The 114620-nt window shown below is 68.4% G+C and carries 105 protein-coding genes, 1 tRNA gene, 1 pseudogene and 1 riboswitch; of the genes and pseudogenes, 61 read left to right on the top strand and 46 right to left on the bottom strand.

The genetic code is table 11. The features are described 5' to 3' along the window. The 4 genes from LCL61_RS08680 to LCL61_RS08695 form a co-directional block, all read right to left on the bottom strand. Window positions 1-905: AAA family ATPase (locus LCL61_RS08680; RefSeq protein ID WP_340688532.1), on the bottom strand; the 905-nt coding region annotated here is incomplete at its 3' end. A gap of 113 nt (window positions 906-1018) precedes the next feature. Next, a complete protein-coding gene (gene otsB / locus LCL61_RS08685; protein WP_340686351.1) occupies window positions 1019-3547 on the bottom strand; it encodes a trehalose-phosphatase in 2529 nt (842 codons plus the stop codon). Window positions 3548-3584: 37 nt separating this feature from the next. Further along, window positions 3585-5036, bottom strand: coding sequence for a trehalose-6-phosphate synthase (locus LCL61_RS08690; RefSeq protein ID WP_340686352.1), 1452 nt, complete (start codon window positions 5034-5036; stop codon window positions 3585-3587). An 81-nt stretch (window positions 5037-5117) separates the two neighbouring features. Further along, window positions 5118-6683, bottom strand: a complete 1566-nt coding sequence (locus LCL61_RS08695) for a threonine/serine ThrE exporter family protein (protein ID WP_340686353.1) — start codon at window positions 6681-6683, stop codon at window positions 5118-5120. 149 nt (window positions 6684-6832) lie between these two features. Here LCL61_RS08695 and LCL61_RS08700 point away from each other — a divergent pair, with 149 nt between their 5' ends. From LCL61_RS08700 to LCL61_RS08710, 3 genes are all read left to right on the top strand, one after another. Beyond that, window positions 6833-8401 carry an alkaline phosphatase D family protein gene (locus LCL61_RS08700; RefSeq protein WP_340686354.1) on the top strand — a complete coding sequence of 523 codons (1569 nt, stop codon included), beginning with the start codon at window positions 6833-6835 and terminating at the stop codon, window positions 8399-8401. 44 nt (window positions 8402-8445) lie between these two features. Further along, window positions 8446-8518: transfer RNA gene (locus tag LCL61_RS08705), tRNA-Thr, on the top strand. A gap of 115 nt (window positions 8519-8633) precedes the next feature. Beyond that, window positions 8634-10028 (top strand): tyrosine-type recombinase/integrase, encoded by a 1395-nt coding sequence (locus LCL61_RS08710; protein WP_340686355.1) that lies wholly within the window; start codon window positions 8634-8636, stop codon window positions 10026-10028. A gap of 3 nt (window positions 10029-10031) precedes the next feature. Here LCL61_RS08710 and LCL61_RS08715 read toward each other — a convergent pair whose 3' ends face one another. After that, window positions 10032-10784, bottom strand: a complete 753-nt coding sequence (locus LCL61_RS08715; RefSeq protein WP_340686356.1) for a protein phosphatase 2C domain-containing protein — start codon at window positions 10782-10784, stop codon at window positions 10032-10034. Between the two features lie 56 nt (window positions 10785-10840). Beyond that, on the bottom strand, window positions 10841-11671 hold the full coding sequence (locus tag LCL61_RS08720) for a hypothetical protein (RefSeq protein ID WP_340686357.1): 831 nt from the start codon (window positions 11669-11671) through the stop codon (window positions 10841-10843). 157 nt (window positions 11672-11828) lie between these two features. On the opposite strand from LCL61_RS08720, the gene LCL61_RS08725 reads away from it, so the two are divergent. From LCL61_RS08725 to mobF, 10 genes are all read left to right on the top strand, one after another. Continuing rightward, complete coding sequence (locus tag LCL61_RS08725; RefSeq protein ID WP_340686358.1) at window positions 11829-12137, top strand: helix-turn-helix domain-containing protein; 309 nt, start codon at window positions 11829-11831, stop codon at window positions 12135-12137. Further along, entirely contained in the window at window positions 12137-14230 is a 2094-nt protein-coding gene (locus LCL61_RS08730) for a type IV secretory system conjugative DNA transfer family protein (RefSeq protein ID WP_340686359.1), read from the top strand. The genes LCL61_RS08725 and LCL61_RS08730 overlap by 1 nt, the downstream gene beginning before the upstream one ends. Beyond that, window positions 14227-14511, top strand: coding sequence for a hypothetical protein (locus tag LCL61_RS08735; RefSeq protein WP_340686360.1), 285 nt, complete (start codon window positions 14227-14229; stop codon window positions 14509-14511). Before LCL61_RS08730 ends, LCL61_RS08735 begins: the two co-directional genes overlap by 4 nt. Next, entirely contained in the window at window positions 14508-14882 is a 375-nt protein-coding gene (locus tag LCL61_RS08740; protein ID WP_340686361.1) for an SsgA family sporulation/cell division regulator, read from the top strand. Before LCL61_RS08735 ends, LCL61_RS08740 begins: the two co-directional genes overlap by 4 nt. Further along, on the top strand, window positions 14882-15091 hold the full coding sequence (locus LCL61_RS08745) for a hypothetical protein (RefSeq protein WP_340686362.1): 210 nt from the start codon (window positions 14882-14884) through the stop codon (window positions 15089-15091). Before LCL61_RS08740 ends, LCL61_RS08745 begins: the two co-directional genes overlap by 1 nt. Next, a complete protein-coding gene (locus LCL61_RS08750; RefSeq protein WP_340686363.1) occupies window positions 15088-15534 on the top strand; it encodes a hypothetical protein in 447 nt (148 codons plus the stop codon). The genes LCL61_RS08745 and LCL61_RS08750 overlap by 4 nt, the downstream gene beginning before the upstream one ends. Further along, the gene (locus tag LCL61_RS08755; protein ID WP_340686364.1) at window positions 15531-16262 is read left to right on the top strand and encodes a hypothetical protein; all 732 of its coding nucleotides are present in this window, start codon (window positions 15531-15533) and stop codon (window positions 16260-16262) included. The genes LCL61_RS08750 and LCL61_RS08755 overlap by 4 nt, the downstream gene beginning before the upstream one ends. Next, window positions 16259-19291 carry a hypothetical protein gene (locus tag LCL61_RS08760; RefSeq protein WP_340686365.1) on the top strand — a complete coding sequence of 1011 codons (3033 nt, stop codon included), beginning with the start codon at window positions 16259-16261 and terminating at the stop codon, window positions 19289-19291. The genes LCL61_RS08755 and LCL61_RS08760 overlap by 4 nt, the downstream gene beginning before the upstream one ends. After that, on the top strand, window positions 19288-20220 hold the full coding sequence (locus tag LCL61_RS08765) for a hypothetical protein (protein WP_340686366.1): 933 nt from the start codon (window positions 19288-19290) through the stop codon (window positions 20218-20220). Before LCL61_RS08760 ends, LCL61_RS08765 begins: the two co-directional genes overlap by 4 nt. Window positions 20221-20440: 220 nt before the next feature. Next, entirely contained in the window at window positions 20441-24898 is a 4458-nt protein-coding gene (mobF, locus tag LCL61_RS08770; protein WP_340686367.1) for a MobF family relaxase, read from the top strand. Between the two features lie 5 nt (window positions 24899-24903). Here the strand turns inward: mobF and LCL61_RS08775 are convergent, their stop codons facing one another. Further along, the gene (locus tag LCL61_RS08775; protein WP_340686368.1) at window positions 24904-25317 is read right to left on the bottom strand and encodes a hypothetical protein; all 414 of its coding nucleotides are present in this window, start codon (window positions 25315-25317) and stop codon (window positions 24904-24906) included. A 376-nt stretch (window positions 25318-25693) separates the two neighbouring features. Between LCL61_RS08775 and LCL61_RS08780 the strand changes: the two genes are divergently transcribed. The 4 genes from LCL61_RS08780 to LCL61_RS08795 all read left to right on the top strand — a co-directional run bounded on the left by LCL61_RS08780 (window position 25694) and on the right by LCL61_RS08795 (window position 27657). After that, window positions 25694-25882 carry a hypothetical protein gene (locus tag LCL61_RS08780; RefSeq protein ID WP_340686369.1) on the top strand — a complete coding sequence of 63 codons (189 nt, stop codon included), beginning with the start codon at window positions 25694-25696 and terminating at the stop codon, window positions 25880-25882. 123 nt (window positions 25883-26005) lie between these two features. After that, on the top strand, window positions 26006-26428 hold the full coding sequence (locus LCL61_RS08785; RefSeq protein ID WP_340686370.1) for a hypothetical protein: 423 nt from the start codon (window positions 26006-26008) through the stop codon (window positions 26426-26428). Then, window positions 26428-26772, top strand: coding sequence for a hypothetical protein (locus LCL61_RS08790; protein ID WP_340686371.1), 345 nt, complete (start codon window positions 26428-26430; stop codon window positions 26770-26772). Before LCL61_RS08785 ends, LCL61_RS08790 begins: the two co-directional genes overlap by 1 nt. A gap of 132 nt (window positions 26773-26904) precedes the next feature. Continuing rightward, entirely contained in the window at window positions 26905-27657 is a 753-nt protein-coding gene (locus LCL61_RS08795) for a phage Gp37/Gp68 family protein (protein ID WP_340686372.1), read from the top strand. Here the strand turns inward: LCL61_RS08795 and LCL61_RS08800 are convergent. Next, window positions 27644-28750 (bottom strand): three-Cys-motif partner protein TcmP, encoded by a 1107-nt coding sequence (locus LCL61_RS08800; protein WP_340686373.1) that lies wholly within the window; start codon window positions 28748-28750, stop codon window positions 27644-27646. The two genes, LCL61_RS08795 and LCL61_RS08800, sit on opposite strands and share 14 nt — an antisense overlap. Window positions 28751-28948: 198 nt before the next feature. On the opposite strand from LCL61_RS08800, the gene LCL61_RS08805 reads away from it, so the two are divergent. Next, on the top strand, window positions 28949-29290 hold the full coding sequence (locus LCL61_RS08805; protein WP_340686374.1) for a hypothetical protein: 342 nt from the start codon (window positions 28949-28951) through the stop codon (window positions 29288-29290). Between the two features lie 430 nt (window positions 29291-29720). On the opposite strand, the gene LCL61_RS08810 is transcribed toward LCL61_RS08805, so the two are convergent. Next, window positions 29721-30089, bottom strand: coding sequence for a hypothetical protein (locus tag LCL61_RS08810; RefSeq protein WP_340686375.1), 369 nt, complete (start codon window positions 30087-30089; stop codon window positions 29721-29723). An 831-nt stretch (window positions 30090-30920) separates the two neighbouring features. Here LCL61_RS08810 and LCL61_RS08815 point away from each other — a divergent pair. The 3 genes from LCL61_RS08815 to LCL61_RS08825 all read left to right on the top strand — a co-directional run bounded on the left by LCL61_RS08815 (window position 30921) and on the right by LCL61_RS08825 (window position 32439). Then, complete coding sequence (locus tag LCL61_RS08815; protein WP_340686376.1) at window positions 30921-31133, top strand: hypothetical protein; 213 nt, start codon at window positions 30921-30923, stop codon at window positions 31131-31133. A 44-nt stretch (window positions 31134-31177) separates the two neighbouring features. Next, a complete protein-coding gene (locus LCL61_RS08820; protein ID WP_340686377.1) occupies window positions 31178-31477 on the top strand; it encodes a hypothetical protein in 300 nt (99 codons plus the stop codon). Between the two features lie 770 nt (window positions 31478-32247). Beyond that, a complete protein-coding gene (locus LCL61_RS08825; protein WP_340686378.1) occupies window positions 32248-32439 on the top strand; it encodes a hypothetical protein in 192 nt (63 codons plus the stop codon). Window positions 32440-33008: 569 nt separating this feature from the next. On the opposite strand, the gene LCL61_RS08830 is transcribed toward LCL61_RS08825, so the two are convergent. Further along, window positions 33009-36335 carry a tetratricopeptide repeat protein gene (locus LCL61_RS08830; RefSeq protein WP_340686379.1) on the bottom strand — a complete coding sequence of 1109 codons (3327 nt, stop codon included), beginning with the start codon at window positions 36333-36335 and terminating at the stop codon, window positions 33009-33011. 31 nt (window positions 36336-36366) lie between these two features. After that, entirely contained in the window at window positions 36367-36696 is a 330-nt protein-coding gene (locus tag LCL61_RS08835) for a trypco2 family protein (protein ID WP_340686380.1), read from the bottom strand. A gap of 832 nt (window positions 36697-37528) precedes the next feature. Between LCL61_RS08835 and LCL61_RS08840 the strand changes: the two genes are divergently transcribed. Next, the gene (locus tag LCL61_RS08840; protein ID WP_340686381.1) at window positions 37529-38527 is read left to right on the top strand and encodes a ferritin-like domain-containing protein; all 999 of its coding nucleotides are present in this window, start codon (window positions 37529-37531) and stop codon (window positions 38525-38527) included. Between the two features lie 73 nt (window positions 38528-38600). Here LCL61_RS08840 and LCL61_RS08845 read toward each other — a convergent pair whose 3' ends face one another. The 4 genes and pseudogenes from LCL61_RS08845 to LCL61_RS08860 all read right to left on the bottom strand — a co-directional run bounded on the left by LCL61_RS08845 (window position 38601) and on the right by LCL61_RS08860 (window position 43370). Continuing rightward, window positions 38601-39092 (bottom strand): ATP-binding protein, encoded by a 492-nt coding sequence (locus LCL61_RS08845; protein ID WP_340686382.1) that lies wholly within the window; start codon window positions 39090-39092, stop codon window positions 38601-38603. Window positions 39093-39802: 710 nt separating this feature from the next. Further along, window positions 39803-40477, bottom strand: a pseudogene (locus tag LCL61_RS08850) (fasciclin domain-containing protein); the annotation flags it as partial. A 1061-nt stretch (window positions 40478-41538) separates the two neighbouring features. Beyond that, a complete protein-coding gene (locus LCL61_RS08855) occupies window positions 41539-42789 on the bottom strand; it encodes a hypothetical protein (RefSeq protein ID WP_340686384.1) in 1251 nt (416 codons plus the stop codon). After that, window positions 42786-43370, bottom strand: coding sequence for an RNA polymerase sigma factor (locus tag LCL61_RS08860; protein ID WP_340686385.1), 585 nt, complete (start codon window positions 43368-43370; stop codon window positions 42786-42788). The genes LCL61_RS08855 and LCL61_RS08860 overlap by 4 nt, the downstream gene beginning before the upstream one ends. Window positions 43371-43440: 70 nt before the next feature. On the opposite strand from LCL61_RS08860, the gene LCL61_RS08865 reads away from it, so the two are divergent. Beyond that, on the top strand, window positions 43441-44892 hold the full coding sequence (locus LCL61_RS08865) for a hypothetical protein (RefSeq protein ID WP_340686386.1): 1452 nt from the start codon (window positions 43441-43443) through the stop codon (window positions 44890-44892). A 19-nt stretch (window positions 44893-44911) separates the two neighbouring features. Here the strand turns inward: LCL61_RS08865 and LCL61_RS08870 are convergent, their stop codons facing one another. Then, on the bottom strand, window positions 44912-45037 hold the full coding sequence (locus LCL61_RS08870) for a hypothetical protein (protein WP_340686387.1): 126 nt from the start codon (window positions 45035-45037) through the stop codon (window positions 44912-44914). Window positions 45038-45325: 288 nt separating this feature from the next. Here LCL61_RS08870 and LCL61_RS08875 point away from each other — a divergent pair, with 288 nt between their 5' ends. The 3 genes from LCL61_RS08875 to LCL61_RS08885 all read left to right on the top strand — a co-directional run bounded on the left by LCL61_RS08875 (window position 45326) and on the right by LCL61_RS08885 (window position 49194). Continuing rightward, the gene (locus tag LCL61_RS08875; protein WP_340686388.1) at window positions 45326-46117 is read left to right on the top strand and encodes a metalloregulator ArsR/SmtB family transcription factor; all 792 of its coding nucleotides are present in this window, start codon (window positions 45326-45328) and stop codon (window positions 46115-46117) included. Window positions 46118-46149: 32 nt separating this feature from the next. Continuing rightward, complete coding sequence (locus LCL61_RS08880) at window positions 46150-46929, top strand: DUF3800 domain-containing protein (RefSeq protein WP_340686389.1); 780 nt, start codon at window positions 46150-46152, stop codon at window positions 46927-46929. Between the two features lie 105 nt (window positions 46930-47034). Continuing rightward, on the top strand, window positions 47035-49194 hold the full coding sequence (locus LCL61_RS08885; RefSeq protein WP_340686390.1) for a terpene synthase family protein: 2160 nt from the start codon (window positions 47035-47037) through the stop codon (window positions 49192-49194). A gap of 9 nt (window positions 49195-49203) precedes the next feature. Here the strand turns inward: LCL61_RS08885 and LCL61_RS08890 are convergent, their stop codons facing one another. Continuing rightward, entirely contained in the window at window positions 49204-50391 is a 1188-nt protein-coding gene (locus LCL61_RS08890; protein WP_340686391.1) for a beta-1,3-glucanase family protein, read from the bottom strand. Window positions 50392-50696: 305 nt separating this feature from the next. On the opposite strand from LCL61_RS08890, the gene LCL61_RS08895 reads away from it, so the two are divergent. From LCL61_RS08895 to LCL61_RS08910, 4 genes are all read left to right on the top strand, one after another. Beyond that, window positions 50697-51317, top strand: a complete 621-nt coding sequence (locus LCL61_RS08895) for a sigma-70 family RNA polymerase sigma factor (RefSeq protein WP_340686392.1) — start codon at window positions 50697-50699, stop codon at window positions 51315-51317. A gap of 441 nt (window positions 51318-51758) precedes the next feature. Then, on the top strand, window positions 51759-52343 hold the full coding sequence (locus LCL61_RS08900; RefSeq protein WP_340686393.1) for an ANTAR domain-containing protein: 585 nt from the start codon (window positions 51759-51761) through the stop codon (window positions 52341-52343). A 31-nt stretch (window positions 52344-52374) separates the two neighbouring features. Beyond that, on the top strand, window positions 52375-53088 hold the full coding sequence (locus LCL61_RS08905; protein ID WP_340686394.1) for a GAF and ANTAR domain-containing protein: 714 nt from the start codon (window positions 52375-52377) through the stop codon (window positions 53086-53088). Window positions 53089-53140: 52 nt separating this feature from the next. Beyond that, entirely contained in the window at window positions 53141-54055 is a 915-nt protein-coding gene (locus LCL61_RS08910) for a LysR family transcriptional regulator (protein ID WP_340686395.1), read from the top strand. On the opposite strand, the gene LCL61_RS08915 is transcribed toward LCL61_RS08910, so the two are convergent. Further along, window positions 54037-55026: a small ribosomal subunit Rsm22 family protein gene (locus tag LCL61_RS08915; protein ID WP_425341992.1), complete on the bottom strand. Its 990-nt coding sequence runs from the start codon at window positions 55024-55026 to the stop codon at window positions 54037-54039. The two genes, LCL61_RS08910 and LCL61_RS08915, sit on opposite strands and share 19 nt — an antisense overlap. A 150-nt stretch (window positions 55027-55176) precedes the next feature. Here LCL61_RS08915 and LCL61_RS08920 point away from each other — a divergent pair, with 150 nt between their 5' ends. After that, window positions 55177-55593, top strand: a complete 417-nt coding sequence (locus LCL61_RS08920) for a YciI family protein (protein WP_340686397.1) — start codon at window positions 55177-55179, stop codon at window positions 55591-55593. 30 nt (window positions 55594-55623) lie between these two features. Continuing rightward, a complete protein-coding gene (locus tag LCL61_RS08925) occupies window positions 55624-56898 on the top strand; it encodes an RNA polymerase sigma factor (RefSeq protein WP_340686398.1) in 1275 nt (424 codons plus the stop codon). 56 nt (window positions 56899-56954) lie between these two features. Here the strand turns inward: LCL61_RS08925 and LCL61_RS08930 are convergent, their stop codons facing one another. From LCL61_RS08930 to LCL61_RS08955, 6 genes are all read right to left on the bottom strand, one after another. Then, window positions 56955-57350, bottom strand: coding sequence for a sigma factor-like helix-turn-helix DNA-binding protein (locus LCL61_RS08930; RefSeq protein WP_340686399.1), 396 nt, complete (start codon window positions 57348-57350; stop codon window positions 56955-56957). A gap of 124 nt (window positions 57351-57474) precedes the next feature. After that, window positions 57475-58347: a nuclease gene (locus LCL61_RS08935; RefSeq protein ID WP_340686400.1), complete on the bottom strand. Its 873-nt coding sequence runs from the start codon at window positions 58345-58347 to the stop codon at window positions 57475-57477. Between the two features lie 107 nt (window positions 58348-58454). Further along, on the bottom strand, window positions 58455-60143 hold the full coding sequence (locus LCL61_RS08940) for a lactate permease LctP family transporter (protein WP_340686401.1): 1689 nt from the start codon (window positions 60141-60143) through the stop codon (window positions 58455-58457). Between the two features lies 1 nt (window position 60144). Continuing rightward, window positions 60145-60927: an IclR family transcriptional regulator gene (locus tag LCL61_RS08945; RefSeq protein WP_340686402.1), complete on the bottom strand. Its 783-nt coding sequence runs from the start codon at window positions 60925-60927 to the stop codon at window positions 60145-60147. Between the two features lie 280 nt (window positions 60928-61207). Continuing rightward, a complete protein-coding gene (locus tag LCL61_RS08950) occupies window positions 61208-61615 on the bottom strand; it encodes a CoA-binding protein (RefSeq protein ID WP_340686403.1) in 408 nt (135 codons plus the stop codon). Between the two features lie 34 nt (window positions 61616-61649). After that, the gene (locus tag LCL61_RS08955; RefSeq protein WP_340686404.1) at window positions 61650-62222 is read right to left on the bottom strand and encodes a hypothetical protein; all 573 of its coding nucleotides are present in this window, start codon (window positions 62220-62222) and stop codon (window positions 61650-61652) included. Between the two features lie 130 nt (window positions 62223-62352). Between LCL61_RS08955 and LCL61_RS08960 the strand changes: the two genes are divergently transcribed. Beyond that, window positions 62353-63150, top strand: a complete 798-nt coding sequence (locus LCL61_RS08960) for a 2-keto-4-pentenoate hydratase (protein WP_125683701.1) — start codon at window positions 62353-62355, stop codon at window positions 63148-63150. Next, on the top strand, window positions 63147-63908 hold the full coding sequence (locus tag LCL61_RS08965) for a 2-keto-4-pentenoate hydratase (RefSeq protein WP_340686405.1): 762 nt from the start codon (window positions 63147-63149) through the stop codon (window positions 63906-63908). The genes LCL61_RS08960 and LCL61_RS08965 overlap by 4 nt, the downstream gene beginning before the upstream one ends. Here the strand turns inward: LCL61_RS08965 and LCL61_RS08970 are convergent. The 3 genes from LCL61_RS08970 to LCL61_RS08980 are packed head-to-tail and all read right to left on the bottom strand — an operon-like array spanning window position 63889 to window position 66945. Then, entirely contained in the window at window positions 63889-64773 is an 885-nt protein-coding gene (locus LCL61_RS08970; RefSeq protein WP_340686406.1) for an alpha/beta hydrolase, read from the bottom strand. The two genes, LCL61_RS08965 and LCL61_RS08970, sit on opposite strands and share 20 nt — an antisense overlap. 32 nt (window positions 64774-64805) lie before the next feature. Further along, window positions 64806-64997, bottom strand: a complete 192-nt coding sequence (locus LCL61_RS08975) for a hypothetical protein (protein WP_340686407.1) — start codon at window positions 64995-64997, stop codon at window positions 64806-64808. A 46-nt stretch (window positions 64998-65043) separates the two neighbouring features. Continuing rightward, on the bottom strand, window positions 65044-66945 hold the full coding sequence (locus tag LCL61_RS08980) for an ABC transporter ATP-binding protein (RefSeq protein ID WP_340686408.1): 1902 nt from the start codon (window positions 66943-66945) through the stop codon (window positions 65044-65046). 424 nt (window positions 66946-67369) lie between these two features. On the opposite strand from LCL61_RS08980, the gene LCL61_RS08985 reads away from it, so the two are divergent. From LCL61_RS08985 to LCL61_RS09000, 4 genes are read left to right on the top strand one after another with little or no spacing between them, the layout of a single operon-like run. Beyond that, entirely contained in the window at window positions 67370-67807 is a 438-nt protein-coding gene (locus LCL61_RS08985) for a hypothetical protein (protein ID WP_340686409.1), read from the top strand. 32 nt (window positions 67808-67839) lie between these two features. Further along, window positions 67840-69432, top strand: coding sequence for a 2,3-epoxybenzoyl-CoA dihydrolase (gene boxC, locus LCL61_RS08990; RefSeq protein WP_340686410.1), 1593 nt, complete (start codon window positions 67840-67842; stop codon window positions 69430-69432). A 7-nt stretch (window positions 69433-69439) separates the two neighbouring features. Further along, window positions 69440-70861, top strand: coding sequence for a benzoyl-CoA 2,3-epoxidase subunit BoxB (gene boxB, locus LCL61_RS08995; RefSeq protein WP_340686411.1), 1422 nt, complete (start codon window positions 69440-69442; stop codon window positions 70859-70861). A gap of 19 nt (window positions 70862-70880) precedes the next feature. Next, window positions 70881-72479, top strand: a complete 1599-nt coding sequence (locus tag LCL61_RS09000; protein WP_340686412.1) for a benzoate-CoA ligase family protein — start codon at window positions 70881-70883, stop codon at window positions 72477-72479. Between the two features lie 22 nt (window positions 72480-72501). Here LCL61_RS09000 and LCL61_RS09005 read toward each other — a convergent pair whose 3' ends face one another. Then, window positions 72502-72963 (bottom strand): MarR family winged helix-turn-helix transcriptional regulator, encoded by a 462-nt coding sequence (locus tag LCL61_RS09005; protein ID WP_340686413.1) that lies wholly within the window; start codon window positions 72961-72963, stop codon window positions 72502-72504. Between the two features lie 98 nt (window positions 72964-73061). Here LCL61_RS09005 and LCL61_RS09010 point away from each other — a divergent pair, with 98 nt between their 5' ends. Genes LCL61_RS09010 through LCL61_RS09025 form a run of 4 tightly spaced genes read left to right on the top strand, consistent with a single transcriptional unit; the run spans window position 73062 to window position 76203 of the window. Next, complete coding sequence (locus tag LCL61_RS09010; RefSeq protein ID WP_340686414.1) at window positions 73062-74021, top strand: ring-cleaving dioxygenase; 960 nt, start codon at window positions 73062-73064, stop codon at window positions 74019-74021. Further along, on the top strand, window positions 74018-74623 hold the full coding sequence (locus LCL61_RS09015; protein WP_340686415.1) for an alpha/beta hydrolase: 606 nt from the start codon (window positions 74018-74020) through the stop codon (window positions 74621-74623). The genes LCL61_RS09010 and LCL61_RS09015 overlap by 4 nt, the downstream gene beginning before the upstream one ends. 36 nt (window positions 74624-74659) lie before the next feature. Further along, entirely contained in the window at window positions 74660-75808 is a 1149-nt protein-coding gene (locus tag LCL61_RS09020; RefSeq protein ID WP_340686416.1) for a dipeptidase, read from the top strand. A 38-nt stretch (window positions 75809-75846) separates the two neighbouring features. Further along, window positions 75847-76203 carry a LapA family protein gene (locus LCL61_RS09025; protein WP_340686417.1) on the top strand — a complete coding sequence of 119 codons (357 nt, stop codon included), beginning with the start codon at window positions 75847-75849 and terminating at the stop codon, window positions 76201-76203. Here LCL61_RS09025 and LCL61_RS09030 read toward each other — a convergent pair. Next, complete coding sequence (locus LCL61_RS09030; protein WP_340686418.1) at window positions 76191-77120, bottom strand: AraC family transcriptional regulator; 930 nt, start codon at window positions 77118-77120, stop codon at window positions 76191-76193. The two genes, LCL61_RS09025 and LCL61_RS09030, sit on opposite strands and share 13 nt — an antisense overlap. 151 nt (window positions 77121-77271) lie before the next feature. Here LCL61_RS09030 and LCL61_RS09035 point away from each other — a divergent pair, with 151 nt between their 5' ends. Continuing rightward, complete coding sequence (locus tag LCL61_RS09035) at window positions 77272-77670, top strand: pyridoxamine 5'-phosphate oxidase family protein (RefSeq protein ID WP_340686419.1); 399 nt, start codon at window positions 77272-77274, stop codon at window positions 77668-77670. On the opposite strand, the gene LCL61_RS09040 is transcribed toward LCL61_RS09035, so the two are convergent. After that, window positions 77633-78502, bottom strand: coding sequence for a maleylpyruvate isomerase family mycothiol-dependent enzyme (locus tag LCL61_RS09040; RefSeq protein WP_340686420.1), 870 nt, complete (start codon window positions 78500-78502; stop codon window positions 77633-77635). The two genes, LCL61_RS09035 and LCL61_RS09040, sit on opposite strands and share 38 nt — an antisense overlap. 80 nt (window positions 78503-78582) lie before the next feature. On the opposite strand from LCL61_RS09040, the gene LCL61_RS09045 reads away from it, so the two are divergent. From LCL61_RS09045 to LCL61_RS09080, 8 genes are all read left to right on the top strand, one after another. After that, entirely contained in the window at window positions 78583-79365 is a 783-nt protein-coding gene (locus LCL61_RS09045) for an Abi-alpha family protein (protein ID WP_340686421.1), read from the top strand. 7 nt (window positions 79366-79372) lie between these two features. Then, window positions 79373-80617 carry a DUF445 domain-containing protein gene (locus tag LCL61_RS09050; protein ID WP_340686422.1) on the top strand — a complete coding sequence of 415 codons (1245 nt, stop codon included), beginning with the start codon at window positions 79373-79375 and terminating at the stop codon, window positions 80615-80617. A gap of 215 nt (window positions 80618-80832) precedes the next feature. Then, entirely contained in the window at window positions 80833-83805 is a 2973-nt protein-coding gene (locus tag LCL61_RS09055) for a patatin-like protein (RefSeq protein WP_340686423.1), read from the top strand. A gap of 223 nt (window positions 83806-84028) precedes the next feature. After that, window positions 84029-84520 (top strand): diaminobutyrate acetyltransferase, encoded by a 492-nt coding sequence (gene ectA / locus LCL61_RS09060; RefSeq protein ID WP_340686424.1) that lies wholly within the window; start codon window positions 84029-84031, stop codon window positions 84518-84520. Between the two features lie 38 nt (window positions 84521-84558). Beyond that, on the top strand, window positions 84559-85809 hold the full coding sequence (ectB, locus tag LCL61_RS09065; protein ID WP_340686425.1) for a diaminobutyrate--2-oxoglutarate transaminase: 1251 nt from the start codon (window positions 84559-84561) through the stop codon (window positions 85807-85809). Window positions 85810-85853: 44 nt separating this feature from the next. After that, window positions 85854-86243 carry an ectoine synthase gene (locus tag LCL61_RS09070; protein ID WP_007033454.1) on the top strand — a complete coding sequence of 130 codons (390 nt, stop codon included), beginning with the start codon at window positions 85854-85856 and terminating at the stop codon, window positions 86241-86243. A gap of 24 nt (window positions 86244-86267) precedes the next feature. Then, window positions 86268-87167 carry an ectoine hydroxylase gene (gene thpD / locus LCL61_RS09075; RefSeq protein ID WP_340686426.1) on the top strand — a complete coding sequence of 300 codons (900 nt, stop codon included), beginning with the start codon at window positions 86268-86270 and terminating at the stop codon, window positions 87165-87167. Window positions 87168-87708: 541 nt separating this feature from the next. Next, entirely contained in the window at window positions 87709-90498 is a 2790-nt protein-coding gene (locus tag LCL61_RS09080) for an AfsR/SARP family transcriptional regulator (RefSeq protein ID WP_340686427.1), read from the top strand. Window positions 90499-90716: 218 nt separating this feature from the next. On the opposite strand, the gene LCL61_RS09085 is transcribed toward LCL61_RS09080, so the two are convergent. From LCL61_RS09085 to LCL61_RS09110, 6 genes are all read right to left on the bottom strand, one after another. Beyond that, the gene (locus LCL61_RS09085; protein ID WP_340686428.1) at window positions 90717-91367 is read right to left on the bottom strand and encodes a DUF4190 domain-containing protein; all 651 of its coding nucleotides are present in this window, start codon (window positions 91365-91367) and stop codon (window positions 90717-90719) included. 161 nt (window positions 91368-91528) lie between these two features. Next, window positions 91529-92413 (bottom strand): hypothetical protein, encoded by an 885-nt coding sequence (locus LCL61_RS09090; RefSeq protein WP_007033450.1) that lies wholly within the window; start codon window positions 92411-92413, stop codon window positions 91529-91531. Continuing rightward, complete coding sequence (locus LCL61_RS09095) at window positions 92410-92886, bottom strand: DUF6932 family protein (RefSeq protein WP_037335500.1); 477 nt, start codon at window positions 92884-92886, stop codon at window positions 92410-92412. Before LCL61_RS09095 ends, LCL61_RS09090 begins: the two co-directional genes overlap by 4 nt. 91 nt (window positions 92887-92977) lie before the next feature. Further along, window positions 92978-93418, bottom strand: a complete 441-nt coding sequence (locus LCL61_RS09100) for a hypothetical protein (RefSeq protein WP_340686429.1) — start codon at window positions 93416-93418, stop codon at window positions 92978-92980. Between the two features lie 7 nt (window positions 93419-93425). Next, window positions 93426-94142 carry an OmpA family protein gene (locus tag LCL61_RS09105; protein ID WP_340686430.1) on the bottom strand — a complete coding sequence of 239 codons (717 nt, stop codon included), beginning with the start codon at window positions 94140-94142 and terminating at the stop codon, window positions 93426-93428. 145 nt (window positions 94143-94287) lie between these two features. After that, on the bottom strand, window positions 94288-95127 hold the full coding sequence (locus tag LCL61_RS09110) for an SGNH/GDSL hydrolase family protein (protein ID WP_340686431.1): 840 nt from the start codon (window positions 95125-95127) through the stop codon (window positions 94288-94290). Window positions 95128-95400: 273 nt separating this feature from the next. On the opposite strand from LCL61_RS09110, the gene LCL61_RS09115 reads away from it, so the two are divergent. Next, on the top strand, window positions 95401-96084 hold the full coding sequence (locus tag LCL61_RS09115) for a DUF3159 domain-containing protein (RefSeq protein ID WP_340686432.1): 684 nt from the start codon (window positions 95401-95403) through the stop codon (window positions 96082-96084). 84 nt (window positions 96085-96168) lie between these two features. On the opposite strand, the gene LCL61_RS09120 is transcribed toward LCL61_RS09115, so the two are convergent. Both LCL61_RS09120 and LCL61_RS09125 read right to left on the bottom strand, forming a co-directional pair. Next, window positions 96169-97143 (bottom strand): N-acetylglucosamine kinase, encoded by a 975-nt coding sequence (locus tag LCL61_RS09120; protein WP_340686433.1) that lies wholly within the window; start codon window positions 97141-97143, stop codon window positions 96169-96171. After that, complete coding sequence (locus LCL61_RS09125) at window positions 97140-98183, bottom strand: SIS domain-containing protein (RefSeq protein ID WP_126730325.1); 1044 nt, start codon at window positions 98181-98183, stop codon at window positions 97140-97142. The genes LCL61_RS09120 and LCL61_RS09125 overlap by 4 nt, the downstream gene beginning before the upstream one ends. Before the next feature lie 140 nt (window positions 98184-98323). Here LCL61_RS09125 and LCL61_RS09130 point away from each other — a divergent pair, with 140 nt between their 5' ends. Together LCL61_RS09130 and LCL61_RS09135 are read left to right on the top strand one after the other, a co-directional pair. Beyond that, the gene (locus LCL61_RS09130; protein ID WP_005160527.1) at window positions 98324-99079 is read left to right on the top strand and encodes a GntR family transcriptional regulator; all 756 of its coding nucleotides are present in this window, start codon (window positions 98324-98326) and stop codon (window positions 99077-99079) included. Window positions 99080-99170: 91 nt separating this feature from the next. Further along, the gene (locus tag LCL61_RS09135; RefSeq protein ID WP_340686434.1) at window positions 99171-100673 is read left to right on the top strand and encodes an MFS transporter; all 1503 of its coding nucleotides are present in this window, start codon (window positions 99171-99173) and stop codon (window positions 100671-100673) included. 62 nt (window positions 100674-100735) lie between these two features. Here LCL61_RS09135 and LCL61_RS09140 read toward each other — a convergent pair whose 3' ends face one another. Beyond that, window positions 100736-101674 carry a threonine/serine dehydratase gene (locus tag LCL61_RS09140; protein ID WP_340686435.1) on the bottom strand — a complete coding sequence of 313 codons (939 nt, stop codon included), beginning with the start codon at window positions 101672-101674 and terminating at the stop codon, window positions 100736-100738. A 149-nt stretch (window positions 101675-101823) separates the two neighbouring features. Here LCL61_RS09140 and LCL61_RS09145 point away from each other — a divergent pair, with 149 nt between their 5' ends. Beyond that, window positions 101824-102531 (top strand): hypothetical protein, encoded by a 708-nt coding sequence (locus LCL61_RS09145; protein ID WP_340686436.1) that lies wholly within the window; start codon window positions 101824-101826, stop codon window positions 102529-102531. A 78-nt stretch (window positions 102532-102609) separates the two neighbouring features. Here the strand turns inward: LCL61_RS09145 and thiE are convergent, their stop codons facing one another. Next, complete coding sequence (gene thiE / locus LCL61_RS09150; protein ID WP_340686437.1) at window positions 102610-103275, bottom strand: thiamine phosphate synthase; 666 nt, start codon at window positions 103273-103275, stop codon at window positions 102610-102612. A gap of 30 nt (window positions 103276-103305) precedes the next feature. After that, a riboswitch (TPP riboswitch) is annotated at window positions 103306-103413 on the top strand. On the opposite strand from thiE, the gene thiO reads away from it, so the two are divergent. The 4 genes from thiO to LCL61_RS09170 all read left to right on the top strand — a co-directional run bounded on the left by thiO (window position 103407) and on the right by LCL61_RS09170 (window position 105981). Continuing rightward, window positions 103407-104477: a glycine oxidase ThiO gene (gene thiO / locus LCL61_RS09155; protein WP_340686438.1), complete on the top strand. Its 1071-nt coding sequence runs from the start codon at window positions 103407-103409 to the stop codon at window positions 104475-104477. Its footprint overlaps the riboswitch before it by 7 nt. Beyond that, complete coding sequence (gene thiS, locus LCL61_RS09160; RefSeq protein WP_007033436.1) at window positions 104477-104677, top strand: sulfur carrier protein ThiS; 201 nt, start codon at window positions 104477-104479, stop codon at window positions 104675-104677. The genes thiO and thiS overlap by 1 nt, the downstream gene beginning before the upstream one ends. A 1-nt stretch (window position 104678) precedes the next feature. Beyond that, entirely contained in the window at window positions 104679-105437 is a 759-nt protein-coding gene (locus LCL61_RS09165) for a thiazole synthase (protein WP_340686439.1), read from the top strand. 109 nt (window positions 105438-105546) lie between these two features. Beyond that, complete coding sequence (locus LCL61_RS09170; RefSeq protein WP_340686440.1) at window positions 105547-105981, top strand: MarR family winged helix-turn-helix transcriptional regulator; 435 nt, start codon at window positions 105547-105549, stop codon at window positions 105979-105981. Here LCL61_RS09170 and LCL61_RS09175 read toward each other — a convergent pair. The 3 genes from LCL61_RS09175 to LCL61_RS09185 are packed head-to-tail and all read right to left on the bottom strand — an operon-like array spanning window position 105959 to window position 108569. Next, a complete protein-coding gene (locus tag LCL61_RS09175; RefSeq protein WP_340686441.1) occupies window positions 105959-106765 on the bottom strand; it encodes an ion transporter in 807 nt (268 codons plus the stop codon). The genes LCL61_RS09170 and LCL61_RS09175 overlap by 23 nt on opposite strands. 26 nt (window positions 106766-106791) lie before the next feature. Continuing rightward, window positions 106792-107622: a bifunctional hydroxymethylpyrimidine kinase/phosphomethylpyrimidine kinase gene (thiD, locus tag LCL61_RS09180; RefSeq protein ID WP_340686442.1), complete on the bottom strand. Its 831-nt coding sequence runs from the start codon at window positions 107620-107622 to the stop codon at window positions 106792-106794. A gap of 23 nt (window positions 107623-107645) precedes the next feature. Continuing rightward, on the bottom strand, window positions 107646-108569 hold the full coding sequence (locus LCL61_RS09185) for an NADP-dependent oxidoreductase (protein WP_340686443.1): 924 nt from the start codon (window positions 108567-108569) through the stop codon (window positions 107646-107648). Window positions 108570-108657: 88 nt separating this feature from the next. Here LCL61_RS09185 and LCL61_RS09190 point away from each other — a divergent pair, with 88 nt between their 5' ends. Next, window positions 108658-109056 (top strand): helix-turn-helix domain-containing protein, encoded by a 399-nt coding sequence (locus tag LCL61_RS09190; protein WP_340686444.1) that lies wholly within the window; start codon window positions 108658-108660, stop codon window positions 109054-109056. A 55-nt stretch (window positions 109057-109111) separates the two neighbouring features. On the opposite strand, the gene thiD (LCL61_RS09195) is transcribed toward LCL61_RS09190, so the two are convergent. From thiD (LCL61_RS09195) to LCL61_RS09205, 3 genes are all read right to left on the bottom strand, one after another. After that, window positions 109112-109927: a bifunctional hydroxymethylpyrimidine kinase/phosphomethylpyrimidine kinase gene (gene thiD, locus LCL61_RS09195; protein ID WP_340686445.1), complete on the bottom strand. Its 816-nt coding sequence runs from the start codon at window positions 109925-109927 to the stop codon at window positions 109112-109114. Next, on the bottom strand, window positions 109924-111567 hold the full coding sequence (gene thiC, locus LCL61_RS09200) for a phosphomethylpyrimidine synthase ThiC (protein WP_340686446.1): 1644 nt from the start codon (window positions 111565-111567) through the stop codon (window positions 109924-109926). The genes thiD (LCL61_RS09195) and thiC overlap by 4 nt, the downstream gene beginning before the upstream one ends. 177 nt (window positions 111568-111744) lie before the next feature. Beyond that, a complete protein-coding gene (locus tag LCL61_RS09205; RefSeq protein ID WP_340686447.1) occupies window positions 111745-112236 on the bottom strand; it encodes a LysE family translocator in 492 nt (163 codons plus the stop codon). 168 nt (window positions 112237-112404) lie between these two features. On the opposite strand from LCL61_RS09205, the gene LCL61_RS09210 reads away from it, so the two are divergent. Continuing rightward, the gene (locus LCL61_RS09210; RefSeq protein WP_340688533.1) at window positions 112405-114573 is read left to right on the top strand and encodes a glycoside hydrolase family 15 protein; all 2169 of its coding nucleotides are present in this window, start codon (window positions 112405-112407) and stop codon (window positions 114571-114573) included. The last annotated feature ends 47 nt before the right edge of the window (window positions 114574-114620 follow it).

Below are 114620 nucleotides of genomic sequence, written 5' to 3' on the forward strand. Positions count from 1 at the left end.
GGGTCGGCGTCGAGCGTTTCGAGGTAGCTGCCCAGCTCGGCGCCCACTTCGGACAGCAGCACCGACGCCTCGTCCAACCGGGGCCCGAGTTCACGCAGCACGGCGTCTTCGGAACCGGTCAGATGGCGGCTCGCCTCCCCGATCAGCCCCAGGGCGCCGGGCGCGTCCGGATCCCCGTCCGCCGAACCGGCGACGGCGGCGTGCGCCGCGCTGGCCGCCGCCCTCAGTTCGTCGACCGCGGCGAGCCGCTTGATCTGCTCGGTGAGTTCCGTGTCCTCGCCCGGTTCCGGCGCGACGGCGTCGATCTCGGCGAGGCCGTGGCGCAACAGGTCGGCCTGCTGCGCCATCTCGCGGGAGCGGGTGGAACGCTCGGTCAGTTCGGCGACGACGGCGAGCCACTCGTCCCGGACGGCGCGATACCGCTCGAGCGGTTCGGTGACGGCCTCACCGGCGAACCGGTCGATCACCGCGCGCTGCTCGGCGGGCCGGAGCAGCCGCAGCTGATCGTTCTGCCCGTGGACGGCGATCAGCTGCTCGGACAGATCGGCCAGTACCCCGACCGGCACCGAACGGCCGCCGAGGTGGGCACGGGACCGGCCGTCGACCGAGACCGCGCGCAGCGCGATGACACTGCCGTCCTCGTCGACCTCCGCCCCGGCGTCGGTGACGATCCGGGTGGCGCCCTCGGCACCGCCCAGCTCGAAGCGGCCTTCCACGAAGGCCTTCAGCATTCCCGTCCGCACCTTGGACACTTCGGCTCGGCCGCCGGAGAGCAGGTGCAACCCGCTGACGACCATGGTCTTGCCCGCACCCGTCTCACCGGTGACGACGGTGAAGCCCGCGTGCAGTTCCAGCAGGGCGTCCTCGATGACTCCGAGGCCCTGGATGCGCATCTCGGCCAGCACGACGCCCACCGTAGCGGCCCACCCCGACCATTCCCGCACCCGGCACGTCAGGAAAGGGTCGTTCAAGACGAAAAACGTCCTGAACGACCCTTTCCTGATACGTGAAGCGCGGGTTACTGGGAAAGCAGGTTCGCGCAGCGGATCAGCCCGATGTGCGAGTACGCCTGCGGGTGGTTGCCCAGCGAGCGCTCCGCGATCGGGTCGAACTGCTCGGGCAGCAGCCCGGTCGGGCCCGCGGCGTCGACGATCTGCGTGAACAGTTCCTCGGCCTCGGTGCGCCGCCCCGTGAGCAGGTACGCCTCGATGAGCCAGGCCGCGCAGATGTGGAAGCCGCCCTCGCCGCCGGGAAGGCCGTCGTCGCGGCGGTAACGGTACACAGTGGACCCGCTGCGCAGTTCCGCCTCGATCGCGGTCACCGTGGACTGGAACCGCGGGTCGGCCGGATCGATCAGCCCGGTCAGCCCGACGAACAGCGACGCGGCGTCGAGATCCGTTCCGTCGTAAGCGGTCGTGAAGGCCTGGACCTCTTCGTTCCAGCCCTTCTCCAGGACGTCCGCGGCGATCTCGTCCCGCAGCGAAGGCCACGCGCCCGGAACCTCGCGGCCGTAGACCTCGCCCAGTTTGATCGCCCTGTCGATGGTCACCCAGCACATCACCCGCGAGTACACCCGGTGGCGCGGAACGTGCCGCTCCTCCCAGATACCGTGGTCCGGCTCGTTCCAGCGCCGCGTGACGGCCTCGGCCATCGCGCGCACCATCTGCCAGTCCTCGTCGCGGAGTTCGCCGCGCGCCGCCGCCAACGTCTGCACGAGTTCGACGACCGGGCCGAACACGTCCAGCTGGACCTGGTGGTTCGCCAGGTTGCCGACGCGGACCGGCCGCGAACCGGCGTACCCGGGCAGCGACTCGATGACCGCTTCGGCGCCGATCACGCTGCCCGCCAACGTGTACAGCGGGTGCAACCGTTCCGGACCGGCCAAAGTGGACAGTACGCCGTGCAGCCAGCGGAGGTAGCCTTCCGCCTCTTCGATCGAGCCGAGGTGGACCAGTTCGCGCACGGTCATGGCCGCGTCACGGATCCAGCAATAGCGGTAGTCCCAGTTCCGGACGCCGCCGATCTCCTCCGGCAGCGAGGACGTCGCCGCCGCGAGCACGCCGCCGGTGTCGGTGTTCACCAGCCCGCGCAGCGTGAGCGCCGAGCGGCCGACGAGGTCGGTCTGGACGCTGGGCAGTTTGAGCGTCCGCGCCCAGGTGCTCCAGTACTCGCCCGCACGGGCCCGGCGATCCGCTTCGGACAGTTCGTGCGCGCCGAGGTCCGAGGTGCCGCAACGGAGTTCGAGTACCACCGGATTGTCCGAGGTCGGGGTGACGAGCGCCGTCGCGGTGTCGTTCATGCCGTCGGAGGTGATCTCCCACTCCACGCCCGGCGAGCGCAGCGCGAACGGTTCCGAGGTGCCCTGCACCAGGATCCCATCGCCCTGGGCGACCAGCTTCACCGGCACACCACCGAATTCGGGCCGCGGCGCGAACACGATCTCCGCCGCCGCCTCACCCGAGATCACCCGGACGAGATCCGTACGGTGCGCGGGGCTCTCCGGCTCGAGGTAGTCGGTGACGAGCAGCCGCGACCAGCGGGTCTCGACCGTCATCGTGTTCGGCAGGTAGCGCTGCCCGAGCGGCAGGCCGTTGCGGTGCGGCTTGATCGAGAAGTGTCCGGCGCCGGCCCCGCCGAGCAGGTCCGCGAAGATCGCGGGCGCGTCGGGCCCGGGGTGGCACAGCCAGGTCAGCCGGGCGTCCGGCGTGACCAGCGCGACCGAACGTTCGTTGGCCAGCATGGAAAGCCGCTCGATCGGCGGCGCCTGCTCGCCGTACAGCCAGTTACGCCGCTCTTCGAGGAGGAAGGCGAGCACCATCGCGACGTCGACGGTGTCCGGGACCCGGTACTGCGCGAGGCTTTCGCCGTCGCCGACCTTCACGCCGAGGTCCGGGCCGGAGATCCGGGCGAACGCCTTCTCGTCGGTGACGTCGTCGCCGAGGAAGACCGCGGCCGTCGCGCCGACCTGGTGGCGCAGGGTGTCCAGCGCGCGGCCCTTGTCCGTCTGGACGACCGCGAGCTCGACGACCTCCTTGCCGTCGGTCGTGGACACGCCCTCCCACCGCGCGGGTCCATCGTGGACGTCGCGCAGGACCCGGCGGCCCGCCTCGTGCTCGGCGCGGCGTACGTGCACCGCGATGCTCGCGGGCTTGACCTCGAGCGAGACGCCCGGCACGTCGAGCACCAGGTTCTCGAGCTCGGCTTCGAGCCGTCTGTGCAGCTCGCGGGCCTTATCGTCGAGCGCGTGGATGAAGCCGATGTCGAATTCGGACCCGTGGCTGCCGACCAGGTTCACCTCGGCCGGGAGACGGGACAGGGTGGCGAGATCACGCAGCGCGCGGCCGGAGATGACGGCGGTGGTCGTCTCGTGCAGGCCGGCCAGCGACCTGAGCGCGCCTACCGATTCGGGCAGCGGCCGGGCTTCGTCCGGATTGGCCGTGATCGGAGCCAGCGTGCCGTCGTAGTCGCAGGCGACCAGCAACCGCGGGGTGCGCGCGACCTGGACGATCGCGCGCCGCAGCTCGGCGGGCAGTGCCTCGGCGGTCAACGATTTCTCCTCGGGAACGTAGCGGGGGTTGGGGGAATCAGTCGGCCGGTTCGGCACCGAGCGCTTGGAGGAACGAGCGCGCCCAGCGGTCGACGTCATGCGTGAGGACCTGTCGACGCATGGCGCGCATACGGCGGCGTCCCTCTGCGGGGTCGAGCGTAATGGCAGTCTCCAAGGCGTTCTTCACCCCGTCCAGGTCATGCGGGTTGACCAGGAGCGCGCTGGTGAGCTCCGCCGCGGCGCCGGCGAACTCCGAAAGCACGAGCGCGCCGCCCAGGTCGTGGCGGCAGGCGACGTACTCCTTGCAGACGAGGTTCATCCCGTCACGCAGGGGAGTGACCACCATGACGTCGGCCGCGGAGAAGAACGCGGCCAGCTCAGTCCGGTTCACGGACTGGTGCAGATAATGCACGACCGGGTGACCCACGCGGGCGAATTCCCCGTTGATCCGCCCGACCATCTGCTCGATGTCGCCGCGCATCCGCTGGTAGTGCTCGACGCGCTCACGGCTCGGGGTGGCCAGCTGGACGAACGTGACGTCCTCCGGGCGGACGCGGCCTTCGTGCAGCAACTCGTGCAGCGCCTGCAACCGCAGGTCGATGCCCTTGGTGTAGTCGAGCCGGTCGACGCCGAGCAGGACCTTCTTCGGATTGCCCAGGTCGCGCCGCAGCTGGGCGGCGCGTTCGGCGACGCCCTTGGTCTTGGCGAGTCTGTCGAGGCCGATGGCGTCGATGGAGATCGGGAACGCGCCGACCCGCACCGTGCGGTCGCCGACCTGCATCAGGCCGGGGCGGGTGCGGATGCCGACCGCGCCGCGGCTGGACTCGAGGCCTGCCAGCTGCCGCGCCAGCCAGAGGAAGTTCTGCGCGCCACCCGGCCGGTGGAACCCGACGAGGTCGGCCCCGACCAGGCCGCGGACGATCTCGGTCCGCCACGGCATCTGCATGAACAACTCGACCGGGGGAAACGGGATGTGCAGGAAGAACCCGATCCGGAGGTCGGGACGCAGTTCGCGGAGCATCGCCGGGACCAGCTGCAGCTGGTAGTCCTGGATCCACACGGTCGCGCCCTCGGCGGCGACCTTGGCGCTCGCCTCGGCGAAACGCCGGTTCACCCGGACGTAGGACTCCCACCAGCTCCGGTCGAACACCGGCCGTGCCACCACGTCGTGGTATAGCGGCCAGAGCGTCGCGTTGGAGAAGCCCTCGTAGTAGTCACGGACGTCGTCCGACGTCAGGGAGACCGGGTGCAGGACCAGGCCGTCGTCGTCGAACTCCTCGACGTCGACGTCGGGCACACCCGGCCACCCGACCCAGGCTCCCTTGCGTGACCGCAGGAAAGGTTCGAGCGCGGACACCAGCCCGCCAGGGCTCGCCGTCCAGCGCCTGCTTCCGTCGGCGGTCCGTTCGAGGTCCACCGGGAGCCGGTTCGCCACCACCACGAAATCCGCGGAGGCCGTTCTGCTCGTCTCGGCAATCACTTCGTCCACCAGCCGCTCCCTCGGTTCGCGGGTCGCTGCCCTAGGCGGAAACCCTATCGCGCGAGGAGGCCGCGGCCGGTCGCCGAGCGATCACTCCAAGCGTCGTTCGGCGGGTTCCATCGGGCCCGCCATCCTCGGCCCGGCGAACTTGCGTTCGAGCCTGCCGAGCCCCGTGCGCACCGGCTGCGCCAGGTATTCGCCGAGTACCACACCCGCTGCCAGGGCAAGCCCGATCGCGACCGCGGTCATCAGCGTCGAGATGTTCCCGCCGGGCTCGACGCCCAATTGGTATAGACCACGATAGGTGGAGAGGCCGGGGAGAAGGGGCGTGATGCCGGACACAGCCACCACGAGGGGCGTCACCTTGAGCCGCCTGGCCAGCACGCCGCCGCAGAAACCGACCAGCGTGGCGGCGACGGCGGACGAACTGACGGCCTGGAAGTCGGTCAGCATCAAGGCGCCGTAGACCGCGCCGCCGATGGCGCCCGCCGCTCCCGCGACGATCATCGCGCGCAGCGTCGAGTAGGAGGCCAGCGCGAAGCAGGCCGACGCGCCGACGCTGCCGAGGATGATGATCGGCAGGTCCTGCGGCGTCGACGAGACGACCTCGGGCAGCGGCGTCAGCGGGAGACCGAGCAGCACCGCGATCTTCAGCGCGAGCACCACGCCCGCGATCAGCCCGGCACTCATCAGCGCGGTTTCCATCGTGCGCCCGGCCGCCGTGACGTAATAGCCGGTGATGGCGTCCTGCACGGCGGAAACCGTGGAGAGACCGGACAGCAGCACGGTGACGGCCGCCGCGACGACCAGCGTGGGTTTGTCCGTGGTGAGCAGGTTGCTGCTGACTATGGCCATCGCGGACAGGGTCGCGACCAGGCCGCCGATCACCTGCTGGAAGAAGAACGGCAGCGCGAAGCGGTTGAGGAAGCGGCCGAGGCGGTCGATGACCGCGCTGATCACCAGGGCGACCAGGGCGACGTCGATGCTGCCGCCGAGGATCAGGGTGATGAACGCGGCCAGCCCGCCCCAGGCGGCCGTGGCCACCCAGCGGGGGTACGGGTGTGGCGCGGTGGTGATCCGTTGGAGTTCCTGCTGGGCCTCTTCGGCGCCGATGTTGCCGCGGACGATCCGGCGGACCAGCGTCTCGGTCTGGGTGAGCCGCGTGTAGTCGAGGCTGCGCGAGCGGACCACGCGCAGCGCCGTGACCGGGGCCATGTCGGTGCCGCGGTGGCAGGTCACCGTGATCGACGTGAAGATCACGTCGACCTCGCAGTGCGGGAGGCCGAGCGCGGAGGTCAGCGCGATGATCGTCGCCGTGACGTCGGAGGCGCCGGCGCCACTCGACATCTGGACCTCGCCGATACGCAGGGCGAGGTCCAGGACGAAGTTGACCGTCGAGTCGTCGGGCGGCTTCGGGCCCATCGCCTCGTCGGCCTCGACGGCGGGCTGCTCCGCCGTCGGCGCCTCGAGGATCTGCCAGGCGCGGCGGCGCAGCAGATTCGGCCGGTGCGAGCGAGCCTGGGGGATCGATCGCTCTCCGTCACGCTGGCGCGGCGCTTCCAGCAGCCATTCGCCACGTTCGGGTGTTTCGTCCTGGTTCTTTTCGGCACCGCGTTCGCCGCGCTGGGCTCCCTTGGTGTGCTCGTTGATCTTCATGATCGATCCACCTCCTCACTCTGGTTCGAGGGACTTTCCCGAGGAGCATCGGGGCCGGTGCCTCGACCGTTGCAGGAAACCCGAAGTGGCGTCCACCACGTCGGAGGAAGATCGTCGCGGGCGCGCCGGTTTGCGGCACACTGCATGCCATGGCGTCCTCCGTGAGCAGGCGATCCGTTCTTCGCGCGGCCGGGGTCACCGCCGCCGGAACAGCGGCGACATTCACCCTTTCGGGTGCATCTATCGGGGCGGAGGCCCCGGTTTTCTCGCACGGGGTGGCGTCGGGCGATCCGATGCCCGATTCGGTCCTTCTCTGGACCCGTGTCACGCCTTCGCCGGAGGCGGTTCCGGGATCCGGAAAAGGGGCGGCGGCGGACGTCCGGTGGGAGGTGGCCGAAGACGCCGGATTCGCGCGCGTCGTCGCTCGCGGTCACGTCCGGACGGGGCCGGAACGCGACCATACGGTGAAGGTGACGGCGGGCGGGCTGTGCGCGTCGACGGAGTATTGGTACCGCTTCACCGCTCAGGGGAAGGTCTCGCCGTCCGGGCGGACACGCACCGCGCCTTCGCACGACGAGGACCTCGCGAGCCTGAGGTTCGGCGTGGTCTCGTGCGCCAACTGGGCTGTCGGTCACTTCGCCCCCTACGGCTACCTGGCCGACCGCGACGATCTGGACGCCTTCATTCACCTGGGTGACTACCTCTACGAAGGGAATCCCAACCCTGCGGGTGATCTCCGGCCTTCGGTACCGCCCAACGAGTTGATCACCCTGGGCGACTACCGGCAACGCCACGCGATGTACAAGACCGACGAACACCTCCGACGGCTCCACGCCCGTCACCCGATGGTCGCGACCTGGGACGACCACGAGGCCGCCGACAACGCTTGGTCCGGCGGGTCGCCGTCACACGATCCGGCGACCGAGGGACGCTGGCACGACCGGGTGCGGGCCGCGCACCAGGCGTACTTCGAATGGATGCCGGTGCGGCACCGCGGCGACCGGCTGTACCGGCGGCTGAAGTTCGGGAGGCTGGCCGACCTCACCATGCTGGACCTGCGGACGTACCGGACCCGGCAGCCCGGCCCGGCTTCGGTGGAGGGCACCATCCTCGGCGCCGAGCAACGGCGGTGGTTCCTGGACGGCCTCGCGCGCGGTACCGCGTCCTGGAACCTGATCGGGAACTCGGTGATGGTCACGCCGATCAAGATCCCCGCGCTGCCCACCCGCGAACGGCTCGCGCTCGACGACCTGCTCGACGGCCAGCCGACCACGGTGAACACCGACCAGTGGGACGGCTACACCGCCGACCGTCGCCGGGTCCTCGACACCATCGCCGCGCAGGGTCGCGGCAACACGGTGTTCCTGACCGGCGACGTCCACTCGTCGTGGGCGAACGACGTGCCGAGGGACGGGACGAGCGTCGCCGTGGAGTTCGTCTGCCCGTCGGTCACCTCGGACAACATCGACGAGCAGCTCGGCGTCCCGCCGCGGACCGGCTCGCTGAAGGTGGAGGCCGCGATCCGCGCGCTGAACCCGCACGTGCGCTTCGTCGAGCTCGACTCGCACGGCCCCTGCGTCCTCGAAGTGACCCCGGAAGCCGTCCGGATGAACTGGTACTACGTCGCCGACCGCCGCGACCCGGCGACCGCCGTGACGTTCGCGCACGCCTTCCGGACCGTCGCCGGAGAGCCCTGGGTGCGCCCTGCGGACGGCTGAACGGGCGCCGATATACTGGCCGTGCCCGGGCTGCCCTGGGCACGGCCGCTATAGCTCAGCTGGTAGAGCATCTGTCTTGTAAACAGAAGGTCAGGGGTTCGAGCCCCCTTGGCGGCTCAAGATCAAATATTTGTCTGACCAGCGTATTTTAGTTCCGGGAAGTTCTCTCGAACTGTCGCGAAGTGGATCTTGGTCCACGGTTTGGTCCACCGGCCCTGCTAGCTTGAGATGCGTGGTGACCACGGGTTCGATCGAGGGTGGGCGACAGCGCGGCAGCATTCGGCGCCATCGTGACTCATTCCAGGTGCGAGTGTCCGCAGGGAAAGACCCTGCGACGGGGGAGCGGATCGTTCTCACGGAATCGGTGTCGATCGAGAAGCCGGGAAACGAGCGGTCCGAGCGTGCTGCGCTGAAGGAAGCCGAGAAAGTCCGGACGCGGCTCCAGCATGAAGCGGACTCCTTGAAGGTCGCCCGGACAAGGTCGACCTTTGGCGCACTTCTTGATCAGTGGCTTCCGCAGGCGGAGATCGATCCCACGACCCGCATGAACTACGAGTGGATGATCCGGGATCACATTCGTCCTGTGCTCGGCGACCTTCCGTTGGTTCTGCTCATGCGAGACGCGCCTGAGCGTCTGGAGAAGTTCTACGCGGACCTGCGGCGCTGTCGACAGCGTTGCGACGGGAAGCCGTTCGTCGAGCATCGAGTCGACGGAAAGCACGAGTGCCGAGTCGTGGTGAAACATCGTCGGAGAGCTGGACGACCGACTGCCGATGAGTTGGTTAACCACGACTGCGTATCGACAGGCTGCGAAGTGGTCGAGTGCCAGCCACATGTGTGCAAGCCCTACTCGGCCTCCTCGATTCGTTCGATCCATGGGGTCATTAGCGGAGCGCTGAGTGCTGCGGTGCGTTGGAAGCGGATCCCATACAACCCGGCGCCGAGTGTTCGCTTGCCTACCAAGCGGAAATCGCAACCTCGCCCGCCGTCGAGTCAGGAGATGGCCCGGATCATCGAAGCTGCACATGAGGTCAGCCTTGAGTGGGGGACGTATGTCTGGCTGTCCGCAGTGACCGGTGCTCGCCGCGGTGAGGTCGCAGCGCTTCAGTGGGAAGACGTCGACCTCGATGCAGCGGTCGTGACTCTCGATGAGAACTACGTCCGAGGGCCGGACGGGATGATCCTCAAGGACACCAAGACTCACCAGGGGAGACGAGTCTCGCTCGATCCTGAGACCGTGCGATTGCTTGAACAGCTCAGAGCTGCCACGATTCGGCAGCTGTCGAGCCTGGGGCTCGCGCTGCGTGGTGGAACTTGGGTCTTCTCTGCGCAACCCGACTTCAGCAAGCCCCGGGACCCCAGTTCGCTAACTCGCCGGTATGGCCGTCTCGTCGCGAAGCTCGGCGTTAAGACGCAGCTCAAGGAACTGCGTCACTATTCAGCGACCCAGCTGCTTACCGCCGGCGTTGACCTTCGGACGGTAGCCGGTCGACTCGGACATGGGGATGGCAGTACCACCCTTCGGCACTACGCGGCGTGGGTCGGAGCTGCCGACAAAGCCGCAGCGGAAACCATCGGTAGCACGATGCCGAAGCTTCGGCCCTCCCGGTCCACATCCGACGACTAGGGCTTACAGAACGACTGCCGCCAATGCCTTGTCGTCGCTGACCTTCGCTCGCGGGAGTGCGCGGCCGTTCGGGTCGTCTCGTTTCTCCCAAGCAACGCAGATGTCAAGCACGTTCCCCAGCTCAGCTTCACTTCCGTGTGCCAAACGTGCCCAGTTCGCGAGTCCTAAGTGGAGCATTGGACTGTAAGCTCCGTCGGTCGCGAGCACGGCCCACGAGATTTCCTTCCGTGGAAAGGTCTTCACAACCGCGTGTAAGGCGGCATCCGGGTCTGCCTCGGCTATCCAGTACCCGCCCGCTCGGTTACGCCGCTTCCGCTGCTCGCGTTGCAATGCCGCGAGCAACTCGCGGTGCCGGGAGTCGTAGCCGTGGCCCGCTGCCACTCGTTCGCGGTAGGCCTTGTGCTCGGGAATCCCGAGCTTGGACAGTCGAGCGTCGGTCAGCATGTTGACCTCATCACTGTCCGCGCCGTAGTAGATCGCACTGTCGCCTAAGCAGAGTAGATCGATATGGCTTTCGCGGGCGCGGAGCAGGCTGATCGTGCTGGACGGCGAGTTGCCTGGGTGAAGTCCGAGCCTGCTTGCGGTGTCTCGGATCGCGTCGGCGACGACCGTTCGCAGGTCGACGTCGTGCTCTTCCTCAAGGTTGGCCTGAATCGCGGCTGCGAGGTAGTCAACGTAGAGCGCCGTCGACACGTCAACGGGTTCAAAGGCGCTGGCTCCGTCGAGAACAAGCACCATGCGCTCGTTTGTCAGCACCCGGTCCTGACTTTCCGAAGGGGGAGGCGTTTGAGCTGTAGCCGTCCGCATACGCGTCACCACCTGTACGGGCCTGCGACCAGTTCGCTCGACGTAACCGTTGTGTCGCTTGAAAAGCTGCACTTGACGATCATGCTGAACGAGACGTCACCTTGCTTCGTGAACAGATCTCTCACGTTTGTTTGCAGGTAGTGCAGCACGCCGCTGGAGCCGACCGCGGTGATGCCCGCCACGTGGATCACGACGCGATCTTCCTCGCGGTGTCGCGCGAAGTAGCCGAACTCTTCGTCGCGAGGAGGCTCTTCGAGTCGAGGTGAGAAGTAGCGCTCGCCCGAGTCGCGATCGTCGAGTCGCCAGCGTTCGTCCTCACGCGTGAAGCCGAGGTGGTTGTCGCGAGCGAGGAGCCGTGATCCGACGGGAGCTGAGCGCGGGCCGCAGATGACGATCGTGTCGCCTGCCGGCGGCGTCTCCAGATCCGGTTCGATATTGAAGGTCTCCGCGGCCAGCGAGAGGCTTGCAAGGATGCCTTCGGCCTGCGCTTGAGCGGTCATGTCCGCAGCGTCGACGTACGTCCGCATCCGGTGGTCGGTGCCGTGCCGGAGCGGAACTCCGACACTCACCGGTCCCACGCCAAAGAACGCGCGCTCCGGAGCAGGCGCACTGCCTCGGATTTGGGTGATCCGACCCTTCGTGATGCCGAGCGCTTTCGCGATCTCGGTGTAGCTCAGGTTCAGGTCGCGGTGCGCTTCTTCGATCGCGGCTTTCCGCAAGCGAGACAACTCGGTGGCCCGTTGCTGGTAGTGCGTCTGTAGCGCCGCCGCACGGCGCGCGCGGCGAATCGGATCGTTGTCCCCGCGCACAGCGTCGAAGTCATCCACATCCGCCATGGCCGTCAGTTTAGAGGGGGTTGACACCTCTCGCGGAAGGGGCCTACTCTTCCGTTTATCCCCCCTAAACAACGCGATGCCAAACATGCGGCTCACGAGGTTTAGGGGGTATAAACACCGGGTGGAGTGGCCGCTCGGTCCAGGGGAAGGCACTCACGTGGACAACGCAGTTCAAGCAGGTCGATCGTCGGAAAAGCCGTCGTCACCTGCACACCTTCGAACCGAACCGACCTTCTACAACGTCGCTGAGGCAGCGGGACTGTTCCGCCTCGACCAGTCGACGATGTACCGCCATCTGCGTTCCGGCAGCTTTCCGGGGCTCAAGATCGGCGGGCGCTATGTCGTGCCCCGCGTCGTCGTCGAACGCCTGATCAGCGACGTGCTGGCCGTGGGCCAGTGCGTAGACGTCGCCGAATGGGCGTCGCGTTGGCGCGACCAGGCAGCCGCAGCTGGGGGTGTGGCCTGATGCGCACGTTCGGGGCCCTTCTGACGGCGGTCGTGTTGATCGCGCTGGGCAATTTGTTGAGTGATTGGCATGTGAAGGCCGCTGTGGTGTGGCCGTGGTTCGTGGTCGCGGGTGTCGCGGCCGGCGTGTTCGGTCTGGCGGAGCTGGTGAAGGGGAACGCGGCACGCCTGGTGACGGTCGCGGCCGGGCTGACGGGTTTGTCGGTCTGGTTCGCGGGCTGGGTTCCGGAGGTGACGCCGGGCTATGAGGTGTGGCCATGGGGTCTGCTGCTGGGCGGCCCGGTGCTGGCGGTCGCGGCGTTCCTGGGCCTGCGGGGCCGGAATGGTTCGGCGGGGCTGATCGGGAAGTGGTCGCGTCGTTCGCGGCGGAATGGTGGTGTGGCGTCGCGGTGGCAGATCTGGAGGGTGGCGTCGAAGTCGGCGATGCGGCGGAAGGCGAAGGTGCTGAAGCCGGGGTTGAAGCGGGCGTTGTGGTGGACCCGCCGCCGGGTGCCGGTGACCGAGTACGCCACGGCGGTGGCGCGGGTGGGGTTCCAGCGGATCTGGTCGCCGGTGGAGGACGTGACGCTGCGGCTGGGTGGGCCGCGGTCGGGCAAGACGGGTGAGCTGGCGTGCCGGATCCTCGACGCCCCGGGCGCGGTGATCGCCACCTCCACGCGGACGGACCTGATCGAGCTGACCGCGCAGCTGCGCGAGCGGCAGCACGGCCCGGTGTTCGTCTTCAACCCGTCGGGGTTGGGGAAGCTGGACTCGACGATCACGTTCGACCCGCTGGCCGGGTGCGCGAACCCGGTGACCGCGACGCACCGCGCGAGCGATCTGCTGCCCGACGGCGGTAGTGACGAGCGGGAGCACTGGGTGTCGCAGGCGCGCCGCGCGCTGGCGACGCTGATGCACGCCGCCGCCCTGGGTGAGCTGGACATGGTGGATGTGCAGTCGTGGGTGGCGGACCCGGACGGTGCGGCGGATGAGGTGCTGCGTTTGCTGCGCCGTTCGCCGGAACCGGCGTTCGAGACCACCGCTCGGCAGTTCCTGACCACGAACGACCGCACGAGGTCGTCGATCACGACCACGATCATGCCCGCGCTGGGGTGGCTGACCGACCCGACCGCGCGGGCCGCGGCCACGGGTGGCGCGTTCGACGTCGCCGACCTGCTCGACCAGCGCGGCACCGTCTACATGCTCGGCGCCGAAGAGGGCCACACGGCCCCGCTGGTGGCGGCGCTGACCGCGCACATCGCCCGCGAGGCCCGACGCATCGCCTCCGAATCGCCCGGTGGGCGGCTCGACCCCGCGCTGACGATGGTCCTGGACGAGGCGGCGCTGATCTGCCCGGTTCCACTGGACAACTGGACCTCGGACATGGGTGGCCGCAACATCACTATCCACATCGGAGCCCAGTCCCGCGCGCAGCTGCGGAAGCGGTGGGGCGACACCGGGTGCTCGGCGATCCTGACGAACTCCTCGACCCTGCTGGTCCTGGCCAACCAGAAGGACCCGGACGACCTCCAGGCGTATTCGCTGCTGACCTCCGACCGGCACGAGATGGTCGCCACCGAGGACAACGACGGCCACGTCACGGGCCGGACGCCGCAGCGAGTGCCGGTGCTGACGCCGGGGCAGATCTCGCAGCTCCCGGAGCTGCACGCGGTGATCGTGCGGCGGGGGATGCCCGTCGCGATCGGGAAGCTCCAGATGGCGTGGAAGCGCCGCGACGTCAAGGCGATCGAGCGCCGCGCCCGCCACAGCGAACTGCTGATGCGGTGGGACGAGCGCCGCGAGCTGTGGCTCACCAAGGCCGGGGCGTTCGTCGACATGCTCGCCGACCGGGTCGAGCCGTGGGTTACGCGTGCCCAGGACTGGGCCGCGAACCGCCGTGGTGCCCGTGTCGAGGCGGTCGTGCCGCCGCAGGCGGAGCACGAGGCCGGGGCCGTCCGGGTCGAGGCCGTGCGCCTGGACACCGAACCGGAACCCGCCGCCGGCGCCCGCGCCGCAGACCCGTTGGCGGCGCTGGACGCCGAACTCGACGCGCACATCGCCGGGGCCAGCGAGGTTCCGGGCACCGATGAGCGTGGGGAGGGCCGGACCCGATGAACCCGAACCAGCCCTTCATGCCGGTCGACACGTTCCGGATCACGACCGTGATCGCGCAGTTGACCCGCGAGTTCGTCGAGCACTCCGGGGAATCGGCCCGCCTGGTGGCGGTGCTGGTGGAGATCACCGTGTGGCGCACCGTGCACGGCCAGACGGCCGGGCAGATCACCCGGTTCCTCGACGCCCACGTCGCCCCCGGTGTGCGGGACGACTTCGTGGCCTGGGTGGTCTCCGAGACCGGCCGCCGCCTGGCGTCCGTCGCGGGTGGGGGTGTGCGATGACTGTCATCGAGTCGGCGCTGCACGTGTTGCTCGCGACCGGCCCCGCCGTGGTGGACGCCCGCTATCGCGCGGAGGAGCCGTACGGGATCACGTTCGGTTTCCCCGGCGCGGACTGGGTGATCGGCCGGGACCTGCTGGCCGAGGCGCTGCGCGATGGCCGGGCCGGGATCGGCGACGTCCGGGTCACCGCCCGCGGCGACCTGATCACTGTCGGCCTGTCCAGCCCGGGCGGGTGCGGCTGGGTGGTATTCCGCCGCGACGACCTCGCCGAGCTCGTGGCGCGCACCTTCGACACGGTCCGCCCGGGCACCGAGTCCGACGCGCTCGACTGGTCGGCCGCCGCCGAGGTGATCCCGGAGGTGACGTTCTGATGAGCGCCCCCACCGCCCCGCGCGTGTGGCTCGCCGCCGGCGTCGCCGACAAACCCGCCCCGACCGACCACCCGGTGGTCCGCGACGACCTGATGCACCTGTGGTTCCCCGGCGAGGACGGGCTGTGGCACACCGCAGACGGCCGTCACCACGCCGCCTGGACCGAACTCCATGCCCGCTTCGACCTCGTTGAGGTGATCTCCCGATGACGTCCACGTACGAAAAATTCCTCGCTGACCTCCCGGCGAACATGATCGCCAAGGTTTCCGAGCTGTCGACGCTTGGTCGCCGCACCATGATCGACGAAGAGGTCGAGCTGCTACGGCCGCTGTTCGCGAAGTACGACACCAACGAAGACGCCGTGATCGCGCTCCACGCGGTGTTCCTGCACAAAGCCGCGATGATCTCCTGCCCGGATGACTTCGCCGTTCCCGCGGCCGTGCTGTTCGGCCTGGGCCGCGCGTTGCGGCCGGAGTGCCGGGTCGTGCCCGCCGACGTGGTTCTCAACGTCCTCGCTCACACGATCCGCGCGGCGCTGGCCGCCGCCGACGCTCGGGACACGGTCGACGCCCGTCGGCACCTGGAGCTGGCCCGCTCGTGGATGGCGCACGCCTACCTGGTCGCCGGTGTCGAGAGCGGCGGTGCCCGATGAGCACCAGCGAGAAGAAGGAGCCCGAGTTCGCGACCACGGCCGCGGTCGCCGGTCTGGCCCGCGAGGTCGAGGGCCTGCGCATGACGATGGAGGCGGTCACGCCACTGCCCCAGCAGGTGGAAGCCCTGCACGAGCTGGTGGAGCCGTTGCCGGAGCAGCTGACGAAGCTGGCGAAGGTCGTCAAGGGCCTGGTGGAGCAGCTCGCCGACGAGGAACCGGGGACGAAGACCCGGCCACTGTCGTGGCTGGACCTGGCAGACGGCGAGGACGCCGACGGCGCCGACGAGGCCCAGACCGTGCTCACGGAGCTGTCGTTGTGGCTGACGCGGGTGTATCTGCGCTACCACGGCGCGGAGCTGCCGGAGTGCTGGTGGTGGCACCCGGATGTGGTCGAGGAACTCGTCAGCCTCATGCGTTCCTGGCTCGCCGCCTACGTCGACCGGGACGCCACCGTGGCCCGCGCCGCGGACTGGCACGACCGGTACCGGCCCGGTGTGGTGAAGCGGATCAAGGCGGCGACGGCGAACTGTTCGCTGGAGAACCACCAGGACGGCGGCACCCTGTTCCTGCCCGGACCGCGTGTCCCGTCCGGGACGGCGCTCGCGCCGATCGCCGCCTGGTGGGGCACGGCCCGCACCGAGACCGCGCCGGAACCGGACGCCGAGGTCGTCGCCGATGCCCGTGCGGCCGAGGCCGCGCGCCGCCGCAACGGGGGTGGTCGGCGATGACCGAGTGGATGGATCAGCTGACCCAGGCCGCGACCCGGCTGGCCGCGGAACGGCACCGCGATATCGCGTTCCTGCGCTCCACCGCCGCCGCCGGCGCCACCGACCCGGTGGTGCGGGCGCGGCTGGAACGCGAAGCCGCCGAGGCCACCGCAACCGCCGACGGCTACGCCGCCCGGGCCGCCGAGCTGGCCGTCGGCAACGAGCCGTGGGAAGAGGCGGAGATCGCCCAGCAGGTCGAGCAGGCCCGCGTGGCCGCGACCCACGACGTCCTTGATGACCCTGGCGAGACCACGGAGCAGTTGCGACAGCGGGAGATCGCCGACGCGACGATGCGCTCGTATCTGGCCTGGCAGCAGGAAGGCGTTCCGCCGCAGGAGATCGCGCACCGCCTGGAGCGGGTGTCGCCGATCGGCGCGAAGGCCGTCAGCGACTACGAGCAGCTGCTCACCGTCGGCTACACGCCCGACGAGGCGCGGGCGATCGCCGCCGACACCGCCGCCCAGGACCCCATCCCCCCGGACCGCACCGTCGCGGACGAGGTCGGAGAGGACCTGTTCGAGCCGGACGTGCCCGACCCGGTCGACGAGGAGGCCGCGCAGCTGGCTTTCGATCGCGCCTACACCGTTGGTGAGGAAGCGATCGACCTGTTCAAGAACGTCCTGTGTGAGGCCAACAGCGAGGCCGACGCCCGCGCCGAAACCCTGCGGATGTTCGAGGGCGACAGCCTCGCGGTCGCTCAGGCCGCTCTCGACCTCTACACCGCGCGCCGCGGCGCCGAAGACGAACCGCTCGACCTCGCCGAGCTGGCCGCCACCACCGCCGCCGAACAGGCAACCGCCCAGGACACCGGAGAAGAGTCCACTGTGGGTACCAACGAACCGGGAACTTCCGCACAGGCCGAGGCCGCCGCCGCCCGGCTGCGCAACGACGAAGCCACCTACGAGGCCGATGTCGAACAGCGCTACCAGGCGCTACTCAGGGACGGCGTCGACATGGTCACCGCCCTACGCCGCGCTGAGGACGGCGCCCGCGAGAACTGGCAGCTCGAACCGTGGTCCGCCCAGGGACGCACTGTGGATCACGCACACGCAGTTGTGGCCGATAACGGTGCTGACGTCGCCCCGATGCGAGGAGACGTCGAGCCTGGATCGCAGCCACCCGTCGCTATGCACTCGCTGTCGGCACGATTCCTGCGTGCGGGTGACGGGTTCGAATGGAACGGCAAGGTGTACGTCGCCGACGACGACGCAATCGAGCACGATGGTGTAGTCACGGTTCCGTTGGAACTCAGCAACGGGGCGAACGGCTGGGTCGATGTGCCAGCGACCGAGATGGTGCCGCTGCACCACGACGACATTTCCTACGAGATCGACGAGAACGACCACGGCGAGTCGACTGCTTCGGAGGTGGACCTCGCCGAGACCGCCCGCGCCGAACGCGACGACGCACTTGGCACGGCGGAGCAGCCGGAGCGATGGGAGAACGAGCCTACCGCGCAGGACTTCGCTGAGGACGCACGCCGCAACTACGGCATCGCCGCGGCAGCGGTGAACCGCTTCGTGCGGCTGAAGGACGAAGGCCTCAGCGATGACGCCGCCGAAGTGCAGGCGATTGACTCCTGCGAGGACGGGATCGAGGTGGCCGCCGACACGATCGTGGTGTACCGCCGGGAACGGGACGCGGGCACCACGCACAAGGCCGCGCACAACACAGCGGTCGCAGACATCGTCGGGCACCACACCCCACTATGGAACATCGAGGAAGCCCAGCGATTCGTCGCCGACATCGACGGACCCGACAACACCGCGGCGGCCGACGCCGTCGACGAGGCGGTCTCGTCCGCTTCGACGGAGAGCAACCCGACCGCATCCGCCTCGGGCTCTTCCACGCCTGTTGCCAGTGTGGGTGTGACGGGGGTTGTGGCGAACGTGTCACCGCCTGGAGTGCTGTACAGCGAGGACGGGGCTTGGCAGGACGTGGCGGTTGAAGCCTGGGAACTCAACGCCAGGAAGGCTGGCCACATCGTGGAGGCCACGGAGTGGGACACGTCCGGCGACGGGGTGATCGCTCGCGTTCAGGTCGACGGTCAGTGGCACGAGCTGTGCAGCGACACCCAGAGCCCGGGGCAGGTGTTCGCCGTCGCCGCCGAGTCCGATGCCGCGCAGGACGACGCCCCGGAACCGGGTGGCTGGATCGCGCGGAATCTTCCTGCTCGCGACGGCAACGTGAGCGGGGACTTGCCGGAGATGGACCTGCGGACCGCGCTCGATCTTGTCGCCGTGCACAGCCGTGTCGAGGAGGACAACCCGGCCTTGACCGCTCGTGACGCCGCCGCCATGGCCCGGGAGCTGGACGTGGAGGACATCTACGGCGGGGTCGACGAACCCACGGCCCGCGCCGCCTACCTCACCGTGCTCAACGCGTTCGACGCGGACATCGACGAGGCGCTCGCGCAGGAGTCGATCGCCCCGTCCGGCGACGGCCAGGCGAGCGAGTGGCCGGTGGTAGAACAGGACGAAACCAGTCACGTCGCCGCTGACACCGATGACGTGGTCGCCCGGATCGACCAGGTTCTCCACGAGGACGCCGACGGTGACTTGTCGGAGGAGGACGCAGAGGAGCAGTACATCGAGCAGCGCCGCGCGTCCGTCCGCGCCGAGCTGGCCGCCGCCGCTGAGGGCATGACCGTCGAGGACGCCCGGGCCCTCGTGCGGGAAGCGGACGGGATCGAGGAGCACCTTTCCAGCTGCGGGCAGGACGTGTCCCAGTGCGGCACGTGCAGCCAGCAGGAACACGACACCGGCGATTTCTGGTCTGTCGATGTTCCTGCGGCACGGCAACGCCTTGCCAACACGCCGCTCGTGGGCCGGGTCGCCGAATGCGGGCGCGCGGTCGAGGAAGTCGAGGACGCGGTGCAGCAGCACGACCCCACCGACGAGGACGCCGAGCGTGCCGAGCGGTGCGCCCGCTGGAACGCCGAGGACGCCGCCGAGCAGACGGCCGACGACACCGAGGGGTGGGGCCAGTGAGCGGGCAGGGAAGCCGGTGGGCGACGGCGGGGTTCTGGCTGCCGGGTCTGGTGGTGGCGATCTGCGCCGCGGTCGCGACCGCGCACGGCCTGTTCGAGGTCGTCGTGGCGTCCGGGGTGCTGGCGAGTATCGCGTGGACCTACCCGGTGATCACCGACGGTCTGGCGATCGTGGCGTACGTGGCGACCTCGCGGCTGTCCGGTGCGGGGCGCCGGTACGCGTGGGCGGTGGTGATCCTCGCGGCCGGGCTGTCCGGGTTGGCGCAGGCGATCTACTTCGTCGGCGGCTTCACCGCGGCCACGCCGGAATCGGCGGGGAATCCGCCGCCGGAGTTACTGAGGTTCTGGGTGGGGGCGTGGCCGGCGATCGCGGCGGCGATCGTGGCGCACCTGCTGTTCATGCTCAGCGAGCTTCGCGCCAGCCGGAAGCCGTCCACCACGTCGGACGCGATGCCGACTCCGGCCCCGAGCACGGACACCGCGCGGACGGCGACCACCTCACAGCCGACCGTTGTTCAGGCGCAACCCGTCCAGTCCGACCGTCCGGAGGTCGCCGACGTTCAGTCGCCGACCGTCCAATCCGGGCTTGTCCAGCCGAAGCCGTTGGACGCGCCTGTGTCGGGGGAGCGGTCTGAACGTCCAGTCCCGGCACCCGGTTCTGTTCAGCCGGAGCGGTCCGTGTCGCGTGGCGCGGAGGAGCTGAAGGCGGAGCGTCCAGCGGTGGCGCCGTCGTCGCCGAAGCGGGACCGGGCATTGCACGAGGCCCGGAAGTACCAGGCGCGCCACGGCAGTCTCCCGACCGTCGATCAGCTCTCCGAAACGGCCGAGGTTTCCCGAGGCACCGCCGGAACCGTCCTCAAGGAACTTCGGGAACAGCCGCACCACCTTCACGTCATCACGAATCTCAGTGCCACCAAGGCCAACTCATGATCAGCAAGTCACCCAGTACCTCATTTCAAGTCAGTAAGCCATCAAGTCAGGCCAAGACACCCATCAGTAAGTCACCCAGCAAGTACTCACCAAGCCAAAGAAGGAACGCACACCTATGCATCACGATCTGTCGGGCCGGTGCGCCCTGGCGGGCGCCCGGGAACACCCTCGCCGTTGTTGATCTTCAAAGCCCGTGTGTCGATCTTGTTAGGAGGCCGGGATGCTGACGTTGTCGAACGGATACTCGGTCTCTTACCTCACCGAGGAGGTCGCGAAAGGCCGAGAGAACTACTACACCGACGCGGTCGCCGAGGGAGAGCCGCCGGGCCGCTGGTACGGCGGCGGCGCTGAGAAACTCGGCCTCACGGGGCTCGTCGACGAGCAGGACATGCAGGCGGTCTACGAGCAGTTCGTCGACCCACGCGACGAGGCGTTCAAGGATCCAGCACGGTGGGCGGAGGCGTCCACTCTCGGCCACACCGGGCGGAACTATCCAACGGCGGACGAGTTGTACGCCGCCGCGTTGGACAAGGAACCGGACGCGACGGGTGAACGCCGCGAGGAATTGCGGCTGGAGGCGAACAAGTCCGCGCGGAAGAACGTCGCCTTTTTGGACGCCACGTTCAGCGTCCAGAAGTCCGTCACCGTTCTGCACACCGCGTTCGAGGCACAGCAGGTTCGCGCTGAACGGACGGCTGGACAACTGGACGATGCGCTCGCCGCCGCCACGGCGACGGGCGCGTCCCCGGCCGAACTCGCCGAGCTCGGGCGGCAGCGCGACGACGCCCGCACCGCCGCCGATTCGTGGCGCGCGCACCGCGACGCGGTGGAGGACGCGATCTGGGCCGGGAACCGGGCGTCGCTGGACTACCTGTCCGAGCACGCCGGGTATTCGCGCGTCGGGCACCACGGCGGGGCCGCGGGCCGGTTCATCGACGCCCACGACTTCGTGGTCGCCAGCTTCTTTCAGCACGACTCGCGCAACCACGATCCGCAGCTGCACATCCACAACGCGATCCTCAACCGCGTCGAAGGCGCGGACGGGCAGTGGCGCACGCTGGACGGCCGCGCCCTGTACGCGCACCGGGGCGCGGCCGCGGCGGTGGGGGAGCGCACCACCGAGGAACACCTCGCGAAGGCGCTCGGGATCCGGTTCGCCACGCGCCCGGACGGGAAGTCCCGCGAGATCGTCGGAATCGACCAGCAGGTGATGGACCTGTTCAGCTCGCGCCGCCGCGCGATCACGAAGAAGACCGCCAGCCTGGTCGAGGCGTTCGAGGCGAGGTTCGGGCGGGAGCCGAACTCACTGGAGCTGGACCGCTTGCAGCGACAGGCCACCTTCGCGACCCGGAAGGCGAAGTCACACGACGGCGAAACCGTCGAAGAACGCTTGGAGCGCTGGGACCGCGAGCTGCGCGCCGAGGTCGCCGACGGGCTCGCCGGCGTCGCCCGCGACGTCCTCAACCTCGACCACGGCCAGCGCGAAGCCGCCCAGTGGTCACCGGACGACGTGTTGAAGACCGCGCTGGCGGACGTGCAGTCCACCAAGTCCGCATGGACCGCACCCGATCTGACGCGTGCGATCTCCGACGCGCTCCCGGATCACCTGGGCTACCTCGACGGCGCCCAGGTCGCGCGGCTGCTGGACACCCTCACCGCCGAGGGCGTGAAGCTCGCGACCCCGCTCGCCACCGACCGCCCCGGTGTCGCCGTCCTGCCGGACGCGCTGAAGCTCGCGAACGGCGAATCCGCCTACGAGGCCGCGGGCCGCCGCCTCTACGCCACCCCGGAACACATCCACACCGAGCGCGCGCTCGCCGCCGCGACTGCCCGGGGCGGAGCTCCAGCGCTGGACGTGTCCGACGTGGACGGCTTCGTGTCCGCGCTGGCGGATCACGGGATGGTGCTGGGCGCGGACCAGCACGCCGCGGTGCGCGGCGTGCTGACCTCCGGCGCGGCGGTCGAGTCGCTGGTCGGCCCGGCCGGAACCGGGAAGTCCTTTGTGGTCGGCGCCCTGGCGAAAGCGTGGCAGGACAACGACTTGTGGGGCGGGCAGTCCCGCCGCGTGATCGGGTTGGCGTCCAGCCAGGTCGCCACCGACATCCTCGCCGGCGAAGGACTCACCGCGCGGAACATCGCGCAGTGGCTGGGCGTGCAGGAGAAGCTCGCCGAGGGCTCAACCCACCCCGAACACGTCGAGTGGAAGCTCAACCCCGGCGACATGGTCGTGGTCGACGAGTCCGCGATGGCCAACACCGCCGACCTGGCCAGGATCCATCACCACGTCGAGCAGGCGGGGGCGAAGCTGCTGCTGACCGGTGACCACCGGCAGCTCGCCGCAGTCGGCGCTGGAGGCGGCATGGATCTCATGGCCACCGCCGGGGCCGCCTACGAGCTGACCGAGGTCCGCCGGTTCCACGCCGAGTGGGAGCGTGCGGCGTCGCTGCGGCTGCGCGACGGTGACGAGACCGTGCTCGGCGACTACCACAAGCACGGCCGGATCCTCGACGGCGGAACCCGCGAACAGGCCGAAGCCACCGCCGGAAAGGCGTGGCTCGCCGACACCCTGGCGGGGAAGCACTCGATCTTGATCGTGGACACCAACGAGCAGGCCGCGCACCTGTCGGCCGAGCTCCGCAATAAACTCGTCCGGCTCGGCAAAGTGCAGGAAGCCGGGGTGCCATTGGGAATACAGGGCACTTACGCCGGCGTCGGGGACCTGGTTCAGGCTCGCCGGAACGGCTGGCACCTTACCGGGTTCGACGGCAACCCGGAGGCGCCGATCAACCGCAAGCAGTACCGCGTCCTCGACACCCGCGAGGACGGCGGCCTGATCGTCGCCCGCGTCCTCGGACGCGAGGACGGCGTGGGCGAGGTGCTGGGGGAGCGGATCACGCTGCCCGGCGCCTATGTGTCCGAGCATGTGGCGCTCGGCTACGCCTCGACCGTCCACAGCGCACAGGGCCTCACCGTCGACACTTCCCACGCCGTGGTGACCGACGCCACCGGACAGGAAGCCCTTTACGTCGGGCTCACCCGAGGCCGCGAGGGCAACACCGCGCACGTCACGACGCTGGCCGTCCCGGCCGACGCGACCGAAGGCGCGGCGTTGCAGGCGGTGAAACGGTCCCCGGCCGCCGTCCTGGCCGCCGCGTTCGACGGCACCGGCCCGCAACGCTCCGCGCTCGCCGAAGCCACCGAGGCGGCGGCGGACAACGACGCGATCCGCACCCCGGCCGAGCTCCTCGCGGACGCCACCGAGCTGGCCACCGCTGGCCGCACCCAGCGGTGGCTCGACGAACTCGTGGAGGAGGGGAAGCTGACGGAGAACCAGCGGGCGAGGATCGCCGCCGAGGATGGCGGCCCCACGCTCGCGCGGCTCCTGCGCCGCGCCGAGCTCGCCGGGCACGACCCGCGCGATGTCCTCGACCACGCCGTCACCGCCCGGACGCTGTCCGGGGCGCGGCAGCTGACGAACGTGATCCACCACCGGATCACCGACACCGTCACCCTCGACCCCGTCGGCGACTCCTACGCTGACTGGCTCCCGAAGGTCGACGACCCGCAATGGGCGACCTACCTGCGGTCGCTCGCCGACACCGCTGATGCCCGCCGTCTGGAGCTGGGGGAGCAGCTGGCCGCGGAGCCGCAGCAGTGGGCAATCGAGGCGTTCGGGCCGGTGCCCGACGACCCGGCTCTGGTGAAGGAGTGGAGCAAACGGGCCGGAATGGTCGCGGCGCACCGCGAGCTGACCGGGCACGAGGACGAGGAGACCGCGCTGGGCGCGGCCCCGAAGTCCGGGCAGGTCGAGGCGTACGCGTCGTGGCGCTCAGCCTGGCGAGTCCTCGGGCGCCCGGAGTCCGGGCGGGACGAGCTGGAGATGTCCGACGGCCAGTTGCTGGTCCGGATGCGGGCGTGGGAGCGGGAGAAGGCGTGGGGGCCGGAGTTCGTCGGCCAGGAACTCGCCGGAACCCACCAGGCCCTCGACGCCCGCCGCCGGGACGCGGCCATGCGCCGCGCCGAAGCCGACGCCGCAGCCGTTGAAGAAGAGCGGGAACGGCTGTTGCAGGAAGCCGCCGAGGCCGACGCGCTCGCCGACACTCTCGCCGCTCGCGCGGCCGAGCTGGAAGGTGCGGACGAGGCGCGAGCGCTGTGGTACGCCCACACCGCCGAAACCCGCGCCGCGGCCGACCGCGCCAGCGCCGAGATCTCCGCCCGCAACCTCGACACCACACCAGCCCCGCTGGTGACCTCGGACGAGTGGCTTGAGGCCCACCGCGAGCACATGGCCGCCGAGGACGCCCACCGCGAGGTCACCGCCGACCACGACCTCACCGACGTCGCCCAGCGGCGCGCCGACGACGTCGACACCGTCACCACCGCCGAAGACGGCGAGGACGTGGTCACGGAGGTGGAGGTGGCCGACGTCCGCGAGGTCGCGGCCGCCGAAGACCCGGTCGTCGAGTCCGACGAGGTCCGGGTGCCCACAGCCGAGGAGACCGCCGGAGCGGTCGAAGTGGCGCAGCGCGCGTTGAAGGAGATCGCCGCCCGCCAGGCCGCCGAGGAACGCCACGCCGAGGAAGAAGCGCAGGCGGCGGAGCTGTACCGCCGCAACAGCAATGACGCCGCCGACGCGGCCGAGTTGGCCGACGCCGACGGCGCGGTGTCTGGGCGATGAGCAGGTCAGCCCTGGGAGTGGGCGGGGACGTCGAGCGGCGGAACGCCGCTGCGGTGCCACGCCCACTCCAGGGTGGCCACGATCGAATCGAGCCAGCCGGGCCGGTTCGCGACGTAGCTGGGAACCGGCCGGCGCAGCGCGAGACGCTGAGCGGCCAGGCATTCCGCTTCGATGGTCTCTTCGTGTGCGAGCCCGGTTCGCTCCGTGATTGGGGCGTAGGCAAGGAACGTGCGGCCGGTTTCGAGACGGACGGTCGCGCAGGCGATCCAGCGGCACACGTCGACCACGCCGAGCGCCGCCCAGGTGCGCTCACGGTCGTACTGGCGTTCCGCGGCGAGCCACAGGCGCGCGAATTCCACGACATGCACCCGCACGTTGCCGCGGGGGATCCGGTCGAAGTCGCGTCCGGTCAGCTCCATGGAATCCATGGTGACACGCGCCCCCGACAGAAACCGTCCACCGACCGGGGCAATCCGCCGGCGCACGGTCGCCTCCACCGATAACCGCCCTCTGCGGGCGGAACAAGGTCCGCGCAAGCGCGGACTGTGTCTTTGAGCTTCGCAGCCCGGCTTAGCACGGCCCCAACCTCACGGTAAAGGGGCACATTCCGAAAAGTTTCCGAGCGCGAAAAGCGTGCGCTCACAAACTTTTCGGCCTGACCCCTTGACCGCGAGCCTCTGGGGCCGCGCGGTGCGCCGAAAAAGGGGCAGCGGCAGAGCCGACGCCCCGCCCTACGGGCAGCGAAGAAAACCAACCCGGCACACCAGCGGATCACCACCCACGAGGGAGATCGCCATGGCAGCACAGGAAAAGACGGGTCAGGCAACCGACGCCCTCGCGATAACCGGCGAGCAGTGGCGACGCGCCAAGACGGAGATCGCGCAGTACCTCGACCAGGTCCTCGACGGCGAGGCATGGGCCCAGACCGGCGCCGAAGCCGCCGACGTCATCACCGAAATCCTCCGTCAGAAGGCCAGGTCATGAGCTGCACACATTGGAGCTTCTACGTCCTCGCCGGAATCGCCACCTGCCTCGACTGCGGCCACCAATGGCACATCTGACGAACCCCACCACACCGCCGAGGCCGACCACAAAGGACTGAACGACATGACTGAAACCCTGAACCAGGCAGCGTTCTTCGCGGCTCTGTCCGTGCACATCAACGCCCACCCCGACCTGGCCGAGCTGGCCAGCGTCTCCAGTTCGCGCTCGACGCTCCAGGTCTCCAGCGAAGAGGGCATCACGGCGGCGATCGCTTGGGCACACACCCTGAGCGGAGACAACGCGGTCGGATTGACGGCGCACCCCGGCGGCTGCACCGGGGTCACCATCACCGGCACGATGGCTGGTCACCGCGTCGAGGTCTTCACCGTCGACTACGACCGGCTCCACGAACTCCTCCCGCCCGACGTGGGACAACCGAACTTCCAGCGCACCCTCACGCTCACACTTCACGATCTCGAAACCCATCTCGCCAGTGGGAGGCCAGAACACCTCGCAGCCCAAGCTGAGGCCGAGGGGGAGCGGTGATGACGAAGTCTCCTGCCGAACTTGTGTGGACCGAAGAGCGAGGGCTCTACCTGACCGAGCACGACTACACCGTGTGGGCACTGGCGGCCCACAGTGTCCACCGCGGCAAAAGCGGCTGGTCCGGCACGGACGAGTGGCACCTGCACCGGGCCTACCCCGATCCCGAGAACGTGGGCTGGACCGCCGGGACGCTCCCGCTCGACCACGGCCGCTGGCTCGCGCGTCCGGGGCGCCGGAACCTGGAACGTGCGAAGCGGCTCGCCGCGTGGATCATCGCCAATCCCGACGCCGCTGCCCAGATGACGCACCGCGAGATCGTCCGTGCCGCCGGGCAGAACCAGTGACTTTGCGCGTCGGGCATGGTGAGCCTGCGACGCGAAGTAGAGTGCACGGGGAGTGGCCGTCCGCGTACGACATTCCCCGCCACCCGGGACGGAACTGGAGTTCCGCCGACGAATGTGGAGGAGGGCAAGGCGATGAGTGATGGTTCGTCGATCGAGTGGACCGAGGCGACCTGGAACCCGACGACCGGGTGTGACCGGGTGTCGGCAGGGTGCGATCACTGCTACGCGTTGACGCTGGCGAAGCGGCTCAAAGCGATGGGGTCGGCGAAATATCAAACCGACGGCGACCCGAGAACGAGCGGCCCGGGGTTCGGGGTGGCGACACACGCCGCGGCGCTCGGGGAGCCGTTCCGGTGGCGGCAGCCCCGGCTGGTCTTCGTGAATTCGATGAGCGACCTGTTCCACGCGAAGGTGCCGGTGGAGTTCATCCGGCGGGTGTTCGCGGTCATGGAGGCGACCCCGCAGCACACGTACCAGGTGCTGACGAAAAGGTCCCGCCGGATCCGGCGCCTCGCGTCCTCGTTGGATTGGCCGGCGAACCTGTGGCTCGGGGTATCGGTCGAGGACGAGCGCGTGGCCTATCGGGTCGATGACCTGCGCGAGGTGCCCGCCGCGGTGCGGTTCCTATCCTGCGAGCCACTGCTCGGCCCGCTGTCTCAGCTGGACCTTGCTGGGATCGGGTGGGTCATTGTCGGCGGAGAGTCTGGCCCGCACGCACGCCCGATGGCACCGGAGTGGGCCATCGAGGTCCGAGATCAGTGCCAGCAGGCTCACGTCCCGTTCTTCTTCAAGCAGTGGGGTGGCCGTACCCCGAAGGCCGGCGGCCGTGACCTCGAAGGCCGGACGTGGGACGAGATGCCATCTCGCGTGGTCACCGCAGCCTGACGACCGACTTTCGGTTGATCTGCCCGGATGGTTCGACGTGCACCACGCCTTCGGCTGCGAGGGTTCGTAGCGCCTCTGGCGCGTGTTTGCCGAGCCACCGGGCAGTTTCCCGTTCCAGCCAGTCACGCAGTGTCTCTACACTGACTGGTCCGCTCGCGAGTCTCTGTGCGAGCAGTTCCCGTAGCTCCGGGTCGACGCCTCCGCCGCTACCGAAGAGATCCATCTGCCCGGCGATCTCGGCCCCGCGGGTACGGGGGTCGCGGAAGCTCATGCCACCTTCGCCGTCCACCTTCCACATGGCGTCCTTCATAACCTGGACACCCTTGACGTGTTTGGTGCCGTGGACCAGGTACAGCGGCTGGCCAGTGCGGGGCACGACCTCGAACTTCAGCTGATACTCGAATCCGGCCCGCTGGAGAGCGTCGCGGTAGGTCGCGAGCCACTCCCGCCATCGCTCGTCGGGGGTGCTGTCCCGGTCGGCTTTCTGCCAGAACTCACGACCGCCGAACACGGCGTCGAGCTGGTCGGTGTCCAGGTCTTCCCGGCGGCTGAACCAGTTCGGCCCGAACGTCACGATCGCTTCACTGGCCCGATTGCCCGCGATCTTGCTCAGTAACGGGAGCGGCACATTCACGTTGCCCCAGCTATCGAAGATCGCAAGAACCGGGTTCCCCCAGGCGCCGAGCCGGTCAAGCGCCCGTGTGGTCTCAGTGGCGGCCTCGCCGTGCACGACCTCGACCCGCACCGGCAGAGCCGCCAGGTCACCGAACTTCTCGCCGAGCTCGGCGACCAAGTGCTCGTATCGATCGCGACGCTTCTCGATGAACACCAGCTGCACACGGGAACGACGCAGCCCCATCCGGTCCCGCGCGGCGTGCTTCAGCAGCCTATCGAGCACGAACACCGGTGAGCCCTCTTCGCCGTCGCGGTACCGGCCGGGGCCGGCGAACGCATCGACGTAGGTCACCTTCGGCCAGCTATACCCCTGGCTGTTCGGCTGGAGCAACACAGGCCACCAACCGTCGAGGTAACGCTTGTACAGCCGATGTTTCGCCTCAGTGGCAGGCTCCAGCGGCCACAGTGTGTCGTCCATGGCTCCCCTCCGCGAACGGCTCCCGTAACTGACCACATTACCTACGGTGTGCGCCAGGTAACAGAGAACAGGTGTTCGCGCGGCAGCCCGAGGCTCCGGCAGGCCGACAGAGCAGAAGGCCCCGCCACGTCAGCGCGGTCCTTCTGCTTTCGAGATGTGGTGTTGCGAGACCTCGGCTCCGACTGCCGGACACGGGACATGAGCCAGCCGCTATGGGCTCAGACCGCGACCAACGGAACCGGTCTCCTCACGCCACCGGTCGCGGTCGCGCCGGGTTCAGTGATCGCCGCGCACCGCCACAACGGCGACGGCCAGCACCTGACACGGCCGATGGACACCCTGACCTCCACCTACGAAGAGGCGATGCTGCTCGTGGTCGCGAACTTCCAGGGCTCACTGCTTAGCGCGCCCTACTCGCTGCCGACGCAAGCGGGGCTCGGAGACGTCGGCATGGTGTTGGCCGGGGTCGTGCCGTTCCGGCAGAATACGATCCCGACCATGCACGCCGAGGCGATGCCCACGGTCACGTCTGACCACTGAAACGCGAAATCGTTCGCGCCATGGGCTAGCACGGCTACGGTCGTGAACGAGGGGGCTCTGGTAGGCGCCAAGGCGTCGTTGGCGACTCGATGTGGGATCAAGAGGCTTGTCGCACTGGTGATCACGACCGCGTGTCGAATACGCTGCGTGCTTATCGACCACCTTCAGTGGTAACGACACAGGTTTATTAGGAGATCTGGGTGGGTGCGCCGCGGGGCTGCCGAGGAACGGGACGATTCACTTTTGGCGGAGTTGCGGCCGTCTGCGGTTGTCACAGGTGGTAATGAATTGGGTAGCCCGGGTGGGAGGTCACCGGGCGACACCCATTTCATGTGAGCCGGAGGCTGCGTTGGCTCCTTGGCTCGGCGCAGTTGAGTGGTCTCCTACCAGACAGCCGCGGCCCCGACAGCGGCTCGTCCAGGAAGAGTTTCTAGTCCTTGTGCAGTTTCTTGTACATGTAGAGGACACCGGCCATGACGAGCATGACGCCGATGCCGCCCACGATGATCAGCCATTCAGGTGCCGTCGCGATCGCGAGGATGATCGCGACCGTGATGCCCGGGATGGCCGCGCCGGCCAGGATCGGAATGGTGAGGCCTAAGTGGCGGCCGAACTTGCCGTCGTCCTGGGCCTCAGCGTATGCGCGTGCGTACGCGTTCATGCCGTCGACGTTCTTGCGGAAGCCCGCTTCGGCGCCGATCCGAAGCGGGATCCGTTCTCCCTCGTGCGGGACAGCGTGCTGTCCGCGGTCGGTAGGGAGCTGATTCAGCTCCGTCTTGCGCACAACCTCGTCTGCCATCGGCGTATCGCCGCCTTCCCTCCGGGTGGTGATGGGTCGCTGACCGGGGCTTTGCTCGGTCGCCGGATGAACCTGATGCAGAGCGGGGGGCCAACCCGCAGGCCTACCGCTGCCAGACGATACCACTCACGTGTTCGATGTACTCGCAACGCCTGAACGAGTGATGGCGATCGTCTGCATCTCACGCATATCAATGCAACTTGCAGGCTATGGGAGCTTCCGCATCCCTCTCCCCTCAGGCCCCCTCGACGTCCGCCGCCTGCCCTGCGGTGCCCGCAACGAAGGGCAACTTGGACAACTCGATCGTGCCACGCATACGTGACTTCTTCGCCACCGGGATGGGTTGCGTGTCGCGAGACCCGCGCAGATCACGAATGTCAACGTTGTCTTTTCTGTTAGCACTTCTTACCTGCGTAAACATGGTCGAACAAAGAAGCTCCACAGTGGACAGTCGCGCGACACCAATATTACTCATGAGTACGCAAGAAATTGATCAAGGCGAATCCGAATACGGATGATTAGTACTCAGAGTGTCGACTTGTGACTGTGCGTCACTGGAACGAGTGACCGGCGCGCGTCGCACGTCAGGTGTAATGCCCTTGCTCTACGTGACCGGAGAGGGGTACTTGGTTGCGTTTCGTGGCGCGGGGCTACCCTAGTCCCCCGTAGGCAAGTCATGCATGTCATATGCAGCACTTATCTGCATTTCGGGTTGACAACCTGGTAGTTACAGACGCAAGATGTCGGTACGGCTTGCGGCGAAGCAAATCTCGCAAGATCGAGCTGGGCGCCTGTCGCTGCAGTGCTTGGATAACAGAATAGCAACATTGGATGGCTGTGACTGAGGTGGACTATGTATGCCAGAAATCGGGGGAGATGATTCTGGTTGCCCAGTTGCGGTTTTTTGCCGTGTCGCCACTGCGGGCGCAGTCGGTGTTTATCGCTCCGTCGGGTTGCAGTCATCGCGGCACCCTCTCGCTGGCCAGCGATGTGCCGATTATTATCAGATGCGACGTTTCCGCCGCCGATTTTATGGGAAATTGAATAATAGATAATAATAGTGAAGGGGAATTATGATGGCTGGTGGGATGGTTGATGAAGAAGTTGGAAACGAGAAGCTGGCCTCGAAGACTGGCCCAGGCAAGCAGCCGCCTGAAGGCAAGGGTGGTGGCGGTGGTGGCCTTGAGCGTGTCACTGTCAATCTAGGGCCACGAGCTTCTCGTGCGCTGGAGAAGGCTGTTGGGTTAACGGGAGACTCGAAAACAGATACGATCAACCGAGCACTCCAGGTGTATGCATACCTCGAAGAGGTTTGGGCAAACGGTGGTCAAGTATTGATTCGTAATCGACCAGATAATGATGAGGTTACAGTTTTAAAGTTCTTTTAGTGAACTAGGTGATATCGAACGGATTTTGCTTCAGCAATCGGTGACACTCCGATCGGGGCCTGCGGGGGTCAAGTATTACGGTCACTGTTGGTACGGGAAGACGACAGTTGTCGCGAGGGGTATTCGGACGTTGGTCAGTTGTGACCAGGTGACTCCCGGCCCGTGGTTGCGGATGGGTCTCGGGCTACACGCCAGAGTTCCGATCGGCCACCATCGTTTCTACTGCTGAGCAAAATGCGGGCATGTCTTCGAGAGGGGATGTGCATGCCCGCCCGCTACGTAAACGCGGTCTCGGTAAGCCGACCTACTGTTGTGGTGCACGAGAGCGCGCTGCCTCAACACGGTGCCCAGACCTATCACTGGGCCTGTTGCCGCCCGCAGGCGGCCCGCTCCGTCGCCCCGCATTCCGCCCTTGGCGGTCGTGTAGTTCAGCCGGCCGGAACCGAGTGGTCGCTGACGAGCTGCCGGAGGTCGTCCACGTTCTTGACGCGGTCTTCGGCCGGCTGGAGAACCTCGGAATGATCACTGGGCAGGGCGAGGGTGGCCTGATGCGGGGTTAAGCACGGCCAGTACGTGTACCGCTACCCCTCTACCTCGTGCCGCAAGCGAGTCGTCGAGCCCGGCGTGCTGCCGCGTCCACGGTCATCGACTGGACTCTGGACCAAGACGTGCCGCCGCGAAACGGCACTGGCGGTCCCGCCGTTCGTGTCCCTGATGCGTGGAGGCGGACCGAAAACGCCGCCTACCCGGTCGCCGGACCGCCGCCGACCGTGTCCGCACAGGGCAACCACCACGGGCTCGTCAGCCCGAGCGCCGAGGCCGCCGTGATGCTGCTGGCCTACTATTCGAACGGTGCCGCACTTCCGGTCGAGGAACCGGTCGGCGCGATCAGCACCCGCGACCGCTTCGCCGTCATCGGCCCGCGTCACACGCCACCTCTCAGCGGGTTCCTCGCCGTCTGATCAGCGACTTTCGGTGTCCCGGGGCCGCACGGCGTCCGAGATGACCCACTGCTGGTGACGAGTGCCACCTTGGTCGAGATCGCCGAGCGTGAAGATCACCCACCCGACCCAGTGCCCGGTCGTGGTCGCCCGCCACATGCTGAGAATCCCGCGGACCGTCGCCGAGAGATCAAGACCGTCCGATACGAACGGCTCAACCTCACCAACCTGGTAGACCTTGCTCAAGTCCACCCAGACGGGACGACTCGGCCGCAGCATCCGCAGGTATTGAGGCCCAGGTGACGTCGTGTCACCCGTATCGAGCCACTCAGTCGACCATCTCGTCGCCGGTCAAGTACCGCGCCGCCGTAATGCTGTGTTGTTTGGTCATACTCGACCAGTCGTATCGTCGGCCAAAGTGCTACGCAAGTTGATCAATGGGCACCACGATGGGTGCGAACACGAGTCAGGAGTATCCAGACAAGCCGCCCCAGGCGCGCCCCAGGTCACGTCAACCAGCGGCAAACACCCCAGATGTTGCAGACCATTACTTTTGCAAGGCGAGGTTGGCATGTTTCGTGCCTGTCGCGTTAGCGTTGTGTGGCTCGGGGTGCTGCTGCTTCTTTGTCTTCTGCGGCAGGGAGGATGGGTAGTTCGTTGGCTAGCCAGGCCTGAACACGGAGCGACTGATCAAGTTTCTTGAGATGCACGTTCGGTCGTTGTTCGGCCAGCTGGCGGTAGGTGCTGACGGCTTCGGTGATGGCTTCGAGCGCTTCTTCCCGTCGCCCCAAGACACCCAGTTGGATTGCGAGATTGTTCAAGCTCGCGGCGAGGTCGTGCAGGAAGGTGTCGGGTCGTTGTTCGGCCAGCTGGCGGTAGGTGATGACGGCTTCGGTGATGGCCTCGAGCCCAGCTTCTTGTCGCCCCACTTCGCCCAGACGGCCTGCAAGGGTGTTCAGGCCTGCGGCGAGTTCGTGCCGGAAGGCGTTGGGTCGTTGTTCGGCCAGCTGGCGGTAGGTGATGACGGCCTCGGTGGAGGCTTCGAGCGCTTCCTCCCGTCGCCCCAGGTCACCAAGGCGGAGCGCGAGGTTGTGAAGGCTTGCGGCGAGGTTGGGCAGGAAGGCGTTGGGTCGTTGTTCGGCCAGCTGGCGTCGGATCTCGATGGCTTCAGTGATGGCTTCGAGCCCAGCTTCATGTCGTCCCAGGGCACCCAGGCGGGTCGCGTGGTTGTGAAGGCTTGCGGCGAGGTCGTGCAGGAAGGTGTCGGGTCGTTGTTCGGCCAGCTGGCGGTTGGCGGTGACGGCTTCGGTGATGGCTTCGAGCGCTTCTTCCCGTCGCTCCAGTTCGCCCAGGATGTTCGCGTGGTTGTGAAGGCTTGCGGCGAGGTCGGGCAGGAAGGTGTCGGGTTGTTGTTCGGCCAGCTGGCGGTTGGCGGTGACGGCTTCGGTGATGGCTTCGAGCGCTTCCTCCCACTGCCCCACTTCGGCCAGACGACCTGCGAGATTGTTCAGGCTTGCGGCGAGGTTGGGCAGGAAGGTGTCGGGTCGTTGTTCGGCCAGCTGGTGGTAGGTGATGACGGCTTCAGTGATGGCTTCGAGCGCTTCCTCCCGTCGCCCCAGGTCACCCAGGCGGATCGCGAGGTTGTGAAGGCTTGCGGCGAGGTCGGGCAGGAAGGCGTTGGGTCGTTGTTCGGCCAGCTGGCGTCGGATCTCGATGGCTTCAGTGATGGCTTCGAGCCCAGCTTCATGTCGTCCCAGGGCACCCAGGCGGACCGCGAAGTTGTGAAGGCTTTTGGCAAGACGGGCACCATCCAGGCCTGGATTCTTCGCAATGGCCTGTCGCTGACGGTCAACCAACACTTCGCCGATCGTCGCCGCAGCGTCAGCGTGAATTTGACTCTGTGTTGGGAACGCATTGTCCATGCGCTCCAGCAGCGAGGTGTCCACCCTGTTGGTTGTAGCGATCTGGTCGATCGCCCGCAGTAGCGGCAGCGGTACCTCCACCTGTGTTGCGACGTCGATCGCCGCCACGGCCAGGGTGTCTGCCTGCTCGACACACCACCGCGTCACCCGGTCGCCGACACGAGCGCCGAACACAGCGTGTGCTGCCGCTCGAGTGCACACCGTCAACAGTCGCCCGACTTCCTCACCGTCGACCTGTGCCGCCAGGCGTTCCACGACGCACGTACGTCCAGTCTCCAGGATTGAGCGGCCGACCAGCCGCTCAGCCACCCGGTCCGGTACTAGCCCTTCGAATGCACCGTCGTCATCGGCGGGATACACGCTCAACAGCCACGCGCCGGCTGCGTCCTGCCGATCCACCGGCTGATCGGCCAGCCCCGGCACTCGCGCCACCAAGGCGCCGACATCGTCGACGGTTCTCGGTCCGAGTACCGTGGCGACGATCACAAGATCGGTCAACGTCGCCAACGCCAGCCCCGGTAGTAATCCTTGGGCGGCCGCGGTGGATTTCCAATAGCCCCGTTCATGAGTCAGTACCCGGTCCTCAGGGCCCGGTGAAGCTGGCGCAACTTGCCGATCAGTCAGGCCTGAGACCATTGCGTCGAGCAGGTCCGCCAAGGCGGTCATCTGGACTGCCAGTACTGTCGAGGCGACAACATCCGGTTCATGCAGCGCGGCCGCGATCTTAGCCCACGGCTGGTCGGACATGCCCGGCACCGCGCTCAGCGCCGTCGCGAACGCGGACGCCGCTGCCCGGTAGGTCAGGGTGCGTGCGTCCGGGGTCGCATCCAGCAGCGGGAGCGATTGCTGCCGGGCCAGCTCTGCGATATCGCGGACGGTGTCGCCGCCGGTCGCGGCCACTTCGTCCCACCACGCACCCGCGGTCCGGGCCAACAACAGCACCTTTACCGCCACGGTCGAGCCCACCTGGGCTAGTGCGACGAACAGGGCGGTGAGCTGCTCAGCGCGGTTCTCCGCGTAGTCCACCACGACCAGCGTCGCCGACGACAGCGCCGCCAGCACGCCGATACTCGCGGCATCCGCCGTGGGGTTCAGCCAGACCGTCGCCCAAGCCTGGTCCTCGTCCTGCAGTTGGCCAGCGAACTCGTGCGCTAGCCGGGTCTTACCCTGACCTCCCGGGCCGTGCAGTAACCAGACGCCAACGCCCGGCTCCGCCGCCCACGCACGCAACTTACCCAGAATCTCGTCCCGGCCGCGAAACGGCACCACCGCGCGGTGCGCGGACAGCAACGCAGCTGGCGAACGGGCCGGTTCCCACGACGAAACGTGGCTTCGGGTATCGGACAGGGGCTGAAGCTCGATGGCCTTACACCGCAGCGCATGTCCGCCGGCGTGCTCGACCAACCTGGTCACGAACGTCTCGTCGTGGAGCAGGACGTAGGTCGGCACCGCCTCCAACGCCGCGTGTTGCCGGTTAGCGGGGTCGACCGCAATGACTCCGGCGAGCAGGTCGCCGCAGAACACCGCCGCGCCGGACATCCCTGCCCACGGCGAGTCGCCCTCTGGCGGGAACTGGTCGAGCTCGATCAGGTATCGGTCGGCGACGATCCGGCTGCCCGGGTTGAGGGAGCCGGTGACCTGGCCGGTATCAATTGGCTGGCCGTCACGTTGAACGACCTGTGGCCTACCCCAGGCATGGCAGACGGCCCCGGGCTGATAGGTGACGGTACGTCCCCACACGACCGGTGTGTCGGCCAGCGGTGTCCACGTCGGGTCGTCGATGAACACCAGCGCGGCGTCGTCACGTCCTGCCGGGGTTCCGCACCAAATCGGGCGCGCGGTGACGGTGCCGGACACGCCGGGCCGGAACACCGTCACCGACGCCTCCATAGTGGTGACGACGTGTGCTGAGGTCAGCACTAGCCGTGGGGCGATCACGTAGCCCGAGCCTTGGCCTCCAGGGCCGGTGACGGCCACAACGCGCTCCCGCTCCACCGACCAATTCCTCCCCTTGAGCTGGCGCCAGTCAGCGGCCGATGTGCCCAGTTGTGTCCCCAGGACCGTCCTCGCGGGCGGCTTTGTTCGACACGATCATGTCGTCGCCGCCCGGTTTGCGCGGGTTTAGCGTCACGGTGACCTTGTGCTTGGTCGTGTGAGAGGCGCCGGCCTCGGCGTCGGCGGACACCACCCATGCCTTGAACCCGGCCTTGGCCTTAGCGTCCTTGCGCAACTCCACGGCGAACTCCAGCTCGATAGGCCCCACTGCGAACTCGACCTCGGTGACCGTGGCGCGATGGGCAGCGTCCAGCAGTTCGTCCCGCAGGGCCGCGACGGCGTCCCCCAATTCGATGTTCATGACCATAGTGTCGTCCCACCGGTTCAGCGCGCTACACCGACACCGACACCGACACCGGCGTCGCCTGAGCTAGCGTGGACCGCGCCAACGCTCACCGACTGACGCGGACACCCGCGTTAATCTGGTCCACATTCCGGTCCACGAACTGCTGCTCAGCTATGCCGATCACGCCCAGTTTGCCACCTCTGAGGCACAGCAACGCCCACGTCGCCGACTATCCGCAGGTCGGCGCTGGAACTTGTAAACAGAAGGTCAGGGGTTCGAGCCCCCTTGGCGGCTCAAGATCAATATCTTGACTGACCTGTGGATTTGGCGGGTCATGCGAGTGTAATTCGCAGGTGATTTCGCGTCATTGTGCTCCGTTTTCCCTGCTGTGCCGATTTCTGGTCGGTGGCGAGCGGTGGTCGCCGGGCCGGTCCGGCGTAGCCGCATGTGGGCCGGTAGTGGCCAGTTCGTGCTTTCGTCGTGGTCGCCGACCACGTCCGCTACACGGCCGGCGCGTTGTCCATGCCGACTCTCGGCCCTCGCCTTCAAGCGCCAACGCGATATTCTCCAGTGCTCCGCGCAGCACCGGGCCTCGACGGGCTTGGCGGTGCTCGTCGGCTGTGCCGTGTTCGTGTCGCGTGCGCCGGATGGTGCCGGGCCCACTTCTTCCAGCACCGCACTTTCGTGGATTCCAGGTCGATGTGGTGAGGGTGCCAAGCCGCGCCGCCCGCGAGCACGAAAGCAGAGTGTCCGCGAAGGTCAACCCCGCCTCTTCGGGTCCGCCCGAAGTTGTGGGGCACGCCCGTTGTCGTGCGCAGCCAGGACACGGGCGGGAAGGAGATCGCACGTGTTCGGCAAACGCTATGCCGTATCGATGATCAACCGCAGTGCGGAGAACCCGCAGGACAGGCGTCGATTCCTGCGTGCTGCCGGGATGACGGGTCTTGGGGTCGTCGGCGCGGGAGCCCTCGGTGGCTTGGCCGGTCCGGCGTCCGCTGCCACCCCGCGGCAGGCCGAGGGGGAAGCGGCGGCCGAGGGGGTCAGCGACGGTGCCGTGCTCAACTTCGCCCTCAACCTGGAGTACCTGGAAGCCGAGTTCTATCTCCACGCCGTCACCGGCAAGGGGCTCGCCGATTCACTGACCACCGGCACCGGGACGCGTGGTGGGGTCACCGGGGGTCGCGCGGTGCGGTTCAAAACGAAGGCCGCCCGCCAGTACGCCCAGGAGATCGCCTCCGACGAGAAGGCGCACGTGGAGTTCTTGCGCACCGCGCTCGGCTCGGCCGCGGTGAGCCGTCCGGCGATCGATCTGCAGTCCAGCTTCACCGCGGCGGCTCAGGCGGCCGGGCTGGTCAGAAAAGGGCAGAGCTTCGACGCTTTCGCCTGCGAGGAGAACTTCCTCCTCGCCGCCTACCTGTTCGAGGACGTCGGTGTCACCGCCTACAAGGGGGCGGCACCGTTGATCAGCAACAAGACCTACCTCGAGGCCGCCGCCGGCATTCTCGCCGTCGAGGCTTATCACGCCGCCAACATCCGTACCGCGCTCTACCAGCACAGCGGCGGAATTCTCGGCCTCGGCCTGCTGGGACGTGACCTCCGGGAAGCCAGCGTCAAACTCTCCGACGCCCGCGACAGTCTCGACGGCACGACAGACCTCGACCAGGGCGTCGTCGACGGGAATGGCCGCGCGAACATCGTTCCCACCGACGGCAACGGCATCGCTTTCAGCCGGTCGCCGGGCCAGGTGCTCAACATCGTCTACCTGACTCCCAAAGCGGCGACGTCGGGCGGGTTCTTCCCCAAGGGTGTCAACGGCGACGTGAACACCAGCGCCGCCAACGGCTGACCCCGTGGCAGGGCCGGGCGGGTGTCTCCGCTCGGCCCTGCCAACGACTTCGGTGAAAGCGTCGGCCGGTGTTTCACCGTTCGAAGTACATCCGCGCCGGAACCAGCGCCCACACCACTTTCCCGGATTCTTCGGGCCGTACTCCCCATTCGAGCGACAGGTGGGTGACAAGACGAAGCCCGTGATGGCCGGGACCGAATCGCTCGTCCGCTTTCGCCTTCATCCGCTCCACGTCGGGGTCGTCATCGGTCACTTCCACCAGGAGACCGCGGGACGTCCGGGTGATGCCGAGGACGCCGGGAGTGATGGTGTGCCGGTAGGCGTTGGACACCAGTTCGTCGACCACCAGCACGACCGCGCCAAGCGGTTCGTGCTCACCACGCCCGAAACCCAGGCAATTCACCACCGTCGCATGGACGCGACGTAGTTCAGGGCGGTTCGACAGCCCGAGCCTGACCTCCGCAGCCCAGGAGACCCGCTGGGTCAGCCGTTCGACCTCGAGATCGACGTCCACCGGGAACGGCGGATCGGTTCCGTCGTCGGCTGGATCCAGCTGCCCGCTCATTTCGGCTGCCCTTCGATAGACGTCAAAGGGTTTTCGGGACAGCGAAGCTTGCGGGCGGTGCTGGACCGCGATGTCACTCGTTTGCCCGGCAAGTAACGGAACCCGGTGCTCATCGGTTCCACTCCGCGATCGTCGCCCGTGGTTCGGGCATCGCCGCCACCGAGACGAAGCCGGAGGACCACCGTCGCCCGGCAGCCCCAGCGCCAGGACGCGCCAGCCGATGGCGAGTCCGCAGAGGCTGGTGGCGAGCAGGCTGACGACCTTCATGGTCAGGTGGGAGGTGGTCCTGCCGACCATGATCGCGACACGCGACATCCGTCTGCTTCGATGAAGCCGAGTAGCAACGCCTCGGTTTCTTCCAGCACAGGACGGACGACGTCGGCCAAACCCCATGGCGGGGGCCGGCCGTCGCCGTGGCCATGGAGTGAACCAGCGACGGCGACGACCGGCGGAACGCTGCCGCTACAACGTTCCCCATGCGGCAGATAGTGTTCATCCTGCCGCGTGGCTGTGATCCACAGGCCTTAGTGGCCACTGTGGACATAGAGGAAGGGGCCGCCGCGGCTTCGGAGGTCACAAAAGCTGCGGCGGCCGCTGTGGCCGGGCCATCGACTGGGAGGTGGTGATGGCCCGGACGAGTGTCAGTTCTTGTTGGTGCCGGGTGTGAGCACCTTGTCGATGACGAAGACGGTGGCGTTCTTGGTGGGGATGTTGCCGCACANGCCCGGGGTCAGCACCTTGTCGATGACGAAGACGGTGGCGTTCTTGGTGGGGATGTTGCCGCACAGCACCTTCGCGCCGTTGACGGTCATGTTCTCGCCGGAGCCCTCGATCTTGACCGGGCCGCCCGCGGTGTTCAGGCTCTCCACGGACTTGGCGGACTCCAGGCCCTTGGCGTCGTAACGCTTGCCGACGACGTGGTACTGCAGGATCGGGGCCAGCTCGTCCGGCTTGCCCGCCAGCTCGGCGAACTTGGCGTCACCCAGTGCCTGGAAGGCGGGGTCCGCCGGGGCGAACACGGTGATGGCCTGCTGGCTGTTGAGCGTGTCCACCAGGTTGGTGGCCTTCACCGCGGCGACCAGCTTGGTCAGCAGCGGGTTGGTCGAGGCGGCGCTGGCGACCGGCTGCGGGCCCATCGAGTCCAGCGAACCCGGGGCACTGCCCTGCGGCAGCTGCGAACAGGCCGGGCCGAACACGTCGGCGTTGGTGGTCACACCGTCGGGTGAACCGGTCGAGCCGGAGCTGGTCATCGGGGCCGACGAGGACGGCGCGGGCGCGGGGGTGCTGGCATTTCCGGACGAAGCGCTGTTGTCACCGCTGCACGCGGAGAGCGCCAGTGCGGCGACCGCGGTGAAACCGATACCTGCGACGCGAATCTTGTTCACGAAACCACTCCATTGCTTGAGGCGGCAAAGTCTTGTCCACTGTGGACGACTCGTTTCGTCTTCTCGCAAGTGATTCGTGGCGGCCCGGGGACGCGGATTGGTCGTTCGCCGATCTTTCTCAGGCGGCGGTGAATGTCACGTCGTGCCGGCCGGTCGCGCCGTCGGGAACGGTGCCCCGCGCCGGGTGTACCGGATTTGTCGGTGGCGCGGCAGAACGCTTGGCGAACGCCGGTGGGCACCTCCACTTCGGTCCACCACATCCGCCACGTGTTCGGATCGACCTCCTTCGGCGGGTTCTGGCCCACCCGGACCTCGACCTTGTCGAATCCGGGGTGGACGGCGCGAGCCCCGAGGCCGGCAAGGTTCGCGCGCCGGCGTGGTGGGTCCGCCGATCGACGCACTCTCTGTTGTGACGGCGACCATGGCAAATGCCCCGAAAGCATGGTGTTCGAGACATAGGCACCTGGCTCTTCGTGGCGCCGTCGTCCATTCATGCTTTTATGGACCGGGCAGAAGGTAGGCGAAGTCGGAACGCGAATTCCGTCGCTCGTGGGGTGAGGGTCAGGCCGCACTGGTTGGCGAGTGCGCCGCGCATCTTGGTGTGATGAAAAACCTTTCGGTGTTGATCATCTGGGGATTTCTCGCCTCGGCGAAGCATCACTTAAGCGGTCAGGAGTATGTGAACTTGAAGCGGCGATGACACTCTCGCTGGGTGGCGTGGCAAGCGCGAAAGAGGCAGGCGACTACTACGGCCCGTTCGCAACCGAAGGGGAATGCGAAGCGCCAGGGTGCTGTTCAACTACGGTGACCCTTGCTGCTGGTCGCTCCAGAACGGCGGCAGTTGGTGGTTTCACGGCGGTTTCTAAACGCCGCTAAGTACCCGAAGACCCCTTCTCTCGGATGAGCCGAGAGAAGGGGTCTTGTGCTACTCGGGCCTCGCAGGAGATCGCAAGACGAGACAAGAGTCTTCGTATTCCGATCTCGCGGGTCGAAACGATATTCATTTCTCGCGTCGGTGGCGCCACTGGACACGATCTGGCGGTCGCGGGCCGGCGACCCGGCTACAGAGTCCCTTCGAACACGACAGTGCCGTTGGCGTCACGCGCCTGAATGCGGACCCCTCGCGGGAACGGGTCATTCACCTCTTTCGGAACGAAGACCACGAAGGTCCCGTCGACCACATCGGTTGTCGAGGTCAGTCCGGCGCCGAAGTCACAGGTCACCGTCACCGCCGTCGCCGGCAGCCGCGTCCCGGCGAACGGTGTCCGGGCGTTGCCCCGGTCACCACCATCTTCCACACCGCCCAGTGGCTGCATCGGAATCGTCCGGGGCTGCTCCGGCGGGATCTCGAAATGGTCCTGATAGACACGCATCTTCAGCCGGCCGGGACGCCGTGGGTCCGGAACCTTCGTGCACGCCAGGCTCCGGTCGCCCAAACGGGCGAGAACGACCTGATAGCCGTCCTTGTCCAGCAGTGCGCCGGGCCGATAGCCCGCCACGTCGGAGATGGCGTCCACCGCACCGGACAGACATTCGCCCAGCGCGCGTCCCGCGGGCGAGGTCCGGTCGGCCGGGGCGATCGGGCGATCGACGGCCGAGAGCAGCGGCGCCGGAGCCGGCGGCAGGCTCGTAGTCGTCGCTCGGGCGGCATCGTAAACGGTCAGTTGCGTCTTCGCGGGGTCGGTCCAGGAGAACGAGACGAACTGATGTGACAGAGGCGAAGCTTCCACGGAGTCCCCGCCGCCGGAATCCTCGGCCTGGAATGCGAGACCCGCACCCGGCCAGGCCGGATCGAGCACCCCGCCGATCAGCCCGGTCGCGCTCTGCAGGAGCAGTCCGGTGCGGGTTCCCGGCACATACGTGGGGACGGCGTTCGGGTCGGACAAGGTCACGGTGGTCAGCGTCGTCTCGCAGAACATCGGCTTGCCCGCCGCCGTCGCGGCGACGACCGAGACGTCCAGCATGACGTCCGTGAACAAGGGAATCCATTCCTCGCGAGGGGGCACACGGTCCGTCTTGCCCGCGGCTCGCACCGCGGCCCAGCAGCGGTCGAGCGACGACGTCGCCAGCCCGACGTCCAGGTTGAGCCCGCCGGCGGCAGGCTCGGGGCCGGGGTCCGCGCCCTGCTGACGGAGCAGCTGTGTCGCGGCGGCGACGCCGGACGCGACGAGAACGACCGCCGCGGCGGCGGCGTACCAGACGCGCGCCGTCCGCCGCGGCTTCGCGATCCCCTCCCGGACGGCCGATCGCATCCGGGCGCGGACGTCGTCCGGCATCGCCTGGCAAGGCGGGTACACGGGTTCGCCGCTCATTTCTCCTCCAGCAACGTACGCAGCCGGGCTCGTCCCCGGGAAAGATGGGCGCGGACGGTGACCTCGGCGATGCCCAGCAACTCCGCGGCGTCAGCGATGCTCACCTCGGCGGCCAGGCAGAGTTCGACGACCTCGCGCTGCGATTTCGGCAGCGACCGGACGGCTTCGGCGACTCGCCCCAGCCGGCGCTGGCCGTCGATCTTCTCGGCCACCGAATCGGCGTGGTCGGATACGGCGGGCTGGGCCGGGATCTTCCGGAGCAGCCGAAGCCGGCGACGAGCACCGCGGTGCTCGTCACGGGCGACATTGGCCGCGACCGTGTAGAGCCACGGCAGGGCGCTGTCCCGCACCAGGGTCACCTCGGCCCGCCGCCGCCAGGCGATGAGGAACGTCGTGGACGCCAGATCCTCGGCGCTGCTCCACGAACCGGTCAGGCGATACGTGTAGTTCCACAGAGCCTCGGCGTGCCGCTCGAACAGTTCACTGAACGCCCCCTCGTCGCCGCCGGCCGCGCGGGCCCACAGTTCCCGGTCACCGGTCTTTTCCACCGGTACCCCCACCTCGCTCGCGAGACTGCTCACGCCCTGGTTGTGGCCGGCACCGGCCGAACGTTGCGCGCAACTTTCCGGGGTGGAGGAGCCATATCAAGCCATGATCATGGAACAGGTCCGGACGACGGACAACCAGGCGACGTCCTGGCGGATGCCCCTGTCCGTAGCGGTGCTCTCGGCGGTGGTGTTCCTGCTCGCCCGGCCGCATTTGATCGACGACACGTTCATCACGCTGGCGTACGCGCGCAACGTCGCCTTCCACGGCCACTGGGGCCTGCTCGCCGACGCGACGTCGAACACCGCGACGTCGCCGGCGAACGTGCTCATCCTGGCGGCCCTGACCATCCTCGTCCGCGACGCCGTCTTCGCCGCCGGAGTGCTGTTCGTGCTGTGCCAAGTCCTTCTCGCCCTGGGGTTGCGCAGGCTCGGCGCGGTGACCGGGCTGTCGCCCCGGTTCCCCGCCCTGACACTCGCCGCGCTGACCGCGAACCCGCTTCTGCTCTCGTCGATCGGGCTCGAGGTCACCCTCGGCGCGGCGGTCCTGGGCTGGCTCACCGTGTTCGCCGTCGAAAAGAACCCATTCGCCTTCGGTCTGACAGCCGGCGTGCTCGCCCTGGTCCGGCTGGACCTGATCGTGTTCGCGGTGGTGCTCGCCGTCTTCCTCCGTCCCGGCACGGGACGCGCACTGCTCGGCGCCGGGCTGATCACGCTGCCGTGGTTCGGCTTCAGCTGGGTGGTTCTCGGCGCGGCGGTACCGGACACCGTTGTGATCAAGACTCTCCAAGGCGCGCGACACGCTTGGGGCGCCTGGAACTTCGGCAACGGCCCGCTGTTCTACGCGCGGACTTCGCCGGTGATGGCCGTGCTGGCGTTCCTGCCCGTGGCCCTCGCCGTCCTCTCCGTGGTGACGCTGGCCGCCCGGCGGCGCACGATCCCCGCCGGGCTGCGGCCGTTCGTGCTGCTCGCCCTCGGCGGCCTGCTCTATCACCTCGGCTACGTGTTGCTGGCGGTCCCGCCCTACCACTGGTACTACGGCCCCGGCCTCACCGCGGCGACCGTTTTCGTCTGTGCCGTAGCGGTTTCCCACCGGATCATGGTCCGCGGGGTGCTCGCGCTGATCGTCGCCGGTCTGATCGCGTACGCGGCCGCCGGACTTCCCCGCACGTACGCGCCGTTCACGTCGAACTACACGTCGAGTGCGCAGTACGCACGTATCGGAGCGGAACTGGGAACGCTCGCCGGAGGCCGGATCGTCGGCAGCGCGGGCGAAATCGGCGTCCTCGCCTACAGTTGCGGCTGCCCGGTCGTCGACGTCTTCTCCGACCGTGGCCTGCTGCCGGCCGCGATCGAGGCGCGAGGCGAGGAGAACCGCTGGATCCGCGCGGTACTCCGCGTGAACTACGCCTTCTTCGACTTCGACGTCCGGCCACGCCGTCCCGAACTCGTGCTGCGCCGGCTGGCGGCCCCGCCGCCGGACGCGCTCGCGCACTGGACGCTCGACGCGCCGACTCTCGGGAAGCAGGAGCTGTACCTGGTGCCGAACAAGGAGTGAAAGCCCGGCGGGCCCTGAGTCAGGCGTTCGGGACCGCCGCTTCCCGCGCCGGGCGGATCCGGCTCAGCTGCAGGAGACTGAAGCCGAACAGCAGGACCCCGAGCGGGACGTGGACCGCGGTCACGTGCGTGAGCCCGAGGAACACGGCCGCCGGCAGGATCGGCTCGGGGGAGCCGCCGCCCGGCCGCTCGGCACGGTCAGCAGGAGACCGGCGGAGATGGGGTGAGGAAGACGGCCAGGGTCTGCACGGCGATCGCGACGCGCAACGGGGTCGGCATGGGAACTCCTTCGGGTGGAAGTGTCACCACGTCGACGAGGTAGCCACCGGAAACGTGACACAACCTGGTGGCCGGGGAACGGCTGCTTGACATGCAGCTACATGGCTGCCTAGCCTGCAAAGGCAGCCGCGCGGCTGCCTATCCGGGAGGGCGGCATGGACGAGGTCTTCAAGGCATTGGCGGACCCCAGTCGTCGCCGGTTGCTCGACGACCTGAACGCCCGCAACGGGCAGACCCTGCGTGAGCTGTGCGCGGGACTGGACATGGCGCGGCAGTCGGTCAGCAAGCATCTGGGTGTCCTGGAAGCGGCCAATCTGGTGACCACGGTGCGCCGTGGCCGCGAGAAGTTGCACTACGTGAACGCGGAGCCGATCAACGCGATCGCCGAGCGCTGGATCGACCGCTACCACCAGGGCCGCGTCGACGCGCTCGCCGACCTCAAGAAGGCATTGGAGCAGGAACCCATGAGCACCGACGAATTCGTGTACACGAGCTACATCAGGACGACGCCGGAGCGGCTTTGGCGGGCACTCACCGATCCGGTCTTCACCAAGCGGTACTGGGGTTGTGAGTTCACTTCGGACTGGAAGCCCGGGTCGACGATGGCCTGGGAGCAGCTCGGCGTGAGGCTGGAGGACCCCGGACAGGTCGTCCTCGAATCCGACCCGTACCGGCGGCTGTCCTACACGTGGCACACCTTCACGCCGGAGTTCGCGAAGTCGGTGGGGCTCGACGACGACGTGTCGGCGAAGCTCCAGGCCGAATCGCGGTCGAAGGTCACCTTCGATCTCGAACCCGTCGGTGACACGGTGAAACTGACCGTGGTGCACGACGGTTTCGACCCGGGCAGCACCGCGTTGGAGATGGTCAAGGGCGGCTGGCCGTCGATCCTGTCGAGCCTCAAGACGTTGCTCGAGACCGGTGAGCCACTGCCCGATCCCGCGTAACCGGGTCGACGTCGCCGGGGTGATCGGGCACGATGCGCAGCGTGCCCCTGGAGATCGCCTGTGACGAGTCCGGGTCCGAGGGCGAGAAACTGATCGGCGGGGAGACCGACGTGTTCGCGCACACGGGGGTCCGGCTGAGTCTCGAAGAGGCCGCCGCCTGCCTGGTCGAACTGCGGCGAAGGATCCGTTCGCCGGCGATCGAGTACAAGGCGAACCATCTCCTCCGGACGAAACACCGGCGAGTCCTCGAATGGTTCCTCGGGCCGCTCGGCCCGGTCCACGGGCGAGCCCACGTGTACCTCGTGGACAAGAAGCGGCTGCTGGCGAACGAACTGCGCGCGCTCGCCGGGCCGGAGATCCGGCCGGACGACGAACTCCTCGCCGCGTTCAACGACGTGCTGCGGGCCAGGAATCGCGGGGATCCGGCGGCGGGGTCGTTCTTCGCGATGGCCGGGGACACCGCGGAATTGAGGGTGAAGGTCGCCGCGGCACGTGACGCCAAGATCCTCGATCCGCTGGTGCCCGCGATCCTGCGCGCCGTCGAATACTGGAGCGAGGGCGGGGAGCAGGTCTTCCTCGTCCACGACGAACAACCGTCGCTCAAAGGGGACCGGCTCGCCCGGATCGAGTCGAGCCCGGGATTGGCCGGGGTGAAGTTCGTGGATTCACGGACCGATCCGCGGGTGCAGGCCGCCGATTTCCTGGTCGGTGTCGCCCGCCGGATCGCCGAGGACGCATTGAACGGGAACGGCGACGAGGTATTGACCGGATTGCTGGCGCCGTATGTCGATTCGGCGTCCCTTTGGTACTGATTCACTCCATGGCACAGCGAATCGCTCGGGTGGACGGTTGCCCGGCGCGGCGGCGGGCTGGAAACGTCGGAACGGATCCGACATCGGCCCGGGAGGCGCTCGCAGATGCAGGCTTTCACCTTGCCCGAGTTCTACGTGCCGCATCCGGCCAGGATGAATCCGCACCTCGAAGCGGCGCGGGCGCACAGTATGGCCTGGGCGAGGCGAATGGGGATGCTCGATTCACCCTCGCCGTCCGGTGACGTTGTCTGGACCGAACAGGCACTGGCGAAAATGGACTACGCGCTGCTCTGCGCGCACACTCATCCGGACTGTGACGGGCCATCCCTCGATCTGGTCACGGACTGGTACGTGTGGGTGTTCTTCTTCGACGACGATTTCCTCGCGCAATTCAAGTACACCCGGGACATCGAGGGCGCGAAGGCTTATCTGGACCGCCTGGAACTGTTCATGACCGGGCCGGGGGAAACATCACCGGAGCCTGCGAATCCCGCCGAAGCCGGGCTCGAAGACCTTTGGGCGCGCACCATTCCCTCGATGTCGGAGGCCTGGCGACGGCGTTTCGTCACCAGTACGCACAACCTGATGGTCGAATCGCTCTGGGAACTGGACAACATCGACCGCGGCCGGATCGCGAACCCCATCGAATACGTCCAGATGCGTCGCCGGGTCGGCGGCGCGCCGTGGTCGGCGAACCTCATCGAGTACGCCGTCGGCGCCGAAGTGCCGGCCGAGATCGCGGCGACCAGGCCGATGGAGGTCCTGCGCGACACGTTCGCCGACGCCGTCCACCTTCGCAACGATCTCTTTTCCTACCAACGCGAAGTGCGCGAAGAGGGGGAGAATTCGAACGCGGTCCTCGTCTTCGAGAAATTCCTCGATTGCCCGACGCAGGAGGCCGCCGATCTCACCAACGACCTGCTGACCTCGCGGCTGCAGCAGTTCGAGAACACCGCGCTGGTCGAGGTGCCCGCGCTGCTGGCCGAACGCGACGTCTCGCTGTCCGAGCAGATCGCGGTCGGCCTTTACGTCAAAGGCCTGCAGGATTGGCAGTCCGGCGGGCACGAATGGCACGTGCGGTCGAGCCGGTACATGAACGAGGGCGTGACCGAGCCGACGGGGCTCTCGCCGAACCGGCTGGGGCTGGTCCAGCGGGTGCGGCAGCAGGCGCCCCCGCCGTTCGCGAAGGTCGGGCAGCTGCCCCTGCCGGAATTCCGCATGCCGTACCCCGTGCGCACCAGCCCTCACCTCGCCGCCGCCCGCGCGTACGGGCCGGGCTGGGCGCGCGAGATGGGGATGTTCGACGAGGGGGTCTGGGACGAGCGCCGGTATCTCGGCATCGACCTGGCGCACTGCGCCGCGATGATCGACGCGGACGCGGACTTCGAACGGCTGAAGCTGTCGACCGACTGGCTCACTTGGGGCACCTACGGCGACGACTACTTCCCTCTGGTCTTCGGCGCGAAACGTGACGCGATCGCCGCGAAACTGTGCAGTGACCGGCTTTCCTTGTTCATGCCGCTCGGCGGCGAGCCGATGCCGAAGCCGTCGAACCCGGTCGAGCGAGGCCTCGCGGATCTGTGGGGCCGCACCGCCGGACGGCTCACCCCGCACGGGCGGGCGGAGTTCCGGCGGGCGGTCGAGAGCATGACCGCGAGCTGGGTGTGGGAGGTGGGGAACCAAGCGCAGAACCGCGTCCCCGACCCGGTCGACTACGTGGAGACGCGGCGGCGGACGTTCGGCTCCGACCTGACGAAGAGCCTCGCGCTCCTCGAACTCGGCGACGTCGTGCCGCCGGAACTCTTCCAGAACCGCGTGCTGTCCGAACTCGACACCGCGGCACAGGACTACGCGGCGTTCGCCAACGACCTGTTCTCGTACCAGAAGGAGATCGAGTACGAGGGCGAGATGCACAACCTCGTGTACGTCGTCGAACGGTTTCTGGCGGTGGACCGGATCGTGGCCCGCGACATCGCCGCCCGGCTGATGAACGCGCGGTTGGACCAGTTCGAGCAGCTCGACGGCGAGGGCCTGCCGCGGATGTGCGACGACCTCGGGCTCGGCGACGACGTCCGCACGGCGCTGACCGGGTACGCGGACCACCTCAAGGACTGGATGGCCGGAATCCTGGAATGGCACCGGAAATGCGTGCGGTACCTGCCGGTGGAACTGGAGCGCGCCCGCACTCCCGAACCGCCGTCGTTCTCGCGCGTGCCGAGCGGGATCGGCATGTCGGCCTGGCGGATCGGGAGCGGGGCGCGGTGAGGCGCGCCCCTAGAACGCGGTGAGGATGATCCGCGCGGTCCGCGGGTCCCCGTCGTGCACCAGCGATTCGAAGTGCCCGACGTCGTCGAAGGCGAATCCGTACGCCTTCCCGTCCACCATCTGCTCGTGCACGATCCGCGAGTAGTGGTCGGTCACGGGCTGCTTGTAGAACTGGCCCGCGTCGTAGGTCGGCTGCGTGTGCAGGGTGCCGAGCGTCGAGCGGTGCAGTGCCGCGCACAGTGTCCGCGCGATCGGGCCGACGACCTGGTCGTTCGGCGCGTGCAGCCGCCCGTCGCAGTTGAAGACGTCACGGGTGCTCGGCTTGCTGAACGACGCCACCGTGGCGCCCGAGGTGTCGGTGAAGCGCAGGACGTCGTCCCCGCCGGTCCGGCCGGTGAACTTCTTGCCGGGTTCGGCCTCGAACGGGACCACGGTCAGCGGTGTCGACTTGTAGGCGTTCCAGGCGCTCGTGACGTAGCCGTCGAGGTAGGTCCCGCTGAACTTGCCGGTGTCGAGCCCCTTGCCGGGAGCGAGCACCCGCAGCCGGTTGTACACCAGGTTCGAGAAACCGGACTGTCCTTGGACGGCGTTGAAGAGGGCTTCGCGGCCACCCGCCTTGAGCCGCCCGGCCTCCTTGTTCGTCCCCGCCCCGTTGGTGAGCCCGACGGCGTGCGGCACACTGAACATGTCGACCTGCGAGCTGTTGATGAACAGCCCGCCGTTGTCGTAGGTGAATTCGCTCCAGTCGAACAGGATGTCGCGGTTCGGGTCGCCGTCGGCCCACGGCGCCGGCTGCACCAGCCCGTCCGGGGTCAGGAAGAACTTGATCTTCTGCCCGAACGACATGTAGACGCGGCCCGAGAGCATCCGCGGGATCCGCAGCGTGGTCGAGCCGCCGTTGCCGGGGCCCGCGATCGAGACGTCCGGCGCGGGGCTCGGCGGGTTCGCGCCCGGCGGCCACGGGGTGAAGGCGCCGTCGGCGTTGACGTAGCCGAGTTTCCCGGTGTTGAGGTTCGTGCCGAGCACGTAGAGGTGGACCGCGTCGGAGCGGTTCGAGTTGTTGGTGACGGTCAGTGGCAGCGGATCGGGGCCCGCGGCGACCGCGGTGGGTGCCGAAAGCGCCGACACTCCGGTGACCAGGGGGAGAGCGACCGCCAACGCGGTCAAGACGCGCCGGATCTTCTTGCGGATGCGCACAGTTCACTCCTCGGCGGAATCCCGTCGCGGAGCGCGGACGCGCCGCGGCGGTGCTTGCGGATGTCGGCCGGGGGCGCGTTCCCGGCCTGGGCGTGACCTTGGCGAGGGGTCTCAGCACGGGAAGTTACGTCGCCGGACGCGGAGATGTCCAGACCATTGGTGGGAATCTGTCCGGTTTTCCGCCGGGCCGGACAATTTGTCGCGGGCCTTTCGTCGATTGAGGTGGCCGGATTCGTCGGCTACCGTTGGCCGGGTTCCGTCCTGGACCCCGGCGGCCGGGTTTTCTCATCGGTGGGGAGCGGGACATGAGCGACGAGTTTCCGAGACGAAGAACCGGCGGCGGTGAGACGTGGATTTCCCCCGCCGGCTGGGACGGCCTCGCCAAGGCCGCGGTGGACGGCGCGCCGCACGCCATGGACGACCTCATGGCCGCCCTCATGCCGTGGGCGCGGCAGTACGCCGAGACCCGCCTCGGCGACCATGAGCTGACCTATCTCGAGCCGGCCGACGTGGCGCAGGAGATCTGCCTCGCGGTCTTCGTCGCGCTTCCCGGACATGGCCGCCGCGGAGGCTCCTTCCTGTTCCTCCTGCGTGCCATCGCGGCGAACAAGGTCGCCGACGTCTTCCGGAAGGCCGCGCGGAGCAAGCAGGTGCTGACCGGTGAACTCCCCGAACGTCCGGCGGGGGCCGCGGAGGAACCCGAGCAACGCGCCCTGCGGACCGACCTCGGCCTCCGGCTCGGCAGGCTGATGAGGACGCTGCCGATCTCCCACCGCGAAGTGCTGGGGATGCGGGTGATCGGCGAGCTGACGTCGAACGAGACCGCGGCGGCGCTCGGGACGACGTCGTCACGGGTGCGGGTGACCAAGCACCGCGCGATCAGCAGGCTGCGCGCCTGCGCTCAGCGCCAGGACGCCTTGAGCTGAATGCGGATCAACAACCGGACAAAAGGGTTCTCCCGTTTGGCGCGGGTTTCGAGAATGCGAACGCACATGGCCCCTCCAGAGCTCGCCGACGAGTGCCGTTGCCGGGGGCCGGGGACAGCGGTCTCGGATCCACCCTAGGCGTGGACCGGTGAGCCGGAACCGGCCGAACGGACCATTGGGGCAGAGGAATTCGTCACTGAAACATGGGAGAATGGTCCTTGGTGCGGACAAACCGTACGCGCTGTTCGCTCTTGATCCCGGCGGGCCCGTCCGATATCGGGCAACGCCGGGAGGCACGCCATGGAGATTCGACGGCATGATCGCGCCGCTTCGGTCTGGGCGAAGATGTGTTTTCTCGCTTCGGAAACCGATTCACCGGTCTCTATCGAACACGCCTGCGTCATTTGCGGAGAGGTCCTCGACGCGGCGGGTGTCGGGCTCGTGCTCACCCCCGGGGAAGGTCTCGCCGAGCCGATCTTCGCCACCGACGAACGCAGCCGCGAATTGGAAGATCTGCAGTTCACCCTTGGCGAAGGTCCCGCGCTGGAAGTGGCGCGCGGCGGTATGCTCGTCGTAGTAACCGATTTGACCAGTTCGGAGGCGGCACTCCGATGGCCGATGTTCGCGCCGGAGGCGATTGACCGAAGCGTGAAATCGATCATCGCGGTGCCGATTCAGGCCGGTGCGATCAAAGTGGGCGTTGTCGACTGCTATCGCGAATTCGCCGGGTCCCTGTCAAGGGAGGGCAGGGCGCAAGCACTCGTCTGCGCCGATGCGGTGATCACCCTCGCCATCGCCGAGGCAGGCACGGGTAAGCCGGGGCTGGCCGGATTGATCGATCGCCGATTCACCGGCCATCGCGACCGGGTGCATCAGGCCGCGGGCATGGTGTCGGTCCAGCTCGGCGTCGGGCTCGCGGACGCGCTCGCGCGCTTGCGTGCCTATGCCTACGCCAACGACCGGAGGCTCGACGAGGTGGCCATGGACGTGGTGCTTCGCCGGGTCACGTTCCGGTCCGAACCATGACGGGCGTGAGCCTGAGGAGATAGCAGAAACGATGATCGACCTGACGGCCGGCTTGCGCGAGACCTTCGTCCAGTTGGCGGACACCCTCGTCGACGACTTCGACCTCGTCGAGTTCCTCGATCTGTTCGCTTGCGGATGCGTCGAACTACTCGGTGTCCCTGCCGCCGGGCTGGTGCTCGCCGACCAGCACGGCACCCTCACCATGGTCGCCGCGTCCGAGGAAAAGACCCGCCTGCTCGAATTGTTCCAGCTACGGAACTCGGAGGGGCCGTGCCTGGACTGCTACCGGCGCGCCGAGCCGGTGGACTGCCCGGATCTGGCGCGGGCGGGCGGAAGCTGGCCGAAGTTCTCCCGAGAGGCGGAAAACGCCGGATTCCGCTCCGTGTACGCCTTGCCGATGCGGCTTCGGGAAGACGTGATCGGTGCGCTGAGCCTGTTCGACACCCGGCCCGCGTCGCTCGACGACGACGGATTGTGCTTGGGGCAGGCGCTCGCGGACATCGCCACGATCGGCATCCTGCATCACCGGATGTGGCAGCGGCAGGAGATCATCACCGCGCAGCTCCAGGCGGCGTTGAACAGCAGGGTGATCATCGAGCAGGCGAAAGGCGTTCTCGCCGAGCGGCTCCGGGTTTCGGTGGACGACGCGTTCGGCGTATTGCGCGCCTACGCGCGGAGCAACAATCGCAAGATCCTCTCCGTGGCGACCGGGATCATCGACCACACAGTGGAAATCCCGCGCTGAACGATACCGATTCGGCGCTTGCCCGCCCTTCGGTGATACCTAGACTGGCTGGGTGTTTTCCCTGGAGCAGCTGGTGAGTTTCGTCGCGGTGGCCGAGGAACTGCACTACGGCCGGGCGGCGGAGCGGCTTTCGATGACCCAGCCGCCGTTGAGCAGGCGGATCCAGTTGCTGGAGCGCGAACTGGGGGTCGAGCTGTTCGACCGGACGCACCGCACGGTCCGGATGACCCCGGCAGGACGGGTTTTTCTCGCCGAGGCGAGGAAGATCCTTCGTTCGGTGCAAGAGGCGACGCTGTACGCCCGGCGGGCGAAGAAAGGCGAGGCCGGGGTCGTCAAGCTCGGCTTCACCGCCACGGCGGCGTATTCCTACCTCGAACGCGTCATCGCCGTGGCGAACGCCGAGGTACCCGGCATCGATCTCGTGCTGCTGGAAATGGTGACGGCGGCGCAGGTGGAGGAGTTGCTGGCGGGTGGGATCGATCTCGGCATGGTCCGGCCGCCGGTCACGGGGGCCGACATCGTGACCCTGTCGCTGTGGCGGGAGCCGCTGCTGGCGGCGTTGCCGTCGGCGCATCCTTTGGCGCGGCGCAAGAAGAATCCCGATGTCCGCGACTTCGACGGCGAGCCGTTCATCATGTACTCGCCGTCGGAGGGCCGTTACTTCCACGATCTGCTCGTGGCGGTGTTCCGCGCCGCCCGGGTGCTGCCGGAGTACACGCAATACCCCTGTCAGGTGCATACGGTGCTCGCGCTGGTGAAGGCGGAGCTCGGGGTCGCGCTGGTGCCGGCCGCGGCGGCCGCGCTGCGCTTCGAGGGGGTGGTGCTCCGTCCGGTGGACGGTGTCGCGAACCGCCCGGTCGAACTCGAACTGATGTGGCGGCGGAGCAACGACAATCCGGCGCTCGGCGCGTTGCTCGCCGCCGTCGGCGATCAGGCGCGACGAGCTCGTCAGTCCACTGTGGACTGATCGGGCCAGGCGTCGCCCCATTCGGCGTCACGGGCCGCGCGGTAGGCCATGCCGTGCCGTTTGGTGACGATCGTTTCGGTGAGCCCGGCTCCGGCGCAGAGGGAGAGGCCCACCATGCCCTTGCGTTTGGCCGGATGCCGCAGGATGCGGGCTTCGGCGCGTTCCGGTGCCGTGCGCGACGCGACGACGTAGGAGAACTTCTCGTCCTCGAAGCCGAGCGTTCCCGACTTGAGCTGGCGGTGCAGGCCGGTGCGCGGGAGACGCGCGGAGAAATGGCACCAGTCCTTGCCGCGCGGTATCGGGCACGCGCCTTCGTGCGGACAGGGCGCGACCAGGGAGAGCCCGAGCCCGACGAGCTGATCCCGCGCTTCGACGATCCGTTCGTAGCCGGCGGGGGTGCCGGGTTCGATCAGGACGAGCATCCCGGCCTTCGCCGACAGCCAGCGGACGGCGTCGGCCCTGCGGGCTTCGGGCAGCTCCCCGAGGACATAGGAGAGGGTCACCAGATCGGCCTCCGGCGCGGGCGCGGCCGGGTCGATCAGGCCACGTCGCCAGGTCGAGCCCCGGACGGCCTTGTCGCCGGCGGTCCCCGCGAGCCGCCGCCCCAGCGCGATCGCGCCCGGGACCTGCTCGACGACGGTGCTTTCCTCCAGCGACGGCCACACGCCGGCCGCCGCCCAGATCGCGGCACCGGTCCCGCCGCCGACGTCGATCTGCGTCCGGGGAGCGAACCCAGGAGCGCGAAGGGCGGCTTCGGTGAGAACGGCGTGTACGGCCGCGTACGTGGCAGGCATCCGGTAGCCCGCGTACGCCGCGATGTCGACCTCGGAAGAGAGGATGGGCGCGCTCGCGGGGTTGTTCTCGCGGTAGCGCGTGCTGAGCCGCTCGACGGACTGCGTCAGCCTGTTCTGCGGGTACTTGCCCAGCTCTTCGTCGAGGGCGGAGCGGAGGGTTTGGGGGAGTGCTGCCACGAGGGAACATCCTCTCATGGGCCTTGACCTGCGATTTTCCGGCTGTTCGAATATCCGCGGAAAAAGTTCGGGGACCGTGTCGAAACCGGGGATGCCCGATCGACGCGTAGATGTGGCAGGGACGAGCCCCGCCGGGAACGGAGACACGAGATGCGGTTCATGGTGATCGTCAAGAGCGACGAGAAGACCGACGTGGCCGGTGCGCAGCCGAGCGCCGAGGACCTTCAGGAGATGGGGAAGTTCAACGAGGAACTGGTGAAGGCCGGCGTCATGCTCGCGGGTGAAGGCCTGCTCCCCAGCGCCGAGGGTTTCCGCGTCCAGTACTCCGGCACCAACGAGGCCAGGATCGTCGACGGGCCCTTCGCCGAGAGCAAGGAGCTCATCGCGGGTTTCTGGATCCTGCAGGTCAAGGACAGGGCCGAGGTCCTCGAATGGATGAAGCGCGCGCCGTTCCGCGAGGGCGAGATCGAAATCCGCCGCATCGCGGAGCTGGAGGACTTCGACAACGCGACACCGGAGATCGTCGAGCGCGAGCAGAAGCTGCGGGAGCAGACCGGAGCGAACTAGTGGTTGCGGTCGTCGCGCCGACGTTGTTGATTGGTCGGCGTGACGGCAACAGCAGACCCCCGTTCGGCGATCGACGCGGTGTGGCGGATCGAATCGGCCCGCCTCATCGCCGGCCTCGCGCGGATGACGCGCGATGTCGGACTCGCGGAGGAACTGGCGCAGGACGCGCTGGTCGCCGCGCTCGAACAGTGGCCTGAGTCGGGCGTCCCGAGGAACCCGGGCGCCTGGCTCATGACCACGGCGAAACGCCGCGCCGTCGACACCTTCCGGCGCAACGAGCGGTACGAGAAGAAGCTCGGCGAGATCGGCCGCGAGCTGGAGTTCGAGGAGGATCCCGACTTCACCGCCGGTCTCGACGACCATATCGAGGACGATCTGCTGCGGCTGGTGTTCACCGCCTGTCATCCGGTGCTGTCGACCGAGGCCAGGGTGGCGCTGACGCTGAAGATGATCGGCGGGCTCCAAACGCACGAGATCGCGCGGGCGTTCCTCGCCAAGGAGACCGCCATCGCGCAGCGGATCGTCCGGGCGAAGAAGACGCTCGGCGACGCCAAGGTGCCGTTCGAGGTGCCCGAGGGGGAGGACAGGGTCGCGCGCCTGTCCTCGGTGCTCGAGGTCATCTACCTGATCTTCAACGAGGGCTATTCGGCGACGGCGGGCGAGGACTGGATGCGACCGGCGCTGTGCGAAGAGGCACTGCGGCTCGGCCGGATCCTGGCCGGGCTGATGCCGAGGGAACCCGAGGTGCACGGGCTCGTCGCGTTGATGGAGATCCAGGCGTCGCGAGCCGCCGCGCGCGTCGGGCCGAACGGCGAACCCGTGCTGCTGATGGATCAGGACCGGACGAAATGGAACCGGCTCCTGATCGGCCGTGGTCTCGCCGCGCTGGAGCTCGCCGAGTCGCTGGCGGACGGCGCTTTCGGCGTCTACGCGGCGCAAGCCGCCATCGCCGCCTGTCACGCGCGGGCGCGAACGGGCGACGAGACGGACTGGGCACGCATCGCCGTCCTGTACGAAGGGCTCGGGAAGCTGAACCCGTCGCCGGTGATCGAACTGAACCGGGCGGTGGCGCTGTCGATGGCCGTCGGTCCGGAGGCGGGGCTGGAGGTCGTCGACAAGCTGGTGTCGGAGCCCGCGCTGAAGTCGTACCACCTGCTGCCGAGTGTGCGCGGCGACTTCCTGGCGAAGCTCGGCCGCCTCGACGAGGCCCGCGCCGAGTTCGAGCGCGCGGCCGAGATGACCGGGAACGACCGCGAGCGCACCCTGCTGCTGAACCGGGCCGCGGAGTGCACCCGCCGCGATTAGTCCTCTGGACGCGGTAGTTCGCGCCACGAACTACCGCATCCCGAGGACGAAACGCGTCAGGCGGGGGCAGGACGCAACGCGCTCAGCGCCCGGTGCTGCCCCAGCCGGACGGCCTGGACGGAGCAGCCGAGCGCCAGCGCGGTGTCGTCGGCGGAAAGCCCGACGAGCGACCGCAGCACCATGATCTCGCGCTGCTGGCCCGGCAGCCCGGAAAGCGGGTTCGGCAGCTCGGCGGTGGTCCGGTGGAAGTCGTCCACCAGGCCGTGCGTGACGTCGTAGGCGAACCTGAGGAGCGCGGGAGCGCCGGCCGCCCCGGCGAAGATCTCGCGGCAGCTGTCCTTCGCGATCGCGTCGGCGATGTCGTAGGTGCCCGCGCGGCGGCCGATCCGCGCCCGGCAGTAGCGCACGACCAGGACGCGGATGGCGTCGACGAGCTTCGAAGCCGTCTCCATCCGCCCGCCGGCCTCCTCCGGCCGTCGTGAACCGTGTCCTCGCATCGGCTCCCTCTCCCACCTTTCAGATGAGCACGGCGGAGGGGGAGGGAGGTACGGTGTTTTTGCCGACACGGGGCATGGTTCAGGCCTCGATGAAGACGATCCGCTCGGGCTCGATCGTCAGGCTCACGGTCTGCCGCTTCACGCTCACCAAGGTCTCGAATTCCGTGGCGTGCCCGTCCGGGACGGTGAACAGGCGGTCGTCGCGGGAATCGAGGAAGTCGGAGAAGCCGCTCAGCGAGACCCCGCCGCTTTCGTCGAGCGCGAGGTAGTCGACGAGCCTGCGGAACAGTTTCGGCAGGATCACCAGTTCGTCGGCCAGTTGCCGACGCGACGAGAGCTTGAACCCGGAGTTCGTGACGTCCTGAGGCCACAGCCCGAGTCCGTTCTGGCGCGCTTCGACCGCCGCTTCGGCCAAGGCGTCACGCAGATCGGGGTAAAGCAGTGAATAGAACGTCGGGTAGACGAGCCCGTCCGCGACCTGCCGGTAGTTCGCGGAGTTCTTCAGCGTTTTGACGTCGAGATGGACCTTGGAAAGGTCCGCCGACCGTCCCGGCCGTTGTCCGGGAAAGGCGAACGCCACCGCCCGTCCGTATTTGTCGGCGAATCGCGTCAGTATGTGACCGGGTACCTTGATCGGCGTCGACGAAGTGACCGTTCCCCGTTCATCGCGTTCGACCGTCTTGAAGCCGAGGGCCTTCAGCAGGTTCGCCGCGGCGGCGTCGGCGAATTCCGCGGGCTGATGCCACATCCCGCCGGTTCCCCTGGCCTGGTAATGCGTTTCGAGCGCGTCGATCGCGTCGAGCCGAAGCTGCATCCCGCCCCGCGAATTGAGCCGGACCTTCAGGCCCGCCTTCTTGGTCGCCTGGGGATCTTCGGGATAGAACCGTACCGAATCGCCGTCCGGTGAGGCTCCGACGAGCTGGAACGTTCCTTTGATCAGCGTCATGGGCATGAGGACAACGGTAGTTCCCATTCCGGTGAACGAACCTGGCGTTCATCCATCCAGCCCAATGGCCGGTAAAGATCGGGTGACCATTGTGGACATTCCTGCATTCCCGTTCACGACGGGATCATGAACTCCAGCACGGTCGCCTGAAGCAACGCGATGCCCCCGACCACGGCGGTCAGCACGACCGACCACAGGAAGGTCTGCCGCAGCAGCGCGCCCTCCTGCCCGGATCGCCCGATCGCGGTGGCGCCGATGGACAGGTTCTGCGGCGAGATCATCTTCCCCATCACGCCGCCCGAGGTGTTGGTGGCACCGGCGAGGATCGGGTCGACGTGCAGTTGCTGAGCCGAAATCACCTGCATCGGCCCGAAGAGACTGTTCGTCGACGCGTCCGATCCGGTGAGGAACACCCCCAGCCAGCCGATGTAGGCCGAGAACAACGGGAACAGCACCCCGGTGGTCGCCAGCGCCAGGCCGAGTGTCTGCGTCGCACCCGAGTAGTTCATGACGAACGCGATCGCGAGGATCATGAAGATCGTCGCCAGCGCCCAGCGCATCTGGTGCAGCGTCCGCCGGTAGGTCGCCAGCAGCAGCCGCGGTTTCGCCCCCATCAGGAAGCCCGCCACGATCGCCGCGATCAGGGCCACCGTTCCCGGCGAGTAAAGGAAATCGACGGTCAACGTCGCCGCGTACGGGGTGTCCTTCGGCGTGATCGGCGCGTGCTGGACGACCTCCTTGTGCAGTCCCGGCCACGCGAACACCCAGTCGGCCTTGTGCAGCAGCTTCGTCAGGTCCAGCCATTCCGGCAGGTTCTTGAAGATCGTGCCGATCCGGGACAGGAAGATCGCCGCGATCAGGATGATGTACGGCGCCCACGCGTACAGCGCGCCGCGTCGGGCTTTCGCCGCGCCGAGGCTCGCCCCGGACTTCACCGGTTCCTCGCCGTCGAAACGCCAGACCGCCGACGGCTGCCAGAACCGCGTCAAGATCCACAGCGAGGCCATCGCGGCGAGCGCGGCGACGACGTCGACGAGGCTCGGGCTGATGAAGTTCGAGGTGACGAACTGCATGACCGCGAACGACAGCCCGGCCGTCAGCACGGCGGGCCAGACCTCGATCATCCGTTTCCAGCCCGCGAGGACCACGATCAGGAAACCGGGGACGATCAGGGCCAGCAACGGGAGCTGGCGGCCGACCATCGACGAGAACAGTTCCGTCGCCTGCTCCTGTTTCATGCCGAGGATCGGCGCGGTCAGCCTGCCGAGCACGATCAGCGGATTGCCGAGGCCGCCGAACGCGACCGGCGCGGTGTTCGCCAGCAACGCGAGCACGACCGCCTTCACCGGCGGGAAACCGAGCGCGGCCATCATCGCCGCGGTGATCGCGATCGGCGAGCCGCCGCCCGCGATCCCTTCCAGCAGCGCCCCGAAGCCGAACGCGATCAGCAGCGCCTGGAGGCGGCGGTCCTCACTGAACCCGGCGAGGACCGCCTTGATGTCGTCGAATCGTCCCGTCGCGACGGTGACGTTGTGGAAGTACACGGCGTGGAACGCGATCCAGGCCACCGACCACACCCCGAACACGACACCCATGGCCGCGGAATCGAAGGCGAGCCCGGCGGGCATGCGATACAGCAGTACCGCGACCAGCAGCGCGGTGATCAGCGCCAGCGCCGCCGAGAGCTGCGCCGACCGGCGCAGGACTCCCAGCGTCACCAGCAGCACGATGATCGGCAGCGCCGCCAGCGCGGCGGACGGCCAGAGCCCGCCCGCCGGCTGGTAGTCCTGGACCCAGCCCACGTCAGGCCCTTTGCGCGCGGACGTAACCCAGCCGGAGCGACAGCGCGGCCGCGGTGCCCGCCACCGTCGCGCCCAGTTCGTCGGTGCGGCGGAGCACCCGGCCGGCGGGGCCCGCGATGCTGATCGCGGCGATCGGCCGTCCGGTGTGGTCGCGGACGGCGGCCGCCACGCAGCCCACGTCCGGTTCGTTCTCGACGTCGTCCACGGCCCAGCCGCGGCGGCTGGTCCTGGCAAGGTCGTCGAGGAGCCGGGCCGGATCGTTGATCGTCTTGAGCGTGAGACTGTCGAGTTTCATCCGGCGGATGCGTTCGACGCGGTCCTGTTCGGGCAGTGCCGCCAGCCACGCCTTGCCCAGCGACGTCGCGTGCTGCGGGCGGCGGGTGCCGAGGCGGCAGGCAAGGGTGACGGCGTTGGCGCTGCGTTCGGTGGCGACGTAGACCATCGTGTCGTTGTCCGGGACGGCGAGATAGGTCGTCTCGCCGCTGCGTTCGGCGAGCGACGCGAGATAACGCGGCGCGCAGCGGTGGAGGTCGGTCGCGGCCATCGCGCGGGCGCCGAGTTCGACCAGCCGGGTGCCGAGCCGCACGCGGCCGGTGGTGCGATCGGCTTCGAGGTATTCGAGATTCTTGAGGGTGCCGACGATGCGGTAGGCCGCGCTCCGGGAGAGACCCAGTTGCCGGGCGATCGCGTTGGTGGAAATCTCCTGGTTCTGGCCCACATGCTCGAGAACCGCGAGTCCGCGCTCGAGTGTGCCACTGGAATCCAGGGAGCGGGGTGTGCCCACTTCGCCCTCCGATGGACCGGGGTGCCGGTGATCGGCACCTGTTTCCGCTAAGCGGATTCGGACGTTAACAGCTCGCCCCACCCTTGGGAAGGTTTCTTAACAAACTGACGACCGGACAAGTTTTCCCAGCTCGAAGGCTTCCGGTCAAGATCACCGGTTTGGACCAATTCGTTCGGCTGATCAGAATCGGTGTATGACTTCAAAGGTCATTCTTTTGTTCACGGATATGAACGAACCCCCGCCGGAAAATCGCGGCGAGGGTTCGTGGCGAAGTACGTTTCTAACGCACAGACAGATTCGCGACCGCTCGGACGACGGCGGTGCAGCGGTCTTCGACGTAAGCCAGCCCGCCTTCTTCGGCGATCCGGCGGGACTCGGCGGAGACGATGCCCTGCTGCAGCCAGAGCGCCTTCGCGCCGATCGCGACGGCCTGTTCGGCGATCGGCGGGGTGTCCTCGGACGGCCGGAAGACGTCGACGATGTCGACGGGCTCCGGGATGTCGGTGAGCGAGCGGTAGACCTTCTGGCCCAGCAGCTCGTCGGCCGAGGGATGGACGGGGATGATCCGGAACCCGTGTGCCTGCAGCACGGCGGCGACCCCGTGCGAGGCCTTGGCCGGATCGCGGCTCAGCCCCACGACGGCGATCGTCTTCGATCCGGCGAGGATCTCGGTGGCGCGATCGGTCATACCGGGTTCAACGACGGCAGGTGGCAGCGCATTCCTAGAGCTTCCAGAGCCGCAGCCCCCGCACCCGATACACCGGCCAGACGACGTGCCAGGCGCGGCGGCGCAGGAAGACCGCGGAGCAGGTGAGGACGCTGCGCGCGGAGGTCGTCGCGACGTCATGGCGGTCCGGCCAGATCTCGCCGTGCCGCCCGGCGGCGATCCGGAAGACGTTGACCAGGCCGCGGCCCTGCAGGTCGAACTTCGCCCCCGTGTCACCGGAATCCGGGGTCAGGGAGGCGATCTCCGGGCCGAACGCGGCCGCGGGCGCCGGCCCCGCGTCGGCGGGGAGGTCACCGACGGTCGCCGAGACCGCCTTGCCGTAGAGACGCCGGGTGTAGCGCTGGAGCAGCAGCCGCTCCCACAGCGGCAGGACACGGCGGTGCTTCAGCAGTGCCGAACACTCCGCGTGCCCGATGGCGAAGATGTCGGTCAGCTCGTCGTAGGCGTTGTGCGCGGTGGGCTCGTTGAGGTGCACCCGCACCTCGTAGCGGATGCGCGCGGTGAGCTCGTCGAGCTCTTCGCGGCGGTCGATCCTGGCCTTCGCCCGTGAGAGCGTCCAATCGGACATGGGTGCAGGCTAGGTGATGATCGGGGGCGTGCGAGACCCTTTCGGCCTAATCCGTGCGTACCGGCCAGTGGAACGGGCGTCTTGTGCGGGCACAGGCGACGGGGCAGAGTTCGGCTGTCGGAAGGAGCCCATGGACGCCAGCACGCTGCAGGAGGCCGCGGCCGCGCTGCTCAGCGCGTACGAGACCGGCAAGCCGATCGCGCCCCTCATCGAGACGTATCCCGCCGCGACCTTGGAGGACGCGTACCGCATCCAGCAGCGGCTCGTCCGCCACTGGGCCGAACGCGGCGACGAGGTGCGCGGGCACAAGGTCGGTCTCGCGTCCGCCGCAATGCAGCGGCAGATGGGCGTCGACCAGCCCGACTACGGCCATCTGACCGCCTCGATGTTCCACCTCGAACACCAGCCGATCCCGATCGGCGGCTTCCTGCAGCCGAGGATCGAGCCGGAGATCGCGTTCGTGCTCGGCTCACGGCTGCGCGGCCCCGGCGTCACGGTGGCGGACGCGCTGCGGGCGGTGGACTTCGTCGTCCCGGCGCTGGAGATCGTCGATTCCCGTATCCAGGACTGGAAGATCAGCATCGTCGACACGATCGCGGACAACGCGTCCTCGGGCGGTGTCGTCCTCGGCAGCAGGCCGACCGCGATCGGCGACATCGACCTGCGGCTGGTGGGCTGCGTCCTGCACCAGAACGGCGAGATCGCGGCGACCGGGGCGGGTGGCGCGGTACTCGGCTCACCGGTGAACGCGCTGGTGTGGCTCGCGAACACGGTCGGGCCGCTCGGTGTCGCGCTCGAACCGGGACACGTCGTGCTGCCGGGTTCGATGACGCGCGCGATCCCGGTGAGTCCCGGCGACACCGTCGTCGCGACGATGGCGGGGCTCGGCAGTGTCACCGCGAAGTTCTCCGGGGAGGAACGGCCGTGAGCCTTGGTGTGCGTGAGGCGGCGGAAGCGCTGCTGTCCGGGGAAGAACGCGAGCCACTGACGGACACGTGGCCCGCTCTGGACGTCGACACCGCTTATGCGATCCAGGACGAGGCGCTGCGGCTTCGGCGGGCGCGCGGCGAGACGGTGATCGGCGTCAAGCTGGGCCTGACCTCGCGGGCGATGCAGCGGCGGATGGGGATCGACTCGCCGTTGCTCGCGTGGCTGACCGACGCGATGGTGCTGCCCGCCGGCGTCCCGGTGCCGTCGCTGATCCACCCGCGTGCGGAGCCCGAGCTGGTTTTCGTGCTGGGTGACCGGCTCGCGGGCCCCGGTGTCACCGCGGCGACCGCGATGGCGGCGGTGGACCGGGTCCACGGCGGCATCGAGATCGTCGACAGCCGCTACCGCGACTACCGGGGCAAGCTGCCGGACGCCGTGGCGGACAACGGTTTCTCGGCGTATTTCACGCTGGGCCCGGTCAGCGTCGAGCCGTCCACAGTGGATCTTTCGCTGGAAGCGGCGCTTCTGGAGGTCGACGGTGCGATCGTCGACACCGCCACCGGCGCGGCCGTGCAGGGACATCCGGCGGAAGCGCTGGCGCTGGCGGCCAACACCCTCGGCGCTCGGGGGCTCGCGCTGGAGCCTGGCTGGATCGTGCTCACCGGCGGGATGACCGACGCGGTCGACGTGCGCCCGGGTTCACGGGTGGCGGCGCATTTCTCGCATCTGGGCTCGATCACGCTCGCCGGGTCTTGACGTCGGCGCGGTCGGCGGTCCGGACCAGACCGCGCGTCAGCCGCGGCCAGATCGCGCGCGGGAGGTCGTGCCCCATGCCGGGGACGATGTCCACTTCGGACTCCCGCAGCGCACGGGCCGTCGCCCGGCCGCCGGAAACGTGCACGAGCGGATCCTTCGAACCGTGCACGACCAGTGCGGGCACTTCGAGTTTCCGCAACGCGCGGAAGCGATCCCGGCTCGAAACGATCGCCGCCAGCTGCCGCGCGGTCCCGCCGGGATCGACGCCGCGATCGAAGGACCGTTCCGCGCGTTCCCGCATCCGCGCCTCGTCGAAGGGGTAGCCGGGCGAGCCGATGACTCGGAAGGTGCGCACCAGCGAATCGACGTACTCCTCTCGGCCGCGAGGAGGCGCCGAAAGCAGCATCGCCGTCGCCTTGGCGCTCGGCCGCCCGACGAACCGGTTGCCGGTGGTCGACATGATCGACGTCAGCGACCGCACCCGCGACGGGTACTCGATGGCCAGCGTCTGCGCGACCATCCCGCCCATCGACGCGCCCACGACGTGCGCGCTCTCGACGCCGAGTTCGGTCAGCAGCCCGGCGGCGTCACCCGCCATGTCCGCCAGGGAGTACGGCGCCACGCGCAGGGCGTACGCGAGCGGCAGGTTCGCCCGGCCGGACATCCGGCTGGACCGGCCGGCGTCCCGGTTGTCGTAGCGGATGACGTAGAACCCCTCGGCCGCGAGGTTCTCGCAGAGTTCGTCGTCCCACCAGATCATCTGCGACGCCAAACCCATGATCATCAGCAACGGCCTGCCATCCGGCGGCCCGAACGTCTCGTGGCACAGCTGGATGCCGTTCACTTCGGCGATCTTCTCCGGCATCAGGACAGTGTGACCGCCGAAGCCGGAAACGGCTACGCGTCCTCGACGTGGACGGCTTGGCTCTCCGGCCCGGCGGCCCGCTGCATGCCCTCGTCTTCGGCGACCTCCTCCGGTTCGGTGTCGCCCGGTTCGCCGCCGTCGGGCCTGCTGAGCTGGACAGCCTCTTCGGAGGCGTCGGCCGGGCTCGGGCCGTCGGCTGCTTCGCGGTCTTCCTGGTCGGACATGGTTCCCTCCGATGGATCGGGTCCTTGCCGTCCACCGGTTACCCGCTCACTCGCCGCGATACGCACGGGCCTGGATCTCGTAAAGCTCGTGGTAGACGCCTCCTTCCTCGATGAGCTCGGCGTGCGTGCCCTGCTCGATCAGCCGTCCCTTCTCCAGCACGAGGATCCGGTCCGCGGAGCGGATGTTGGCCAGCCGATGGGTCACCAGGATCGTCGTGCGCCTGCCCGCCCCGGAAGCGCTCGCGTGCCTCAGCCCCGCGAAGACCCGGGCCTCGGCCTTCGCGTCGAGGGCGGCCGTCGGCTCGTCGGCGACCAGGACGGCGGCGTCGCGGTAGATCCCGCGGGCGATGCCCATCCGCTGCCACTGCCCGCCCGAAAGGTCCCGCCCGTCGTTGAACTTCTTGGACAGCACCGTTTTCTCTTTGGCGGGCAAGGAATCGATCACTTCTTCGGCGCCGGAGGAGGTGATCGCGTCGTGCCACGCGGCGCGCTCCGGGTCTTCCCGGCCGAGCCTGCCGACGGTCACGTTGTGCTCCGCCGTCATCGGCCATTCGGCGGGATCCTGGGCGATGACGGCGATGTTGGCGTGCACCGACTCGTGATCGGCGCCGGCCAGATCGACGTCGTCCCAGTACACCTTTCCCTCCGAAGGCGGATAGAGCCCGGTGAGCAGCTTGCCCAGCGTGGTCTTGCCCGAACCGTTCTCCCCGACGAGGGCGACCACCTCGCCGCGCCGGATGGTCAGTGAAACCTCGCGCAGTGCGGGGTTCTCCTGGCCGGGGTAGGTGAAACCGACGTTCTCCAGCCGGATCTCCGCCGGATCCGGTGGAGCCGCGACCCCGCCCTTCGCCGGGCCCCGTTTCTCGGACTCCACCAGCAGCCGATTGAAGAAGGCGATGTAGAACGACTCCTCGTACAAGGAGTTCACCGCGTGCATCGTGATGGACAGCGAATTCGACGCCGTCCGCATGGCGAGCGCGGCCGTCCCGGCGAGGGCGAGCTCCATCTGCCCGGAGTAGAGCAGGAGACCGAGCACCAGATACGCGATCGCGGTGCCGACACCGGCCGCCGCGCGCCCGGTCAGGCGGACCATGTTGCTGCGATGCGCGAGCCGGACCTCTTCGCGCATCAAGCTGTCGGTGATCCGCCGGTACTCGCCGAGCAACGGCTCCTGGAGGGTGAGGGCGTGCCGTTCGAGCGCGAACTCGCGCCACGTCGCGACCTCCTCGACGATCCCTTTCCGGATGTTGCGGCCGACGGTGTCGAGATAATGCCGGTAGTTCAGCTTCGCGACCTTCGCCGCCGCCCAGCCGTCGGCCACCGCCGCGAGCAGCAGCACCGGCGCGAGCCACGGATTGAGCAGGCCCGCCGCCACCAGCGCGGCGACCAGCGAGATCAGCGCCGACGTCAGATCCGCGAGCCGGCGCAGGCTCATCTCGATCGACCGGACCCCGTACCGCGCGCCCTGCCTCGCCAGCTCCCGGAAGTCCGCGTCCTCGAAGGCCAGCAGGTGGACGCGGACCATCGCGGCGGTGACCTCGTCGCCCGCCGAAGTCACGACGCGCGGCCGGAGCGCGCCCTCGACCGCGGCCACCGCCGTGTCGAGCAGCGCGCGCAACGCGTACGTGCCGACGACGATCAGCAGCGCGGGCAGCGAGTGCAGCACCCTCTCGGGCGTCGGCCCGTTCTCCAGCAGCGCGATGAACACGTTCGCCGTGGCCAGCAGGCCGAAGGCCGTGACACAGCCGGAAAGGAGGTGGACGACGCCGGCGAGCAAGGTCAGCCGCGGCGACGTCCGCCAGGCCAGCCGCAGCACGATGGCCACGGCGGACGGGAGCGTGCGGATGGCCTTGACCATCCCCGCCGCGGCCACGGTCTCGTCGACCGTGGCCCATTCGGGCATCTTGAGGTTCTCGACCCCGATCAGGGGCACGGTCGCTTCGGGCACTCCTCCTTCTCTACGCGCACCCACCGACATTTTTGAGAGCTGAAGGGGTGGGGCGTGCTCTTCCCTGATGTGTCACCGCGCTTCGGTCGCGCTTCGGCGGTGGAGGGCGTCGCGAAAGCCGCTTTCGCAACCTGCGCTCGGAGGACGAGGCCGGGCGCCAGGCGGTAGCAAAGGTCCCTTGCTTCCGTGCGCGCAGCGGCTCGGGCCGCCTCCGGTGACTGTGTGGGTTTCGGGACATCTGACGTCCCAAAATCCACACGGTCGGTCAGTGTCGCTACGCGGGGTGAGGGGTGTGTGGGAATAGGGACACTCGACGTCTCTATTTCCCCACACCCCCGGGCGGTAGCAAAGGTCCCTTCATCTCTCTCCCGCCATGGTCTACTCTCTCGCTAGAGCGATCTATCAAGTCGCCAAGGGGGCGAACATGGAAACTCTTCAGGACAAGGGACTCGCCGCGTTACGGCTGATCCTGGCCTTCACGCTGCTGTCCACTACGCTGCACTACGCGCACAACGTGCTCAGGGCGGCGGACTATCCGCAGATCGAGGGGATCTCGGTGGGCATGGCCGCCACCTTGGTCGTCGTCGCGTACGTCCTCTTCTCCGTCTTCGGCGTGCTCGGCTACCGCGACTACCTGCGCGGACGTTACTGGCGGGCGCTCGCCTTCCTGATGGTCTATTCGCTGTCCGGCCTCGCGAGCCTCGGCCACTTCCTGGTCGCCGTGCCGCAGATCCCGGCCTTCTGGTTCGCCACGATCTACACCGACACGGCGGCCGCGCTGCTGCTGTGGGCGTTCGTGGTCTGGGCGGCGGCGAAGCTCAACCGGGTGACGACGGCTGACCAACTTTCTACACAACATTGACGCAAATCGGTGCAATGTAGACAATTGGAAGGGTGACGCGGACCACATCGGTGACGTTCGAACGTCATCCCAGCGGCTACCGGCACTGGAAACTGTCCACCGACGGCGACGTCGCGTGGCTCGAACTCGATGTCGACCCGGACGGCGGTCTCGTACCGGGTTACGAGCTCAAGCTCAACTCCTACGACCTCGGCGTCGACATCGAGTTGCACGACGCGACACAGCGGCTCCGGTTCGAGCATCCCGAGGTCCGCGTGGTCATCGTGACCAGCGCGAAGGACAACGTCTTCTGTGCCGGCGCGAACATCCGCATGCTCGCTTCGTCGTCGCACGAGTGGAAGGTGAACTTCTGCAAATTCACCAATGAGACCCGCAACGCCATGGAGGACGCCGCCGCGCACTCCGGGCAGGTCTACGTCGCGGCGGTCAACGGCATCTGTGCCGGCGGCGGCTACGAGATCGCGCTCGCCTGCGAAAAGATCCTGCTGGTCGACGACAACTCCTCGACCGTCGCGCTGCCGGAGGTGCCGCTCCTCGGCGTCCTGCCCGGCACCGGCGGGCTCACCAGGGTGGTCGACAAACGCGGCGTGCGGCGGGATCTCGCCGACGTCTTCGCCACCCGCCCCGACGGGGTGAAAGGGCGCACCGCTGTCGACTGGCGGCTCGTCGACGAGCTCGTGCCGCGGCAGGGTTTCCGCGAAGCCGTGCTGGCCAGGGCGAAGGAGTTCGCGCGGACGAGCGGGCGGCTCGACGGGGAAGGCGTCGAACTGAGGCCACTCAAGCATCGTTATGTCGACATCGCCCGCGGCAAGACCGACGCGACGATCACCGTCAAGGGCCCGGATGCCGACGACGGCTGGCTGCTGGACGTCACCCGCGAACTGGACGACGCGATCCTTCGCCTGCGCACCAACGAACCCGAACTCGGCACGTGGGTGCTCCGCACCGAAGGCGATCCGGTGAAGGTCCTCGAACACGAACGCGCCGTGTTCGACGCGAAAGACTGCCTGAGCAACGAAATCGTCCACTACTTCAAGCGGACGCTAAAGCGGCTGGACGTCACCAGCCGCGGCCTGATCGCCCTCGTCGAGCCTGGCAGCTGCTACGCCGGGCTCCTGCTGGAACTCGCGCTCGCCGCGGACCGGCAGTACATCTTGGACGGTCCGCCGCTCGATGACGAAGACAGTGAAGAACGTGCGTCGATCACGTTGTCGGAAGCCAACTTCGGTCGTTTCCCGATGGGCAACGGCCTGACCCGCCTAGAATCCCGGTTCTTCGGCGACCCCGATCACGTCACGAGGCTCGCGGAGGTACGCGGCAAAACGCTGAGCCCGGCCGAGGCGAACGAACTCGGCCTGGTCACCGACGCACCGGACGACCTCGACTGGGAGGACGAGATCCGGATCGCGCTGGAAGGACGGGCTTCGCTGAGCCCGGACGCCTTGACCGGAATGGAGGCGAACCATCGGTTCGTCGGCCCCGAGACGCTGGAAAGCAAGATCTTCGGCAGGCTCGCCGCCTGGCAGAACTGGATCTTCACCCGTCCGAACGCATCCGGTCCCGAGGGCGCGCTGCGTCGCTACGGGACCGGTCAGAAGGCCGTCTTCGACAGGAAGCGGGTTTGAACAGCCCATGCCCACCAAGATCGATTACGACGCCAAGATCCCCAACAACGTCGACCTCTCCGGTGATCGGCGCCTCCAGCGGGCGCTGGAGGGCTGGCAGCCGAAATTCCTGGACTGGTGGGGCGAAATGGGCCCCGCGCTGCGGACGCAGGGGGTCTACCTGCGGACCGCGGTCAGCGTCGGCCGGGACGGCTGGGCGCATTTCGACCACGTCGACGTGCCCGACTACCGGTGGGGGATCTTCCTCGCGGAGCCGGATCCGGACCGGGTGATCGGCTTCGGCGAGCACAAGGGCGAGCCCGCCTGGCAGCAGGTGCCCGGCGAATACCGCGCCGACCTGCAGCGGCTCATCGTGATCCAGGGCGACACCGAACCCGCGTCGGTCGAGCAGCAGAAGCTGCTGGGCCTCACCGCGCCGAGCCTCTACGACCTGCGGAACCTCTTCCAGGTCAACGTCGAAGAAGGCCGCCACCTGTGGGCGATGGTTTATCTGCTGCACGCCTACTTCGGCCGCGAAGGCCGCGACGAAGCGGAAGGATTGCTGCTCCGGAATTCCGGAAGTCCGGACGCGCCCCGGATCCTCGACGCCTTCAACGAGGAGACCGCGGATTGGCTCGCGTTCTACATGTTCACCTATTTCACCGATCGCGATGGCAAATACCAGCTCGGCACCCTCAAGGAAAGCGGCTTCGACCCGCTTTCCCGCACTTGTGAATTCATGCTCAAGGAAGAGGCGCACCACATGTTCGTCGGCACCACGGGGGTCGACCGGGTGGTCACCCGCAGTGCCGAACTGATCCGCGAGCACGACACCTTCGACATCGCCGGGCACGGCGGGATCCCCCTGGAAGTCATCCAGCGTTACCTCAACTTCCACTACACCGTCTCGCTCGACCTGTTCGGCGGCGAGACGTCGACCAACGCGGCGAACTACTACACCGCCGGGCTGAAAGGCCGCTGGCAGGAGGCCCGCCGCAAGGACGACCACAAGCTCACCGACGCCGCCGGATCGCTGTCCCGGCCGAGGGCCGACGGCACCTGGGAGACCGAGGAACTCCCGGCCATCCTGCTGCTGAACCTCGACCTGCGGGAGGAATACCGCGCCGACTGCCAGACCGGCGTCAACCGCTGGAACAGGATCCTGGACGAGGCGGGCATCGACTTCCGATTCGTTCTCCCGCACCCTGGATTCAATCGCGAAGTCGGCATAAACTCCGGCCACCATGTGACGCCCGACGGCACCGTTGTCGACGAGCGGACCTGGCTGGCCGGCAAACGCAAGTGGCTGCCCACTCCCGAAGACCTGACCTTCGTCCGATCGCTGATGCACCCGGTGTACGAGCGAGGAAAGATCGCGAGCTGGGTGGCACCGCCACGTCAGGGCATCAATGGGAAACCGTTCGACTATGAATACGTTTACCTGAGCTGAGCCGATAGAAGGTGCGCCCGTGTCCGCTGCTGCCACCGGTTTCAACGCGGCGAGCTACCTGCTCGACCGGCATCTGGCGGAAGGGCGCGGGGCGAAGGCCGCGGTCGTCTCCCCGAGACGGAACCTCACGTACGCGGGCCTGGCGGCCGAAAGCCGCCGGGTCGCGGCGGGACTGAAGGCGATCGGCGTCCGCCCGGAGGAGCGGGTCCTGTTCTGCATGGTCGACGACGTCGAACTGCTCACCGGGATCCTCGGCGCGATGCTGGCCGGAGCGGTCGCGGTGCCGGTTTCCACCATGGTCACCGGGCTGGACCTGGGCAAACTGCTCGCCGATTCCCGGGCCAGGGTCCTGTGTGTTTCGGGCGAGTTCGCCGCGCAGGCGACGGTCGCGCTCGGGCTGGCGCCGGAGGTCACCGACGTCGTGCTGGACAGGGCCAAGGCGGCCGAACTGCCGTCCGGGGTCCGCGCGCACGAGTGGAGTGATCTGTCCACAGTGGACGATTATGGTTTCGCGCCGGCTCCGACCTGGGAGGATTCGCCCGCGCTCTGGCTGTACACGTCGGGGACGACGGGCAAGCCGAAAGGCGCGATGCATCGTCACGCGAGCATCCGCGCGGTCTGCGAAACGTACGCGCGCGGCGTGCTGGACATCGGCCCGAACGACCGGTTCCTTTCCGTCCCCAAGCTGTTCTTCGCTTACGGGTTGGGGAATTCGGCGTTCTTCCCGCTCGCGGCGGGCGGGACGACCCTGCTCGAACCCGCGAGGCCGACCCCGGGGCTGATCGCCGCCAGGGTCCGCGCGGAGCGGCCGACGTTGTTCTTCGCCGTCCCGACGTTCTACGCCGCGCTGCTCGCCGGCGACATCCCCGACGACACGTTCTCCTCGGTGCGCCAAGCGGTTTCGGCGGGGGAGCCGCTGCCCGCCGTGCTGTACGAACGGTTCCGCGACCGTTTCGGCGTCGAGATCCTGGACGGGATCGGCTCGACCGAGGCGTTGCACATCTTCCTGTCCAACCGGCCGCGTCAGGTCCGACCCGGCAGCACCGGGGTGCCGGTGCCGGGCTACGAGATCGCGCTGCGCGACGAACAGGGAGAGCCGGTGCCGGACGGGCAGCCCGGTGAACTGTTCGTCGCCGGGCCGTCGATCGCGACCGGGTACTGGGCGCGGTACGAGACGACGAAGCAAGTCTTCCAGGGCGAATGGCTGCGGACGGGTGACAGCTTCGTGCGCAACGCCGACGGGAGCTACACCTGCCTCGGGCGCTTCAACGACATGCTGAAACCGGGTGGGATCTGGGTGTCGCCCGCCGAGGTCGAGGACAGGCTGCTGCAGCATCCGGCGGTCGCCGAGGTCGCGGTGGTGGCCGCCTTCGACGCCGACGGCATCGAGAAACCGGTCGCGTGCGTGGTCGGTGTGCCCGGCGGCAGGCTGGACGCGGACGAGCTGATCGAGTTCTGCCGGGCCGGGCTGGCGTCCTTCAAGCGGCCGCGGAGCATCGTCGAGCTGGGCGAACTGCCGAAGACGGCGACCGGGAAGATCCGGCGCAACGTCATCCGGGAACTGGTACGGGACATGTACGAGGTCCGGGCCCCCGTCCCGCCGTATTTAGTCCTCTGAATGCGGGGTGCCAGGCCGCGTGTCACCCGCCGTTGACGGTGCGCAGGGTCCGCATGGCCTCGGCCAGGTCGTGCGCGCCGTCACCGAGCGGGGTCAGGACGATGCGCCGCAGGATCTCGGCACACGCTTCCCGCGCCTTCTCGGCGACGTCGAGACCGTGGTCGGTGAGCGCCGCGAACGTGACGCGGCGATCGTCCGGGCTGGGCACGCGGCAGATCAGATCCGCGGCGACCAGCCGGTCCGCGACCTTGGTGAACCCGCCGCTCGACAGGGCCGCCTCGACGGCCAACCGGGTCATCGGCATCCGGTGCTCGGGTGAGCGCACGAGCCGCAGCAGGATGTCGAACGACGCCGGCGCCAGACCGAACCGTTCGGCGATCTCGCCCATCAGCTTGTTCTGCGTGGCCAGGTAGCCCTCGATCACCAGGCCCCACCACGTGACCACTTCGTCGTCGTTCGGTTCCTCCGGTTTCACCACTGTCACGCGAGCGAGGGTACACCCAAAAATCTTCCTGGAATATATCTTGCGCGCGAGAGGTTACCGGGTTAGCTTGACTCCACCGGCTCCAGAGGAGGGGCACCATGTCGATCAAGACTTCGGGCCTGCACCACGTCACCGCCATCGGTGGCGACCCCCAGCGCAACGCGGACTTCTACACCCGGGCACTCGGCCTGCGGCTGGTGAAGACCACCGTGAACTTCGACGACCCCGGCACGTACCACCTTTACTACGGCGACGAGTCCGGCAAGCCCGGCTCGCTGATGACGTTCTTCCCGTGGCGGGACGCGCCGAAGGGCCGTCACGGCACCGGCCAGGCGACCACGACGTCGTTCTCCGTGCCGGAGGCCTCACTCGGCTGGTGGACGCGGCACCTCGCGGAGAACCGCGTCGAGACCAGCCAGGTCCGCAACTCCGACGGCGAGGAGACGCTCACCTTCCTCGACCCGGACGGCCTCGAACTCGCGCTCGTCGCGCATCCGCAGGGCGACCCGCGTGACCCGTGGGACACGAAGTTGGTCCCCGCCGAGCACGCCATCCGCGGGCTGCACTCCGTCACGCTGTCGGTATCCCGAGAGGACGCGACCGCCGGGATGCTGACCGAGGGCCTCGGCCTGACCTTCGAACACCAGGATGGCAACCGCCTGCGGTTCTCCGCAGGCGAAGGCGGCCCCGGCGCGCTCGTCGACGTCCTCGTCACGCCCGGCGCCCCGCGTGGGCTGGTGGCGGCGGGCACCGTGCACCACGTCGCCTGGCGCGCTCCGGACGAAGCCACCCAGGCCGCCTGGCGCGACGAGTTGATCGACGACGGCGTGAACGTGACGTCCATTTTGGACCGTCAGTACTTCCGGTCGATCTACTTCCGCGAGCCGGGCGGCACGCTGCTCGAGGTCGCGACCGACGAACCCGGTTTCGCGATCGACGAGCCGTTGCTGGAGCTCGGTCGCGCGCTGAAACTGCCGCCGTGGCTGGAGCCCAAGCGCGAGGACATCGAAGCCATGCTGCCGAAGCTGGACCTGCCGAGCGAGAACAACCCGCGATGAGCACCTTGGAGCACAAGTACGTCGAAGGGGCGCCCGACGAGCCGGTGCTGCTGCTCCTGCACGGCACCGGCGGCGGCCCGGACGATCTCGTACCGCTCGCCCGGCAGCTGAGCCCGGAGTCGGCGCTGCTCGCGCCGGCCGGGCCGGTGTCGGAGCACGGTGCGGCACGATGGTTCCGCAGGCTGGCGGAAGGCGTTTTCGACCACGAGGACGTCGCCTTCCGAGCGAACCAGCTGGCCGACTTCGTGCTCGCCTCGCGTGAGGAGTACGGCCTCGGTGACCGGCGGCTGGTGGCCATCGGGTTCTCCAACGGCGCCAACATCGCCGCCGCGGTGACCCTGCTCCGCCCGGACGCAGTCAGGGAGGCCGTGCTGTTCGCGGCGATGTCGCCTGTTCCTTCCCCGCCGCGGAACGATCTGTCCGGAACCCGGGTCTTCCTGTCGAACGGCGAGCACGATCCGATGGCGCCGCTGCCCTCGGCGGAGACGCTCGTCCGTGACCTGCGCGAGCGCGGCGCGGACGTCGTCGTCCATCGCCATCCCGGCGGGCACCAGGTGACCGGCAACGGTTTGGTAGCGGCCGCGGGGTGGCTCAACCCATAGCGGGGAGAGCAAAGGACGCGAACGTAGCATCGTCCGATGACTAACGGGGACCTCGTCCGCGCCCAGGCCCTGCTCGACAGGGTCCTCCTCGCGGACGGGCACAACGATCTGCCATGGGAGCTGCGGGTCACGACCGGCCCGGACCCGGTCGAGGCCGTGACCGGCACGGATCTCACGGTCCGTCAGCCGCATCTGCACACCGACTTCCCGAAGCTCGCCGAAGGCAGGCTCGGGATGCAGTTCTGGTCCGTCTACGTGCCTTGCCAGTTCGAGGGCCACAGCGCGGTGACGGCGGTGCTCGAACAGATCGAGATCGTGCACCAGATGGCCGAGCGCTACCCCGATCGCCTGGCCCTCGTGGACACCGCCGACGAGGCCGAAGCCGCTTTCCGCGACGGCAAGATCGCGTCGCTGCTGGGTGCCGAGGGCGGCCACAGCATCGCCGAATCCCTTGGCGTGCTGAGGATCCTGCGCCGCCTCGGCGTCCGCTACATGACGCTCACCCACAACTACAACACCACCTGGGCCGACTCCGGCACCGACGAACCCGAGCACGGCGGGCTCACCGAGTTCGGCCGTGACGTCGTCCGCGAGATGAACAAGATCGGCATGCTGGTCGACCTCTCGCACGTCGCGCCGAGCACGATGCGCGCCGCGCTCGAGGTCAGTTCCGCGCCGGTGATCTTCAGCCACTCCTCCTGCACCGCGGTCAACGACCATCCCCGCAACATCCCCGACGACGTCCTGGAAACCTTGGCGGCCAAGGACGGCGTCGCGATGGTGACGTTCGTGCCGGGCTTCATCTCGCCGAAGGTCGCTGAGTGGGACGACCGGCTGCGCCAGGACATGGAAGCCGCGGGCAAGGACTACCGGAACATCGATCAGCGCACGAAGTTCACCGCCGAACGAGGCGGCCCCGAGAAGCCGAAGGCGGGCATCGACGACGTCGTCGCGCACATCGAGCACGCGCGCGAAGTGGCGGGCGTCGACCACATCGGGCTCGGCGGCGATTACGACGGAGTCGCGACGCTGCCCGAAGGCCTCGAAGACGTTTCGAAGTACCCGGTGCTGTTCGCCGCGCTGCTGGAACGCGGCTGGAGCGAAGAGGACTGCGCGAAACTGGCCGGGAAGAACACCTTGCGGGTGCTGCGTGCGGCGGACGAGGTCACCCGTTCGGACGCTTGAGAGCGCGATCAAGCCCGCTTCGGCGGACACTGTCCTGCATGACGCAGCCGGAGGAGGGCGCCGCCGAGGTTCCCGTCAAGCCGTCCGAAACCGCGGGCGGCGCACGCCACAGCGGTAAATTCGAAGCCGGCCCGAAGCTCAAACGGACGCGGGTGAGCGGCACATGGATCGCCGTCATCGTGGCGTTGATCGTGCTGGTGTTCCTGCTCGTGTTCATCCTGCAGAACCAGGACACGGCCACCGTGCACTTCCTGGGCATGTCCGGGAGCATGCCGCTGGCGGTCGCGATGCTGTTCTCCGTGATCGCCGGTGGCACGCTGGTCGCGCTCGTCGGCGGCGCCCGGATCCTGCAGTTGCGCAAGCAGGCCAAGAAGTCGCGGCATCAGCTGCGCTGAGGGACCCCGCGCCGGAACTCGCTCGGGTTGACGCCCCGCACGCGTTTGAACGCCGCGCTGAACCCGAACGCGTCGGAATAGCCGACGGTGCGGGCGATGTCGGAAATGGTCGCGTGCTCCGGTCCGGCGAGGAGATCCGCCGCGAGGGTCATACGCCAGCGGGTGAGATAGGTCAGCGGCGGTTCGCCGACCAGATCGGCGAACCGTTTGGCCAGCGTCGACCGCGACACCCCGATCCGCCCGGCCAGCGTGCCGACGGTCCACGGTGCCGCCGGTTCCGCGTGCAGCAGGCGCAGGGCGTCGCCGACCACCGGATCCCGCTGCGCGGCCCACCACGCCGGGGGTTCGCCGCCCGGCCGATCGAACCACTCGCGCAGCGAACAGACGAGCATCCAGTCCAGCAGCCGGTCGAGGACCACCTGCTGCCCCGGCGCGTCGACGGCGACCTCGGCGGCGAGGTGCTCCAGCACGGGGTCGCCCGCGCCACCGGCGTCCACGCGCAGCACGACGGGCAGCGCGTCCAGCAGCGGGCGGCCGATCTCGCCGCGCACCGGGTACGCGCCGACGATCAACGTCGTCTCGCCACCCGGGTCGTCGACCCAGCCGAGCCGGTGCCGGGTCCCGCCCTGTTCGGGCGTCGCGCAGTGCTCGCCGCACGCGATCGGTTCGGCCGGAGTGCCGACTTCGTCGACGAAGGTGAACGTCGCGGGGCCGCGTACGATGACCGACTCGCCCGCGCGAAGCGGCTCGGGCGGGCCGTCCTCCGGGACGACCCAGCCCGCGCCGGTGAGCACGGCGCACAGGGTCAGCGGCGCGCCGTCCACGAAGTGCAGGTTCCACGGCGGGGACAGGGTCGAACTGCCGAACAAGGAGCCCTGGGACCGCACGCCGCGGATCAGGTCGCTGAAGACGTCCACCTTGCCGAGGTTAGAGAAGGGGAGAGCCGCGACGCGGCCACGGGCACCCGATCGACTGCCCTCTCCCCAGGCCGCCGCGTTGGACGAATACACAGGCGATCTGGCCTTTCACCTATGGGCACGTCCAAGTCTGCCGGGTTGAATCGAGTTCATGCTGACCACTGACGACCTCGAATTCCTCCGCCGCCCCCTGCACGGATTCCTGACCGTGGCCGGCGGCCCGGTCCGGCCGGTGTGGTTCGAGGCTGCCGACGACGGCACGATCCAGCTGTTCACGCCCCGTGAGTCGCCGAAGGTGCGGCGGCTGGACGACGATCCCCGCGCGTCGATCATCGTGGCCGCCCCGGTGGGCGAACGCGAGCGCTGGGTCTCGGTCTCCGGCAGCGTCACGGTGGAGCCCGGCGGGGCGCACGAACTGGCCGCGCGGCTCGCCGAGCGCTACTGGGACCTCGAAGACCCGGCCCACGCGGGCGAGCTCGCCGGGATCCAGACCCTCGATCTCGTGCGGCTCGTCATCCGGCCGGAGAAGGTGAGCCGTTACCTGATGTGATGATCGAGGTCATCCCGAGCAGGGCGGCGCAAACGTTTTCGTCGCCCTCGGCGGTGACCCGGGCGCGGTCCGCGGGATTCCGGGTGCACAGCCGCCAGAAGGTGTCCGCGTCCGTCGTCACCGAGGCCAGCGGCGCGCGTGACGTCGGCGCGACCCGGTCGAGTTCCCAGCCGCCGGCGGTCCGCCGCGCCGTCCACTTCCCGCCGCCCTGGCCGGTGACGGTGTAGGCGACCTGCCTGCCGGCGCGGGCGTCGACGTCACGCAGGGTGTACGGCAGCGCTCGCATGAAGGTATCGATCACCGGCCCGCGGAACTCCGGCTCGTCCAGCGTCCGCGCGCCCACGGCCTCGCGGATCTGCTGCTGGTGCACCCAGAACTCGGTGTACTCGCGGGCGACGTCGAGCCAGACCGGCGCCGGTTCGTCCCCGGCCCAGCTCACCGGCTCGCCGACGGCGTCGAGGTCGGCGCGGCCCCACATCTCGGCGATCTGCGAGGTGCTGTCCACCAGCATCGCGAACAGCACCTCGGGGGACAGCCGACGGCACGCGACCACCCATTCGCCGTTGATCCGGTCGATGAAGTCCCCGAAGCGTTCGCCCTCGCGCGGTGCCGTCGCCCGGTAGCCGTCACGGTCGCGGGACAGCCTGCCGAGTTTGCCGCCCAGGATGTGGGCGGCGAGATCGTGCACCGCCCAGCCCGTGCACACCGTCGGCGCGGCCCACTGTTCCGCGTCCAGACCGGTGAGCACGTCGAGCAGAGCCTGCTCCTCCCGCGCGAACAGCGGGAGGACGTCGATCGGCGGACCCCAGCGCGTGAAGCTCATGGTGACCATCCAAACACCCTCGTCGATCACAATTTCGGCCATTCGGCCTACTCGCAGGTAGCATCAGCGCGAACGCGAGGGGAGTGCCCGTGAGCAATGATCGACCCGCCGGTGAAGACCTGGCCGCTTTCGCCAAACGCGCGGGACAGCTGGCGGGCTGGGCCGCCCGCACGGGCTTCGAGTTCACCCGCAAACTCCCCGGGGTCGAAATCGCGGAGCAGATCGTCAAACAGGGCGAGCGGCAGCTGCTTTCGGAGCTGCGCCGCCGTCTCGACGAGGTCGACGACCCGTACCACGCCGCGCTCACCGCCGCGTCCGCGATGAACCGGCCCGACACCAACGGTTCGCGGCCGGTCGAGGCGACCATCACCCTCGTGCACACCCGCACCCAGCTCGAACCGCTCCGCGCGGCGATGGCGGAACTGCTCAACCACTCCATCGGCTTCGGCCGCGAGCGGGCCCGCGAATACCTGTACGCGATCATCCTGCGGCAGCTCACGCCGGATGAGGCCCGGATCCTTTCCGCCCTTTCCGACGGCTCGCCGTTCCCCGCCGTCGACGTCGCCGAGCGGACCAGCCTCGGCGCGGCCGGGCGGTTCGTGCTCCGCAACGCTTCCACCGTCGGCAAGGCCGCCGGGGTGTCACTGCCGGACCAGGTGCCCGGCTACCTCACCAGGCTGATCGGGCTCGGCCTGATCGAGCTGGACGAAGAGGTGCCCGCGCTGGAGACGCAGTACGAGATCCTGCTGACCGACGAGACCGTCCGCGAGGCGGAGAAGTCGGTCAAGCGGGCCAAGTTCGTGAAGCGCACGGTCCATATTTCCCGGCTCGGCGCCCAGTTCTGGCAGGCCTGCGACCCGAGCGCCGGCTGATTTCGGCATGGGTGCGTTCCTCGACGGGATCCTCGCCGATTTCGGCGAGCACTGGCCGCTCTACGTCTCCATCCCGATCGTGGCCGCCCTGATCGGCTACACCACCAAACTCGTCGCGATCCGGATGATGTTCCAGCCGGTCGAGTTCGTCGGCATCAAACCGTTCCTGGGCTGGCAGGGCATCGTGCCCAAACGCGCCGCGCGGATGGCGAGCATCGCCTGCGACACGATGACCGAGCAGCTGATCAAACCGGCCGAGGTCGTCGCCAGGCTCGATCCGCAGAGAATCGCCAAGGAGATCGAAAAACCGCTCCAGGCGGCGGTCGAGGACATCGTGCGCGACGTCGCCGCCCACTATCAGCCGGGGCTGTGGGAATCCCTGCCGGTGGGCATGCAGCGGCTGGTGATCCAGCGCGTCCAGGCCGAGACGCCGCGGATGGTCGCGGCCGTGCTGGAGCTGATCAAGTCCGACGTGGACAGTGTATTCGACCTCAAGGGCATGGTGGTCACCGCACTGGTCAAGGACAAACGGCTGCTGAACCGGATCTTCCAGGAGGCCGGCGACAAGGAGTTCAAGTTCATCGCCCGCTCCGGCATCTTCTTCGGCGGGCTCATCGGCGTGATCCAGATGGTCGCGTGGGTGCTGTTCAAGTTCCCGCTGATCATGCCCCTGTTCGGGCTTTTCACCGGCTGGTTCACCGACTGGCTCGCGCTGCGGATGATCTTCTACCCGATCGAGGAACGCCGGTACTTCGGCGTGCGCTGGCAGGGCCTGTTCCTGAAACGGCGCGGCGAGGTCGCGGAGGCGTACGGCGCGCTGATCGCCAAGGAGATCATCACCCCGCACAACGTGATCGAGGCGGTTCTGCACGGCCCGCTGTCGGACCGCGTGCTCGGGCTCATCCAGCGCCAGCTCGACGAACAGCTCGGGCGGCGCGTCGGCGTCGGGAAACCGCTGGTGGTGTTCGCCGTCGGCAGCAAGCGGTATCAGGACATGAAGCTGAACATCGCCGAGAAGATCATGGACAAACTGCCGGACACCATGCGGTACATCGAGGACTACGCGACGGACGCGATGGACATCCGGAACGTGCTGGTGACGAAGATGAAGGAGCTGTCGCCGCGCGAGTTCGAAGGACTGCTGCGGCCGGCGTTCCAGCAGGACGAATGGATCCTGATCGCGACCGGTGCCGTCCTGGGTTTCGCCGTCGGTGAGGCGCAGGTCCTCCTGCTGGAGCACTTCGCCGCCTGACGCCCCCGCATTCAGAGGACGAAATGCGCGGCTGGCTGCACGACCCCCGGCACCGAAGGAGGATGTCGCGTATCCAGGCACAGCGACCAGGCACCTGATTGCAGGGGCATGAAACTGCCCTTACGGGCGAACGAACTTCGGCACCAACGGTGGTACATCGGTTCGCCCGTCCGGTCTAAGGTGCTCGGTGCACTGAGCCTTGGGGGAGGGCGCACATGGCCGACGCGGGGAGTCCGTGGCCGCAGGAGATCCGGCTGGCGATGACCATGGTGGGCGGGGCGAGCCTCGCGGTCTGGATGGGCGGGGTCGCCACCGAGACCTCGCATCTGCTCCAGGCGTCGAGAACGCCGGAATCGAGAAGCCCGTACCGGGCCTTGCTCGATCTGCTCAACGCCACCGTCTCGCTCGACGTGCTCACCGGCACGAGCGCGGGCGGTATCAACGCGGCGTGCCTCGGGCTGGCCGAGGCGTTCCGGTCGAGCCCGCAGGTGCTGCGTGACACGTGGATCAGCACGGGATCGCTCGACAACCTGATCCGCGATCCCGGCGAGAAGGAACCGCGTTCGCTGCTCGACGGCGACAAGGTGCTGCTCGGCGATCTCAAGGACGCGCTGCACCGGATCACCGACAAGGCGACGGTGAAACCCGACTGTCCCGACATCACGGTGCTGCTCACCGGCACGATGATCGACGGCGAGACGACCAGGTTCGACGACGCGCTCGGCAATCTGGTGCGGGACACCGAACATCGGCTTCTGTTCCGCTTCGATGGTCCTTTGTGGACGGATGACGTGGTCGGCCCGCTCGCGCTCGCGGCAAGGTCCACCGCGTCGTTTCCCGGCGCCTTCGAACTTTCCCGGATGCCGATCGGCGAGAAGACCGGACCGCTGCATCCGGACATGACGAAGTACACCGACGTCACGCGCTCGCACTGGCTCACCGACGGCGGGGTGCTGCTGAACAAACCGTTGCGCCCGGCGCTGCGGGAGATCTTCGAGCGGCAGTCGCATTCGGACGTCCGGCGGCTGCTGCTGTACGTCGTGCCGACGGCGGAACGCGAGGCCGAGCGGGTCGCGGTCGATCCGGAGCGGCCGCCGCTGCTGGGCAGCGCGATGAGCAAGGTCGTCGGCACCGTGCTGAGCCAGACGATCAGCGCCGAGCTGGAGGACCTGACCAGGCACAACGACGCCGTCGTCCGGACCAGGGGGACCCGGGTTTCCCTTGCGGCGATGGGGGTTCGCGGTGGCCCGGACGCGCTGGTCGACCAGCGGCTGATGAACGACTACCGTGACCGCCGGGTGCAGGAGGACGCCACCGTGCTGGTCCGCGAGGCGACGCGCAGGCTCTCACTGTCCGATGTGGAGGATCACGGTCGTCAGTGGGCGTCCGGCACGGCGGCGCAGCTGCGCGCGGCCGCGGCGGCCGGTCTGCGGGACGGCCTCCCCGCCGAGCCGCCGAAGGACACCTGCGAACTCGCGGACCTGGTCGCGTTCCGCACCACCGCGCTCGACGATTCGGTCGCCACCGGCCTGCAACTGGTGAACGCGGGCTTCCGGCTGGATCCGTCGCCGGAGCACGCGGTGCAGCTCAACCGTTGCCGCGTGCTGCTGCACGAAGCGCGGCATAAGGCGGCGCGGGGGAAGCGGCTCGCGGGCTGGGTCACCGAACAGGAGCCGCCGTCCTCCGACGTCACGCTGGCGGCCTGGATCGAAGGCCTCGCCAAGGAATGGGCCGGTCTCGGCCGCTCGGAAACGCTGAAGGAGGCGTGGCCGCTCGTCGTCGCCGCCCTCCGGCAGGCCACGCCGATCCTTTTGCCGCTGGCGCAGGCGAAACCCGACACCGAAGCCGCCGACACGGTCAGCACGCTGCTGGCGTGGACGGGGCTCACTGCCGACGACAAGAGCGCGGGAGATCCGGTCGTCACCTCTCGGCTCGTGCGCCTGCACATCGCGACCCGCGGGTTGCTCGCGCAGGCGCCGTCGGTCGACCAGCGGGTCGATCTCGTCCAGGTGAGCGCGGATTCGCGGACGCTGCTGGACATGAAGCGACGCCGTTCGTGGGACAAGCTCACCGGGATGCAGGCCGACTACTTCGGCGCGTTCTACAAGGCGTCCTGGCGCGCGAACGACTGGATGTGGGGCCGGGTCGACGGCGCGGGCTGGCTGGTGCAATGCCTGCTGGACCCGAAACGCCTGCGCCTGCTGCGCGACGTCGTCGGACGGGAGGCGTTCCGGGCACAGGTACGGGACACCTTCAAGGAGATCGGCTGGCGGCAGCCGGGCACGGAAGACGGCCTGTCGCAAGAGGAAGCCGACGCCCTGCGCGCGCAATTGGCCGGGGAGCTGGCTTTCCTCGGCCTCGACGGTGAACTGGCCGATGTGGAAGGGGAAGCCGGTCTCCCGATCAGCATGCCGGTGACGGCGATGGTGCTCGCCAGGGTCCGGCAACTGGAGATCGCGCGCGAAGAACTGCCGTGTGTCGGCCTCCACTGTGGACACGACGCGAAAACGGCCAAGGGCAACGGGAAACCGTCGGAACGGTTCCGGCGTATGATCGAGAACGAGCCCGTAACCGACGAACAGACCCAGCGCGCGTTCCAGGCGTGCCAGGTCTCCGGCGAACGGTTCGAACACGAACGCGGGACGATGCTCCTGACGAAGACGCTGGTCAAGGCCGGTGCGGCCGGGCTCAACGCGGCCGCCGGGGCGACGCGGGTGCCGAAATCGGTCCAGCCCGCCGCGACCTTCGCCAAGGCCGCCGGGCGCAGCGCGTGGTGGATCACCCGCGGGGCGGCCACCCTGCCGTCGCCGTGGAACGTGCTCGCCGCGCTGATCACCGTGCTGGCCGGTTTCGTCCTCGGTGGACAGGGCGGCCCGGTCCTGCAATGGGTCGGCGTGCCGGTGGCCGCGGGCGCCATCGTGTTCCTGGTGGTGAGCCTGATGACCTTGCGCAAGACGTGGCGGATGATGCTCACGGTGCTCGGCGTGCTCGTGGTGGCGACCTTGCTGTTCGCCGCGTTCCTGCCACCCGTGCGCGACCCGCTGTTCGGCTGGCTCGGCGACGTCGTCGCGGGCTGGCGGCGCGGCGAGGCGCCGGTCTGGTGGCTGGTCGTCTGCCTGCTGCTCGTGCTGCCCGCCATCTGGACGCCGCTCGGCTCGCTCGCGGGTCGCAAGCGGCGTCGTGAATAGCGGAATCGGGCGCCGAATAGCGCCCTGACCCTGCGACGAAGCGGTAACGGTTGGTATCGTCACGTGCAGTGAGACCGCGGCGAAGCGGCCTTACCCACAAGTGCTGCGCTTCAAACGTTACCGTTACCTTTGTCACGTGTGTTTCAAGGTTGTTGCAGGTAGCCGCGTTGCCGCCGCCACGCTGATCTGACCGCGCCCGAATCCTCCGGTACGTTTCTTGGACATGTCCGGAAAGCACTTGATCGAAAATCCGACCAAGGCAGACGGTGCCGCGCTCTGGAGAATCGCTCGCGATTCCAAGAAGCTGGATCTCAACACGCCTTACGCCTATTTGCTGTGGTGCCACGATTTCGCCGACACCTCGGTCGTCGCGAAAGTCGACGGCACGCCGGTCGGCTTCGTGATCGGGTACCGGAAGCAGGACACCGGCTTCGTCTGGCAAGTCGCCGTCGACGCGTCCCAGCGAGGAAAAGGCCTGGCCGGAGCTCTGCTCGACGAGCTGTTCGGCCAGTTGACCGCCCAGGGCGTCCGGTACCTCGAAACGACGATCACGCCGGACAACGAGGCTTCGATCCGGTTGTTCGCCTCGTTCGCCAAGCGGTGGGACGCCACCGTGGAACGCCAGGATCTCTTCTCCGCGACGGATTTCCCGGCCGAGGAAGGAACGCATGAGCAGGAGGACCTGTACCGCATCGGTCCGCTCAGCAGTCAATAGAACGTAAATCCGGGGATCTCAGGGAGAAAGAAAACGTGATGAGCATTTTCGAGGAACTCGAATCCGAGGTACGCAGTTACAGCCGCGGCTGGCCGGTCGTGTTCGACAGGGCACAGGGGAGCTACCTGTACGACGAGGACGGCAAGGCGTATCTCGACTTCTTCGCCGGGGCCGGCGCGCTCAACTACGGGCACAACAACCCCGCGCTGAAGCGGGCACTGATCGACTACATCGCGCGTGACGGCGTGACGCACGCGCTCGACATGTTCACGGTGGCCAAGCGGGACTTCCTGCAGACGTTCCAGGAGAAGATCCTCCGCCCGCGGGATCTCGACTACAAGGTCGTCTTCCCCGGCCCCGGTGGCGCGAACGCGGTCGAGGCCGCGCTGAAGCTCGCCCGCAAGGTGACCGGCAAGGAATCGGTCATCAACTTCACCAACGCCTTCCACGGGATGACGCTGGGCGCCCTCTCGGTGACCGGTAACTCGATGAAGCGCGGCGGCGCGGGTGTCCCGCTGGTGCACGCCACCCCGATGCCGTACGACAACTACTTCGACGGCTCCATCCCGGACTTCCTCTACTTCGAGAAGCTGCTCGAAGACTCCGGCAGCGGCCTGAACGAGCCCGCCGCCGTGATCGTCGAGGGCGTGCAGGGCGAGGGCGGCATCAACGCCGCGCGCGTCGAGTGGCTCAAGGCGCTGGACGACCTGTGCAAGAAGCACGGCATCCTGCTGATCCTCGACGACGTCCAGATGGGCTGCGGCCGCACCGGCCCGTTCTTCAGCTTCGAGGACGCGGGCATCAAGCCCGACATCGTGTGCCTCTCGAAGTCCATCGGCGGCTACGGCATCCCGATGGCGCTGACGCTGATCCGCCCGGACCTCGACGTCTGGGAGCCGGGCGAGCACAACGGCACCTTCCGCGGTATCAGCCCGGCGTTCGTCACCGCGACCGAGGCGCTGCGCGTCTACTGGAGCGACGACGAGCTGGAGAAGTCGACCAAGGCCAAGGGCGAGCGCATCGCCGCCGCCTTCCAGGGCATCGTCGAGGCGTACCCGGACGCGAACCTGTTCGCGAAGGGCCGCGGCCTGGCACGGGGCATCGAGTTCGCCAACGGCGACCTCGCGGGCAAGGTCTGCGCCGCCGCGTTCGAGCGCGGGCTGCTGATGGAGACCTCCGGCCCCGACGGCGAGGTCATGAAGGTCCTCCCGCCGCTCACCCTGACCGACGACGAGCTGACGAAGGGTCTGTCGATCATCGACGAAGCCGTCGCCACGGTCCTCAACTGACCTGAACTGACCGCCCTCAACCAGGAACGAGAAGGAGTTTTCCTTTGCTTGTCAGAACACTCGACGAGGTCACCGACACCGACGCCGACATCAAGACCCCGAACTGGCGCAGCAAGCGCATCGTGCTGGCCAAGGAGGGCGTCGGTTTCTCGGTGCACGAGACCACGCTGTACGCCGGGACGGTCAACGACTTCTGGTACGCGAACCACATCGAAGCGGTGTTCATCACCTCTGGTGAGGGCGAGCTCGAAAACACCGCGACCGGCGAGGTCTTCCAGCTGAAGCCGGGCACGTTGTACCTGCTCAACGACCACGACAAGCACCAGGTCCGGCCCAAGACCGAGATCAAGTGCGTCTGCGTGTTCAACCCGCCCATCACCGGCCGTGAGGTCCACGACGAAAACGGCGTGTACCCGCTCGTCACCGAACCCTAGAAATCGCTCGAGGAGGCGACTGCATTGACGCTGACCGACACCCGAGTCGACGACAGTTACCCGACCCGCATCACGGGTAAGCCCGAACACCTGCCCAGGACGCACCCCACCGTCTGGGGCACCGAGGCCGACGGTCCCTTGGACGCGGCCGCGCTCGCGAACCACGAAACGCGTGGTTTCACCGTCGTCGACCAGTTGTTGTCGCCTGGTGAGGTCCAGGCCTACTGGCAGGAACTCGTCAGGATGTCGTCGGGGGACCACCGCGACGACGAGCGCGTGATCACCGAGGCCAAGACCGGTGAGGTCCGCTCCATTTTCGACGTCCACGAGACCAGCGAGCTGATCGCGGAACTCGTCCGCGACCCGCGCGTGCTCGACCGGGCCCGGCAGATCCTCGGCTCCGAGGTCTACATCCACCAGAGCCGCGTGAACTACATGCCCGGCTTCAAGGGCACCGGGTTCTACTGGCACTCGGACTTCGAGACCTGGCACGCCGAGGACGGCATGCCGGTACCTCGCGCGGTCAGCTGCTCCATCGCGCTCACCGACAACTACCCGTTCAACGGCGGGCTGATGGTGATGCCGGGTTCGCAGCGGACCTTCGTGCAGTGTGCCGGGGAAACCCCCGAGAACAACTACAAGAGTTCACTGAAAGAGCAGAGGGTCGGCGTCCCGAGCGAGGAAGACATCACCGCGCTCGCCGCCGAATACGGAATCGACCAATTCACCGGACAGGCCGGTTCGGCGCTCTGGTTCGATTCGAATGTGATGCACGGTTCGTCGAACAACATCACGCCGTACCCGCGGTCGAACATCTTCCTGGTGTTCAACAGCGTCGAGAACGCGCTGCGGGAGCCGTTCGCCGCGATCGAACCGCGTCCGGCCTTCATCGCCGGCCGTGACTCGACCCCGCTGTCGCGCTGACGAAACCGCAGGTCGCGGAGGCCATGACGGGGCCCTTGTAGCCGTCGGTGTGCGCCCTGTTACGTTGTCGCCACGTGAGCGGGCCAGTGGGCTCGCTCACGTAGGTGTTGTCGACGACCGAACGGGTTCTTCGCTCGGGGTGAGCCCACCCGGACGGACGTGGACGCCGATGTCCGGTGTGGGTCGCGCCCCCAGGCGGCCCAAATCGGATATCTCCCGGCTCCGTGCCATCAGATCGGGACTGATGGCACGGAGCCTTTTTCTTTTTCGTGAGTCGGTGCGTGGTTCGCGAGCCGGAAGTACCTGAAGGCCCCTTCGGACACGCAGTGAGCGCCGGTCACCCGGCAGCCGAAGTCCACAGTGGACGCAACCCGCCCGCTTGGCGCGCTTTGTCCGTATCGCGAGGTCGTGAAGGCCTCCTTCCCTACCCTGAAAGTAGGGAAGGAGGCCTTCACGACCTTGAGTGTCCTGGTTGGCGGCGTCTTGGCGCGGTAGGTTGGCTACTCCGGTAAGGGGAGAGATCGGAGGAGGGGGGCTTGTCATGGGCGAAAGCGGTTCCCCTGCCCGCTTCCAGCTCCTCGGTCCCGTGCGCCTCCTCGACGGCGATCGGCCGGTCCCCGTCGGCGGCCCGGGCGTCCGTGGTCTGCTCGCGCTGCTGGCGCTGAAGGTCAACAAGGTCGTCGCGCTCGACGAGATCATCGACGCGCTCTGGGGGCACGACCCGCCTGCCACGGCCCGCACGATCGTCCACGGCAACGTCTCGCATCTGCGGCGCGTGCTCCGGGGCATCCAGGGCGATCATCCGCGCGGCGCCGGGATCCTCACCGCGCCGCCCGGCTACCAGCTCACCGTCGAACCCGAGCGGATCGACGTCCACCGCGCCCGAGCCCTGCTGGAGCGGGCTTCCGCGGAAGATCCGGAGAAGGCTTCCGAACTGCTCACCGAGGCCCTCGCGCTCTGGCAGGGGCCCGCGCTCGCCGGTGTGCCGGGGTCCGTCCGCGCTCCCGAGCTGGACGATCTCCGGCTCGCCGTCCACGGCGCCAGGGTCGACGCGGACCTCGAACTGGGCAGGCACGCGGAACTGATCGTCGAGCTCAGCCCGCTGGTCCGCGCGAACCCGCTCGCCGAGCGCACGGCAGGTCAGCTGATGCGCGCGCTCTACCACGCCGGCCGCCGGGGCGACGCGCTCGAGCTCTACCGCACGGTGTCCCGGGCGACCCTGCGCACCCTCGGCGTCGAGCCCGGAGCGGAACTGCGCTGGCTGCATGAACGCGTCCTCAACGACGACCTGCCGGTCAAGGTCGCCGCGGAACCGAAGGCCGAGGCGGTGCCCGTCCAGCAGTTGCCGCCCGCGGTGCCGAACCTCGCCGGACGCGAGGCCGATCTGGCTTGGCTCGACGAACTCGCCGAGCGCGCCGAAGCGGGCGAGACCGCGGTCGGCGTGGTCACCGGGACGGCCGGGATCGGCAAGAGCAGCCTGGTGGTGTGGTGGGCGCATCGCGCGGGCCGCCGCTTCCCCGACGGCATCCTTTTCGCCTCGCTACGGGGTTTCGACCCGCATCATCCGCCGCTGGAGCCCGCCGATCTGCTCACCCAGTTCCTGCTCGGGCTCGGCGTGCCTGCCGAGGGCGTCCCGGAACAGGTCCACGAACGCGTCGCCCTCTACCGCTCGGTGATCGCCGGACGCCGGATGCTGGTCATCCTCGACAACGCCCGAAGCGCCGAGCAGGTCCGGCCGTTGCTGCCGCCCGGTTCGCGGTCGATGACGCTGGTGACCAGCCGCTCCCGGCTCGACGGGCTCGCCGTGTCCAACGCCGCCAAGCTGCGGGTGCTCGGCACCCTCGCGCCCGGCGACGCCGTCCGGTTGATCGAGGAACTCGCCGGGCCCGCCGGCTACGACCTCAACCACGCGCTCGCCCGGCTCTGTGGTTATCTCCCGCTGGCGCTGCGGATCGCGGGTGCCCGGCTCGCCGCCAGCGCGCAGTGGTCGGCGCAGGATCTGGTCGACGAACTGGGCAACGAACGGACCAGGCTGGCCGCGCTCGACGTCGAGGGCCCGGACGACGGCGTCCGCGCGGCGTTCGACGTCTCCTTCCGGGGGCTGCCGCCCGAGGTCGCGGACACGTTCCTGCGGCTCGGCGTGGTCCAGTGTGTTTCGGCCGGTTCGCATCTGACGGCCGCGATCGGCGGGATCACCGTCGCCGAGGCGCGGCGGCATCTGCGGGTGCTCGCCGCGCACAACCTGCTCGCCGAAACAGGCCGCGACTCCTTCGTCCCGCACGACCTCGTCCGCCTGTTCCTCCGTGAACTGGCGGAGAACGAACTCGACGAAGCCGACCGGGAAGCCGTCCTGTCGCGCTCGGTGCGGTTCTATCGGGCCGTCGCCGACCGGGCCCGGCGCAAGATGCTGCGGATCGTCGACCCGCTCGACTTCACCGGGGTGCTGACCGACGCGCAGACGCCGCCGATCGGTTCCTTCGACGAGGCGCAGGACTGGTTCACCGCGGAATGGGAGAACCTGATCGAGGTCCTCGAAGCCGCCCGCGCCGCCGGACGCCACGACGACGTCTGGCAGCTGGCCAGGGTCGCGCACACCTATCGGGCGGTGTACCCGCTGCTGGACGAGTGGACGCGGCTGGTCGAGATCGGGCTGGAGGCCGCCGAGCGATCCGGTGACGTCCTCGGCCGGTGCTGGATGCTGATCTCCCGTTGCGCCATCGCCCTCACCTTCGAGCTGCCGCAGGGCTGCCTCGCCGACGCCGAACGCGCGCTGGAACTCGCGACCGCGATCGGCGACGACCGGCTGATGAACTCCGCGAACATCCATCTCGGCTCCGCGCTGACCCTGCTGGGGCGGCACGACGAGGCGATCAGGACGTTGCGGCGGGCGGTCGAGGAGACCGAGCGGACCGGTGATCTCGAATTGCGCGGGCAGGCGCTCAACAACTGCGCCGAGGCCGAAAAGCGGGCCGGGCGGTTCATCGAGGCGATCGGGCACCAGGTCGCCTCGCTGGAGATCGACCGGACCCTCGGCGACGAAAGCTACGTCGTCGTCTCGCTGAACAACCTGGCCGAATTGAGCATGCGGATCGGCGAACTCGCGGCGGCCGAGCGGTACGTGTGGGAAGCCGTGGACCTGACGATCAGCAGACGGTTCGTCCTCCAGGAGGGCGTCCTGCGGCTGACGCTGGGCCGGGTGCTGCGGGCCGGGTCGGATGTGGACGGTGCCCGCGAACAATTCGCGCTCGCGCTGAAAATCCTCGCGGACGCCAATCCCAAGCTCGCCGCACTGGTCCGTGCCGAACTCACGGACCTCGGCGAAACTCCGTGAGTGATCCTTAGCGGATTCTTAGTGGCCTCGCCGCGCACGCGCGTAGGGTCCGATTCAGTGTCGATCGAGCCCTAGGGGAGGGGCATCGGTAGTGATCGGCGCTCGGGCGGGCCCGTTCCGGGGCCGTCTGAAGAGCCGCCAGGAGCGGCTCGTGGCGGTCCGGCCGGTGGAGGTGGGGGCGATACCGGCCGGCCGCCAGGCGGCACCAACGCGTGGGGTCAGCCGGTGCCTGCGGTGCACAGGGCGATGGTCTGGCCCTTGTTCTCCGCCACCTTCTTGCCGTTGACCAGGATCGTGCAGGCGATCTGGTTGCTGACCGACGAGTTCCGGGTGTCCGCGGTGACGGTGAGCAGGTAGTCGCCCGAGTTGAACGACGCCGTGCCGCGCCATTCGTCGGTGCTGGCCGGGGTCGTCTCGGTCCGCTGGTCGTTGAGCGAGCCGTACCGGATGGTCGCGCCGCCGGAGGCGCTGACGACGAACTCGACGGTGTTCTTGTCCCCGGCGACCGCCGGGACGTGCAGCCCCGACTCGCCGGTTGCGAAGAAACTGGTGTAGACCAGTAACCCGCCGGCGGCCAGCAGTCCGGTGATCGAAAGCGCGAGCCCCGCGATCCCCATTCCCTTCTTGTCCGCCTCGCCCTTCTTGATTTTGGTCAAACCGATCACGGAAAGAATCAATCCGATCACGGCGAGCGGCCATGCGGCGATCCCGGCGACCGGGACGAAGGCGACCCCGAGTGCCGCCATGCCGACCAGGAAACCTGCGATGACCACGCCGTTCTTGGGTTTGCGATGCCGTGTTCCGTGCGCGGCGAACCCAGGGCCGTAGCGGGTGGCGGGCGGGTGCGGGAGAGGTGGATCGGTCGGCATACATGCCCTTTCGGAGGCTTCCGTCCGAAGACGTTAACCCATCGTTCGGGGCAATGGCCGAAATTGTTACCTGCCGGAAAAAGTCATCATTCAACGATGATCAAGCGGTCACCGATATTTTCTGACGAGAATTGTGGCATCGCCGAATGTCGGAAACCCGATCACTGATCGAACAGGCTGACTTCCGGGGTGATCTCCAGCAGTTCGTGCACCGGGCGGCCGCGGCGGCCGTCGATGGTCGTGGTCCGCACGACGCGCAGCCGCGCGGTCACCGGCCGGTCCAGGTTCTCCTTGATCTCGTCGAGCAGATCCGGCGCGACCGCGCCCTGGATCGTGCCGCCCGATTCGCGTTCGAGATAGAAGATCCGGCGCCGCGTGCGGACGCCGTCCAGCCTGCCGCTGACCGTCTCGTAGCCGACGGCTTCACGTGATTCGCGCAGGCTCCCGGAAAGGATCCTCGCCTGCTCGGTGGTCATGCTGCGGGTCAGCTCGTCGCCCGCGGTCGGGGTCAGCGCCATGCCGATCCCGGCGTGTTTGCTGACCGCGTTGACGATGTCGCTGACCGCGTTGCGGACGGTGTCGCGCTGCAGCAGCACCGCGTCCAGCGCGCCGTCGTCGGAACCGTTGGCGGGCAGGAAGTCGCACAGTTCCTTGACCGCGCGTTCGGACAGCGACTCGATCCCGTCGTGGATGAGCGCGTCGTCGAGCGCCGGTTCCGGGAAGCCGAAGAAGATCGCGTTGCCCGCCTGTCCACGCTGGATCAGCGGGGCCTTCTCCCGGTCCGCGGGCTGGACGAAGGTCACCTCGCCCGACGGGTTGCGGATGATGTGCCCGATCTTCGCCGTCGCGTCCTGCAGCGCGCGGCTGATGTCGGAGAAGGTGTACGCGTCCAGATGCGACTCGCCGAGCACGGAAACGCGAAGCAGCGGCGAACGCGACGTCCGCTCGAACTTGGCGTACGCGGCCATCGCCGACGCTCGGGCGAGGTCGTCGAGCCAGGTGCCGCCGGGGATCTCGTCGGCGATACGCCGGAATTCGTTCCTCACCAGATCACTTCCGGAATTCCCCTGCCACCCGATGCCCACACTTCCTCCCAGATCTCCTCGTCGCCGGGGCGGCAGAGGAACCCGTCGAGCATGCCGCCGACGGGCTGGACCTGGTCCAGGTACATGGCGGGCTGGCCGACGATGACCCCGCGCAAGGTCAGCAGCCCGTACAGCGCAGAGCGCCCCGCGTCGTCGAGCCGTTTGAGCGCGCCCCATTCGTCCGGGATCAGCACCACGTCGAGCCCGAGCGGCGCGTGCGGGGTCCTGGCGGTCAGATCGCCGCCGATCCACGCGCGGCCGGTCGGCATGATCCGCCGCGCGACGCCAAGGTAACTGTTCAGCGCGCTGAACAGGATTTCACGGTCGTTCTGGTGCGGCGCGTCGAAGACCAGCCGCTCGTAGACGTCGGCCAGATCGGCGGGATGGCGGCCAGGAGGCAGCAGGTTGTGCGGCGTCCAATAGGGGAGCGCCAATCGGAGCCTCCTTCGTGTGCCGGAGCTCCCGATCGAAGAAACGTACCCGGCGTCCCGCTCACAGTGCGTAGCCGAATTTACCAGGCGAGTGTCAGCCGCCCTGCCCCGGCCGGTGCTCGGGCGCGTGCCCGGCGGGCGGCCAGTCCTCGTCGCTCGGCCAGACGGGTTCGGGTTCGTGGCCACCCTCGCCGTTCCGGGCGGCCGGTTCCGGCGGCCCCGGGTGGTAGCCCCGCACCGGTTCCGGCGTCAACTGACCCTCGCGGTGGCCTTCCGCCTCCTGGTCGTACGGTTCGTCGTCGTCCTGGATCCGCGCGGGCGGGAGGAACTGCGTCCGTTCGGTGGAGAGCAGCTCGGGCACGGGTTCGGGGTCCGGCTCGGCAGGCACCGGTGCCGTGCGTTCCGGCTCGCGGGCCACCGGTTCCGCGGCGGGTCGCTCACGTCGTTCGCCGTGCATCAGCAGCCAGGTGACACCGCAGCCGAGAGCGAACGAGATGAGCAGCCAGAGCCAGATCTGCCCGAAGAGCCAGAGCATCAGGCCATCACCTCTGTTCTGCCGTGATGTCGACGCGACGGCCCTCGCCGTTCGCGCCGTCGGAGTTCCTGCGCTGGGTGGAGTACGCCTGGTCGCGTTTGACCCCGTTGCGCTCCAGCAGCCGCTCCACCGTCAGCGCCCGGTTCAGCGAGAGCTTCCGGTCCGAACCGGTCGCGACCTGCCCGGTGATCCGGAACCTCAGCTCGCGGGGCGCGTCCGTGAGCAGCTTCGCGATCTCCAGCGCGCCGCGTTCGCCGTCCGCGGTGAGTTCGGTGGTGTCCGGTTCGAACGTGATGGGCGTGGCCGCCAGCAGGCGGTCGATCTCGGCCTGGAATCCGGCCTTGTCCACCGGCTTGGCCGACGTCGGCGTGGGACTGGGCGACGGGCTCGGGGGCGGCTGGCTCGACGGCTCGCCGCTGGTCGTCACCGGTCCGGCGGGCGGGGCGGTGTCGCCGGAGATCTCGACCGTCCGGACCCCGTCGATCCGCTGGATGGCGTCCATCGCCTGCGCGGCCTTGTCCGGCGGGAAGCCGATGAGGTTCGCGTCGCGGCCGGAGAAGCTCACCTGGCCGCCGGAGACCCCGACGTCGGCGAGCGCGTTCTTGGCGCGCGCGGTCAGCTCGGCCTCGATGTCGTCCGAGGCCGACCAGACGGTGATCGCCGTCAAGGCGAGCGTGACCAGCAGCGCTGTAGGCAGCAAGCGGCTCCAGCGTGTACCGGGCATGGAGGGACTGTAAGCCGCGTCAGGCGTGGGTGCATCGGACGAACGGGACATGACCCGTTCGGGTGATGTGAGTCGAAGGGGCCCTTCATCGCATCAGATGCGGTGAAGGGCCCCTTCGCGGCGCCAGATGAGGGGAAAGTCCCCTTCAGCTCGCGTGGTGGTGGATCTCCCGCATGTCCTTGGCCGGGAGGGAGACGCCCGTCGACTCGATCTGCTCCAGCGGGAGCAGCGGCGCGAGCTCGGGGCGCTTCGGGGACAGGCCGTCGCCCATGGACTCGCCCTTGAGCTGACGGCGGATCCACGGCAGCAGGTGCACCTTCGTCCACTCGAGGTCCGAACGGCGCGAAGTGATCCAGGTGCTCGGCTCCTCGGACGCCGGCCACGGCTCACGCCAGTCGTCGGCGACCGGGACACCGAGGACCTCGGCCGCGCGCAGCGCGATCCGCCGGTGGGCCTCGGGGGTGAAGTGCAGCCGGTCGTCGCTCCAGGCGCGGCGGTCGTGCAGCGGGGCCATCGCCCACATGTCGACCATCTTGGCGCCGTGCCGGTCGGCGATCGCCCACAGATGCGCGTTGTAGATGCCGACCTTCCCCCGCAGGACGTGCATCACGGACAGGTACTTGGTGTCCGGCCCGTTGAAGATGAGCACCGGGATCCCGGCCTCGCGCAGCTTGGCGACCCCCGCCTCCAGCCGCGCGGCGACGGCGTCCACGTCCGCGCCGGGCACGATGATGTCGTTGCCGCCCGCGCACAGGGTGACCAGGTCGGGCTTCACCGCGAGGGCGATCGGGAGCTGCTCTTCGAGGATCTCGTCGAGCATCTTCCCGCGGAGGGCGAGGTTCGCGTACTGGAAGTCGGGCCTGCCTTCGGCGAGGATCTCCGCCAGCCTGTCCGCCCAGCCCCTGAAGGTGCCGTCGGGCAAGCTGTCGTTGAGTCCTTCGGTGAAGCTGTCACCGATCGCCACGTAGCTGTCGAATCCGTACACGTTGGGTCCCCTTCCGTCCGTGTGCCCCCGGTTGATACTTGTACACCACAACTAACAGCTGAGAGCGCCCCTGCAATCCCACCTGACCGAAACCCGCGGTTCAGCCCGTTGACACAGTCTCTTATTTTGACGGACGTCCATGCACCTCCATTACTGGGATGTACACTCCTGGGCTGCGCAGATTCCCCTCAAGAGGGCGTAAACCGGACACGGTATGTGGCGAACGTCTCCCCGCCCGGGTGTCGGGACTCATAGATCCGGCAGGCTGTAAGGGTGACCTCACGACCCTCGCGCGAGTCGCTCGCCCAGATCCTCGGCGGGCGGCGTGGCGCCATCGACGCGAGCATCCCGCCAGCGGCCTTCGTCCTCGGCTGGCTGATCGCCGGCCAGTCGATCGCCTGGGGCGCCGGGGTGGCCATCGGTGTGGCGGTGCTGCTCGGCGTGTACCGGGTCGCGCGCGGCGACAAGGCCCGCGCGGTCGTGGTGAGCCTCGCCGCGGTGATCGCCGCCGCGCTGATCGCCCTGCACACCGGCCGCGCCGAAGACTTCTTCCTCATCCAGCTGCTGTCCAATGTGGCCAGCGCGCTGCTGTGGGCGGCCAGCATCGTGGTCCGGTGGCCGTTGCTCGGTGTCGTGGTGGGGCTCGTCATCGGGCAGAAGACCCGATGGCGCCGTGATCCCGCGCTGCTGCGCGCGTATTCGCGGGCGAGCTGGGTGTGGGTCTTCCTCCAGTACACGCTGCGCGTCGTCGTGTTCGGCTCGCTGTGGTGGAGCGGGCAGGTGGTCGCACTCGGCATCGCCAGGACGGTGCTGTCCTGGCCGCTGGTCGCGGTGACGGTCGCCGTGAGCGGCTGGGTGCTGTACCGCACGCTGCCTCCGGAACATCCCGGCCTGCGGGTGGTGGAGGAGAACGGGGATCCCTCGGATTCCGCGCCCGATGGGCTGCCCAGGACATAAGGCGGCCCCCGGCGAGGGGGGAGGGTCCGGGGGCCGGGTCCTACGGTACCCGGAGTTCGGCCCCGGAGTCGATGGTTTGGTCTTTTAGGGCTCGTTTTTGGTGTTTTTCCAGGGTGGGACCGGCCGCGGTGCCCCTTCTCCGTAGGCGTCGACGGCGGCCAGCCAAGCGGCTCCGAGTACCCCGTCGGTGCTGGTCAGGACCTCGATGCCGGCGAGTTCGGCGCGGACCTTCGTCCCCACCGGCCCCTCCGGCGACAACACGCCGCCCACCAGGACGACCGGCGTGTCCTCCCCCGGATCCCGGGCGGCCATGACGTTCGTCACCAACAAGGTGGCCGCGCGGGTGGTGATCTCGTCCGCCACCGGATCGCCTTCGCGGTAGGCCTCGCTGACGAACGGGGCGAACCTGGCGAGCCGGATCGGCGCTTCGGCGTTGGCGCTCGTGATGAGCGCGCGCCATAGCGGGGTCCGGTCGGTCGCGGGGTCCACTGCGGACGGTCCGAGCGCTTCGCTGAGCACGGCGCGCGCGAGCGGACCGGGTTCGCCGCCTCGGCCGAGAACATCCAAAGTGGAGCGAACGGCTTCACGGCCGAGCCAGTACGCCGAACCTTCGTCGCCGAGCAACCAGCCGTAGCCGCCGACGGTGGACACCATGCGCCTGCCGCGGATCCGTCCGGCGATCGATCCGGTGCCCGCCACGAGCACCGAACCGTCCGGCGCGGAGGTCGCCGACGCGTAGGCGACCTCCGGGTCGGGGACCGTCCGCACTGCACTGATCCCCGTGCCCTTCCACGCGGCCTCGAAGATCTCCGCGATCGCCGGATCGCTCAGCTTGCTGACACCCGCCATGCCGACGACGCACGCCGCGGTCGCGGCCGGATCCAGCCCGCCGAGCGCGCCGGTGATCGCGCTCGCGATCCGCGCGGCGGCTTCCGACGGCGGATGGGAATTGGGGTTCGCCCCGCCCGCGCGGCCCGTGCCGAGGACGGCGCCGGAGGCGTCGACGGCGATCGCTCGCGTCGACGTGCCTCCGGCGTCCACACCGATGACGTGGGTCACCGGGTCTTGGTCACCTTGAGCAGCCCGCGCGGGCTGTCCGGGTCACCGCCGCGCGCCAGTGAAAGGCCGAGCGCGATCCGCTGGATGGGCAGGATCTCCAGGATCGGGGCGACCTCTTCGGCGGACGGCGCGACCCCGATCCGCAACGCCGCGGGCACGTCGGCCGAAGCGGAGCCGACCGCGAGCACGTCCGCGCCGCGTTTGCCGACGGCTTCGAGGACCTCCTGCATCGCGCCCACTCCGTGTCCCTGGCTCGTCACGGCGAGCACGGCGGTCTCGCCGTCGACCGCGGCGACCGGACCGTGCAGCAGGTCCGCGCCGCTGTACGCGCGGGCCGCGAGGTAGCTGGTTTCGGCCAGCTTCAAAGAACCTTCCAGAGCCGTGGCGTACGAGTAGCCGCGGCCCGTGGTGAGCACCCGGTCGACGAAGCGGTAGCGGTCCACCGCGCGCTGCACGCCTTCTTCCGAGCCGTCGAGGGTCTGCTGTGCGAGCTCGCCCAGCTTCTCCGCGTCCGCGCCCTTGCCGCCGCGGACCGCGTCGATCAGAAGGTAAAGCGAAAGCAAGGTGGCCGAGTAGGTCTTGGTGGCGGCCACCGCCTTTTCCAGTCCCGCGCCGATGTCGACGCCGAGTTCGGCGGCGGCGCGAAGCGGCGACTCCGGGGTGTTGGTGACCGAGACGGTCAGCGCTCCCTGGCGACGCGCGGTTTCGGTGACCTCGATGAGATCCGGGGATCCACCGCTTTGGCTTACTGTGATGAAGAGAACGTCCCGCAGATCGGGACGGGCGCCGTACAGAGTCGCGGTGGAGGGTGAGACGAGACCGCAGGGGAGACCGAGGAGTACTTCGATCAGGTACTTCGCATACAGGGCGGCGTGGTCGCTGGAGCCCCGGGCGGCGAGGAGTGCGAACCTGGGCGGGCGCTTGGAGATGGCTTCGGCCACCTCGGCGATTTCGGCCTGTCGCTCCACGATTCCTGCCAGAATGGCGGGTTGCTGGGAGATCTCCGCGGCCATGTGCTCGCCGGGGCGCTGTTCGGTCATCTCGTTCCCTTCCACCGGGACGTACTTCGTCCCCCGAGTAGGTCTAGACCAATGCTAGCCCGAATGGACGTTTGTGGTGAAGGGTACGTTTCCTAGCGGGGACGGTGCGCGTTTGAGTGGGAAGGCTTAGGGAGTCGGTCATGTTGGAGACAACCACCGCGAGTGAGGCGGGCGCTACGGCAGGGATGCGCGGGCAGCGCGAACCCAAGTACTGGGCGCTGAAACAGCATCTGCTCGATCTGCTCGACGCGTTGCCGCCCGGCTCGCCGATTCCGACGGAACGGGCGCTGGCGGGGGAATTCACCGTTTCGCGCACCACCGTCCGGCAGGCGCTCGCCGACCTCACCGCCGAGGGCAGGCTCCACCGCGTGCAGGGCAAGGGCACCTTCGCCGCCGAGCCGAAACTCGCGCAGCGCCTGCAGTTGTCGTCCTACACCGAGGACATGCGCAAACAGGGGCTCAAGCCGTCGTCCAAGCTGCTGGAGATCGACGAACTGCCCGTCGAAGCCGATCTGGCGAAGCTGCTCGGAATCCGTGTCGGCGCGAAGATCCTTCGCCTTCGCCGTCTGCGGCTGGCCGATTCACAGCCGATGGCCCTCGAGACCACGCATCTCCCGCTCGGCCGCTTCCGCGGTTTGCGCAAACACGTTTCCGCAGGTGGTTCGCTGTACGCCGTGCTGAGGGAGCACTACGGCGTCGAGCTCGAAAGGGCCGAGGAAACGATCGAGACCGCCCTCGCCGGACCGCACGAGGCTGAGATGCTCGGCGCCGACGTCGGAATGCCGATGTTGCTCCTTTCGAGGCATTCCTTCGCCACCGACGGAAAACCGGTCGAGTTCGCGCGCGCGATCTACCGGGGTGACCGTTACAAATTCGTCACCACACTACTTCCCTGACGAGTCAGGTAATTCCGGGAAAGATCGCTTTCCCGGAATTCACGCCGATTTCGCGGTGGCCCGCTCCCGGCCGTCGTGATTCAGTCGTCCCATGACTGACACGGCGGCGGGGATTCGGTGGGGGACGCCGGTGGCGCGCGGCGTGCTCGCGACGACGATCGTGGGCTCGGGCATGGCGATGCTCGACGGGACGATCATCAACGTCGCGCTCCCGAGGATCGGCGAAGAACTCGATGCGTCCGTCGCGGGCCTTCAATGGATCCTCGACGGCTATCTGCTCGCGCTCGCCGCGCTGATCCTCGTCGCCGGATCCCTCGGCGACCGCTACGGCCGCCGCCGCATGTTCATCGTCGGCGTCGTCTGGTTCGGTGTCGCCTCCGGGCTGTGCGCCGCCGCGACGACCACCGAGTTGCTCGTCGCGACCCGGATCCTCCAGGGGATCGGGGGAGCTTTGCTCACGCCCGGCTCGCTGGCGATCCTTCAAGCGTCCTTCGCCCACGACGACCGGGCCCGCGCGATCGGTGCCTGGTCCGGGCTCGGCGGCATCGCGGCGGCGGTCGGCCCGCTGCTCGGCGGCGTCCTCGTGCAGGTGTGGTCGTGGCGGCTGGCGTTCCTGATCAACCTGCCGCTCGCCGCGGTCTGCGTCCTGCTCGCCCGGCGCTACGTACCCGAGTCCCGTGACGAGGAGGCGACCGGGCATCCCGACTTCCTCGCGGCCGCCGTCGGCGCGATCGGGCTCGCCGGGCTGACCGGCGCGCTGGTCGAGGCACCCGGACGCGGTATCGGCGACGTCGTCGTCCTGGTCGCCATCGTGCTCGGCGTCGCGGGGCTGGGCTCGTTCCTGGTGATCCAGCACCGCTCGGCCGACCCGCTGGTGCCGCCGAAACTGTTCCGCGACCGGACGTTCAGCCTCGCCAACGCGCTGACCTTCGTCGTCTACGCGGCGCTCGGCGGCGTGATGATGCTGATGGTCATGCAGTTGCAGGTGTCGCTGGGCTACTCGCCGACCGCGGCCGGACTCGCCGGGCTGCCGATCACCGTCATCATGCTGCTGTTCTCCGGCCGGTCCGGCGCGCTCGCGCAGAAGATCGGGCCGCGTACGCAGCTGGTCGCCGGCCCGATCCTGGTGGGCGTGGGCATGCTCCTGCTGATGCGTGTCGGGCCGGGGTCCTCGTATCTGGGGTCGGTGCTGCCCGCCGTCGTCGTGTTCGGCGCCGGGCTGGCGACGGTCGTCGCGCCGGTGACCGCGACGGTGCTGGCCGCCGCGCCGGACCGGTACGCCGGCGTCGCCTCCGGGGTCAACAACGCCATCGCCCGGTCGGGTGGCCTGCTCGCGATCGCCGTGCTGCCCGCCGTCGCCGGGCTGTCCGGTGCCGCCTACACCGATCCGGTGGCGCTGACCGCGGGCTGGCGGACGGCGTTGCTGGTGTGCGCGGCCCTGGCGATCGGCGGCGGGCTGATCGCGCTCGGCATCCACAACGGTGTCCTCGACACGCCTGCCGAGGACACCGACGAGTCACCGCATCCGGGTGAATGCCTCCACTGCGGGGTCGACTCGCCGCCGACGCACGTCCGTCCCGCCGGACACACGTGATCGGAGTCGGAACTCGCGGGCTTGAAGGCGGAACTCGCGAGATCCGGCTTTACGCACGCGAGCTAAGCCAGTAGATCGGCCAGCGTCGCCGGGTCCAGGTTCCCGCCCGAAACGACCGAAACGACCTTGCCCGGCGGCAGCGCGTCCCGGTGGGAAAGGAACGCGGCGGTCGCGGTGGCGCCGCTCGGCTCGGCGACCAGGCGGGCCCGGTGCGCCAGCGTCCGGACGGCCTCCCGGATCTCCTCCTCCGAAACGGTGATGACGTCGTCGAGCACCGACTGGAGGTGGGCGAAGGTCAGGTCCGACGGCTGGGCGCGCAGTCCGTCGGCGCTGGTGCGCGCCCGCAGGTCCATCGGCCACTCGATCCGCCTGCCCGCGCGCAGGCCCTCGGCGGTGTCGCCGGCCAGTTCCGGCTCGACGCCGATGACCTTCGCGTCCGGCAGCAGTTCCTTGATCGCCGTGCCGACGCCCGAGGCCAGCCCGCCGCCGCTGAGCGGCACGAGCACGACGCCGGCGTCCGGCAGGTCTTCGGCGATCTCCAGGCCGACGGTGCCCTGCCCGGCGATGACGTCGCGGTGGTCGAACGGCGGGATCATGGTGAGCCCCCGTTCGCCGGCGACGGCGAGCGCGGAGGATTCCTGTGCGTCGATCGGGACCTCGATGACCTCGGCGCCGAGCGCCTTGGTGGCTTCGACCTTGGCGCGCGGGGCGACGTCCGGAATGAGGATCACCGCGGGGATCCCGAATCGCTTCGCCGAGTACGCGACCGCTTGCGCGTGGTTGCCACTGGAAAACGCGACGACACCGCGGGCGCGCTGATCTTCGTTCAACTCGGCGATCGCATTGTACGCGCCGCGCACCTTGAAAGCGCCGATCGGCTGAAGGCTTTCCGGTTTGAGCCACAACGGCGCCCACCCTTGTTCCAGTAACGGGGTGCGCACCGCGACGCCTTTGACGCGGCTCGCCGCGTCGCGGATTTCCTCGATCGATACCAGGTCCATACGTCCGATTATGTCAAGGAGTTGTGAGCCGTGGACAGTCCTTTATGGACAGACCGCGTGGCGCTGCTCACGTGCGGACAACGAAGGGAGCATCCCGTGCGCCTTAGTCGTTAGGACCGGTGAGGACCGACTAGCAGCAGAACGGGATCATGACCAAGGAGAGCACGGAGAAAACCGAAAAGACGGAAAAGCAGGGCCGGATCATCCAGGTGACGGCGGCCGCGATGGCCGCGATCACCGCGGCGCTGCTGGGTTCCACCCTCGGCGTGGCCGGAACGGTGGCGGGCGCCGGGCTGGCGAGCGTGATCACGACGCTCGGCGGCGAACTGTACCTGCGTTCGCTGCAACGGACGAAGGACGCGGCGCTGAAGGCGCGAGTGGTGCTGACCGTCCCCGGACGCCGCAAGGTGCTCGACCCGGCTGAGCAGGAGACCGTCCGGCTCACCCGGGCGGAGGAGGAAGAGCCGTCCGGGCGGAAGTTCAAACCGCGCTGGGCGGTGATCGCCGGAGTCAGCGTGGCGGCGTTCGCGGTGGCGCTCGTCGCGATCACCGGCTTCGAGGGGGCGACCGGGAAGACCTTCGGTGGTGGGACCGGGACGACCATAGGGAAGATCATCGGCGGCGGGCAGCCTCAGGAGCGGCAGGACAAGCACGACACCCCGCCTGCGACGACCCCTTCGGAAACGAAGGACAACCAGCCGGAGACGACGCCGTCGACCACGCCGACCCCGTCGACGACCCCGACGGCCCCCACGACCACGCAGGCGCCTCCGACGACGCAGTCCACGACGCCTTCGACCTCCCAGGCGCCACCGACGACGCCGTCCGCTCCCGCCTCGAACACCCCCGTGCCCTGATCCCCTTCCCGCATTTCGTCCTCTGAATGCGGTAGTTCGCGCTGCCAACTACCGCGTTCAGAGGACGAAATGCGTGGGTCAGGGGAGGGCCGAGAGGAGGGCGCGAGCGGCAGCTTCGGGGTCTTCGGCCTCGGTGATCGCGCGGACGACGACGATCCGCGACGCCCCCGCGTCCAGCACCTCGGGCAGCCGCTCGGCGTCGATGCCGCCGATCGCGAACCACGGCCGCGTCGTCCCGGACGCGGCCGTCGAGCGCACCAGGTCGAGCCCCGGGGCGGACCGGCCCGGCTTCGTCGGGGTCGGCCAGCACGGGCCGGTGCAGAAGTAGTCCACGCCGGCCTCCCCGGCGGCGGCCGCGGCCTGTTCGGCCGAATGGGTGGACCGGCCGATCACCACGTCGTCCCCGAGCACGCGACGGGCGAGCGACACCGGGATGTCGTCCTGGCCAAGGTGCAGCACGTGCGCGCCGACGGCGAGCGCGACGTCCGCGCGGTCGTTCACCGCCAGCAGCTTGTCGTGCTTCTCGCACGCCTCCGCCAGCACCTCCAGGGCGGCGATCTCGTGTTTCGCCTCGATCGGCGCACCGCCGGTCTTGTCCCTCAGCTGGATGATGTCGACCCCGCCGGCCAGCGCGGCGTCGGCGAATTCGGCGAGATCGCCGCGGCCGGACCGGGCGTCTGTGCAGAGGTACAGGCGGGCGTCCGCGAGCCGGGCGCGGATCAGCGAACCAGACAGGGTGGGCATGGCGGCGACGGTACTCGCGCGCTACGGTGGGGTGGTCCGCACGGGAGCCCGAGGACGGGCTGAGAGGGAGCCGGGACCGCTCCGACCGTGGAACCTGATCCGGGTCATGCCGGCGCAGGGAGCGTGATCTCATGAGAGAACTTTCGGTTGTCGGCGGCGGGGTCATCGGCCTCTCGGTCGCTTGGCGCGCGTCCGCGCGCGGCCATCGCGTCACCGTGTACGACCCTGAGCCGGGGCGCGGCGCGTCGTGGCTCGCGGGCGGCATGCTCGCGCCTGTCACCGAGGCATGGCCAGGCGAGGAAGACGTCCTCAAGCTCGGCGAAGCGTCGCTGCGGCGCTGGCCCGATTTCGCCCGCGACCTGGCGGAAGAGGGTGCGGACCCGGGTCTTTCGCCGCACGGCACGCTCGTCGTCGCACTGGACAGCGCCGACGCGGGCAACCTCGAAATGCTCGCCGCGTACCTCGCCGAGCTGGGCCGCGAGGTCGAGCGGCTGACCGGCCGCGAGGTCCGCCGCGCCGAACCCGGCCTCGCCGGGTCCGTCCGAAGTGGACTCCTCGTGCCCGGGGATCTGGCCGTGGACAACAGAAGGCTGCTGCACGCGCTCAGGCACGCTTGCGACGAACACGGCGTCGAGTTCCGTCAACAGACCATCACGGACCTCGCCGGGTTGGGTGACGTCGTCCTCGCCGCGGGAGCCTGGACCGGGCGGCTGCATCCCGCGCTCGAAGGCGCCGTCCGCCCGCTCAAGGGCGAGATCCTCCGCCTCCGGCCGCGACGGGGTTGCCTGCCACCACCGAAACGCACGGTCCGCGCGATGGTCGAAGGCCGCCCGATCTACCTCGTCCCGCGTGACGACGGTCAGCTCGTACTCGGCGCGACGCAGTACGAAGCCGGTTTCGACGAGACCGTCACCGTCCGAGGCGTTCGTGAACTGCTCGAAGGCGCGGAGCGCGTCTTCCCAGGCCTCACCGAATACGAACTCGTCGAGACCGCCGCCGGGCTTCGCGCGGCGAGTGTCGACACGATGCCCTTCATCGGTGAGCTGGGCGAAGGTGTCTTCGCCGCGACAGGTCACCATCGCAACGGTCTCCTGATGGCCCCGGTCACCGCGGACGCCGCGGTCGCCTGGCTGGACGGAGTGCCGTTGCCGGACGAGGTCGCGGCGGCCACGCCGTCGCGGCGAAGCGAGGAGCGGGTGTGATGGAGATCCAGGTCAACGGCCAGTGGCGCGAATTCCCCGACGGGACCACCGTCGAGGGCGTGCTGGAGGCGCTGGGCACGGCGACACAGGGGGTCGCGGTCGCGGTGGACGGCGTGGTCGTCCGGCGCGGCGAATGGCCGGAAGCGGTGGTGCGCAAGGGCGCCAGCGTCGACATCCTCACCGCTGTGCAAGGAGGCTGAAATGGACGGCGACCACCTCGTCATCGGAGAGCACAAGCTCTCGTCGCGGTTGATCATCGGCACCGGCGGCGCGGGCAACCTCGCCGTGCTGGAACGCGCGCTGGTGGCGTCCGGCACGGAACTGACCACCGTCGCGATGCGCAAGGCCGACGCGGAAGGGGGCTCCGGCGTCCTCGAACTGCTTCGCCGCCTCGGCATCCGCCTGCTGCCCAACACCGCCGGCTGCCGGACGGCCGCCGAAGCGGTCCTCACCGCGCAGCTCGCCCGCGAAGCGCTCGAGACCGACCTCATCAAGCTGGAGGTCCACGCCGACGACCGCACCCTGCTGCCGGACCCGTTCGAGACCCTCGAAGCGGCCGAACAGCTCGCCGCGGACGGCTTCACTGTGCTCGTGTACACCAACGACGACCCGGTGCTGGCGCTGCGGCTGGAGGAGGCGGGCTGCGCGGCGGTGATGCCGCTCGGCGCGCCCATCGGCACCGGTCTCGGCATCCGGAACCCGCACAACATCGAGCTGATCGTGTCGCGCGCGGGGGTCCCGGTGATCCTCGACGCCGGGATCGGCACGGCTTCCGACGCGACGCTGGCGATGGAGCTCGGCTGCGACGCGGTCCTGCTTTCCACCGCGGTGACCAGGGCCGCGGACCCTGAACGGATGGCGTCGGCGATGCGGGCCGCCGTCACCGCGGGGCGGCTGGCCGCCGGCGCGGGGCGGATCCCGCAGCGGTTCTGGGCGCATGCGTCGAGCCCGCCCCGGTAACCCTTTTGTACGGTTCACGGCCTTCACGGCGAGTTCGCACCGGAAGCCCGTATGGTTGACGGCACTTTCCGGAGGCGCACCCGCCGCCGTGTACCCAGAGGAGCCAGTGGTGACCACGTCAGCGGTCCAGGACGTTTCGGGCAGGTTGTTCCTGGCGGTGGGCAGGCTGTCCCGGTCACTGCGCCAGGCGGGCGTGCCCGGGCCAGGCCACGGCGCGATCTCGGCGCTCGCCACGCTCGTGCACTACGGCCAGCTCCGGCTGGGTGACCTCGCGGCGAAGGAAGGCGTCGCCGCGGCCACCATGTCGAGGATCGTCGCTTCGCTGGTCGAAGCGGGCTACGTCAGCCGTGAATCGGACCCGATCGACAGGCGTGCCTGGCTCGCGGAGGCCACCGAAGAGGGCGAGAGGCTGGTTTCCGGCGTCCGGTCGACGCGCGTGAACGAACTGGGCAAACGCCTCGAACGGCTGAGCCCGGAGCACCAGGCGGCCTTGGCGGCGGCCCTTCCGGCGCTCGAAGCGCTCATCGCGGACGAAGAGCGCTGAGTTCCGCGACTTCGGCACGAAGAGCGCGAAGCTCGTCAAGGATCTCCTTGTTCGCCTGGGCCTGCGTTTCGGCCTGCTTCGCCTCTTCCTCGCGGATGTCCTGGCGAAGCTCGTCCTCCATCCCGCTGACCACCACGGCGATGAAGAGGTTCAGCACCGCGAAGCTGGACACGAGGATGTAGACCACGAAGAACACCCAGGCCATGGGTGCTTCCTTCATGACCTCCTTGGCGATGTCCGGCCAAGCCTCGCCGGTCATCACCTGGAACAGCGTGAACAGCGACGTGCCGAGGTCTCCGAAGTTCTCCGGCGAGATCGCGCCGAACAGCTTCGTCGCCATCACGCCCGCGACGAAGATGATCAGCGCGAGGAGCGCGGCGATCGAAGCCATCCCGGGGATCGACGCGAGCAGGCCGGTGACGACCTTCCGCATCGACGGCACGACCGAGATCAGCCGCAGCACGCGCAGGACCCGCAACGCCCGCAGCACCGCGAACGGGCCGGTCGTCGGGATCACCGCGATCCCGACGACGACCAGGTCGAAAATGTTCCACGGGTCGCGGAAGAACTTCCCGCGATAGGCGTAGAGCTTCGCGCCCAGTTCGAGGACGAAGATCCCGAGCGCGATGTAGTCGACCGTGTGCAGCAGGCTCCCGTACTCCGCGAGCATTCTCGTGGAGGTCTCGAGGCCGAGCGTGACGGCGTTGAAGACGATCACCGCGATGATGAAGTTCTGGAAGCGGCGGTCTTCGACGACCCTGGCCACCGTTTCGCGTCCGGTCACGGCGCAGATCGTAACCGGACGGGTGCTCAGTGCCCGGGCGCAAGCCGCCAGAACGCCGAAACCGGACCGACCTTCGCGCCCATCGGGTAGGCGTTTTCGACCGCGTGTGAAACGAACCACTTGCCGTAGCGGGCGGCCTCCACGACGGACATCCCCTTCGCGAGACCGGCCGTCAGCGCCGACGCCATGGTGTCCCCGGCGCCGTGCGTGTGCTGGGTCGCGAACCGCTCGCCCGGCAGTTCGACGAACGTGGAACCGTCGAAGAGCACGTCGACGCATTCGGGGTCGGAGACGAGGTGGCCGCTCTTCACGAGTACGTACTTCGGCCCGAGCCGGTGCAGCACGACGGCCGCCTGGTGCATCTGTTCACGGGTGGTCACGGTCATCCCGGTCAGCAGGCGGACCTCGTCGAGGTTCGGCGTGAGGACGGTCGCGCGCGGCAGGAGCTCGTCCCGCAGCGCGACCAGCCCGGCTTCGTCGAACAGCGGATGACCGTGCATCGACGCCGCGACCGGGTCGACCACGAACGGCACCTTGCGGTCGCGGCCGATCTCGGCCTTGTCGCACGCCGCGGCGACGGCGTGGATGATCTCGGCCGAGGCGAGCATGCCGGTCTTGGCCGCGTTGACGCCCATGTCGGCCGCGACGGCCTCGATCTGGCCCGCGACGATCCGCGCCGGGATGTCCGTGCGGTCGTGCACGCCGAGGGTGTTCTGGACGGTCACGGCGGTGACCGCGACCAGACCGTGCACGCCACAGGTGAGGAACGTGCGCAGATCCGCCTGAAGGCCGGCGGCGCCGCCGGAGTCGGACCCCGCGATGGTCAGCGCCGACGGCGGGCTCGGGTTCTCGCTCATGGGTTCATTTTCCACGCGCGTTCTCAGAGGGTCAGGACGAGCTTCCCGGTGACCCTGCCACCTTCGCCGGCTTCGTGCGCCTTCGCGACGTCCTCGAGAGGGAAGGTCTGCTCGACGTGGACGCGCAGTTCGCCCTTCTCGATCAGGCCGGTCAGCGCCAGCAGGCCGAGCTGATCGGGTTCGGCCAGCATCCCCGACGTCCGCACGCCGAGCTTCTCCGCCTTCGCCACGACAGCCTCGCTCGGGCCGCCGGGGACCGCGATCAGCAGGCCGCCCGGCTTCACCGCGTCCAGCCAGCGCAGATCGCTCTGCTCGCCGACCAGCCCGAACACAAGGTCCACATCGGACACGGTCGCGGTCTCGTCGCGGTAGTCGATCGGCTCGTCGACGCCGAGTTCGCGGAGGAAATCGTGCTTCGCCGCGCTCGCCGTGCCCAGGACGTACGCCCCGCGCGCCTTCGCCACCTGGACGGCCAAGTGCCCGACACCGCCCGCGGCCGCGTCGATCAGCACGCGCTGTCCCGGCCGGACATCGGCGAGGTCCACCAGGCCCTGCCACGCGGTGAGCCCGGCGAGCGGCAGCCCGGCGGCCTGCTCGTGGGTGAGGCTCGCGGGTTTGCGCACGAACTGGCGGGCGGGCGCGGTCACGTATTCGCCGTAACCTCCGGCCTGCCTGGGGAACCAAGGGAAGCCGAGGACCTCGTCGCCGACGGCGAAGTGCGTCGTGCCGACGCCGAGCTCCTCCACCACCCCGGAGACGTCCCAGCCGAGGACGAACGGCGGCTCGCCCATGAAGACGCCGTAGGCCCGGGTCTTCCAGTCGACCGGGTTGACGCCGGCCGCGCGCACCCGCACGAGCACCTCCGTCGGGGCGGGGGACGGCCGATCGGTTTCGGTCACCTCCAGCATTTCCGGGCCACCAAGCCGCTGCTGGGTCACGACGCGCATCGAAAGCTCCTCCGTTGTCGGTGCTTTCCATGCTCGGGCGCTTGGTCTCTTTTCGCTAGAAGGCACTTGAAGGTAAACTAGGTACCTGATGGAAACCACCTGTGAAGTGCCGGAATCCCCGTGGGACATCTACCTGCGGAACTGCCCGTGCCGAGACGTCCTCGATCTGCTCGCCAACAAGTGGACCGCACTGGTGCTCGGCGCGCTGTCGCGGCGGTCGCACCGGTTCGGTGAGTTGCGCCGCGCCGTCGGCGGGATCAGCCAGAAGATGCTGACGCAGAACCTGCGTGCCTTCGAACGCGACGGCCTGGTCACGCGCACGGTCTTCCCGACCACGCCGCCGACCGTCGAGTACGCGCTGACCGAACGCGGCGCGAGCGCGGGCACGCTGCTCATGGCGGTCAGCGAATGGTCCGTCGCCAACTTCGACGGGATCCTCGAGTCGCGGAAGGAGTACGACTCGCGGGTGATGGAGCCCGTCGGCTGACCTCGTGAGTGGCAAGGACGGTTCTAACCGTCATGACCACTCACGAGCCCGGCACCTACCGCAGCCTCCAGAACGGCGACACCGGCCCTACCCCGGCCCCCAGCGGATACGACTCCGCCACACAGCGCTCGATGAATCGCTTCCCCTCGGCGACGGCGGTCGGCACGTCCGCCCCCTTCGCCAGCGAAGACGTGATCGCCGAAGCCATCGTGTCGCCGCCGCCGTGCGTGTTCCGGGTGTCGAAGCGGGGCCCGCTCAGCTCCACCCAGGACTCACCGTCGGACAACAGGTCCACACAGTCCTGAGCCGCGTCGAGATGCCCGCCCTTCACCAGCACCCACTCGGACCCGAACTCCAGCAACGCCTCCGCCGCCTCGCGCTGAGTCGATGGCCCGGTCACGGAAACGCCGGTCAGCAGCCGCACCTCGTCCAGGTTCGGCGTGATCAGCGTGGCGCGCGGGAAGAGTTCGGTGCGGATCGCCTCCAGCGCCTCCTCGCGCAGCAACGCGTGCCCGGTCATCGAAGCGGCGACGGGGTCGACGACGAACGGCGTGTCCGACGAGCGTCCGATGTGGACTTCGTCGAGGGTCTTCGCGACGGCGTTGATGATCTCGGCCGTCGCGAGCATGCCGGTCTTCGCCGCGTCGACGCCCATGTCCGTGGCGACGGCCTTGATCTGCCCGGTGACGACGTCGACCGGGATCTCGCTGAACCCCTGCACACCCAGCGAGTTCTGCACGGTGACCGCGGTGAGCGCGACCATCCCGTGCACCCCGTTGGCGAAGAAGGTGCGCAGGTCTGCCTGGATGCCCGCACCACCACCGGAATCCGATCCGGCGATGGTGAGGGCCGTCCTGGGTGCGGCTGTCACTGATTGACCACCGGCAGGTACACCTTGTTGCCCTGCTCGGCGAACTCGTGCGACTTCTCCTCCATGCCCGCCTCGATGGCCTCCACAGTGGACAGTCCGTGTTCCTCGGCGTACTTGCGGACGTCCTGGGTGATGCGCATCGAGCAGAACTTCGGCCCGCACATCGAGCAGAAGTGCGCCGTCTTCGCCGGCTCCGCGGGCAGCGTCTCGTCGTGGTACGCGCGGGCGGTGTCGGGGTCCAGCGACAGGTTGAACTGGTCGTTCCAGCGGAATTCGAAGCGGGCCTTGGAAAGCTCGTCGTCCCACTCCTGCGCGTACTGGTGCCCCTTGGCGAGGTCGGCGGCGTGCGCGGCGATCTTGTAGGTGATGACGCCGGTCTTCACGTCGTCACGGTTCGGCAGGCCGAGGTGCTCCTTCGGCGTGACGTAGCAGAGCATCGCCGTGCCGTACCAGCCGATCTGCGCCGCGCCGATGGCCGAGGTGATGTGGTCGTACGCCGGCGCGATGTCGGTCGCGAGCGGGCCGAGGGTGTAGAACGGCGCCTCGCCGGTCAGCTTCTCCTCGAGTTCGACGTTCTCCTTGATCTTGTGCATCGGCACGTGGCCGGGGCCTTCGATCATCACCTGGACGTCGTGTTCGCGGGCGATGTGGGTGAGCTCGCCCAGCGTCTCCAGTTCGGCGAACTGCGCGCGGTCGTTGGCGTCGGCGATCGAGCCGGGCCGCAGGCCGTCACCGAGCGAGAACGTGACGTCGTACTCGCGCAGGATCTCGCAGAGTTCGGCGAAATTGGTGTACAGGAACGATTCCTTGTGGTGAGCGAGGCACCACGCCGCCATGATCGAGCCGCCGCGCGAGACGATGCCGGTGACCCGGCGCGCGGTCAGCGGGATGTAGCGCAGCAGCACCCCGGCGTGCACGGTGACGTAGTCGACGCCCTGCTCGCACTGCTCGATGATCGTGTCGCGGTAGACCTCCCACGACAGCTTTTCCGGCTCCCCGTTGACCTTTTCCAGTGCCTGGTAGATCGGCACGGTGCCGACCGGCACCGGCGAGTTGCGGATGATCCACTCGCGCGTCTCGTGGATCCGCTTGCCGGTGGAGAGGTCCATGATCGTGTCGGCGCCCCAGCGGGTGGCCCACACCATCTTGTCGACCTCCTCCTCCACGGAAGACCAGACGGCCGAGTTGCCCATGTTGGCGTTGATCTTCACCAGGAACTTCTTGCCGATGATCATCGGCTCGGTCTCCGGGTGCTTGCGGTTGGCGGGGATCACCGCCCGGCCGCGCGCGACCTCGTCCCGCACGAATTCCGGCGAGCAGCGCTCGCGTGCCGCGACGTACTCCATCTCGCGGGTGATGACGCCCTGTTTCGCCCAGCCGAGCTGGGTGTTGTGTTCACGACCGTCGGCCCAGCCCGCGCGCAGCCGATGAAGTCCACTGTGGACATCGATCTGCGCGTCGTCGTCGGTGTACGGGCCGGAGGTGTCGTAAACGTCGAAATGCTCGCCGTTCGAAAGATCGATCCGCCGCGCGGGGACCCGGAGACCGGATTCCGTCTGGTGATAGACCTTCCGGGAACCGGTGATCGGCCCGGTGGTCACGGTCGGCGTGATGTCCTGGGCATTCTCAAGCGTCGTCAACGACGTTCACTCCCTACGCCGGCATTACCCGGTCAGGTTCATGCGGTCGGCGGCGCCCAAGCCTTTCAAAGGTCTCAGCCCCTGGAAAGACTCCAGCCGCCCTCTCAGCCCGCCATGGCGCGAGCTCCCGCGGTTGTTTGGTTGTGCCCCGACCATGCCACGCCGGGGCGCGGACAATCAACCCTCCAAGGCGACGGTCACTCCGAAGCCGACCAGGACGCCGCCGGACGTGCGCTCCGGCCACAGCTTGACGCGATCGCGGCGCAGCCACTCACCCAGGCGTGTGACCAGCGGGGAGAGCGACGAATACCAGACGATGTCGACGGCGATCCACACCGCGACGCACAGCGGCAGCGGCCACGGCCCGGCGTCGGAGGGGACGAACTGGGGGAGGAACGAGATCGCGAACACGCCCGCCTTCGGGTTGCTCACGTTGATCAGGAAGCCGCGCCCGGCGCCCTTGCGGAAGAAGGGCGCTTTGACGCCGAGGTGGATCAGGAAGACCGCGCCCGCGATCCGCAAGATGTCGTAGGCGACCTGGGAGGCGATGAGGAGCGCGGTCAGGCCGAAGACCACGGCGAGCCCCCAGAACGCGACGCCGGCCTCGATGCCCGCGACGGTGGCGAACGCGTTCCGGCGTGAGCCCTTCGCCGACTGCTTGATCAGCATCACTGTCGCCGGGACGGGGATCGCATCGTCATGAGGAAGGCGGCAACGCGATTCTCGGGGCCGACATGTCGACGGCGTTAGCGGTTCACCGGTTTGGAGCATGTGCGCGCCGGGGATTCACGACAGAATCCCGGAGGTTCTGCACCGTTACAGAAGTCTGGGGTGGATATGCGAAAACTCGTGCTCCCGGCACTGGCAGGCGTGCTGATCGCGGGGCTGGTCCCGGCGGTGGCCGCGGCGCAGGGCGGTGAGGCGCCCGGAGCGCCCGGCGCCCATCCGAGCTGGCTCCCGGCGGACAAGACCGGCTTCGGCACTGCCCGCGAACGGGCGAGCAACGTCTGGTTCACCCTCCAGGGCGGCCGGATGTCCGAGGTCTACTACCCGGATCTGTCCACGCCGGGCGTTCGCGCGCTCGACCTCGTCGTCACCGACGGGACGAGCTTCGCGACGGTCGATTCGTCGGCCACGGCGCAGCGGGTGCGCCGTACCGACGGCCTCACCTACGAACAGACGATCACCGACGACCAGCGCCGCTGGAAGCTCCGCAAGACCTACGTCACCGACCCGGCGCGCACGAGCGTGCTGATCGACGTCGACTTCGTTTCGCTGACCGGCCGCCCGTACCAGGTGTACGCGGTCGCGGATCCCGATCTCACGAACGAAGGATCCGACGACTCCGCACACACCGATGGGGTGAACGGGGTCGCGTCCGACGCGAAGACCGCGGCCGCGCTGGCGGCGGAACCGGCGTTCTCGCGTGGTTCCGTGGGTTATTCGGGTTCCTCCGACGGCATCACGCAGCTGACGAAATCCTTCACCCTCAAGGATTACGCGACCGCGGCCAAGGGAAACGTGCTGATCACCGGGCAGACGTCCGCCGACGGTGTCCGCTCGCGGAACTTCACCCTTTCGCTCGGCATGGGCGCTAAGGACGCCGACGCGCTCGCCAATGCGAAAGCCTCGCTACGGCGCGGATTTTCCGACACCGCCCGCGCGTACGACCGCGGCTGGAAGCAGTACCTACGCCAGGTGAAGGACGCGCCGTCGTCGCTCAAGACCGAGCAGGAACGGGACCTCTACCAGGCGTCCGTGCTCATGCTCGCGGCGAGCGAGGACAAGATCCACCAAGGGGCGCTCATCGCGTCGCCGAGTATGCCGTGGCGGTTCGGGAACAACGACCCGGAATGGTCGCCGTCGGGTACCTATCACCTGGTCTGGCCGCGGGACCTCTACCAGATCGCGACCGGTCTGCTCGCCGCCGGCGACCGCGACGCCGCCAACCGGTCGATCGACTACATGTTCGGGACGCAGCAGCTGCCGGACGGGCATCTGCCGCAGAACAGCCACGTCGACGGCACGCCGTACTGGACGTCCATCCAGCTCGACGAGACCGCGCTGCCGATCGTGCTCGCCCAGCAGCTCGGCCGCACCGACGTCAAGACGTGGCAGGGTGTGCGCAAGGCGGCGGAATTCCTGTTGTCCTACAAGGCGGACAACGGGCACGCGTCGCCGTACAGCCAGCAGGAACGCTGGGAAGAACAGGACGGCTACTCGCCTTCGACGATCGCCGCGGTGATCGCCGGGCTGGTCTGCGCGGCCGACATCGCCAAGGCGAACGGCGCCGCCGCCGACGCGAAGCGCTACCTCGACACCGCCGACGCGTTCAAGGCGAAGCTCGCCCAGTGGACGGTGACCACGAACGGCCCGCTGTCGAAGGACCCGTACTTCGTCCGGCTGACCAAGGACGGCAACGCGAACAACGGCACGAAGTACAACCTGGGCAACTCCAGCGTGACCGTGGACCAGCGTGCCGTGACCGACGCGGGATTCCTCGAACTGGTGAGGCTGGGCATCTACCGCGCCGACGATCCGGTGATCAGGAACAGCGTCAAGGTCACCGATGCCGACATCGCCTTCACCACCCCGACGGGTCAGTTCTGGCACAGGTATACGAAGGACGGCTACGGCGAGAAGGCCGACGGGTCACCGTGGGACTACACGTTCCCGGCGGAAAGCCGGACCACTTTCGGGCGACTCTGGCCGCTGCTGGCGGGTGAACGCGGCGAGTACGACCTCGCCAATGGTGACCGTGGTACGGCCGCGAGGCGCCTTCGCGACCTGGGGCGCGTCAGCAGCTCCGGGGACACGATGCCGGAGCAGGTCTGGGACGAGAACGCGCCCTCGGGGCAGCCCGGCTTCCCGGCGGGCACCCCGACCGCGTCCGCGACGCCGCTGGCCTGGACGCATGCGCAGTACCTCCGGCTCGCGTGGTCGGTGCAGGCGGGGAAGGTGATCGAGCAGCCGCGGGTGGTGCGGTGCCACTTCCTGGGCTGCTGACCCCGGCTCGCTAGTGCGATGAAGGGGCCTTTCATCGCAAAAATTGC

The organism is Amycolatopsis coloradensis (assembly GCF_037997115.1).
GTDB classification, from domain to species: domain Bacteria; phylum Actinomycetota; class Actinomycetes; order Mycobacteriales; family Pseudonocardiaceae; genus Amycolatopsis; species Amycolatopsis coloradensis_A.

Bases quoted from the DNA above. Each gene is read 5' to 3' on its own strand.
- LCL61_RS09035 (WP_340686419.1), top strand. From the start codon at position 77,272: ATGCTGACCACTGACGACCTCGAATTCCTCCGCCGCCCCCTGCACGGA.
- LCL61_RS08800 (WP_340686373.1), bottom strand. From the start codon at position 28,750: ATGGACGACACACTGTGGCCGCTGGAGCCTGCCACTGAGGCGAAACAT.
- LCL61_RS09050 (WP_340686422.1), top strand. From the start codon at position 79,373: ATGGGTGCGTTCCTCGACGGGATCCTCGCCGATTTCGGCGAGCACTGG.
- LCL61_RS09025 (WP_340686417.1), top strand. From the start codon at position 75,847: ATGACGCAGCCGGAGGAGGGCGCCGCCGAGGTTCCCGTCAAGCCGTCC.
- LCL61_RS08795 (WP_340686372.1), top strand. From the start codon at position 26,905: ATGAGTGATGGTTCGTCGATCGAGTGGACCGAGGCGACCTGGAACCCG.
- LCL61_RS08975 (WP_340686407.1), bottom strand. From the start codon at position 64,997: ATGTCCGACCAGGAAGACCGCGAAGCAGCCGACGGCCCGAGCCCGGCC.
- LCL61_RS08745 (WP_340686362.1), top strand. From the start codon at position 14,882: ATGAGCGCCCCCACCGCCCCGCGCGTGTGGCTCGCCGCCGGCGTCGCC.
- LCL61_RS08790 (WP_340686371.1), top strand. From the start codon at position 26,428: ATGACGAAGTCTCCTGCCGAACTTGTGTGGACCGAAGAGCGAGGGCTC.
- LCL61_RS08865 (WP_340686386.1), top strand. From the start codon at position 43,441: ATGATCATGGAACAGGTCCGGACGACGGACAACCAGGCGACGTCCTGG.
- mobF (WP_340686367.1), top strand. From the start codon at position 20,441: ATGCTGACGTTGTCGAACGGATACTCGGTCTCTTACCTCACCGAGGAG.
- boxB (WP_340686411.1), top strand. From the start codon at position 69,440: ATGCCCACCAAGATCGATTACGACGCCAAGATCCCCAACAACGTCGAC.
- LCL61_RS09020 (WP_340686416.1), top strand. From the start codon at position 74,660: ATGACTAACGGGGACCTCGTCCGCGCCCAGGCCCTGCTCGACAGGGTC.
- LCL61_RS08740 (WP_340686361.1), top strand. From the start codon at position 14,508: ATGACTGTCATCGAGTCGGCGCTGCACGTGTTGCTCGCGACCGGCCCC.
- LCL61_RS09085 (WP_340686428.1), bottom strand. From the start codon at position 91,367: ATGCCGACCGATCCACCTCTCCCGCACCCGCCCGCCACCCGCTACGGC.
- LCL61_RS09055 (WP_340686423.1), top strand. From the start codon at position 80,833: ATGGCCGACGCGGGGAGTCCGTGGCCGCAGGAGATCCGGCTGGCGATG.
- LCL61_RS09185 (WP_340686443.1), bottom strand. From the start codon at position 108,569: ATGCGCGTCGTGACCCAGCAGCGGCTTGGTGGCCCGGAAATGCTGGAG.
- LCL61_RS09100 (WP_340686429.1), bottom strand. From the start codon at position 93,418: ATGCTCTGGCTCTTCGGGCAGATCTGGCTCTGGCTGCTCATCTCGTTC.
- LCL61_RS08695 (WP_340686353.1), bottom strand. From the start codon at position 6,683: ATGAAGATCAACGAGCACACCAAGGGAGCCCAGCGCGGCGAACGCGGT.
- LCL61_RS08730 (WP_340686359.1), top strand. From the start codon at position 12,137: ATGCGCACGTTCGGGGCCCTTCTGACGGCGGTCGTGTTGATCGCGCTG.
- LCL61_RS08895 (WP_340686392.1), top strand. From the start codon at position 50,697: ATGAGCGACGAGTTTCCGAGACGAAGAACCGGCGGCGGTGAGACGTGG.
- LCL61_RS08950 (WP_340686403.1), bottom strand. From the start codon at position 61,615: ATGACCGATCGCGCCACCGAGATCCTCGCCGGATCGAAGACGATCGCC.
- LCL61_RS08815 (WP_340686376.1), top strand. From the start codon at position 30,921: ATGGCTGTGACTGAGGTGGACTATGTATGCCAGAAATCGGGGGAGATG.
- LCL61_RS08960 (WP_125683701.1), top strand. From the start codon at position 62,353: ATGGACGCCAGCACGCTGCAGGAGGCCGCGGCCGCGCTGCTCAGCGCG.
- LCL61_RS08780 (WP_340686369.1), top strand. From the start codon at position 25,694: ATGGCAGCACAGGAAAAGACGGGTCAGGCAACCGACGCCCTCGCGATA.
- LCL61_RS09190 (WP_340686444.1), top strand. From the start codon at position 108,658: ATGGAAACCACCTGTGAAGTGCCGGAATCCCCGTGGGACATCTACCTG.
- LCL61_RS08785 (WP_340686370.1), top strand. From the start codon at position 26,006: ATGACTGAAACCCTGAACCAGGCAGCGTTCTTCGCGGCTCTGTCCGTG.
- LCL61_RS09040 (WP_340686420.1), bottom strand. From the start codon at position 78,502: ATGGTCACCATGAGCTTCACGCGCTGGGGTCCGCCGATCGACGTCCTC.
- LCL61_RS09135 (WP_340686434.1), top strand. From the start codon at position 99,171: ATGACTGACACGGCGGCGGGGATTCGGTGGGGGACGCCGGTGGCGCGC.
- ectB (WP_340686425.1), top strand. From the start codon at position 84,559: ATGAGCATTTTCGAGGAACTCGAATCCGAGGTACGCAGTTACAGCCGC.
- LCL61_RS08985 (WP_340686409.1), top strand. From the start codon at position 67,370: ATGGAAACTCTTCAGGACAAGGGACTCGCCGCGTTACGGCTGATCCTG.
- ectA (WP_340686424.1), top strand. From the start codon at position 84,029: ATGTCCGGAAAGCACTTGATCGAAAATCCGACCAAGGCAGACGGTGCC.
- LCL61_RS09080 (WP_340686427.1), top strand. From the start codon at position 87,709: ATGGGCGAAAGCGGTTCCCCTGCCCGCTTCCAGCTCCTCGGTCCCGTG.
- LCL61_RS08820 (WP_340686377.1), top strand. From the start codon at position 31,178: ATGGTTGATGAAGAAGTTGGAAACGAGAAGCTGGCCTCGAAGACTGGC.
- LCL61_RS08835 (WP_340686380.1), bottom strand. From the start codon at position 36,696: ATGAACATCGAATTGGGGGACGCCGTCGCGGCCCTGCGGGACGAACTG.
- LCL61_RS08755 (WP_340686364.1), top strand. From the start codon at position 15,531: ATGAGCACCAGCGAGAAGAAGGAGCCCGAGTTCGCGACCACGGCCGCG.
- thiD (WP_340686442.1), bottom strand. From the start codon at position 107,622: ATGAGCGAGAACCCGAGCCCGCCGTCGGCGCTGACCATCGCGGGGTCC.
- LCL61_RS08970 (WP_340686406.1), bottom strand. From the start codon at position 64,773: ATGCCGGAGAAGATCGCCGAAGTGAACGGCATCCAGCTGTGCCACGAG.
- LCL61_RS09130 (WP_005160527.1), top strand. From the start codon at position 98,324: ATGTTGGAGACAACCACCGCGAGTGAGGCGGGCGCTACGGCAGGGATG.
- LCL61_RS08935 (WP_340686400.1), bottom strand. From the start codon at position 58,347: ATGCCCATGACGCTGATCAAAGGAACGTTCCAGCTCGTCGGAGCCTCA.
- LCL61_RS09015 (WP_340686415.1), top strand. From the start codon at position 74,018: ATGAGCACCTTGGAGCACAAGTACGTCGAAGGGGCGCCCGACGAGCCG.
- LCL61_RS08750 (WP_340686363.1), top strand. From the start codon at position 15,088: ATGACGTCCACGTACGAAAAATTCCTCGCTGACCTCCCGGCGAACATG.
- LCL61_RS09210 (WP_340688533.1), top strand. From the start codon at position 112,405: ATGCGAAAACTCGTGCTCCCGGCACTGGCAGGCGTGCTGATCGCGGGG.
- LCL61_RS09145 (WP_340686436.1), top strand. From the start codon at position 101,824: ATGACCAAGGAGAGCACGGAGAAAACCGAAAAGACGGAAAAGCAGGGC.
- LCL61_RS08875 (WP_340686388.1), top strand. From the start codon at position 45,326: ATGGACGAGGTCTTCAAGGCATTGGCGGACCCCAGTCGTCGCCGGTTG.
- LCL61_RS09125 (WP_126730325.1), bottom strand. From the start codon at position 98,183: ATGACCGAACAGCGCCCCGGCGAGCACATGGCCGCGGAGATCTCCCAG.
- LCL61_RS08880 (WP_340686389.1), top strand. From the start codon at position 46,150: ATGCGCAGCGTGCCCCTGGAGATCGCCTGTGACGAGTCCGGGTCCGAG.
- LCL61_RS08805 (WP_340686374.1), top strand. From the start codon at position 28,949: ATGAGCCAGCCGCTATGGGCTCAGACCGCGACCAACGGAACCGGTCTC.
- LCL61_RS09140 (WP_340686435.1), bottom strand. From the start codon at position 101,674: ATGGACCTGGTATCGATCGAGGAAATCCGCGACGCGGCGAGCCGCGTC.
- LCL61_RS08700 (WP_340686354.1), top strand. From the start codon at position 6,833: ATGGCGTCCTCCGTGAGCAGGCGATCCGTTCTTCGCGCGGCCGGGGTC.
- LCL61_RS08810 (WP_340686375.1), bottom strand. From the start codon at position 30,089: ATGGCAGACGAGGTTGTGCGCAAGACGGAGCTGAATCAGCTCCCTACC.
- LCL61_RS08930 (WP_340686399.1), bottom strand. From the start codon at position 57,350: ATGGAGACGGCTTCGAAGCTCGTCGACGCCATCCGCGTCCTGGTCGTG.
- LCL61_RS08955 (WP_340686404.1), bottom strand. From the start codon at position 62,222: ATGTCCGATTGGACGCTCTCACGGGCGAAGGCCAGGATCGACCGCCGC.
- LCL61_RS08735 (WP_340686360.1), top strand. From the start codon at position 14,227: ATGAACCCGAACCAGCCCTTCATGCCGGTCGACACGTTCCGGATCACG.
- thiE (WP_340686437.1), bottom strand. From the start codon at position 103,275: ATGCCCACCCTGTCTGGTTCGCTGATCCGCGCCCGGCTCGCGGACGCC.
- LCL61_RS08885 (WP_340686390.1), top strand. From the start codon at position 47,035: ATGCAGGCTTTCACCTTGCCCGAGTTCTACGTGCCGCATCCGGCCAGG.
- LCL61_RS08905 (WP_340686394.1), top strand. From the start codon at position 52,375: ATGATCGACCTGACGGCCGGCTTGCGCGAGACCTTCGTCCAGTTGGCG.
- LCL61_RS09205 (WP_340686447.1), bottom strand. From the start codon at position 112,236: ATGCTGATCAAGCAGTCGGCGAAGGGCTCACGCCGGAACGCGTTCGCC.
- LCL61_RS08760 (WP_340686365.1), top strand. From the start codon at position 16,259: ATGACCGAGTGGATGGATCAGCTGACCCAGGCCGCGACCCGGCTGGCC.
- LCL61_RS08775 (WP_340686368.1), bottom strand. From the start codon at position 25,317: ATGGAGCTGACCGGACGCGACTTCGACCGGATCCCCCGCGGCAACGTG.
- LCL61_RS09010 (WP_340686414.1), top strand. From the start codon at position 73,062: ATGTCGATCAAGACTTCGGGCCTGCACCACGTCACCGCCATCGGTGGC.
- LCL61_RS08845 (WP_340686382.1), bottom strand. From the start codon at position 39,092: ATGAGCGGGCAGCTGGATCCAGCCGACGACGGAACCGATCCGCCGTTC.
- LCL61_RS08920 (WP_340686397.1), top strand. From the start codon at position 55,177: ATGCGGTTCATGGTGATCGTCAAGAGCGACGAGAAGACCGACGTGGCC.
- LCL61_RS08855 (WP_340686384.1), bottom strand. From the start codon at position 42,789: ATGAGCGGCGAACCCGTGTACCCGCCTTGCCAGGCGATGCCGGACGAC.
- thiS (WP_007033436.1), top strand. From the start codon at position 104,477: ATGGAGATCCAGGTCAACGGCCAGTGGCGCGAATTCCCCGACGGGACC.
- thiO (WP_340686438.1), top strand. From the start codon at position 103,407: ATGAGAGAACTTTCGGTTGTCGGCGGCGGGGTCATCGGCCTCTCGGTC.
- LCL61_RS09165 (WP_340686439.1), top strand. From the start codon at position 104,679: ATGGACGGCGACCACCTCGTCATCGGAGAGCACAAGCTCTCGTCGCGG.
- LCL61_RS08720 (WP_340686357.1), bottom strand. From the start codon at position 11,671: ATGGCGGATGTGGATGACTTCGACGCTGTGCGCGGGGACAACGATCCG.
- LCL61_RS09105 (WP_340686430.1), bottom strand. From the start codon at position 94,142: ATGCCCGGTACACGCTGGAGCCGCTTGCTGCCTACAGCGCTGCTGGTC.